The organism is Streptomyces sp. NPDC043427 (assembly GCF_056436655.1).
The window spans coordinates 251,004-362,977 of record NZ_JBWKCC010000003.1 but is presented as its reverse complement, the minus strand read 5'-3'; the positions used below and the strand labels follow the sequence as shown (position 1 = coordinate 362,977).

Sequence of the window (111,974 nt, the reverse complement as noted above, 5' to 3'; positions counted from 1 at the left end):
CGAGCACGCCCCGGCCATGCTGGGAGGCCATGAGGGCATGGCCCGCTCGCTTGCCTGGTCGCCGGACGGAGGCCGACTCGCCACCACCGACGACAGCGACGGCGTACGCCTGTGGGACATCGCGACGCGCACCGTCGAGCAGGTGCTCCCCGGTCACCGGGACTTCGTCCGGAACCAGGCCAGGTCTCCCGTGAGCCGAACGCTCTGGTCCCCAGACGGCAGCCGGCTCCTGTCCTCGGACCGCCGGGGCGTCACACGAGTGTGGGACGTCGTGGACGGCGTCCTCACCCAGCTGTTCATCGGCGACGACCTCGTCGCCCCCACGGTGCGCTGGTCCGCCGACGGCACCAGCATCACGGCAGCGACCCTGTCGGGCGATGTGCGGGTGTGGGACGCCGAGACGGCTGAGGTCACGCACGCCTTCACGGACCAGGGACACTCGGCCGCCCCGCGGTGGGCCCCCGACGACAGCATGCTCCTCGTCGTGGGCGAGAGCGGGATGCGTGTGTGGGACCACGCCGACTCCCCGTGCCCTCTCCGAGCAGTCAAGGCAGCGACGTGGTCGCCCGACAGCTCGCGTCTGGCGACCGGTGACCACGCCGGACGTGTGCAGATCTGGCGGCCGGGCACATCGGCGACCACCACGGCCGGCGACCGCGCGGTCCCCGTGCACACGCTCGCGTGGTCGCCCGACGGCCGTTTCCTGGCCACGGTCGACGCCCGCTCGGGGACCGGCGCCGCGGTACGGCTGTGGGACGCGCTGACCGGCGGCGTGGCGCGCGAGCTGTGCAGCCCGTCGGGTGGGGTGCGCCGCGCGCTGTGGTCGCCCGACGGCTCGCTGCTCGGCGCCTACGACGCAGACGGGACCGTTCATCTCTGGCGCACGGACACCGGGGAGCATGTCCGTGCGCTCGGCGGGCACACCGGAGCCCTCCGGGGCATGGCGTGGTCGCCCGACGGAGCACGCCTGGCCACCGTCGACGACGCGCTGACCCTGCGCTCCTGGGACCACGCGGCCGCCACCGTGGTGAGCACGGGCCATGCGACGGGCACCCCCGTGTGGTCGCCGGACAGCGCCTGCCTGGCCACCCGTGACAGCGAAGGACGCCTGCGACTGCGTGATCCGCACACGGGCGTCACCCTGCACGTCCAGACCGGCGGTGCCGGGGCGGTCAGGGACATGGCGTGGTCACCGCACGGCTCCCGCTTCGCCACGCTGGTCGGCAGCGTCGGCCCGCGGCACGCCGTACGGATCTGGGATGCCGCCGGCCGCACCCTCCTCCGGGAACTCCGCCTCCCTGGCACCACCGGGCTGTCCTTCACCTGGTCGCCGGACGGCACGCTGGTGGCGGTCCTGGGTGCCGACGGATCGGTTCGGGTCCGGGACGCGGAGACGGGAGTCCTGACGCACACACTCGAGGGCACCGCGCGCGTCCTGGCGTGGGCGTCGGACAGCGAGCAGCTGGCGACCGTGGAGCGGGACGCCGGCGGCGTCCTGAGCGTCTGGGACCCACACAGCGGGCGGAAGATCGCGCTGATGCGTACCGAAGGCGAGCTCTCGCTGTGCGGCTGGTCCGCCGCCGGTCCTCTGCTGGCCGCCGCGGGAGCGGGCGGCCTGTACTTCTTCCGCTTCGACCAAGGCGGTCACCGGCCGTGACGCCCGGGTCGGGAAGGAGCGGGCCTTGCCTGTGCCCGGGGGCCGGGCGCACGCTGGTCGTATGGCTGGGCACGAAGGGCCTACGCTGATCACCTCCGTGCAGCGAGCGTTCCGGCTGCTGGAGGCGGTGGGTGCGCACGAGAACGGCGCGCCGGCGAAGCAGCTGGCACGGGAGACCGGGCTGCCCCTGGCCACGGCGTACCACCTGCTGCGGACGCTGGTCCACGACGGATACGTGCGGAAGCTGGCCGACGGCGGCTTCGTCCTCGGGGACAAGCTGCAGGCGCTGCACACCACGGGCCGTGGGCAGGCGCTGCTCAGCCGTGTCCGGCCCACGCTCGCCGCGCTGCGGGACGAGCTCGCCACCGCCGCCTACCTCACCTTCTACGAGGACGGCGAGATCCGGGTGGCCGAGATCGTCGACGGCCCCCGGGCGCCCCGCGTCGACCTCTGGGTGGGCTTCGAGGACGCCGGACACGCCACCGCGCTGGGCAAGTCCGTGCTGCGCGAGCTCGACGACGCAGCCCGCAAGGACTACCTCTCCCGGCACCACCTCGCCGATCTCACCCCTCGGACGATCACCAGTCCGCCGGAACTGCTCCGGCGGCTCGACTCCTCACCCGTCGCCCCCGCCGTCACGGACCTGGAGGAGTACACCCTCGGCACGGTCTGTGTCGCCGTGCCCGTCTACAGCGGGGACACGCTCGGCTCGCTCGGCGTCTCGCTCCCGGCGGACCGGCTGTCCCGGCTGGCGGAGATCCGGGGACGGCTGCTGCCGACCGCGAGCCGCGTGACCCGGGGCCTCTCGCTCACTATCTGAAATCCGGCTCCTTGTGACGGCCGCCCTGAACGTCTTTCCTGGATGAAACAGGCATTTCGGGAGTATGCCCCGTACACAGGTGAGGACTGCGGACGAGACATGAGTCAGACCCGACACCACGGTGACGACCACTGGCCGACACGGCTGTTCGCAAAGCGAGAAGCCGAGCCCGGGGCGTCCGTCCGCAGGCGCGCCGCCGCCCAGCTGGCCGTCGGCACGCCCCTTGTGCCAGTACTGATCGTCACGGCCGTCGTGATCGCCGACCTCGTCGGCGGAGCTGGGATGATCTGGCTGCCCCTGTTGGCGGCCGGACCCGCGCTGGCCGCCACCACCAACGGGCCGCGCGGTGTCCTCAGTGTCGGTCTCCTCGCCGCCGCCCTCGGCGCGACGCTCGGCACTCGAGACGGTGTCCCGGCCCGTGAACTGGCGGCCGTGCTGTCCTCCGTGGCCGCCGTCACGCTGGCCGGCGGCCTGGCCAGTGTGTTGCGCGTGCGGCGTGAACGGGTGCTCGCCGCCGTCCGCTCGGTCGCGGAGACCGCACAGCACGCCCTGCTCAAGCCCGTCCCGGCGACCGTCGGACCGTTCCAGACGGCCGTCCGCTACAGCGCCGCGGCGGCCGAGGCCCGTATAGGCGGGGATCTCTACGCGCTGATACCCACCCCGTACGGCGTGCGGCTGATCGTCGGCGATGTACGCGGCAAGGGACTCCCGGCCGTCGGGACCGCGGCCCTCGTGCTCGGTGTCTTCCGCGAGGCCGCCTACGACGAACCAGACCTCCTCGCCGTCGTCGACCGGATCGAGCGGAGCCTGGCGCGCAACCTCGGGGGCGACGACTTCGTCACCGCCGTGGTCGCCGGGTATCCCCGGGACGGGCGGCTGGAGGTGGTCAACTGCGGCCACGCGCCCCCGCTGCTGGTGCGTGCGAGCGGCGCGGTCGAGGCGGTCGAGCCCACACACCCCGCACCTCCCCTCGGGCTGCGCGCCCTCACGGAGCAGACTCCCAGCCTCCAGCAACTGCTCTTCGCCGACGGCGACCAGCTGCTGCTCTACACCGACGGCGTCATCGAGGCCCGCGACCGCGACCGCGCGTTCTATCCGCTCGTGGAGGGACTGGCCCGCCATGTGTCCGACGAGCCGGCGCGTACCCTCACCGGGCTCCACGACGAGTTGCTGGCGCACGTGGGCGGGCGGCTGCACGACGACGCGGCGCTGCTGCTGATCCGCAAGCCGGCCGCACTGCGGACATCCGCTCAAGTCGCTTATGTTTCTTGAGCTTTCAATGTTGCAGACTGGCCCCATGACACGCATGAGGAAGCTCGCCGCCGCGTTGGTGTCGGCCGCCACGCTGCTTGCGATACCCCCCACCGCCTCTGCCGCCCCCGCCCCGCGGGAAGCCCCGCACGAAGCCACGAGCGGGCCCTCGTACGGAACCTTCGTCCGGGAGAACTTCGACCGACTTCCCCTTGGCCCGGTCAGCGCGGGTCGCGGCTGGACCAGCGACACCTCCAACGGTTCGCTGACCGTCGAACGGAGCACCACCGGACACGGCCGCCAGCTCAGACTCCATACGGAAGGCAACGGCCGCGCCTTCCTCGTCCTCTCCGACCTCGCACCCGCCGGCAACAGCTTCTGGGCCCGGCTGCGGCTGCGCGTGGACCGGTTCCCCACGGCACCCGACTGGGCGCACTGGACCATCGCGGAGGCCTCCGGCTCCAACGCCCCCACGCTGGTACGGCCGTTGGGCGGCCAGTACGCTCCCACCGACCAGGGCAACTTCTGGGGCGTCGGCTCCGACCTGGGCCCCACCGGCGACTGGACCGCCTGGAAGACCTCCGCCCCCGCCACGGCCGGGACCTGGCAGTGCGTCGAGTTCCACCTCGACGCGACCGACAACCGTGTCACCGTCTACATGGACGGTGTGGAGAAGCCCGAGTTGACCGCGTCCACCAAGCAACACGGCGGCACGGCCGACGACTTCGTCTTCCCCCGCTTCGACCAGCTCAAGCTGGGCTGGCAGTTGTACCAGGCCGATCCCACGCCCTCCTCGTACGACCTCCGCATGGACGACGTGGCGCTGAGCAGCAAGCGCGTGGGCGGGTGCGCCCCATGACGAGCGCCCTGCCGCGCAGAGCGGTGCTGGGCGCACTCGTCGGCGGCCTTGCTTTGACGTCCACGGTGGGCGGCTCCGCTGCCGCCGCCGGGCGGGGCCGGGAGCCGTACGTCCCGTTGTCCGTGGGCGCCGGGGGCGGCCCGGCCGGCACGGACCGCGTGCATGTCCTCAAGGTCGGCCCCGACACGGCGCACACGGTCCTGGTGCTGGTTCCCGGCATGTTCGGAGCCGCCGACGACTTCCGGCTGCCGGCCCGGGACCTCGTCGCGGCCGTGCCCGGCGTGCAGGTGTGGGGGTTCGACCGGCGCGAGGAGAACCTGACCGACCGCGCCGGGTTCGCCACCGCCGACCCGGCCGCGTACTACCTGGACGGCCACTACCGCTCGCAGGACCCCACCACCTCCGCCTTCGCCGCGCGCTGGGGCCTCGCTCGCACCGTGGCGGACCTGCACACGGTCGTGGCCGCCGCTGCATGCGGCGGCTGGCGTCGGGTGGTGCTCGGCGGCCACTCCTGGGGCGCCACCACCGCGCTGGCGTACGCCGCCTGGGACTTCGACGGCCGCCCCGGATACCGGGACCTCGCGGCCCTCGCCCTGGTCGACGGCGGGGTGCGCGGCGCCTTCGACGGAACGGGCGAGCCGATCCACAACGCACCGGAGGAGGTGCGGCAGCGGCTGGCGGCCATCGAGGACGGCGCGGTCTTCGACATGACCCTGAGCGCGGTCGGTCTGGGCGACCGCGCGGAGAGCACGCAGATCTGGTATCAACTCGCGGGCTGGTACGCGCACACCGACCCGGACGGCCGCTCGGTCCTGCAACCCCGGATGCCCGAGGCCCTGCGACCGCCTACCCCCGTCACCAATGCCGCCTTGTTGGGCACCCTGGTGGACACCGGCTTCGGCTGGCCCAACGACATCAGCGTGCACTCGGGACACCTCGCCGACAGCGGTGACGTACGCGGGTGGATCGACACCGGCATCACACCGATCAGCCGCGTCGCGACGGCGTACGCGGGACCGGAGCCGACCGTCTGGGAGTGGTACTGGCCGGCCCGGCTGTCGGTGGACCTCGACGTCACCGACCCCTACGAGGACACCGCTCTGGCTCGCTCGCTGGGCCTGCGGCTGCTGCACACCGCAGGCCTCGACGTTCCCCTGTACGCCTTCCAGACGAGCTACGCCAAGGGGACGATCGTGTCGGCCGCACGCGAGGTCGTGGCGAACTCGCGCATCCCGTACGCGACGTACGAGACGGACAACGGGATGAACCACCTCGACCCGCTGTTCGCCGCCCCGTCGCACAACACGCTCACCCGAACCCTCGCACCGTTCCTCACCGGGCTACTCGCCTGAGGGCGCGGGCAGGGTGACTCCGAGGACCACCGGGGTGCCGAAGTTCGGAGTGCCGTCGGCATTCCACGTGAACTTCTGCGCCCTGGTGGACCGGTTCATGTCGCAGCCGCCGCTCGCGGAGTTGTTGGCGTGGTACACCATCCAGTCCTCGGTGCCGTCGGGCGACTTGAAGAAGCCGTTGTGGCCGGGCCCGTACACCCCGCCCGCGTTGGACCGCTGGAAGACCGGGTTCGGCGACTTCACCCAGGACGAGGAACTCAGCGGGCCTCCGCCGTTGTACGTCAGCATGCCCATCTTGTAGTCCGGCGTGGAGCAGTGGCTCGCGGAGTAGATGATGAACGTCTTGCCGTTCCGCTGGAGCACCTCGGCGCCCTCGTTGACCGCGCCGCCCACCGTCTCCCAGCTGTAGGTCGGCGTGGACAGCACCCGGCGGGTGCCGCTCGCGGTCCAGGGGTTCGACAGCGGCCGGATGAACATGGGCTGCGAGCCGTTGTAGAAGGTGCCGAGCAGGTACAGCTTGCCGTTCAGCTGCAGGATGCTCGGGTCCAGCTCCCAGGTGTTGTCCTGGGCCGGGTCGAGCAGGTCGGCCTTGAAGGTGTACGGCCCCATCGGGTCCAGACCGGCGCTCTCCAGCACATGGATCCGCTGGGTGCCCAGGTCGTACGGCTCCCGCCCGGCCGTGTAGTAGAAGTACCAGCGCTTCCCGCCTGGGCCGTCGAGCAGGTGGAACTCCGGGGCCCACATGGTGCCGGCCCCGTTGGGCCGGGTCAGGTTGAAGATCACCTGGTCGGTGGCCGTGGCGAGGCCCGCCAGGGTGCCGGCCTTGCGCATGGTGACCGTCGAGTTCCAGGTCGTGGTGGCGAGGTAGTAGTACCCGTCGTAGTACGTCAGCCAGGGGTCGGGCCCGTGCTGGGAGAGCGGGTTGGTGAAGGTCTTCGTGCCCGTGCCGCCGCCGCTGAAGCCGGGCAGCCGCCACACCCTGCCGTTCGCGGTGGCGCACGGCAACTGCACCAGGTCGGTGTTCGATGCCGACGAACCGCCACTCGGCGTCACGCACTTGCCGGAGCTGACGGAGACCAGGTTGAAGGTCTTGTCCGTACCGCTCACCGACACGGGAGTGAGCCGCCACCGCTGGTTCGTCCCGCCGTGGCAGGGCCACTGGATGACCGCCGCGTTGTCCGCCGTGGACGCGCCGTAGACGTCGACGCACTGACCGGACCGGGTGGTGATCGTGTATGTGTCGCTCGCCCCCGGGACCGGGGTGAAGCCGAAGTTCTGGTTCGCTCCAGAACCGCACGAGAACGCACGCAGCTGCGTCCCGTTGGTCGAGGAACTGCCGGGGAGATCAAGGCAGTTGCCGCCGTTCTGGTTCACCCCCGTGGTGGTGAAGGTGACGGCTGCGGCAGCGGGGGGGGGCGCCTCCAGGAAGGCGACCACCATGGTGAGGACGCCCTGGTTCTTGGCCAGCGGGTAGCCGCTCGCACCGGGCACGTCGACGTAGGCGCTGCCGTTCCAGTACTGGAGCTTCCACGAAGCGGGCATGTCGATGCCCTCGTCGTCGTCGAAGAAGTACACCTCGGCCTTGTCGATCGTCTTCGCCGACAACCAGGTCAGCTCGGCCCACTGCTGCCCGGACTCCGGCCAGGTGCCCCAGCGCGGGTTCACGGTGTCGTTGGACGAGGGCGGGTCGATCCCGTCGTTGACCGCGGCGACGCTCTCCAGTCGGTGTTCTACGGGCCGGTCCTGCTGGTGGCCAGGAGTCCGGAGACCGGGTTCCGCTCGTTCTCCTTCTACCGGGACTTCACTCTCCGGGGCGAATCTCGCCGACTCGATCCGTCCCGGAGGCCGCCCGCTGCACTTCACCACGCACGGCCTGACCCTCGCCCCGTTCCACGTCGCGGACGACGCCCGCTACCACGCCTACTTCAAGCGCTCCGAACCCGTCGTCGTGTTCGGAGCGACCGACTCGGGCGTACCGAACCGTGCCCGCGCCGACGGTCTCACCTTCCTCGACGTGCTCTGGGCGCAGGCCCCGTTCACGACCTCCGGGCGTTTCGTGCGGGCGGTGCGCAGCCTCGCCGACACATGGCTGTCCGAGGGACTGTTCACCCGTACCGAACGGGACCGCCTCGTCACGGCCGCGGTCGGCGCGAACCTGAGGCACTGACGCAGACACTGCCGCACTGAGCTGTCGCCCGGGGTCCGTCGGGGCCCCGGGCGCGCTGGTCGCCACGGGGGCCGACGTTCTCAAGCCCGCCCGTGTGCCTCGTGCGAGCGACGCGACAGCGAGTCGATCATCACCGCGGCGAAGAGCACGCCTCCCGTGATCATGAACTGGACGGCGGCGGGGGTGTCCGTGATCGCCATGCCCGACGCGATCGACTGGATGACCAGCATGCCGAGCACCGCCGACCAGGTCGTGCCGCGCCCCCCGAACAGACTGGTGCCACCGATCACGGCCGCCGCGATGGCGTTGAGCAGCAGCACGCCCGACCCCGAACTCTGGCTCACCGAGGTGATGCGGGACGCCAGGAACAGGCCGCCGACCGCGGCCATGGTGCCCGAGACCGCGAGCACCGCCGTCTGCACCCGCGTCACGCTGAGGCTGGCCCGTCGTGCCGCCTCCACGCCACCGCCGAGGGCGTAGACCTGCCGTCCGTAGTGTGTGCGGCGCAGGAGGACGTCGAGGCCGGCCACCAGCACGAGGAAGATCAGCAGGGCGAGCGGCAGCCCCTGGAAACTGTTGAGCACGTACGCGGCGGCGAACGCGATCACCGCGAGGATCACCGTGCGCACCAGGATGCTCCGCAGCGTGCGGTGCGGCATGCCGACGGCCTGGCGGCGCCGCCGGTCCTGGTACGACACGAGGAACACCAGGCCCGCGCCGACCGTCGCCACGCTGTACGCGGCGGCGTCGTTGGTGAAGTAGTGGCTGGTCAGCTCGGCGACCAGGCCGTTCTCGTCGAGGTTGACGGTGCCGCTGGTGCCGAGGATGGAGAGCATGAGGCCGTTCCAGGTGAGCAGCCCCGCGAGGGTGACGACGAACGCCGGCACCCGGGTTCTGGCGAAGGAGTAGCCCTGGACGGTACCCGCGACGGTTCCCGCGAGCACCGCCACGACGACGGCCAGCCACTCCGGTACGCCGTTGTTCACGTTCAGCACCGCGAAGACGGCCGCCGCGAGTCCGCTGATCGAGCCGACCGACAGGTCGAGCTCGCCGAGCAGCAGCACGAAGACGATGCCCACGGCGATGAGCCCCGTGCCCACGATGTCCACGCTGAGATTGGACAGGTTGCGGGGTGAGAGGAAGTTCGCGTTGAGGGACTGGAAGACGATCCAGATCGCGGCGAGGACGAGGACGACGGGCAGGGAACCCAGCTCACCGGCGTTCAGCTTGCGCCGCAAGACGGCGACCCAGCCCTCCACGGTCCGGGCGAAGCGCTTCCCTTTCACCAACCCGCCTCCCGGGGGACCATCCGGCGGGGCACGTTCTCGGTGGCGCCGGTGATGGAGGAGATGATCTGTTCCTGGGACGCGGTGTTCACGTCGAAGAAGCCGTTGTTGCGGCCGAGCCGCAGTACGGCGGCCCGGTCCGCGAGGGCCTTGACGTCGCCCATGTTGTGGCTGATGAGCAGTACCCCCAGGCCGCGCTCGCGCAGCCGGTCGACGAGGTCGAGGACCTCGCCGGTCTGCTCGATGCCCAGGGACGCGGTCGGTTCGTCCAGAAGGAGGACGCGCGGCTCGCCGAGGAGCGAACGGGCGATGGCGACCGTCTGTCTCTGACCGCCGGAGAGGGAGACGACGGGGGCGCGCAGGTCGGGGACGCCCCTGGTCAGCCTTTTGAGCAGGTCCAGGGAGCGGCGCTCCATCTCCACCTCGTCGAGGAGCCCGTACCGGCGGATCTCCCGACCGAGGAACAGGTTGCCGACGACGTCGAGGTTCCCGCACAGCGCGAGGTCCTGGTAGACGGTGGCGATGCCGAGGACGCGGGCGTCGTGAGGACGCCGGATGTGGACCGGCCGGCCCTCCCACTCGATCATGCCCTTGTCCGCGGGTGTGACTCCGGAGATCACCTTGACCAGGGTGGACTTGCCGGCCCCGTTGTCGCCCAGCAGTGCGACGACCTGGCCGGCGTGGATCTCCAGCTCTATGTCCGTGAGGACGTCGACGACGCCGAAGCGTTTGCACACGCCGCGCAGCGCCAGCAAGGGGGGACTCGGCACGGAACCATCTCCTTCCGGGCCCCGGAGCGCCGGGACCGCCTGTCAGGTCAGTCCGGCCTTGGCGCAGGCGGCCTCGAGCTGGGGGATGCAGACCTGCTGGACCGTGTACACGCCGTCCTTCACCACGGTGTCCTTGATGTTGTCGACGGTCACGGACACCGGGGCGAGCATGACGGCCGGTACCAGTTTCCCGTCGTCGGCCGTCACCTTGTCGTCCGCGACACGGTCGAGGTTTTCATCACGGGCCGCGGCCACGGCCAGGGCGGCGCCGCCGGCCGCCTCGGGGGCGAAGGGCTTGTAGACGGTCATGTACTGGTCGCCGGCGAGCATGCGCTGCAGCGCTCCCAGTTCGGCGTCCTGTCCGGTGACCGGAGGCAGCGGGCTGACCTTGTTCGCCCTGAGGGCAGAGATGCTCCCGGCGGCGAGGCCGTCGTTGGCGGCGTAGACGCCGTGGATGTTGCCGACGCCGAGGGCGGAGATGGCGCCGGACATGTTCGTGTTCGCATTCTCCGTCCTCCACTGAAGCGTGTCGAAGGCCTTCCCGATCTTCACCTTCCCCTGGAGCACGGACAGCGCGCCCTTCTTGAACGACACCGCGTTGGGATCGCTGGGATCACCGTTCATCATGACGATCTGCCGGTCGCCCCCGCTGTCCGCGTCGTCACCCATGGCCTTCAGCAGCGCCCCGCCCTGGAGCCTGCCGACCTCCTCGCCGTCGAACGAGACGAAGCCCGCGATCGGGCCCTGGGCGAGGCGGTCGTAGGCGATGACGGGGATGCCCGCCTGGTCCGCCTTCCTGACGGCGGGGCCGAGCGAGCGGGCGTCCACGGCGACGAGCACGATGGCGTCGACGCCCTTGGTGATCATCGAGTCCATCTGTTCCTGCTGGATGGCCACATCGTTCTTGGCGTTGGCGTGCTCGACCGCGCAGTCGGCGCACCGTTTCTCGATCTCCTTCTCCAGCAGGGGCCTGTCCTGCGTCTCCCAGCGGGCCGTGGTGGCGTCCGGTAGCAGCAGACCGATCGTCGGTGGGTCCCCCCCGACGGAGTCGTTCCCGCTGCCCGCCCCGCAGGCCGCCAGAGCGACCGCCGTCGAGACCGCGGCCAGGGCGAGCGCCGCGTCCCGTATGCAGGCCTTCATGTGCGGGACCTCCCTTGTCCGCCGGCGCGGTGCGGGGGTGGAACGGCGCGCGCGCATCGCGGAACGGGGGCTGCGAAGGCGGGTCGGACGGGCGCGTGTGCGATGCGGTGCGAGGGCGCTCGCGGTGACGGCCCGGGGCCGCGCTCGCGCACGTAGGCGCGGCTGCGGCTCGGGCGGTCGAGACGCGGCGTCACCCGCCCCGGCGGGGTGGGGCCTTCGCCCGACCACCCCGGTACAGTCGGCTCCCGCATCGAGCATGGCGCCTTCCGGCCTCCTCACCGAGCCACGCGTCGACCACGTCGTCAGTCTGACACCGGCCGCGATGATCTGCGAGCGCAGCGGCACGGCCCACCGACCGGCCCCGGCGACACCCCCTCGCACGTGGGCGAGTGGAGCAGTCCGGCCGGCTCGTGCCCCCGCCCGGCGGCAGCCCGTCGCAGGCAAATGCATAGTTCTGTACCGTTGGACCGTTTATGCGATTCTTGTGTGTGGGTGCCCCGATCTCACCCTGTCGGCACCTGGCGGCATGGACGGGAGGTAGGTTGCGGACATGCCTCATGACGGCCCTGCCCGGGCCGGAGTCTCGCAGTCGCGAGTGTCCGAGGCCGAAGTCGTGGACACCGGTTCACCGCTCTCGGCGCCAGAGGCCGCCGTGAGTGACCGGGCCCTGACCTTCGCCGGAGTCGCGCTGGCGGCCCTCTATGTGCCCGATGCCGCGGGCGCCGAGCTCCTGCTGGCGGAGACCACCGGATGCGCCACCGCCGAATACGGGCTGCCGCAGAAGCTGCCGCTGTCCGGTGACTCACCCGCCGCGCACGCCTTCCGCGCCGACCGGCCCGTGTGGCTGAATCCCGCCGCACTCGCCTCCTACTCCGAGGGCGGCCCGGCACCGGCCCGGGGGGACGTTTCGTTCGGCGCGCTGCCCCTCGGTTGGGAGGGCGTACGGCTGGGCTGCCTGGTCGTCGTGGGGTCCTTCGCGGGCGGCTTCGAGGCCGAGCAACGTGGGTTCCTGGAGCGGTACGCCGACGCTCTCGCCCACCTGCTCCGCCCCGTGAACGGCCGCTCCCCGGAGCCGCCGTTGCTGAGTCCGGCCCTGCGCGGCCTGCGCGTCGGGTCCTTCGTCCTGGTGCCCGACACCGGCCTCATCGAGGCGGACGAGACCCTGCTCGACCTGGTCGGCATCACGCCGCAGGACTTCGACGGCAAGGCCGACACCCTGCTCGCGCACGCCCTCCCGGAGGACATGCACGCCCTGATGTCGGTCCTGGAGCCGTCCCCCCAGGCGTTCGGCAGGCGGGAGCTGGAGTTCCGGGTCCGCCGCCCCACCGGCGAGATGCGCTGGCTGAGCCTGAGCTGCCGGGTCGCGGCGGGCACCGACGACCGGCCGGAAAAGGTACTGGGCGTGGTGACGGCGACCTCCGTGCTGCGCCGTAGCGCCGACGACGTGTCCAGGATCCAGTGGCTGACCGCCGCGCTCGACGACGCCGCCACCGTACGTGACGTCAGCCGGGTCGTGGTCACCGCGCTGCGCGAGCCACTGGGCGCCGACCGCGTGGCGCTGGCCGAGTTGCTGGACGACCGGCTCATGGTCACCGTGCTCGACCCGCCGCAGCCGGAGGCCTGGCCGGAGATCTGGCGTTCCGAGTGGCGTTCGGAGTGGCCCGACGCCCCGATCACCGGCCTGCCCACCCTGCGGATGGCGCTGCGGGACGGACGGATGGACCTGTGGCCGGCCGGTACGGTCCTCGAGTCCGGCCTCGCCGGCATCGGCAGCGGAGGCCTGGCCGTCCTGCCGCTTCCTGCCAAGGGCAGGGTCGCCGGTGTGTGCCTGGTCGGCTGGGACCAGCCGCACGAGTTCGTCCCCGAGGAGCGGTCCCTGCTGACCGCCACCGCGGCCCTGGTCGGGGAGGCCCTCCAGCGGGCGCACGCGCACGACGCCGAGCAGGAACTCGCCACGATGCTCCAGCGCAGTCTGCTGCCCCGCCGCCTTCCCGTGCTGCCCGGCGGGAGTGCCGTGGCCCGCTATCTGCCCGCCCGGCGGGGACTGCAGGTGGGCGGCGACTGGTACGACGTCATCGCGCTGTCCGAGGACCGGGTCGCGCTGGTCATCGGCGACGTGCAGGGACACAGCGCCGGAGCCGCGACGATCATGGGGCAGATGCGCACGGCGGTCAGGGCGTACGCGGTGGAGGGCCACCCGCCCGACGTCGTCGTCTCCCATGCCAACCGCCTCCTCGTCGGCATGGAGACGGACCTGTTCGCCACCTGCTGCTACGTCGAACTGGACATGGAGGAGGGCAACACCCTGTTCGTCCGGGCCGGACACCTCGCACCGCTGGTACGCCATCCGGACGGCGCCACCGAGGAGGTGCAGGTCGAGGGCGGGCCGCCGCTGGGCATCCTCGCGGATGCGGAGTTCCCCATGACCGCCGTCGCCCTGACCCCCGGCACGGTGCTCGCCCTGGTCACCGACGGCCTGGTCGAGGCCGCCGACCTGCCGCTGGACGAGGGCATGGACCGCCTGCGGGCCGCGCTCACCGCGGTCGATCCGGCGGATCCGGGGCGGATGGCCGACGAACTGCTCGGCGAGATCGGCCGTCGTGAGGACGACGTGGCCCTGTTGCTGCTGCGCTACGACGGTATGGAGAGCCGGCCGATACGAGCCGGCTGGGCGGTGTGGCGGCTGCCCGACGCCGTCATGCACGCCCGCCGCTTCACCGCGCGCACCCTGCGTCGGTGGAACGTCGAGGAGGCGTCCGACGCGGTGCTGCTGGTCGTGTCCGAACTGGTCACCAACGCCCTGGTGCACACGCAGGGACCGGTCCGCGTCGATCTGGTGCTGCGCGGGGACCGGGTACGGGTCAGCGTGAGCGACTCCTCGCCGCGGGCGCCCGCCAAACCGGTGATCGTGGACTGGGAGTCCACCGGCGGCCGCGGCCTGCTCCTGGTCGAGGCGATGGCGGAGTCCTTCGGCACGGTGCCGGTGGCGGGTGGCAAACAGGTGTGGAGCGAGATCGTCGTACCGCGCAGCGAGCCGGCTCCGGCGGAGGCCGGGCCCCGGAGGAAAGGCTGGTATCCGTCATGAGGTCCCGTGTGTGGCAGGGGCTCGCGACGTTCGTCGCGGGGCTGCTGACGGTGTCCCTGGCGGGCTGCGGCGGAGACGACGCAGGCAAGGGCTCGGGCGGCTTCACCGTCGGCCTGCTGCTCCCGAACCGGTCGACTCCCCGCTGGGAGCGGTCGGACAAGCCGCTGATCGAGAAGCGGGTCAAGGAGGTCTGCCCCGACTGCACCGTGGAGTACGCCAACGCCGACGGCGACGCGACGCGGCAGCGGCAGCAGATGGTCTCCATGATCACCAAGGGGGCCAGAGTCCTGATCCTCGGCCCCGCCGACACCAAGGCGCTGCGCTCCTCGATCCAGGAGGCCCGCAAGGAGGGCGTCCCGGTCGTCGCCTACGACCGGCTCGGCGAGGGCCCGATCTCGGGCTACGTCACCTTCGACGGCGCACAGGTCGGCCGGCTCCAGGGCGAGGCGCTCCTGAAGGCCTTGGCGGAGAGGGGGAGAGGCGAGGACGTCGTCATGATGAACGGCGACCCGATCAGCGCCAACGCGGCCTGGTTCCGCAGGGGCGCGCTCTCCGTCCTCACCGACGAGGTGAATATCAGCAGGTCGTACGAAACCCTGGGCTGGAGCACGGAGAACGCCCACACCAACATGTCCGCTGCCATAGCCGCGCTGGGCCCCAACCGGATCGACGGCGTCCTGGCGGCCAACGACGACATCGCCGCCGGTGTCATCTCCGCCCTCAAGAGCGCCCGCGTCCGGAGCCTTCCCCCCGTCACCGGACAGGACGCCGACCTCGCGGCCGTACGGCGCATCGTCAAGGGCGAGCAGTACATGACGGTGTACAAGCCGTTCGAGGCGGAAGCGGACGCGGCCGCCGCCATGGCCGTGGCGCTGGGCCGCGGCAAGGACCTCCGTGACATCGCCACGACGACGTTCGACACCCCCACCACCCGGCGCGTCCCCGCCGTCCTGCTCACCCCGCGCACGGTGACGGTCGACAACATCGAGCAGACCCTCGTCAAGGACGGCGTGTACACCGTGAACCAGATCTGCGCCCCGGGGCTCCGCGCGGACTGCGAGAAGGCCGGGCTGGTCGCGTAAGGGGCCGGCGCCGACGGGAAGTTACCGCGAAGTATTGACGCGGCATGCAACAACGGTGATCCTCGTCCCACACCTTGTGCCGCTCATGACAACCCCAAGGGACGTGGGTAGTGACCGACGCTCGACGCCCGTACCGCAGCCGCAAAGACGTCACCCTCGTCTCGCTGCTCCTTCTCGTGCTGACCATGACCCTCGGCCCCACTCCGAGCTCCGCGGCGGCCGCCGACTGGTGGGTGCCGACCGCGCGACCCGCGCCGGACTCGCAGATCAACGTCACGGGCGAGCCGTTCAAGGGCACCAACTCCGCCGGCGAGGTACGCGGGTTCGTCGACGCGCACGACCACCTCTTCGCCAACGAGGGCTTCGGCGGGCGGCTCATCTGCGGGAAGACCTTCTCCGAGGCAGGGATCGCCGACGCCCTCAAGGACTGCCCCGAGCACTACCCCGACGGCTCCCTCGCAGTCTTCGACTTCATCACCAACGGCGGTGACGGCAAGCACGACCCGAACGGCTGGCCCACCTTCAAGGACTGGCCCCGGTACAACTCGCTGACCCACCAGCAGAACTACTACGCCTGGGTCGAGCGCGCCTGGCGCGGCGGCCAGCGGGTCCTCGTCAACGACCTCGTCACCAACGGCATGATCTGCTCGGTCTACTTCTTCAAGGACCGCAGCTGCGACGAGATGACGTCGATCCGCCTCCAGGCGAAGCTGACGTACGACCTCCAGGCCTACGTCGACACGATGTACGGCGGTACCGGCAAGGGCTGGTTCCGGATCGTCACCGACAGCGCACAGGCCCGACAGGTCGTCGAGCAGGGCAAGTTGGCCGTGATCCTCGGCGTGGAGACCTCCGAGCCGTTCGGCTGCAAGCAGATCCTCGACATCGCGCAGTGCAACAAGGCCGACATCGACAAAGGCCTGGACGAGCTGTACGCGCTCGGCGTGCGCAGCATGTTCCTGTGCCACAAGTTCGACAACGCCCTGTGCGGGGTCCGCTTCGACGAGGGCGGCCTCGGAACCGCCATCAACGTCGGGCAGTTCCTGTCGACCGGCACCTTCTGGAAGACCGAGAAGTGCACCGGACCCCAGCACGACAACCCCATCGGCGGGGCCGCCGCACCCGAGGCCGAGGCGAAACTCCCGGCGGGGGTCGACGTCCCCTCGTACGCCGCGGACGCCCAGTGCAACACCCGCGGGCTCACCGACCTCGGCGAGTACGCCGTGCGCGGCATGATGAAACGCAAGATGATGCTCGAGATCGACCACATGAGCGTCAAGGCCACGGGCCGGGTCCTCGACATCTTCGAGTCCGCGTCCTACCCCGGCGTCCTGTCCTCGCACAGCTGGATGGACCTGAACTGGACCGAGCGGGTCTACGGCCTCGGCGGCTTCGTCGCCCAGTACATGCACGGCTCCGAGGAGTTCGGCGCGGAGGCGAAGCGCACCGACGCCCTGCGCGACAAGTACGGCGTGGGCTACGGCTACGGCACCGACATGAACGGCGTCGGCGGCTGGCCGGCCCCGCGCGGCGCGGACGCCGCCCACAAGGTCACCTACCCCTTCAAGAGCGTCGACGGCGGATCCGTCATCGACCGGCAGACCACCGGTCAGCGCACCTGGGACCTCAACACCGACGGAGCCGCGCACTACGGCCTCGTCCCGGACTGGATCGAGGACATCCGGCTCGTCGGCGGCCAGGACGTGGTCGACGACCTCTTCCGGGGCGCCGAGTCCTACCTCGACACCTGGGGCGCGTCCGAGAAACACCAGGCCGGCGTCAACCTCGCCAGGGGCGCCTCGGCGACGGCGAGTTCGTCCGAGTCGAACCCGTTCACGAGCTACGCGCCGGACCGGGCCGTGGACGGCGACACCGGCACCCGCTGGGCCGCCGACTGGAGCGACGACCAGTGGTGGCAGGTCGACCTGGGCTCCACGAACCTCGTCGGACGGGTCACCCTCGACTGGGAACGCGCGTACGGGAAGTCGTACCGCGTCGACCTCTCCACCGACGGCACGCACTGGCGCACCGCCTGGTCCACCGACTCCGGCGACGGCGGCCTGGACACCGCCAGGTTCACCGGCACACCGGCCCGTTACGTCCGCGTCCAGGGCCTGGACCGCGGCACGGACTGGGGCTACTCACTGCACGAGGTCGGCGTCCACAGCAGCTGAGGCAAGGTCAGGTGGGGAGTCACGCGCCCAGCCCGGGGTGGTCCGGCTCCCACATGGCGTCCTGCACCCGCTGGATGACGTCGTCCAGGTCGGCGCCCGCCACCCCGTCCGCGGCGGCGCGGCGCGCGACCGCCGTCGCCACCGTCGCGGACGAGGCGCGCAGGTTCTCCACCTGCGGCAGCAGCGGGGCACCGGGCCCGGACGGATCGGCCAGATCCGCCACCGCCTCGGCCGCGGCCTGGAGCATCCCGTCGGTGACCCGGGAGGCCCGCGCCACCACGGCGCCGAGCCCGAGCCCCGGGTAGACCAGCGCGTTGTTGGCTTGGCCGATGACGTACGTCGTGCCGTCCAGTTCCACCGGCGGCAGCGGAACGCCGGCCGCGACGAGGGCCTTGCCGCCGGTCCACCGCAGGACCTGCTCGGGATGCGCCTCCATCTTCTCGGTCGGGTTGGACAGCGGCAGCACGACCGGCCGCTCCACCTGCCGCGCCATGGACCGTACGACGTCCTCCGTGAAGGCGTCCCGCACGGTGGACGTGCCGACCAGCACCGTCGGGTGGACCCGGTCCACGACCTCCTGCAGCCCCACCGGCGGGTCGTCCCACTCGTCGTCGGGACGGGCGTACGCCCGCTGGTAGTCCCGCAGTCCCTCGGTGGAGCGCAGCAGCAGGCCCTGCCGGTCCACGCACCAGACGCGGGCCGTGGCCTCGTCGTGCCCCAGACCGTCGCGGACCATCGCGTCCCGCAGCTGGTCAGCGATGCCCACCCCGGCCGTGCCCGCGCCGAACACCACCACCCGCTGCTCGCGCATCGGCGTACCCGAGACGCGTGCCGCGTTCAGCACACAGGCCAGGGCGATGGCGCCGGTGCCCTGCATGTCGTCGTTGAACGTGCTGGCCTTCTCGCCGTACGTCTCCAGCAGGCGGCGGCCGTTGTCCGGGCCGAAGTCCTCCCAGTGCAGCAGGGCGTGCGGGAACAGCTCCCGCACGGTGTCGACGTACGCGGCGACGAACGCGTCGTAGTCCTTCCCGCGCACCCGGCTGTGCCGGTTGCCCACGTACAGCGGGTCGTTGAGTAACGCCTGGTTGTCGGTGCCGACGTCCAGCACGACCGGGATCACACGGCCCGGGTGGATGCCGGCGGCGGCCGTGTAGACGGCCAGCTTGCCGATGGAGATCCGCATGGCGCCGACGCCCCAGTCCCCGATGCCGAGGATCTGCTCGCCATCGGTGGCCACCACCAGGTCGACGTCGTCCGGACCCAACTCCAGTGCCTCGAACGCGGACCGCACGTCCTGCGGACGGTCCACCGACAGGAACACCCCGCGGGGACCGCGCAACTCGTGGCTGTACCGCTTGATCGCCTCGCCCACCGTCGGGTCGTACACGATGGGCAGCAGCTCGGTGAGGTGGTCGGCGAGGAGCCGGTGGTACAGCACCTCGTTGCGGTCGTGGAGCTGCTCCAGGTACACGTTCTTCGCTAGATCTCCGTCCTGGGAGCACAGCTGCTCCCAGGCCCGCCGCGCCTGTTGTTCGAGGGAGAGCACACCGGGTGGCAACATGCCCACCAGGCCGTACCTCTCCCGTTCCTCCTCGGTGAAGGCGACGCCCTTGTTGCGCAGTGCGTCGCTCAGCAGGGCGCGGCCGTGAGGTTCGTCGCGGCGCGAGGGCATGGGCACTCCCTCCAGCGGGCAGTTCGTCCGCCCCGGGTTTCCCGGCGCCGCCGAACGCAAACCGGCCCTCAGGCTTCCAGCGGGTTGGCGCGGGCCGCTGCCAGCAGGTACCAGGCGGTCGCACCGGTGTGCCGGTAGGGGTAGTAGCCGAACCCGAACCCGGTGTCGAGCGGGCTGCTGGCCGAGACGACACCGGAACGTTCCGGAACGGCGCTGCCCCCGATCGTCTGGCCGCCGCCCAGCAGGTCCTGCGCCCGCTCGACCGAGGCGAGCAGACGTCGGGCGCGGGCCTCGTCCCCGGGCGCGTGCCGGTGTCGCAGCGCGAGTGCCAGGTGGGCCGTGCCCTCGAACCACACGCCGTCGCGGTCGGGCTTGGGCCGGCCGTCGGCGATCGGGGCGTCCTCGTTCGCCAGGACACTCGCGGAGCTGAAGGTCACGCCCTCGTAGGACTGGCCCGCGGGGACCGTGCTGTTGCGGCGTTCGGCCGTGTCCAGGACGGCGAGGCGGGTCGCCGCCCAGTCCAGCGAGCGGGCGAACGCAGGTGATCTCAGGGCGAGTTGGGTCCAGGTCTGGGTGTCCTCGGGGATCGGGGACTTGTTGATGGTCACGCCGTCGTTGGTGCCGGTGTAGAAGAAGCCCCCGGAGGGCTCCCACATGCCCTTGACGAAGGCAGCGGCCCGCGCGCGCCGTTCCCGCCACACCCGGTCCCCGGTGAGCCCGGCGAGCCGCCCGAAGAGGCCGATCAGGTCGGTGTTGTGCTCGGTCGAGGTGAACGGCAGCCGCTCGTTGGCCCCGTTGACACCGAACTTGTAGCCGCCGAGGGGTTCGTCGGTGCGGCCGACGCGTTCGGTCCACTCGCCGATCCGCACGGCCCCGGCGAGGAAGCGCCGCTTTCCGGTCCGCCGGGCGAGCGCGCTGAGCGCGATGCCCGCCCACGCCATGTCGCCCACCGCCGTGCCGGTGAAGCCGAACTGGGTGCCGACGTTGGCCGTGCCGTCCGCCCGGACGAACCCGTCCGGCTGCGGGGAACCGTCGTAGAAGGTGTATGGGCCCACGTTGTAGGCCTGGCGCAGTCTGCCGTCGTCGTACGCCGGGTCGTGGGCCTGGGCGTAGAGGAGCGCGTCACCGAGTGCCGTGGCCCGGGTACGGGCGTCCTCGGTGCGGGAGGCGAGGAGGGCCAGCACGGCGAGGGCGTTGTCGTAGGTGAACGCCGTGCTGAACAGGCCGGCCTGGTCGGTGTAGCTCTGGGCCAGCCGGACGGTGCCGTGGTCCGGATAGGCGTCCGTGGCGGCGGCGAGGAAGGCGTACGCGCGGCGCGGGGCGGTGGCCGTGGCGGTGGCCGGGCGTTCCGCCGCTCCGGCCGGGCCGGCGCCGGCCGCGGTGAGGGCCGCGGCGCCGGCAGCGAGTCCGGTCCCGATGAGCGCGCGGCGGCTGAGCACCGGGTCTTGGCTGCCGGTCATGGATCTCCTCGACGTTGTGGGAGAGGTCACATTGAGAGCGCTCTCACGAGCGCGCGCTCATTGTGCTGTGGCGTCGTGCCGGGGTCAACGTCACAAGTCACCGACCGCCGCGCGCCTTTGCTGTCCCATTCGTACATCCCGGGCCTTCCCGATTTGAAGCGGAATTCCCTGTTCCACTGTTGACCCGCCATTGATCACCGCTATAGTGAAGGACTGTCAAATCTTGCACTTTTAAAGACGAGTTGTGGCGCACCTCCCGGCATGTTTGGAGACCCGGTGGACCAGCGAGGGAAGGTCGAGGAGAGCGCTCTCATTTCCGCTCCGGCCGATTCCGTTTACCTGGCTTTGAGTGATGTCCGTCGCATGGGTGAGTGGAGCCCCGAATGTGTCGGTGTCTGGTCTCGGAATCAACAATTCCAGGCCGGATCCCGGTTCATCGGATTCAATCGTCGACGTTTGTGGTTCTGGTTCACCTCCTGTACGGTCGTCCGCGCCGAACGTGCGCGCGAATTCGCTTTCGAGGTCCGGACGTTCGGCATGCCGGTGGCGCTGTGGGGCTACCGATTCGAGGATCGGGAGGGGGAGAGCCTGGTGACGGAGTACTGGGAGGACCTGCGGACCGGACGCAGCGCCCCGGCCGCCAAGCTTCTCGGCCTTGTCTTCACCGGCACCCCGCCGGCCCACCGCGCCGCGGTCAACCGGGACGGCATGCGCAGGACCCTGGCCCGACTGAAGGCCGCGATGGAACGTGGAAAGGACCCACGGGCGAGCGGCACATGAAATTCCGCGTTTCAACGGGGGAGTTCACAGATGAACGCAGGTTCGTTAGAAGGCACACTTTCCGAGGATGACGACGCGATCACCCTGCACCGTAAGTATGTGAGCAGGGGACGCAGTCAACTGGCGTCGATGTTCGGCGGACTGGTAGAGCAGTCCGCGTCCGGAGCCCGTGTCGTGACCACCGACGGGCAGGAATTCCTCAACTGCGGGGGATACGGAGTCTTCTTCACGGGTGCGGGCCATCCGCATATCGTCGCGGCGGTGCAACGGCAGGCGGAACAACAAGCCCTTTCCACCCGCCTCTTCCTCGATCCCGCGGTCGGTCCGGCCGCCCGGGAGCTCATCTCCGTGGCACCGGCCGGGCTCGAGCGGGTGCACTTCGCCGGGTCCGGCACGGAGGCCACCGAGACGGCGATCAAGCTGGCCAGGGCGCACGGCAAGCGCCGGCTGATCTCGATGCAGAACGGCTACCACGGCAAGACCCTCGGCGCGCTGACCCTGACGGCGAAGGACCTCTACCAGACCCCCTTCCGGCCGCTGCTGCCGGACGTCACCCACGTCCCCTTCGGTGACGTCCCCACGCTCGCCGAGGCGCTGCGGGCCGGCGACGGCGACGCCTGCGTCGTGGTGGAACCGGTCCAGAGCGAGGCCGGTGTCGTCCTGCCGCCTCCGGGCTACCTCAAGGAGGTGGCCGCGCTGTGCCGGGAGCACGGCGCCTTCCTCGTGGTGGACGAGGTGATGACCGGGCTGGGGCGGCTCGGCGCCTGGTGGGGCTGCGACCTCGCCGAGGTCCGGCCCGACGTGCTGCTCGTCGGCAAGGCCCTGTCCGGCGGTGTCGTACCGGTGTCCGCCGCGCTCGCGACCCGGGAGGCGTTCGAGCCCTTCGACGCCGACCCCTACCTGCACACCTCCACCTACTCCGGGGCGCCGATCGCGATGGCCGCGGCCCGCGCCACCGTCGAGGTGATCCGCGACGAGGGGCTGGTCGGCCGGTCCGCCGAGATCGGCGCGCGGCTCCTCACCGCCCTGCGCGCCATCGCCGCAGACCGGGCACCGGGCCTGGTCCGCGAGGTGCGCGGCGCCGGTCTGCTCATCGGCATCGAGCTCGCCGACGCCAGCCAGGCAGGGGAGTTGCTCCTGGAGATGGTCGACCGCCACGTGGTGGTCAACCACTCGCTCAACGCGCACCCCGTGGTCCGCCTCACGCCTCCCGCCGTCATCACGCCGGAGGAGGAGGCCCAGCTGCTGGAAGCGGTGGACGGCTCCCTGACGGCCCTGGCGAAGACCTTCTCCTGACCGCGCAGACCTCTGTGCACCTCTCCGCGACGGCCCGCGAAGGGCTGCGAAAGGCCTCGACATGACCCTGTCGACCAAGACCGTCCTGCTGACCGGGGGCTCCGGAGTCCTCGGTACGGCCCTCATCCCGCAGTTGAAGCACCACCACGTCATCGGCCTGGCCCACCGGCGGCCCCCCGCCGGATGCGACCGGGTGGTGCACGGTGACGTCTCCGAGCCCCTGCTGGGGCTGGACCCCGCCGCCTACCGCGAACTCTGCGCCGACGTGGACGTCGTGATCCACGCGGCCGGCATGGTGAAGTTCAGCGGCACCGCCGAGGAGATGGAGACCCTCAACGTCGAGGGCGCCCGCCAGATCTCGCGGTTCGCCCTCGACGCGGACGCCCCGCTGGTCCACGTCAGCACTGCCTACGTGGCGCGGCTGGAGGAGATCCGTGCGGCCGGCGGCGACGAGGCGGGGCGGGCCGGCAGTAGTCCCGCCCTGTACGTGTCGTCGAAGGCGGCAGGGGAGAAGATCGTCACCGACAGCGGCGCGCAGGTCGTGATCGTGCGCCCGTCGATCATCATCGGCGACTCCGTCACCGGCGAGATCTCCGAGGCGCAGGGACTGCACACCTTCGCACACAACGTCCTGCGCAACCGGCTGCCCTTCGTGCCCAGCGCCCCGGAGGGCCATGTCGACTTCGTCCCGCAGGACGTGGTGGCCCGGGCGATCGTGTCCCTCCTGGACGCCGACGTGCGGTCGGGCCAGTACTGGCTCAGCGGCGGCCCGCACGCGCTCACCACCCACCGACTGGTCGAACTGATCATCGAGGAGGCGGCGGCCGAGGGCATCCAGGTCGCCCCCCTGCGGGTGCTGGCCCCCGACATCGTCGAACGCCTGGTACGCCCGGCCTTCTTCGACGTGGTGCCCGACTGGGCGACCACCCGGCTCGACCGCCTGCTGGACATGACCGCCGTGCTCTTCCACGACTACCCGATCCCCACGTCGCTGGCCGAGATCCCCGGCTGCGAGGCGGCGGCGGACGTCAAGGCCAACGAGGAGGCCTGGCGGGCGTCCCTGCGCCACATGATCAAGAGCCGGTACGACGTCTACGCCTCGGCCTGACCGCCGACGCGTCACGAGCGAGGGAATGACCATGAGCGCCGAGCAGGCCTTCGGGCACCGGCAGAACTACCTGACGACCCGCGCGGAGTACCTGGGTGCCTTCGGGGTGGCGGCGGCCGCCTTCCTGTGGCACATCGACGAGGTGCGCTGGGGTCCGGCGATCCTGCTGTTCCTCTACATCGACCTCATCGGCTACATCCCCGGCCTGATCGCCTACACGCTGTCCAGGGACGGCCGTATCCACCCGGTGTTCCACGTCCTGTACAACGTGATGCACACCTGGCTCACCGCGGGAGGGGTGATCCTGATGTGGGCGTGGCTCGTGCGGCCGGAGTGGGCGCTTCTCGTGGTGCCGCTGCACCTGTTCGGCGACCGGGGCCTGCTCGGCAACTACGCCAAACCGATCGACCTGCCGTTCGAGCACTTCGAGACCGGCAGGCAGAAGGCGCACCGCGCGCGGCGGGCGGAGGCGCACGCGATATGACCGTCCCCAGACCGGCCGCCCTGGACGGCCTCGCCGCGTACGCCGACCACCCCAGCGGTTTCCTCGCGTACAACGACGGGGTCGAGCACTTCACCTCCGACTCCGTGCCGGGCGTCGTCGCCCATCGGCGCCGCGGCAACAGCGTCTTCCTCTTCGGCGGGCCCTTCGCGCCGCCGGAGCACCGCGCCGACCTGCTGGCCGAGTTCCAGGCGCGGGTGGCCGGCGGCCGGCGCCGCCTCGTGGCGGCACAGGTGCGGGCGACGGACGTGGAGCTGTTCACCCGACAGGGCTGGACGGTCAACCAGTTGGGCAGCTCGTACAGCATCGACCTGAGCGCTTTCTCCCTCAGGGGCAAGGCACTCGCGAAGATCCGGCAGAACATGTCCCGGGCCCGGCGCGAAGGGGTGACGGTCCGTGAGATGTCGGCCCTCGACCGGCTCCCGGCGCTGGACGACATCGATCGCAGATGGCTGCGCGACAAGGGCTGGCACGTCAAGCGCATGACGTTCCTGGTGGGCGAGCGGCAGGGCCGCGGCGCCCCCCACCGGCGGCTGTTCGTGGCCGAGCGCGACGGGAAGGTCATCGGCTACATCACCTACTCGCCCGCGTACGGCACCCGCCCCGGCTGGCTGTACGACCTGACCCGGCGCACCCCGGACGCCTCGGTCGGCACCATCGAGCTGATCAACCACACGGCGCTGGAGACGTTCGCCGAGGAGAAGGCCGAGTGGCTCCACCTCGGACTGACCCCTTTCGCGGGACTCGGCGCCGAGCCGACCACCGCGAGCCCCCTGCTGACCCGCATGGTGAAGCTGATCGCCGAGCGGGGCGCGTTCGTCTACCCCGCCCGCACGCAGCAGGCGTTCAAGCTCAAGTGGGCGCCCCATGTGATCGAACCCGAGTACGTCGCCTTCAGGGGCGGGCCCCGGCCGTCCTCCCTGTGGCAGCTGTTCCGCATCACCAACGCAATCTAGATCGCCCTGTGAACCGACCGACCGTGAGGACTGACAGGATGACGGCGAACATCGCACCCGAAGCCGACTGGGACCTGGCGCCCAACGTGCTGGAGGGCGCCCGTGAGCTCAGGCTCAGCCCGGAGCAGTGCGACCTGGACTACTGGATCGCCAACGTCGCCCAGGGCACCCTCAAGGGCCTGGTCAACGGCCACCACCCGGACGCCGTGACACCGGAGTACATGCTCAAGCCCGGCCCGCTGCGCGACGCCCTCCTCTTCGAGTTCTCCTTCCGCTCCATCGCCGAGGACAAGGCCGCTCGGGCCATCACCTCCCTCGTGGCGAACGCGCCCGACGTGAAGTCCATGGAGTTCTACGCCACCCAGCTGCTGGACGAGGCCCGGCACGCGCAGGCCTTCCGCGCCCACATGATCGAGGTGGGCGTCCCGCAGGCGGAACTCGACGACGTCATAGAGCAGTACGCGGGCGAGCACCAGAGGAACGTCCTGGACCCGCTGGAGCAGTTCGGCCTCGACGTGATGAACGGGCCGCACCCGTTCGTCTCCGGGGTCGCCGTCCTCACCATCCTCGTCGAAGGGGTGCTGGCGCCGACCGGCGAACTCAGCGAGCACAAGTGGAAGATCGTCGACCCGGCGGCGGCGAGCGTCGAGCGCGGAGCGGGCATCGACGAGATCCGTCACCTGACCGTCGGCAGCGAGATCGTCAAGCGCAGCCTCGAGAAGGACCCGGGCATCAAACCGCACCTGGCGGACGTGGTCCGGCGCGGCAACGAACTGTGGGGCACCCTGCCCGTGTTCGCGGTGCTCCAGCGCCGGGAGGAGCTGTTCCAGGCGGGCGTCGAGCAGATCGCCGACGTCATCGGCGACCACGAGATCTGGCCGGGCCGCCGCCTGCTGGACACCACCCCGCAGGAGCGGATCACCACCGCGCTGGAGTGGGCCGCGGCGACCCAGACGACCCGGCTCGCGTACATGGGGATGGGCGAGTGAGCGATCGACCCGACGGGACGGCAGAGGCCGAGCGGCTGACGGTGACGCTGCCGGACGGCGCCGAACTCGCGGTGCACCACTGGCCGGGCGCGCCCGGCGAACCCCTGGTCGTGGTGTGGCCCGCGCTCGGCGTACGGGCACGGTTCTACCGGCGTTTCGCCACGGCCCTCGTGGCCCAGGGCCTGAGCGTTGCCGTGGCCGACCTGCGCGGACACGGCGACAGTCGGCCCCGGCCGGACGGCTCGGCCCGCTACGGCTACCACGACCTGGCCACCGTCGACTACCCGGCCGTCTTCGCCGCCCTGCGCGAACGGGCCCCGGGCAGCCCGGTGTTCCTCCTGGGCCACAGCCTCGGCGGCCAGATCGGCCTGATGTACGCGGCCCGCAACCCGGCCGACCTCGACGGTGTGCTGCTCGTCGCCGCCGGCACCCCGTACTTCCGGACGTATCCGGGGCTCACCGGGCTGATCCCGCTGCTGGGCACCAGCGTCGTCGCGGGGGTCGCCCGGGTGCGCGGCTACTGGCCGGGCGACGTCCTGCGCTTCGCCGGACGGCAGTCCCGGGTGCTGGTGGCCGACTGGGCCCGGATGGCCCGCACCGGCCGCTACCGCCCGACCGGGGCCGACGTCGACTACGAGGAACTGATCGCCGCCCTGCGCCTGCCGGTGCTCGCGGTGTCCGTCGAGGGCGACGTGCTGGCCCCGCGCGGCGCCGTCGACGCGCTGACCGGGCTGCTGCGCGGCGCCGAGGTGTCCCGGTGGCACCACGGTGAACGGCTCAGCCACATGGCCTGGGCCAACCGGTCGCAGCCCATCGCCGCCGAGATCGGCCGGTGGATCGGCAAGACCCGCACCGGACAGTCATGGCACGCACCTTCAGGGGGAGACGGGGATGCGGTTTCTTGAACGTGAACGGCAGACGCTGGAGAAGTTCCTCCCGGGTCTGGACGACCGGCTGACCGCCCTCTCCCTCCAGGAGCGGGAACGGCCGCAGGGCCCCGCGCTCGCCCTGTTCAAGGAGGCGGGCGGCTCCGGGGTGGTGGTTCCCTCGGAGCACCGGGGCCTGGGCGCGAGCGCCGTGGAGGCCGTACGGCTCCAGCGCGCCATCGGTTCCCGCAGCCCGTCCCTCGCGGTGGCCACCACCATGCACCACTTCTCGGTCGCCGGACTGATCCAGGCGTACGAGGTCACCAAGGGCCTGGAGTGGATGCTGCTGGAGGCCGTCGCCGACCAGGGGCTGCTGATGGCCTCCGGGTTCGCCGAGGGCAGGTCCGGCCAGTCCATCCTCGCCTCCTCGATCACGGCCCGGCAGGACGGCGACGCCATCGTCCTCAACGGCTCCAAGAAACCGTGCAGCCTGTCCGCGTCCATGGACCTGCTGACCGCCTCCGTCATGCTCGACACGGACAGCGGCCCGCAGCTCGCCGTGGCGGTGGTCCCCGCGGCCACGCCCGGCATCTCGGTGCACCCGTTCTGGGGCACCGCCGCGCTGGCCGGCGCGGAGAGCGACGAAGTACGGCTGCAGGACGTGCGGGTGCCGCCGGACATGGTGGTCCGTACCGAACTGGGCGACGACGGCAGCCTGGACGACATCCAGACCGTGGGCTTCATCTGGTTCGAACTGATGATGGCCGCCTCGTACCTGGGCATGGCGAGCGCGCTCGCCGAGCGTGTCCTCGCCGGCGGGCGGGCTGACCCCGCGGAGCGGGCCCGGATCCTTGTCGAGCTGGAGGCGGCGATGGGCACCGTCGAGGGCGCCGCGGCACCGCTGGACACGGACGGACCCGTCGGCCAGGCCGAACTGCTCCAGTCCCTGGTGTGCCGCTTCTCGGTGCAGGACACCATCGACCGCGTGGTGCCGCGCTGCCTGGAGGCGCTCGGCGGCATGGCCTACGTCTCCACCGACGAGACCTCCTACCTGGCCGCCTGTGCCGCGGCCCTGAAGTTCCATCCGCCGTCCCGCGCCTCGTCCGCGGCGGCGCTGTGCACGGCCTTCGAGGGGGGCCCGCTGGTCATCGGCTGACCACCACGTACCGACCGCTCAGCCAGAGCTCATCAAGATCATTGCCAACGGAGGAACCCGTAATGGCCTGCTTCATCACCGTCGAGGGATTACTGTCCGACCGGGACGCCGACCAGGTTTTCGACCGCATCCGTGACTTCGAGCGCTACTCCGACCACACCGACGCCGTCCGCGAGGTCACGGTGACCGCCGACGAGGCGGGCACCGTCGACTCGGCCTGGGCCGTGAACTTCCGCGGCGGCGTGCTGACCTGGACCGAGCGGGACGTCGTGGACCCCGCGGCCCGGCACATCACGTTCGAACAGCTCACCGGCGACTTCGCCCGGTTCGTCGGCACCTGGGACGTCCGGCAGACCGGCCCCGACGTCGTGGTGCTGTTCTCCTGCGAGTTCGACATGGGCATCCCCAGCCTGGAACCGATCATCAACCCGGTCGCCATGCGCGCGCTCAGCGAGAGCATCGGGCTCATCCTGCGCGGGCTCCTCGGCCAGGAGATCGAGCTGACCAGCAGCCAGCGGGACTCCGCGGTCGTCGGCTCGTGACCGCCCCGGCGGCCCGGGGGCGCGGGTCGCGCCCGCTGCGGCTGGCGTTCATCTGCGCCGGTGTCGTCATGGTGTACCTGGACAGCACGGTGGTGGGGGTGGCGCTGCCCGACATCCAGTCCGAGCTGGACATCGGGGTCTCGGCACTGCAGTGGGTGTTCGACATCTACGTCCTCACTTTCGCCTGCTTCCTCCTCACGGCGGGGACGCTCGGCGACACGCTGGGACGCGGCCGGGTCTTCCTGGTGGGCCTCGTCGGCTTCACCGCCGCGTCGGTGGCGTGCGCGCTGTCCGGGACCATCGAGGCGCTGCTCGTGGCCAGGGCCGTCCAGGGCGTGTTCGGCGCCGTCATGATCACCGTGTCGCTGGCCCTGATCCGTCAGCTCTACACCGAGGAGCGGTCCCGGGCCTCGGCGGTGGCCGTGTGGGCCGGCGTGGGAGGGGTGGCGCTGGCCGCCGGTCCGGTCGTCGGGGGGCTGCTCGTCGACGCGTACTCCTGGCAGAGCATCTTCTGGATCAACCTGCCGATCGGCGTGGTGGCGATCGTGGCGCTGGCCCGGCTGCTGCCGCTCGGCGCGGCGGCCCGCGGCGAGCGGTCGGCGGGCCGGCGGATCGACTGGGTCGGGCAGGTGCTGTTCGTCGCCGGGATCGGGGTGATGGCGTACGCGCTGATCGAGGCGGGTGAGCGGGGCTGGGGTTCGGCGCGCATCCTCGGGCTGCTCGGCGGTTCGCTGCTGGTGCTCGTGCTGTGTGTGGGGTGGGAGAGCCGGGCCCGCAGCCCGATGCTGCCGTTGGCGCTGCTGCGCAACCGCGTGGTGCTGATGACCTGCTCGGTGAACTTCCTCGGTTTCTTCGGCCTGTTCGGGATCATCTTCCTGCTCACCCTGTTCCTCCAGCAGGTCGACGGGCTCACCCCCGTGCAGACCGGGCTGCGGCTGCTGGCGCTGACCGTGTCCATCACCGTGGCGTCGGTGCTGGCACCGGCCGTCGCGGGCCGGCTGGGGACACGGCTCGCCATCGTCCTGGGGTCTTTGGTGGCGGCGGGAGGGTTCGTGGCGCTGCTGGGCATGGAGGCCGGCAGCGGCTTCGGTACGTACTGGTGGCCGCTCGTGCTGATCGGCGCCGGAGTGTCCGTGGTGGGAGCTCCGGCCACGGTGGCACTGCTCTCGGCCGTGCCCCCGGAGCAGGCCGGCGTCGCCTCGGGCATGTCCCAGACCTGCCGACAGGTCGGAGCGGTGTTCGGCGTGGCCCTGTCCGGCACGCTCGTCCAGCGAGAGCTGCACTCGGGCCTGCCGGACGTCCTGTCGGCGCTCCCGCTGCCGGGCGCGGCCCGCGAGAGGCTGGCCGAGGCCGTCGAGCACGGGCGCCTCAACGACATTCCCGGCCAGTCACCGTCCCTCCGCGAGCACGTCCTGCGCTCCGTCGGCGACCTGATGACCCAGGGCTTTCACGCGGCCGTCATCGTGGCGGCGGCGGGCGCGGCGCTGGGGGCGGTGGCAGCGGCGGCACTGCTGAGCCGACGGGAGCCGACAAGTGCGACGGGAGCGGCGGGGGCGACGGCGGACGGGCAGGAGGCGAAGACGGCGTAGGCATCGGCGGGCTTCGCCGCGTGCTTGGAGTGGCCGGTTCCGGGGCACTCGGCCCAGAGCGGGATCCCGGGCTCTAAGGAGGTACCGCCGCCGTGGAAGACGGGCACACGGACGACGTACGACTGTCACCGAGCGAACGCCTCGCCCTGCTGCGGATCGAGGCGGTCCTGGGACGCGACCGGCGCTTCGCGCGAGCGATGCGTGGGGAGCCCACCGGGCGGGCGCGGCGGGGGGTGCCGTGGCTGGTCGCGTCGGTCCTGTTGCTGGCCTCCACCTCGGTCCTGCTCGCGGTCCTGGCCATCCGCACCTCGGACCCCGCCGTCATCTGGTGCTTCGCCGCCCTATGGCCCCTCACCCTCTTCCAGACCTTCCGCCTGTTGCGCCGCCTGGTCCGGCGCGGCAGCCGCGGCTCGCGCTGGACGTGAGCCCACGCCGGGCGTGCAGTCCGGCGCGGCGGGGTGGGCGCCGAGTGCGAGCCCACGCCCCGCGGTGCATTCCGGCGGCCGTGGCTCGCGCCGGGTGAGAGGGCCACGCCACGGGTGCCACCCCGCGCGTCGACGCTCCGGGGCGGCCAGCTCATCACGTCCGCGGTCAAGGCCTCGCCCGCCTGCGCCACGGCGGCACACGACGGCGTCCAGCCCGCCGCCGCAGCACACGCTCGCGGGCCAGCCCGCATCCGCGGCGCACGCACCTGTCCATGGGACTTCCGCAGGGTGGACATCGGAGTCGGCCCGCTTCCGCAGCCTCCCACCGAACTCGGGTCCGCCGCAGCGCACGCTAGTGCTGTGACCGGAAAGGTTTGCCGGAAAGCTCGCGGCGTCCGGTGCGGTGCCTCGCAAGGCGGAGCATGACCCGCGTACTGGATGTACTCGGGTGATGCGACAACGCGGCGAGGTGCCGTGCCGGGCGTCGCGAGCCGGTGAACCTTTCCGGTCACAGCACTAGCGGGGTCGGCTCGCATCCGAGGCGCACGGACCTGTGAGTCAGACCTCCGCAGAGCCACGCCCAGGCCGGCCCGCCTGCGAAGCCCGCACCCTGCTCGGGTCCACCGCGCGGCGCATGCCCGTGCTCAGCTCGCATTCGGGTGCGCGCGTGTGTGCGTTGGGTTTCCGCACGGTGGACGCCGGGGTGAGCGCGCGTCCGTAGCCCTGCGCGGTGCGCGGATCCGCTGCGGCGCATGGACCGTGCTCAGGCCCGCCGTCGGGGCACCCATGCATGCCGTGCTCAGTGGCACCGGTCCACACGCCCCCGCTCAGCTCGTGGACGCAGCCACTCGCAGGGGTGCGCCGGGTGCCGTGATCTCTCCGTCGGTTTCGTGGCTGATGCCGGTCCACCAGTCGGGGCCCTCCTCGATGTAGCGGAGGAGGACGCCCTCTCTGATGGCCCAGGGGCAGAGTTCCACGGTGCGGATGCCGGTCAGTTTGAGGGCGGTGTGGCCGACGATGGCGCCCGCGAGGCTCTGACGGGCGCGTGGTGCGGAGATGCCCGGCAGGAGGGCACGTTCGGCGACGGGCAGGGCGACGAGTGTGTCCACGGCGCGGCGCAGGTCGGCGCGGTGCAGGACGCGGTCGACGAAGGGGCCGTCACGCCCGGGCGCGGCCCCGCAGAGCCGGGCCAGCTGCTGGAACGTACGGGAGGTGGCGACGGCGGTGCGTGGCCCCTCCCAGCGGATGCGGGCCGACACGTCACGCAACTGGTGGCGCACCTTGCGCCGCAGCGCCTTCACCTCCTCCAGCGTGGGAGGGTCCCCGGTGCGGAAGAACTCGTTGGTGAGCCGGTTGGCGCCGAGCGGCAGCGACGCCGCGAACTCCGGCAGCCGCCCCCGCCCGAACGCCACCTCCAGGGAGCCGCCGCCGATGTCGAACAGCGCGAGCGGCCCGCAGCGCCAGCCCAGCCAGCGCCGGGCACCGAGGAAGGTGAGCTCGGCCTCCACCTCGCCCGGCAGGGTGCACATCCGCACCCCGGTCCGGTGGTGCACCGCGCGCAGCACGTCCAGCCGGTTGGGCGCAGCCCGCACGACGGCGGTCGCGAACGCCAACGGGCCCGCCGTGCCCCACCGTTGGGCGGTGCGGGCGGCCGCCCCCACCGCCTGCGCCAGCTGCTCCACCGCCTCGTCGCCGATGTGGCCGTCCGGCCCCACCTGTTCGGACAGCCGCAGCTTCCACTTGGCCGTGTGCACCGGCAGCGGCACCCCGCCCTCCGCGTCCGCGACCACCAGCCGCACCGTGTTCGACCCAGCGTCCACCACTCCTACACGCATGGTGGCTGCGTACCCCGAGACGGGTGCGTAATGCCTGCTTCCACAGGCGATGAGTGACCGATCTTCGGGTACCCGGCGCCCATGCGAAACATCCTGAAGCGCCGTCACACCCACAAGGAGCCGACCCACAACGCGACGGAGGAGGTTCTGGAGGAGCTCAAGCAGGAAGGCGAGTAGGACGACGTCGACACCTCGCAGCCGACCCGCGGCGGAACGGGCGACCCGATCTCGCCCAGCCCGCACGCCAACCGCAGGACCGCCGAGGGCCACCCCGACGACTGATGCCGTCCGAACGGGTGCCTCCGCCGCGCCGGGCGAGTGTTTCGCCGCGCACGGGCGCTCGCCCGGCGCGGCAGCGGCAAGTCATCCCCTGTGACGGGCGTGGCCCGGTCACGGAGGGAGGCGTGGCGTGGAGCGCGAGCGGGACGACGGGGCTGCCGCGAAGGTCGCCGACGCGGTCGACGCGCGGCTACCGGTGTACGACGGGGGTGGCGCGCTGCTGCGCAAGGCCTTCCCCCACCACTGGTCGTTCTTCCTGGGCGAACTGGCGCTCTACAGCCTGCTCGTCCTGCTGCTGACCGGGGTCTGGCTGACCTTCTTCTTCGAGCCCGACATGCGCGAGGTCGTCTACGACGGCTCGTACGTGCCCCTGCAGGGCGTCCGCATGTCCGCGGCCTTCGACTCCACCCTGCACATCAGCTTCGACGTCCGCGGTGGCCTGCTCATCCGTCAGATGCACCACTGGGCTGCCCTCGTCTTCGTCGCCGCGATCGGGGTGCATCTGCTGCGGATCTTCTTCACCGGCGCCTTCCGCAGGCCCCGGGAGACGAACTGGCTCATCGGCGTCACCCTGCTCGTGCTCGCCCTGGCCGAGGGGTTCGCGGGCTACTCACTCCCCGACGACCTGCTCTCCGGCACGGGACTGCGCATCGCGCAGGGCATCATGCTGTCCATCCCGGTGGTGGGCACGTATGTGAGCATGTTCGCCTTCGGGGGCGAGTTCCCCGGGCTGGACATCGTGCCCCGGCTGTACAGCCTGCACATCCTGCTGCTGCCCGGCGCGCTGATCGGCCTGGTCACCGTCCACCTGATCCTGGTGTTCTACCTGAAGCACACCCAGTGGCGCGGTCCGGGCAGGACGAACGCGAACGCCGTCGGCAAGCCGATGCTCCCCCAGTTCGCGACGGGCTCGGCCGGCCTGTCCCTCATGGTGTTCGGCGTGCTGGCCGCGCTCTCCGGGCTCGCGCAGATCAATCCGGTCTGGGTCTACGGGCCCTACCGCGCCGACCTCGTGTCGACCGGTTCCCAACCGGACTTCTACGTCGGCTTCCTGGAGGGCGCGCTACGGCTCGTACCGCCCTGGGAGACCAACGTCGCCGGCCACACCCTCATGTGGAACGTCCTGCTTCCGGCCGTCGTCCTTCCCGGGCTCTTCTTCCTCGTCCTGTACCTGTATCCGTTCGTCGAGCAGCGGCTCACGGGCGAGTGGAAACAGGAGCACCACCTGTGCGACCGCCCGCGCGAACGCCCCGTCCGCACCGGACTGGGCGTAGCCGGCATCGTCTTCTACGGCGTTCTGCTGCTGGCCGGCGGCAACGACATCATCGCCCAGACGTTCCGCGTCTCCGTCAACGCCCTCACCTGGATCCTGCGCGTCGCCCTCGTCGTCGGCCCGGTCCTGGGCTTCATGGTCACCCGGCGCCTGTGCCACGCCCTGCTGGCCTCGGAGCGCGAACGTCTGACCGAGGGCGAGGAGTCCGGAGAGGTGCGTCAGTCCGTCGCCGGGGGCTACGAGAGCGATCACCTGCCGGTGGAGAAGTTCCGGCCCGGCGCCCCCAGGACACCGATCAGCCCTCCCGGCCGGAGTCCCGGTCGGCGTACTGGAACACCATTCCGAACACCCCGGCTCCCAGGACGCCGACCCCGATGAGGAACAGCCACAGCCCGTACACCACCCCGGTCGCGGCGACCGCGAACCCGGCGGCGGTGGCGATCGGCCAGCTGCTCTCCGGCGGGAAGAACTCCAGCGGGCCGGCTCCGTCGGCCACTTCTGCGTCGCCGCGGTCCTGGGGGCGCCGTCCCCTGCGCCGGTAGTTCACGGCGCAGAAGAACGAGATCACCCCGGCCATGAGGCAGGCCACGATCAGCGCCGCCGAACCGGCCGGATCCCAGTGCGACCAGATGCCGTAGAGCACCGCGGTGCCCCCGAAGAAGACGGCGACACCGCCGAACAGCAACGCCTCAGTCCGCATGGGGCAAGTGCTCCTGTTTCCGCAGTTCGATGTCCGGATGGTGCAGGTCGAACGCCGGGGACTCCGAGCGGACCCGGGGCAGCGCCACGAAGTTGTGGCGGGGCGGCGGACAGGACGTCGCCCATTCCAGCCCCCGCCCGTACCCCCAGGGGTCGTCCTCGGTAGCGCGCCGCCCGTGGCGGGCCGTGCGCCACACGTTGTAGAGGAAGGGGAGGGTGGAGACGCCGAGCAGGAACGCGCCCACCGACGACAGGGTGTTCAGCAGCGTGAAGCCGTCCGAGGGCAGGTAGTCGGCGTACCGGCGGGGCATGCCCTCCTCGCCGAGCCAGTGCTGCACCAGGAAGGTCAGCTGGAACGCCGGGAACAGCAGCCAGAAGTGCAGCTTGCCCAGGCGTTCGTCCAGCATCCGGCCGGTGAACTTGGGCCACCAGAAGTAGAACCCGGCGAACATCGCGAAGACCACGGTGCCGAACAGCACGTAGTGCAGGTGCGCGACGATGAAGTACGAGTCGGTGAGGTGGAAGTCCAGCGGCGGCGACGCGATGAGAACCCCGCTCAGCCCGCCCAGCAGGAACGACACCATAAAGCCCATCGCCCACAGCATGGGCGTCTCGAACGACAGCGACCCATAGCGCATCGTGCCGATCCACGCGAAGAACTTGATGCCCGTCGGCACCGCGATCAGGAACGACATCAGCGAGAAGAACGGCAACAGCACCGCGCCCGTCGCGAACATGTGGTGCGCCCACACCACCGCCGACAGCATGGTGATCGTGATCGTCGCGCCGATCAACGGCAGATACCCGAACAACGGCTTGCGCGAGAACACCGGAATGATCTCCGTGATGATCCCGAAGAACGGCAGCGCCACGATGTACACCTCGGGGTGCCCGAAGAACCAGAACAGGTGCTGCCAGAGGATCGCGCCGCCGTTCGTCGCGTCGAAGATGTGCGAGCCGAACTTCCGGTCCGACTCCAGCGCCAGCAGCGCCGCCGCGAGCACCGGGAACGCGGGCAGCACCAGGATCGAGGTGAACAGCACGTTCCAGGTGAAGATCGGCATCCGGAACATCGTCATCCCCGGCGCGCGCAGGCACATGATCGTGGCGATGAAGTTGACCGCGCCCAGCGTGGTCGACACACCGGTCACCACCAGCCCCATCGTCCACAGGTCACCGCCCGCGCCGGGGGTGTAGTACGAGCTGTTCAGCGGCGCGTACGCGAACCAGCCGAACGACGCCGCGCCGCCCGGCACCACGAACCCCGAGACGACCATCAGACCGCCGAACAGGTACATCCAGTACGACAGCGCGTTCAGCCGGGGGAACGCCACGTCCGGCGCGCCGATCTGCAGCGGCATCACGGCGTTGGCGAACCCGGCGAACATCGGCGTCGCGAACAGCAGCATCATCACGGTGCCGTGGACGGTGAAGAACTGGTTGTAGCCCTCCTTGCTGAGGAACTGCAGCCCTGGACGGGCGAGTTCGGCGCGCATCGCGAGCGCCAGCAGACCGGCGAAGAGGAAGAAGCAGAACGCCGTGACCATGTACAGCCGGCCGATCACCTTGTGGTCGGTGGTGGTCGCCCAGCCCAGCAGCGTACGGCCGAAGGAGTGCGATGAGGTGCCGCGGCCGGCTTCGTCGTCGACGCGTTCCGACAGTTCGGTCATCGTCCTCCTCCATGCGCGCCTGGTGAGAGCCCTGGCCGTGACCCGGCACGGCAGCCCGACGCTACTGCCGCGACCCGGCTCGGCCGTTCACGCCACGCTCCCGTTCCGCCGTCGGAGGGGCAGGTGGTACCCGGGCGTATTCCGGAGGGCGGTGGCGGGTACCCGGGGGCAATGGACACCATCCACTACGAAGCAGCCGGGGCCGGTACCACCTTCGGATTCATCGCCATCCTCGTCGGCGGTCTCGTCATCACCGGTGCACTGGTGTGGGCCGTCCGGTTCGGCACCAGGGTGCGCGGGCGTGAGCACGCGCACCTGCGACCGGGTGAACGCCATCCCCGAGTCCCCGAGGGCGGACCGGTGCGCGAGACCCGCGAGCACCGCGAACCCGACGAGATGCCCCGCGCGGCCGACGGGAGCGAACGCCTCACCCCGCACGAAGTCAGGAACTCCGGCAGCAGGCGCAGCGAAGACCAGTCCCCCCGGCGCTGGGACGAGGGGTCCAGCGGCTCGTTCGGAAGCGGCGGCGCCGGAGGCAGGTGAGCCGGCCCGGTTTGCCGGGTATGAGGCTCGCGGGCGTTTGCCCGCGGCGCGGCGGGGGACTCGGTCCGTACACCCGGCCCATGGGGTCGCAGCGACCTTAGAAGGAAGATGAAGCAACCGTGACCGCGCACGCCACAGAGAACCCGGTAGTCCGAAGGCCAGAGACAGGCTGGGCGAGGGCCCGTCGCCTGCGGGGCAAGGGCGTACGTACCTGGATCTCGGCCGTCGACGGCCGGACCGCCGCGCCCGTCGACCGGGCCGGCTCCGACTCGAACATCGTCCGCGGCGAGGACTGACGGCCTGGCCGGATCCCTGCGAGGCGCGTGCCCGCGCCGACGACTCATCGGTCGTCGGCGCGGGCGTCTGCGTTTCCGGCGTCGTCGTCGCCGTCCCGGCGCAGGGTGCCCCAGGCGCCCTCCTGCCGGTCGACCTCGGCCCGCGCCTCCTCGATGACCCCGTCGGCGACCCAGCCGACCGGTCTGACCTCGCGGACCAGTGGTTCGTTGTCAGGACCACGGCCCTCGATCCGCCCCCGCAGCACCCAGGCACGCACCCCGGGCCCCTTGTCGTGGGGCAGGTGGGAATAGTCGTGGAGCCGCCGGGCGACCCAGAGTTCGACCGGACGGTCCTCCCACCAGGCTTCGACGGCGAGCGGATTGGCCGAGAGCCCCGGCATGCGTACGCCCGTCAGGTCGTCCTTGCTCCCCGAGGCGCCGAGGTCGGTCCGGGGGCCCCGTGACCAGCGCACGAACAGGTCGGGATAGCGCCGCACCAGGCTCCCCAGCTCTTCGAGGGAGCGCAGGACGGGAAGATCGTTCGTGCGGCTCATCGATTCAGCCCTCCTCCAAGTCCTCCGGTGTGATCGTCCGCCGTGTACCCGCAAGTGCGAGAAGCGCACCGATCATGTGTGGCGCACATGCAGGAGGGGGACCCGGGAGCAGCGACGAAGACCTGACCACCCGAGTGCCGCCGGAGCACGGCGAGGAGCCCGATGACCACCGAGACCACCACACTGCCCGTCCCGCTGCGGCTGCGGACCCCGCCCGGCGTGTACGAGCCGCAGCACGACACCCGTCTGCTGGCCGACGCGCTGCGCCGTGAGGGCATCCGGGCCGGTGTGGACGTCCTGGACGTGGGCACGGGCAGCGGCGCCCTCGCGCTGGAGGCCGCGCGGCTCGGCGCCAGCGTCACCGCGGTGGACATCTCCTGGCGGGCCGTCATGACCGCCCGCTTCAACGCGTGGTGCAGCCGACAGCGCGTCGACGTCCGCCACGGCGATCTCACGGCCGCCGTCCGCGACCGCTCCTTCGACCTGGTGATCAGCAATCCGCCGTACGTCCCGTCCCCCGACCGATGGCCGCCGCGGGGAGCCGCGCGCGCCTGGGACGCCGGGCAGGACGGGCGCGCCCTGCTGGACCGTGTGTGCGCCGAGGCGCCGGAGGTGCTGCGCCCCACCGGTGCCCTGCTGCTGGTGCACTCCGGTCTGTGCGGGGTGGAGGACACGCTGACCCGGCTCACGGGCGCCGGGCTGAGCGCGGAGGTCACGGACCGGACGTCGATCCCGTTCGGCCCGGTACTGCGCTCCAGGCTGACCTGGCTGCGCGGACGCGGGCTGTCCGCCGCCGACCTGAGGGAAGAGCTGGTGGTGATCCGTGCCTCGAAACAATGAGCGTCCGTGCCGTATCCGGGCCGAGCGTGACGGGCCGCTGCTCGTCGAGGGCCCGGTCGAGATCGTCGGTGAGGACGGCGAGGTCGTCACCTCCAACCGCTTCACCGTGGCCATCTGCACATGCCGCCGCAGCGCCATCTACCCGTGGTGCGACACGAGCCATCGGCGACGCACCAGGGGCGGGGGGCCGGAGCAGGACCGTACGTCTCGGACGAAGGGAGCCGGCTGATGCCCACCGGTCGTGAACCGCGTGAGCGGAGCCCACAGCTGCCCACCGCGCGGGGACCGCTCTCCCACGCGGTGCTCGGCGCCCTGCGCGACCCGTGCCACCAGCCGTCCTTGTCGTCCGTCGAGGACGCCGACCCCTACGGCGACGACCTCCAGCTCGCCCTGTACGTCCTCTACGAGCTGCACTACCAGGGCTTCGAGGGCGTCGACGACGACCGGGAGTGGGACCCCGCCCTGCTGCGCGTCCGCCGCGCCCTGGAGCAGCGGTTCCTCGCGGCCCTGCGTGCCGACGTCGACGGCGGGGCCACGGCACGGCAGGCGCTGGACGACCTGCAGACCGAGCCCGTCGGCCCCGAGGCCACCGGGGTGAGCCACTTCCTGCGCGACGAGGGCGAGCTGCGGCACCTCAGGGAGTACGCGGCCCTCAGGTCGCTGTACCACCTGAAGGAGGCCGACCCGCACGCCTGGGTGATCCCTCGTCTGCACGGGCGGGCCAAGGCCGCGATGGTCGCCGTCGAGTTCGACGAGTTCGGCGCGGGCCGGACCGACGAGATCCACGCCCGGCTGTTCGCCGACCTGATGGAAGACCTGGGGCTCGAGACGGCCTACGGCCACTACGTGGACGTCGCGCCCGCCGAGCTCCTCGCCACCGTCAACCTGGCCTCCCTGCTCGGCCTGCACCGCGCCCTGCGCGGAGCCCTGGTCGGGCACTTCGCCACGGTCGAGGTGACGTCGTCCCCGGGGTCCCGCCGACTGGCGAAGGCCCTGCGCCGGGTCGGGGCGGGCGCCGCGGCCGTGCGGTTCTACGACGAACACGTGGAGGCGGACGCCGTGCATGAGCAGGTCGTCCGGCATGACGTGATCGGCGGGCTGCTGGAGAGCGAGCCCGGCCTGGAGGACGACGTCGTCTTCGGCATCCAGGCGACGAACCTGCTGGAGGACCGGTTGGCCGCCCGCCTCCTCGACGCGTGGCGTCAGGGGAACAGCGCGCTGCTGGATGTCCATGGTCGGGGCGCACGGCGGCGGAAGGAGACACAGACGATCCGGTGAGGCGGTTTCCCTCCCGCTCCTCTGGACTGCCTGTACAAACTCTGGACTGCACGTCTAACATGGCAGGCGCAGGGGCCGTCGGCCCCACCCCGAGAGGGAGGGGAGGCGCATGGCATCCGAGCAGTCCGAGCTGTCCGAGCAGTCCCTGGAACGCGAGCGGGACGCGGTCCTCGCCGCGCTGGGCCCGGTCGCCGACGGGATCGCGGCGACGTTCGGCCCCGTGTGCGAGGTGGTGGTCCACGACTACCGGCGCCCGGAGCAGTCGGTCGTCGCCGTCGCCGGTTCGGTGACCGGACGCGCGGTGGGGGGAGCGATGAGCGAGATCGGCATGCGCGTCCTGGCCCGCGGCGACGAGGCCGGCGACGAGCTGAACTACCTCACCAGGACCGGCGCCGGACAGCTGGTGAAGTCCTCGACGATGGTGTTGCGCGACTCCACGGGCGCGGTCTTCGGCGCCCTGTGCGTCAACCTGGACGTCACCGCTGTCCACCAGGCCCAGGCCCTGCTCGGCGCGCTCGCCGGAATCGCCGGCGCCGGCGCCGAGCCGCCGGTGACCACCTTCGGCAACGACATCGACTCCGTCGTGGACGCCCTCGTCGACGCCCATCTGCTGCGCCAGAACCAGACCTGGGCCGGCCTCGGCCGCGCACGGCGACTGGAGCTGTTCCGCAGCCTCGACGAGCGGGGCGTCTTCGCCGTACGCCGTGCGATCGAGCAGGTGGCGGTGCGCCTGGGCATCTCCCGCGCCTCCGCCTACAGCTACCTCTCCCAGTCCCGAGCCACCCACCAGACCTCCGACGGAGACCCCACGTGACGACCGCACCCCCGCCGATCACCCTCGACGACGTCCGCGACGCCGCCACGAGACTCAAGGGCGTCGCCCACCGCACCCCGGTGCTGCGCTCCCGGACCCTCGACGCGCTCGTCGGGGCGGAAGTCCTCCTCAAGTGCGAGAACTTCCAGCGGGTCGGCGCGTTCAAGTTCCGCGGTGCCTACAACGCCGCCTCCCGGCTCACCCCCGAGCAGCTAGCCCGGGGCATCGCCGCCTACTCCTCCGGCAACCACGCCCAGGCCGTCGCCCTGGCCGCCCGGGAACTCGGCACCACCGCCGTGATCGTCATGCCCGAGGACGCCCCGCGCTCCAAGCGTGAGGCGACCGCGGGCTACGGCGCCGAGATCGTCACCTACGACCGCTACGCCGCGGACCGCGTCGCTCTCGCCGAGGCCCTGGCCTCTGAACGAGGTCTGACGCTCATCCCGCCCTACGAGCACCCGCACGTCATGGCGGGCCAGGGCACCGCGGCCCTCGAACTCCTGGAGGAGGTCGGCGAGCTGGACGCCCTGATGACTCCGGTGGGCGGTGGCGGACTGATCGCGGGCAGCGCCACGGCCGCCAAGGCCCTGCACCCGGGCATCCGCATGATCGGCGTCGAACCGGAGGCGGGCGACGACACCAAGCGATCCCTGGCGGCGGGCCGGCGCGTCGAGATCCCCGTGCCGCGCACCATCGCCGACGGCCAGGCCCTGCACACCCCGGGCGAACTGACCTTCTCCGTGAACCGGCGGCTCGTCGACGACATCGCCCTGGTCTCCGACGACGAGATCCGTCAGGCCATGCGGTTCGCCTTCGAGCGCCTGAAGATCGTCGTCGAGCCGAGCGGCGCCACCCCGCTGGCCGCCCTCCTCACCGGCCGCGCCGGGCCCCTCCCGCGCCGTATCGGCGTGATCGTCTCGGGCGGCAACGTCGACACGGCCCGCTTCGCCTCCCTCTGCGGCGACGCGGACTGACTTCGCCTTCCCCCGAATGGCGGCCACCAGCGGACGGGCGGACGATGGAGTGGTGGGGTTCGGCCCCCACCGGTGACGCACAGGGCCGCCGGGGTGACCGGCCCCGGCCGCGCTGAGGCGCGGCCGGAAGGGAGGAGCGTCATGCTGGAAGTGAAGACGCTCGACAAGCCGGACGAGCGGCGCGATTTCCCCCGCGGCCACCTCGAAGCCGTCCACATGACGGGTCTCGACTTCGCCGTGGCGACCTTCGAGCCCGGCTGGCGCTGGACGGAGTCCGTGGCACCCATCGCGGGCACCGACACCTGCCAGGTCCACCACAACGGCTACGTCGTCCAGGGGCGCATGCACGTCACCATGGATGAGGGCGGCGAGACCGAGTTCGGTCCCGGCGACGTGTTCGTGGTCTCACCCGGACACGACGCCTGGGTGGTGGGCGACGAACAGTGCGTCGTGTACGACTTCGCGGGCCAGATGGCCACGGACTACGCGAAGGCCAAGCAGGGCTGAGCGCGGTCAGGGGCCCGAGACGCGCTCAGATCGGCAACAAGCGCCCCACCAGCGCGCTGAGTTGGCGGGCGTTGCGGCACTCGTGCATCTCGATCAGGTCGGCGTAGGCGAGGGCGGCCGAGTCGCCCGTGCCCCACTGGGCCCGCGGCTCGGGGTTCAACCAGTAGGTGCGGCGGGCGCGTTCGGTGAGGTGGCGGGCGGCGGGCAGGTTCGGGTCGCTCATGTTGGTGCGGGCGTCGCCGAGCACGAAGACCGTCGTACGGGGGCCGATCGCGGCGCCGTACCGTTCCGCGAACTCGCCCAGGGCGACGCCGTAGTCGCTGCTGCCGTGCCAGCCCGTGAGGGTGGCCTCGGCGCGGATGCGGGTGCCGAGGCCCTCCGCGTCGGCCGTGCCATGGGCGAGGAGGCCGGTCACCTCGTCGATGCGGTTGACGAAGGCGAACACCCGCACCTTGCTGAACTGGTCGTGCAGCGCCTGCACCAGCAGCATCGTGAAGTCGGAGAACCCGGACACCGAGCCCGACACGTCGCACAGCAGCACCAGTTCGGGGCGGGCGGGCCGGCGTCGGCGCAGCACGGGCCGTACCGGCACCCCGCCGGTCGACAGCGAACCGCGCAGGGTGCGCCGCAGGTCGATCGTGCCGCGGGCGGCGCGACGGCGGCGGGCGGCCAGGCGCGTGGCCAGCTTGCGGGCCAACGGCTGGACGGTGCGGCGCAGTTCGGCCAGCCGGTCCTTCCCGGCGTACAGGAAGTCGACCCGGTCGGCGGTCGGGGCGACCGCCCGGCGCGCGATCTCGTCCCGGCCGCGCCGCTCGGCGACCCGGCGCCGTGCCTCCGCCGCCACCAGGGCGCGGAAGGCCTCGATGCGCCGCCGGATCTCGTCCTCCAGGAGCCGGTCGGCGAACCCCGGACCGTGCGACTGCGCGCGCACGCCGTCGCGGACGCGGGCGAGCAGCGTCTGGGGTCGGATCCGGTCCAGAGCCTGGTACGACGACCAGCCGTCCGCACCCGGTGAACTCCCGTAGCCGCCGAAGCCGTCGACGGCCTCCACCGCCAACTGGCCCATCAGGGCGGTGTCGTTGGTGGTGAGGGCCGACGCGAGCCGGTCGCGCAGGTTCTCGCGGTCCGCCCGGACGCCGTCCGGTGCGCCGACGCTCCGCGGGAAGTACAGGTCGAAGACGGCGTCGAACACCGGCCGTTGGCCCGGGGCGTGCAGCAGTGTCGCCGCCAGCCCCTCGCGCAGCAGCGCGCGGTCCGCGAGGCCCAGCGCGGTGACCGCCTGCCCTGCGTCCACGGTCTCGCCGGTGCCGATGCGGATGCCGTGCGACCGCAGCGCGGCGACCAGGCCCGTCAGCCGCGCCGTCACATCCGCCGGTGCAGCCGCCGACGCGGTCGCGTCCGCCGTCACAGCGCGTCCAGGTCGAGCTTGGCGGCCGCCTTGAGGATGTCCTCCTGGTGCTTGAGGACCACGCCCAGGGTGTCGCGTACGACCTCCTCGTCGAGGGTGTCCGCGCCGAGGGCGAGCAGGGTGCGCGCCCAGTCGAGGGTCTCGGCGACCGACGGCACCTTGCGCAGGTCCATCGCGCGGAGCGCGCCGACCACCCGCACCACGGACGCGGCCAGCGCCTCGTCGATCCCGGGCACCTTCAGCCGGACGATCCGGCGCTCCAACTCCTCCTCGGGGAAGCCGATGTGCAGGAACAGGCAGCGTCGGCGCAGCGCCTCCGACAGCTCGCGGCTCGCGTTGGAGGTGAGGACCACGAAGGGGCGGCGCGTCGCCGTGATGGTGCCCATTTCGGGCACGGTCACCTGGAAGTCGCTGAGCACCTCCAGGAGCAGGCCCTCCACCTCGACGTCCGCCTTGTCGGTCTCGTCGATCAGCAGCACCTTGGGGTCGTCGCCGCGGATCGCGGTCAGCAGCGGCCGCGCCAGCAGGAACTCCTCGCCGAAGATGTCGGTGCGGGTCTCGTCCCATGACTCGTCGCGGCCCGCGCTGATGCGCAGCAGCTGCTTGGCGTGGTTCCACTCGTACAGGGCCCGGGCCTCGTCGACGCCCTCGTAGCACTGCAGCCGCACCAGCCGGGCCCCGGCCACCTGCGCCACGGCCTTCGCGAGTTCCGTCTTTCCGACCCCGGCCGGGCCCTCCACGAGGAGCGGCTTGCCGAGGCGGTCGGCCAGGAACACGGTCGTGGCGACGGCGGGGGAGGCCAGGTACCCGGTCTCGGCGAGGCGGGCGGAGACTTCGTCGACGGACGTGAACAACAGGGCCTCCGGCGGTCGCGGGCGAAACAGTGTCCGGGCACCTATCTAAGCGCTTGTTCAGCCGTTCTGTCACGGGACTCCGTCACGGGCCCCCGGCTCCGCCGCCGGAGTGCCGGGCCGCGCTACAGCTGACCGACCACCTCCGGCTCCCCGCGGAACACGGCGACATGGCGGCGGGCCCAGTCGGTGAAGTCAAGGGGTGCGCGGCCGAGGATCCGCCGCACGTCGGGGCTGACGCGTCGCTCGGCGGGGGTCGGGTCGCCGAGGATGCCCAAAGTGGTCTCGACGACCGGCTCGGGCATGAACGCCAGCAGCTGCGCACGGGCCTCGTCGCGGCTCTGCTCGACGAAGCGGACCGGCTCGCCGAGCGCGGCGCCGATCGCCTCGGCCCGCTCGCGAGGCGTGGTGGGCGCGGGGCCGGTCAGCTCGTGGACCGCGCCGCTGTGGCCGTCCTCGCGCAGCGCCACGGCGGCGACCGCGGCGATGTCGGCCGGGTCGACCGTGGGCAGGCCGACGTCCCCGAACGGCGCGGCGACCGTCCGCCGGGTGCGCACCGACTCCGCCCACGCGAACGCGTTGGAGTGGAAGCCGCCGGGCCGCAGGATCGTCCAGTCCAGGCCCGACTGTCTGACGGCCTCCTCGATCGCCCGGCCCGTACCCCCGTGCGAGGCCGAGTCCGGCCGGGTCACGACGCCCAGCGAGGACAGCAGCACCACCCGTTCGACGCCGGCGCCCTTGGCCGCGTCGAGGATGTCCCGCGGACTCAACAGGTGGGCGCCGGCCCCACCGTCGTGCAGGAACAACGCCTGAGCGCCGTCGAAGACGGGACGCAGACTCTCCGGGTCCGCCAGGTCGGCCCTGCGGTACCGGGCCCCTTCCGGTACGTCAGCCTCCGAGACCCCCCGCGACACCGCCGTCACCGGCTCCCCGGCCTCGGCGAGAACCCGTACGAGCTCCCCGCCGACGTTCCCGGTCGCACCCGTCACCACGAACATGAGCAACTCCCCGTTGTAGCCGTGTGGTTGAAGACGAGAGCGACGCTAACAGCGTCGATATACTAGGTACCTAGAGGAAAGTGACTTCCCCGGAGGGATGCGATGGGTGGAGACATGAGTCGGCCGGCCACCGCCGCGACCGACCCCGCACGCGCCTGTCCGGTCAGTCCGGTCGTGGACATCGTGTTCAGCCGGTGGACAACACCGATCCTGTGGAGTCTCCACACGCACGGCCGCCAGCGGTTCCGTGAGCTGGAGCGGCGGATCACCGGGATCACGCCGAAAGTGCTCACCCAGCGGCTCCGACAGCTGGAACGCGACGGGCTCGTCGTGCGCACGTACCACCCGGAGGTACCCCCTCGGGTCGAGTACGAGATCAGCGACCTCGGCGTCAGCCTCGCCCCGCTCTTCGCCCACCTCGCCGAGTGGGCCGGCGACAACCTCGCCCGGGTCGAGAAGGCCCGCGAGGCCTACGACGGCCGGCCGGTCCTGCCCTGAGCCGATCCGGGTGCGCCTCGGTCAGCCCTCGCTCACCAGCACCACCTCCAGGGTGCGCGGACCGTGCACCCCCTCCACCCGGTCCAGCTCGATGTCGCTGGTCGCCGACGGACCGGAGATCCACGTCAACGGGCGTGCCGGGTCGAGGCGTTCGAGGGCCTGCGGCACGGAGGACACCACCTGGTCCGGTACGCGCACCACGCAGACGTGGAGGTCGGGGACGAGCGTGATCCGGCGCCGGCCCTGGTCGGGGCCGCCGTCCAGCACGATCGTGCCGGTCTCGGCGATCGCCACCGCGCACGCCGTGACCACGCTGTCGACCTGGTCCAGCTCGTGCGGGGTGCTCTCCGCCCGGTCCGCGACCCGCTCGGCGTCCGCCGCCGCGAGCCATCCCGCCTCCAGGGCCGGCGGGACGAGGACCGTCTTCGCGCCCCGCGCGGCCAGGATCCCCGCGACGGTCGCCGCGAGGTCGGCGTCCGTGCAGCGGTGCACGATCGCGCGGTAGTCCGCCAGGTTCTCCGCGAGCAGGTCCACGGTCTGCTCGACGCTGCGGTCGCCGTGCTCCCGCAGATAGGCACGGTCGACGGCCGCCTCGTACGGCGGGTCGTCCCGCTCCACGTCGGCCAACGCGCGCCGCACCCGGCCCAGGATCCGTTCCCTGCTGTTCACTTCGCGCCGTCCTTCCCGCCTCGGCCGCGCCGCCGGCCCGGAACCCGTTCCCTGCCGCTCACTTGGCCTCCTCCCGCCCACCGCGCGTACGCTGCCACCAGTCCCGGAACGGCTCCGCCGGCACCGGCGGCAGATCGCGCGTGGCGCTCCACGCCTTGCCGGGCCCCGGCAGCGAACGCGGATGGAGCCGACGGGTGCGGGAGGCGAGCCGCTGCCCGGTCCGCAGCGCGCCCGGCCGGCTGAACGCCCAGCGCGCCGCCCGCATCGCCGCCCGCTCGGCGGCGTGCCCCTTCGCCGGCTTCAGCACCACCTTGTTGCCCTCCCGCGTCACCGGGCCGCCCTCGACGACCCGTTCGCGCAGGTGCACCAGCACCTCGGGGATGTCGATGGCGACCGGGCACACCTCGTAGCAGGCCCCGCACAGCGACGAGGCGTACGGCAGCGAGGCGTCGATCTCGCTCTGCGTGCCCCGGAGTTGAGGGCTGAGGATGGCGCCGATCGGGCCCGGGTACACCGAGCCGTACGCGTGGCCCCCCGCCCGCTCGTACACCGGGCAGACGTTCAGGCACGCCGAGCAGCGGATGCAGCGCAGGGCCTGGCGGCCGACCTCGTCGGCGAGGGTGTCGGTGCGGCCGTTGTCCAGCAGGACCAGGTGGAAGGTGCTGGGCCCGTCGTCGTCGGTGGTGCCGGTCCAGGTCGAGGTGTACGGGTTCATCCGCTCGGCGGTCGAGGAGCGGGGGAGCGTCTGGAGGAACACCTCCAGGTCGCGCCAGGTCGGCACGATCTTCTCGATGCCGACCACCGAGATCAGCGTCTCGGGCAGGGTCAGACACATCCGGCCGTTGCCCTCGGACTCCACGACCACCAGCGTGCCGGTCTCGGCGACCATGAAGTTCGCGCCGGAGACGCCGACCTTGGCGCGCAGGAACTTCTCCCGCAGGTGCAGCCGGGCCGCGTCGGCCAGGTCGGCGGGCGTGTCGGTGAGGCCCTCGGGGGCCGGGCGGCCCCACTCGCCCATCTCGCGGGCGAAGATGTCCCGGATCTCACCGCGGTTGCGGTGGATGGCGGGGACCAGGATGTGCGAAGGCCGGTCCTTGCCCAACTGCACGATCAACTCGGCGAGATCGGTCTCGTAGGCGTGGATGCCCTCCGCTTCGAGGGCCTCGTTGAGCCCGATCTCCTGCGTGGCCATCGACTTGACCTTGACGACCTCCGACTCACCGGTCATCTTCACCAGGTGGGTCACGATCCGGTTCGCCTCGTCCGCGTCGGCCGCCCAGTGGACGATGCCGCCCGCCGCGGTGACCGACTCCTCCACCTGCACGAGATAGCGGTCGAGATGACGCAGCGTGTGGTCCTTGATCCGCTTGCCCGCCTCGCGCAGCTCGGCCCAGTCGGACACCTCCGTCACGGCCTTCGCCCGCTTGGCGCGGATGGTGTGCGTGGCGTGGCGCAGATTGCCGCGCAGGGTCGCGTTGCCCACGGCCTCGTGCGCGGCCTTCGGAAACGCCGGCATGCCGACGAACGTCCCGCTCATACGGCCGGTTCCTCCTCCGTGCTGGCCAGGATCTCCGCGATGTGCACCGGCCGCATGCCCGTGCCCAGCCGCGCCATGGTCCCCCCGATGTGCATCAGACACGAGTTGTCGGCCGCGCACAGCACCTGCGCGCCCGTCGACTCGGCGTTGCGCACCTTGTCCGCCCCCATCGCCGCCGAGACGTCCGCGTTCTTCAGCGCGAACGTGCCGCCGAACCCACAGCACTCGTCGGCACCCGGCAGCTCCACCAGCTCCAGCCCCTTCACGGCCTGGAGCAGCCGTCGGGGCCGGTCGCCGAGCCCGAGACCGCGCAGCCCGTGACACGTCGGGTGGTAGGTGACCTTGTGCGGGTAGTACGCCCCCACGTCCGTCACCCCCAGCACGTCCACCAGGAACTCCGTGAGCTCGAACGTCTTCGGCACCACCGGAGCCAGCGTCGCCGCGAGGGCGTCCCCGCGCCCCTCGGCCCGCGCCCGCTCGCCCATCCGCGGATACAGCTCCCGCACCATCGCCCCGCACGACCCGGACGGCGTCACGATCGCCTCGTACTCCCCGAAGACATCGGAGAAATGCCGCGCGAGCGGCTCGGCCTCATGGCGGTAGCCGGTGTTGTAGTGCGCCTGCCCGCAGCATGTCTGGGCCATCGGGAAGTCGACGTCGACGCCCAGCCTGGTCAGCAGATTCACCACGGCACGGCCGGTGTCCGGATAGAGCGTGTCGTTGACACAGGTCAGGAACAGTGCGACACGCATCGCGGCTCCTTGGGGTCGGTCATCGGATGAGTGCAGCCTAGTAGGTGGAGTCAGGCCAGGGGAGGCCCCGGCTCACCGTGCGGTGAGCCGGGCCTCCGCCGCACGCCAGCGGTCCGTGCCGCCGAGCGGTTCGAACCGCGTGAGCGGCTGCGTACGGGCGAGCAGGCGCCGCATGTCGGAGCGGTCGCCGACCAGGCCGTGCGCCCGCGCCTGCACCAGCACGTTGCCGAGAGCGGCGGCCTCGGTCGGGCCGACCACCACCGGCAGCCCACAGGCGTCGGCGGTGAGCTGGCACAGCAGCGCGTTGCGCGTACCGCCGCCGACGATGTGCACGACGTCCACCGGCTGGCCGGCGAGCCGCTGCGCCTCCTGGATCGCCCGCCGGTGGGCGAGCGCGAGGGAGTCGAGGATGCACCGCGTGACCTCGGCCCGGCTCTGCGGCACGGGCTGCCCGGACTCCCGGCACGCCTCGGCGATCCGCTCCGGCATCCGGCCCGGCGCCAGGAACGCCGCGTCCCCCGCGTCCACCACCGACCGCAGCGCCGGCACCGCGGCCGCCTCGCGCAGCAGCACGCCCAGGTCCGGGTCACCCCAGGCCCGTACGCACTCCTGCAGCAGCCACAGCCCCATGATGTTGCGCAGATAGCGGACCGTGCCGTCCAGCCCCAGCTCATTGGTGAAGTTGGCGGCGCGGCTCTCCTCGGTCAGCACGGGAGCGTCCAGCTCCAGACCGGCCAGCGACCAGGTCCCGGTGCAGATGTACGCGAACCGCTCGCCCGTCGCCGGGACCGCCGCGACCGCGGACGCCGTGTCGTGCGAGCCGACCGCCGTCACCGGCACCGGCCCCGTCAGCCCCGTCTCCTCCAGCACCTCCGCGCGCAGCACACCCGCGGGGTCCCCCGGCTGCCGCAGCGGCGCGAACAGGCTCAGGTCGATCCCCAGCCGCGCGGCCAGGTCGTACGACCACTCCCGGGTCCGGGGATCGACGAGCTGGGTCGTCGAGGCGTTGGTCAGCTCGGTGCCCTGCTCACCGGTCAGCCAGTACGACAGCAGGTCGGGGATGAGCAACAGGCGCCGAGCCTGGGCCAGTTGGGCGGAGGAAGCCGCTGCCGTCAACTGGTACAGCGTGTTGAACGGCGCGTACTGGATCCCCGTGGCCGCGTACAGCTCGGCGGCCGGCACGGTCGCCCACACCTTCTCCGCGACGCCCTCCGTACGGGCGTCGCGATAGTGCACCGGGTTGCCGAGCAGAGCCCCGTCGGCGTCGAGCAGGCCGTAGTCCACGGCCCAGCTGTCGATGCCGACCGAATCCACCTGCCCGGCCGCCCGCAGCCCGTCCAGCACCCCCGCGTACAGCGACAGCACGTCCCAGCGCAGCCCCTCCGGCACCCGGACCGGCCGATTGGGGAAGCGGTGCGCCTCCACCAGCTCCAGCGAGTCCGGGCTCACGCGGCCGGCCATCACACGCCCACTGGACGCGCCGAGGTCGACCGCCGCGTACGACCGCACGGCCGTCACCGGAGGAACGCGGCCGCCACACCCGCGTCGACGGGCACATGCAGCCCGGTGGTGTGGGTGAGCTCCCCGCCCGTCAGCGCGAACACGGCGTTCGCGACATGCTCGGGCAGCACCTCACGCTTGAGGATGGTCCGCTGCGCGTAGAACTCGCCCAGCTTCTCCTCCTCGACCCCGTACACGGCGGCCCGCTGAGCCCCCCAGCCACCGGCGAAGATCCCGGAGCCGCGCACCACACCGTCCGGGTTGACCCCGTTGACGCGGATGCCGTGTTCACCCAGTTCGGCGGCCAGCAGTCGCACCTGGTGCGCCTGGTCGGCCTTGGTCGCGGAGTAGGCGATGTTGTCGGGCCCGGCGAAGACGGCGTTCTTCGAGGCGATGTAGACGATGTCGCCGCCCAGCTCCTGCGCGGTCATCACCCGCGCCGCCTCACGCGAGACGAGGAAGGAACCGCGGGCCATGATGTCGTGCTGGAGGTCCCAGTCCTTCGCCGAGGTCTCGAGCAGCGGCTTGGAGATGGAGATCCCCGCGTTGTTGACGACGAGGTCCACCCCACCGAAGGCGAGCACAGCCGCCTTGAAGGCGTCGGCGATCTGCTCCTCGGACGTCACGTCGACGGCCACGGCGACGGCCTTGTCGGCCCCGCCGAGCTCCTCCGCGACGGCGGCGGCGTTCTCGGCGTTGAGATCCGCGACCACGACACACGCACCCTCAGCCACCAGCCGATGCGCGATCGCCTTGCCGATGCCACTGCCGGCCCCGGTGACGAGCGCGACGCGCGTGGCGAGCGCCTTCGGCTTCGGCATCCGCTGAAGCTTGGCCTCCTCAAGCGCCCAGTACTCGATCCGGAACTTCTCCGACTCCTCGATCGGCGCGTACGTCGACACCGCCTCGGCGCCCCGCATCACGTTGATCGCGTTGACGTAGAACTCGCCGGCCACCCGCGCGGTCTGCTTGTCCTTGCCGAAGGAGAACATGCCCACGCCCGGCACCAGCACGATCGCCGGGTCGGCACCACGCATCGCGGGGGAGTCGGGCTCGGCGTGCCGCTGGTAGTAGGCGGCGTACTCCGCGCGGTACTCGGTGTGCAGCTCCTTGAGCCGCGCGACGGCATCCTCCAGCGGAGCCGTCGGCGCCACGTCGAGCACGAGCGGCCGTACCTTGGTCCGCAGGAAGTGGTCGGGACACGAGGTCCCCAGCGCGGCGAGCCGCGGGTGCTCGGCCCGCGCCACGAAGTCCAGGACCGCCTCGGAGTCGGTGAAGTGCCCGACCTGCGGCTTGTCCTGCGAGGCGATCGCACGGACGTACGGCGCCAGCGCGGCCGCCCGCTCCCGCCGCTCACCCTCGGGCAGCGCCTCGTATCCCGGGACGACGCCCCCGAAGGGCTCCGGCTTCCCGCGCTCGGCGAGGAACGCCTCGGCGGTCCGAATGATGTGCAGCGAGTTGCGCTCACACTCCTCGGCGGTGTCCCCCCAGGCGGTGATCCCGTGCCCCCCGAGCACACACCCGATGGCCTGCGGGTTCGCCTCCTTCACGGCCGCGATGTCCAGCCCGAGCTGAAACCCCGGCCGCCGCCACGGCACCCACACCACACTGTCCCCGAAACACTCGGCGGTCAGCTTCTCCCCGTCCGCCGCACACGCGAGCGCGATCCCGGAGTCCGGGTGCAGATGATCGACGTGGGCGGCATCGACAAGCCCGTGCATCGCGGTGTCGATGGACGGTGCCGCGCCCCCCTTCCCGTGCAGGCAGTAGTCGAACGCCGCGACCATCTCGTCCTCGCGCTCCACTCCGGGATACACATCGACGAGCGCCCGCATCCGGTCCAGCCGCAGCACGGCGAGCCCCGCCTCGGTCAGGGTCCCCAGGTCCCCACCGGACCCCTTCACCCACATCAGCTCGACGTCACCACCGGTGACGGGATCGGTGGCGGTGCCCTTCGCCGAGGCATTGCCACCGGCGTAGTTCGTGTTCCGAGGATCAGCGCCGAGCCGGTGGGACCGGGCCAGAAGGGCGGCGGCTTCGGGATGGGTGGACATGAGCATTCCTTACTTCTTGATGAGGGGTAAGTGAACTTCCCTAGGGGCGCGGGGAACTGCGCGACCAGCCACGACCGGTCCGCAGCCCGCGAAGAGGAGAACCCGGCAGACGCTCACGCGCCCCAACCGGCCTGCTCCCCTCCCACCCGCTCGGCAACGATCTTCTCGGCCCACCCGGACGCCTTGTACGCCGCGATCGGCTCCGGGCCCAGCCCCATCTCCCCGCGCACCTCACGCAGCAACGGCCGCACATCCGTGTTGTACGCGTCCATCAGCACCGCATTCGCCTCAAGCACATCACCGGAAACCTGAGCGGCAGCCAACGCCGCCCGATCGACCAGCAGCGCCTTCGCGGTCGCTTCCTGCACATTCATCACGGACCGGATGATCGCCGGAATCTTCGCCTCGATGTTGTGGCACTGATCCAGCATGAACGCCACCTCGGAGGTGAACCCACCCCCACGCACGACCTCGTACATGATCCGGAACAGCTGGAACGGATCCGCCGCCCCCACCATCAGGTCGTCGTCCGCGTAGAACCGCGAGTTGAAGTCGAACCCCCCGAGCTTCCCCTCCCGCAGCAGCGTGGCGACGATGAACTCGATGTTGGTCCCCGGCGCATGGTGCCCCGTGTCGACCACGACCTGGGCCTTCGGCCCCAGCTTGAGGCAGTGCGCGTACGCCGTGCCCCAGTCCGGAACGTCGGTCGTATAGAAGGCGGGCTCGAAGAACTTGTACTCCAGCAGCATCCGCTGCCCGTCCCCGAGCCGCTCGTACACCTCGGCCAGCCCCTCGGCCAGCCGGTCCTGCCGACCGCGTACATCGTCCTGGCCGGGATAGTTCGTCCCGTCCGCGAACCACAGCTTCAGGTCCGTCGACCCCGTCGCGTCCATGATGTCGACGCACTCCAGCAGATGATCGACGGCCTTGCGCCGGACCTTCGCATCCGGATGGCAGATGCTGCCCAGCTTGTAGTCGTCGTCCTGGAACGTGTTGGAGTTGATGGCACCCAGCTTCACGCCGCGCTCCTCGGCGAACTTCGCGAGTGCCGCGTAGTCGCCGACCTTGTCCCACGGAATGTGCAGGGCCACGGTCGGCGCCACCCCGGTGAAGGCGTGCACCTGGGCCGCGTCCTGGAGCTTCTCCTGCGGAGTGCGCGGCACGCCCTGCTGGGCGAACACCTTGAAACGGGTCCCCGAGTTCCCGTACGCCCACGACGGCGTCTCGATGGCCTGGGTCTTCAGCGCGGCTTTCACCGCGGCGAGATCGGTCACTTCGGGCTCCTGTGACATCGGGTTGGCGGGCTTCCGGTATGAAACGATTCAGAAGGGGAAGTTATGAGCCGCCCGAAGAGCTGTCAACCCCTCTCCCCGGCCCTCTTCGTCGTGACCGGCGCGTGAACTTCGGCTATCGAAATTTTTTCGAGACGGACCCATTGACGTGACATGGGTGGCGTGCCTAACGTCCCGGCAACCCAGTTGAAACCTTTCACGACGTCGTGGCGGCCTTCCGCCGGCGTCGTCGAGGAGCCACCCATGACCCACCCGTCCGACACGGGACCCGCCCCGGTGCTGGCGCTGAAGGACATCTCGAAGTCCTTCGGCGCGGTCCGCGCACTGCGAGGCGTCTCCCTGGAACTGTTCCCCGGCGAGGTGCACGCCCTCGCCGGTGAGAACGGTGCGGGCAAGTCGACCCTGATCAAGACGCTCGCCGGGGTGCACCGTCCGGATGCCGGCCAGGTGCTGCTCGACGGTGAGCCCGTCGTCTTCCACGGCCCGGGCGACGCCCGCGACGCAGGCATCGCCGTGATCTATCAGGAGCCCACGCTCTTCCCCGACCTGTCGATCGCCGAGAACATCTTCATGGGCCGCCAGCCGCGCCGCGCCCTCGGCCGCATCGACCACAAGGCCACCCACGCGGCCACGGCCGCCCTGATGACGCGCCTCGGTGTCGAGCTCGATCCCGACCGGCCCGCCCGCGGCCTGTCCATCGCGGACCAGCAGATCGTCGAGATCGCCAAGGCCCTCTCCTTCGACGCCCGCGTCCTGATCATGGACGAGCCGACCGCCGCCCTGACCGGCAGCGAGGTCGCCCGCCTCTTCGGCGTCGTGCGCACCCTGCGCGAACAGGGCGCGGCGGTGCTGTTCATCTCGCACCGCCTGGAGGAGATCTTCGAGATCTGCCAGCGGGTGACCACCTTGCGCGACGGCGCCTGGATCGCCAGCGAGCCGGTCGAGGGCATGACCGAGGACGACCTGGTGCGCCGCATGGTCGGCCGCGACCTGGACGAGCTCTACCCGAAGCAGGACGTCAAGCCCGGCGAGGTCGCCCTCAGCGTCCGCCGCCTCACCCGCGAGGGCGTCTTCACCGACGTCTCCTTCGAGGTCCGGCACGGCGAGATCGTCGGCCTCGCGGGCCTCGTCGGCGCCGGCCGCACCGAGGTCGCCCGGGCCGTCTTCGGCATCGACCGCTGGGACGCGGGCGAAGTGGAGGTGCAGGGACGCCGGTTGACGAACGGCGCCCCCTCCACGGGCATGGCCGCCGGCCTCGCGCTCGTCCCCGAGGACCGGCGCGCCCAGGGCCTGGTGATGGACATGTCCATCGAGCGCAACATCGGCCTGACCGGCCTGCGTACGACCGTGAAGGCCGGGCTCATGGACCGCGGCGCCGAGCGCAGCCGGTCCCTCGACTGGGCCGTCAAGCTCCAGGTCAAGTACGCCCGGATCGCCGACACCGTCAACACGCTCTCCGGCGGCAACCAGCAGAAGGTCGTCCTCGCCAAGTGGCTGGCGACCGGACCCAAGGTGCTCATCGTCGACGAGCCCACCCGCGGCATCGACGTCGGCACCAAGGCCGAGGTCCACCGGCTGCTGTCCCAGCTGGCCGCCGACGGCGTCGCCGTCCTGATGATCTCCTCCGACCTGCCGGAGGTCCTCGGCATGGCCGACCGCGTGCTGGTGATGCACGAGGGCCGGCTCACCGCCGAGATCCCCCGCTCCGAAGCCACCGAGGAAACCGTGATGGCCGCAGCCACGGGGAGGGCCGCGTGAGCCGGGGGTACCGCCCACGCCCTTCAGGCAGTGGGGGAGCGCGCGCGGCCGCCGGGCCGCAGACGACAACGAAAGCCGCACCTTTGCGCCGCGCGGGCAGAGAAGCGAACGATAGGACAGCGGCATGACGGTGATCACCCCGAACGAAGCCCCCGCCGCCGAAGTGCCCAAGTCCAGCGGCACCCGGCTGGTCGACCGCGTCTTCAAGATGCGTGAACTCGCCATCCTGGTCGTCTTCCTGGTGATGATCGCGATCACCCAGGCCGGCAACAGCGAGTTCCTCTCCGAGCAGGGCATCAAGGACCTGCTGCTGAACGCGACCATCCTGGTCCTGGTCGCCACCGGACAGTCGCTGGTGGTCATCACCCGCAACGTCGACCTGTCCGTCGGCTCGACCCTCGGCATCACCGCCTTCGCCGCCGGCACCTATCTGCACGGCGGCGGCAACCCGGTCGTCGCGATCGCGCTGGCGATGCTGCTCGGCATCGGCGTCGGACTGCTCAACGGCCTCCTGGTCAGCCTCGGCCAGGTGCCCGCGCTCGTCGTCACCCTCGGCACGATGTACATCATCCGCGGCGTCGACTCCATCTGGGTCGGCTCCCGGCAGATCACCGCGGCCGACCTGCCCGGCGGATTCGTCGACTTCGGCTCCGGCGGCCTCTCCGCCGTGCCGTATCTGGCCCTGATCGCCCTCGCTGTCGTGATCGCCACCGCGTACTACCTCAAGCACTTCGGCAGCGGCCGCGAACTGTACGCCCTCGGCTCCAACCCGGAGGCCGCCCGCCTCGCCGGCATCCCGGTGCGCAAGCGGATCCTCGTCGCCTACACCTTCTGCGGCGCCCTCGCCGGCCTCGCGGGCGCGCTGTACCTGGCCCGGTTCGGCAACGTCGACTCCGGCACCGGCAACGGCTATGAACTCACCGTCGTCAGCGCGGTCGTGGTCGGCGGCGTCGTCTTCACCGGCGGCTCCGGCAGCGTCTACGGCGCCGCGCTCGGCGCACTCCTGCTGACCTCCATCAACGGTGTGCTGCCCGCCCTCGGCGTCAGCTCCGTCTGGGTGCTCGCCATCAACGGCATCCTGCTGCTCCTCGCCATCGCCGTGGACCGGATGGTCGCGCTGCGGGTGGCGTCGGCCCTGAAGAAGAGGAACGCCCGCCATGCCTGAGTCCGGATCCCTTGCGAGCCACGCGAGCCGCTGGTCCGCCTCACTGAGGTGGGACCAGGCCGTCGGCGCCCTCCTGATCGTCCTGCTGCTGTTCTCCTTCTCCTTCGTCGACGGCTTCGGCAACGCCTTCAACCTGTCGTTCCTGATCGGCAGCACCCTGCCCATCGCGCTGATCGCCCTGCCGATGACACTGCTGGTGGTCTCGGGCGAGATCGACCTGTCGGTCGCCTCCACGGCGGGGCTGTCCGGTGCGGTGATGGGCAAGCTGTGGAACGAGGGCATGACGATCGAGGCGATCATCCCGGTCTGCCTGCTCCTCGGCATCGTCTGCGGACTCGTCAACGGCCTGCTGGTGACCCGGCTCGGGCTGCCGTCCCTCGCCGTCACCATCGGCACCCTCGCCGCCTACCGGGGCATCGCGCAGATCGTGCTCGGCTCCGACGCGGTGACCGACTTCCCCACGCAGTACCTGGACTTCGCGGCCGGACGCATCGGCGACACGTTCATCCCGTACGCCCTCCTGCCCTTCCTGGTGCTGCTCGCGATCGCCGTGGTCGTCCTGCACGCCACCCCGTTCGGGCGGTCGCTGTTCGCGATCGGCGCGAGCGAGGAGGCCGCGCGGTTCGCCGGCATCCGCGTCAAACGGCAGAAGCTGCTCCTGTTCACGGTGACGGGACTGATGGCGTCCCTCACCGGCATCTTCTGGGCGCTGCACTACTCGAGTGCCCGGTACGACAACGCGACGGGACTGGAACTGTCCGTCATCGCCGCCGTGTTGCTCGGCGGTATCGACTTCGACGGCGGCAAGGGCACGCTCGGCGGCGCGATCGCGGGAGTCTTCCTGCTGGGTGCGTTGCAGAACGTGATGAGCCTTCAGGATGTCTCCGCGCAGTCGCAGATCGTCGTCACCGGCGTCCTGCTCGTCGTCTCCGTGCTCGGCCCCCGGGTCGCACGCCAGATCTCCGTCGCCAGGGCCGGGCGCAGAGCCGCCTCAGCGCCGGTGTCCAAGGTCCCCACGCCTGCCTCGTAACTCATCGCCACCCCTCGCCCTTCCCGTAAAGGAACCACCATGCGCAAGTCGTCGATCCGTCGTGCCTCCGCGGCCCTCGCCGCCGCGACCTCCCTCGCCCTCGCCCTCACCGCCTGTGGCGGCACCACCAAGGAGGACGTGAAGAACGAGAGCACCGGGGCCGCGGCCTCGGGGGGCAAGGCCGACCCGAACGCGGCCCTGAAGAAGGGGCTGACCGTCGGGTTCCTGCCCAAGCAGGTCAACAACCCGTACTTCACCTCCGCCGACAAGGGCGGCGAGACGGCCCTGAAGGAGCTCGGCTCCAGCTACAAGGAGGTCGGCCCCTCCAGCGCCACCGACACCTCCGGCCAGGTGAACTACGTCAACACGCTCACCCAGCAGCGCGTCGACGCGATGGCCGTCTCCGCGCAGGACCCGGGCGCGCTGTGCCCCGCGCTCAAGCAGGCCATGAAGAACGACATCAAGGTCGTCACCTACGACTCCGACACCACCGCCGACTGCCGCAGCGCCTTCGTCTCGCAGGCCAGCGCCGAGGACCTCGGCCGCACCGAGGTGCAGCTGCTCGCCGAGCAGATCGGCTACAAGGGCGAGATCGCGATCCTGTCGGCCGCGCAGACCGCGACCAACCAGAACACCTGGATCGACTTCATGAAGGAGGAGCTGAAGGACCCGAAGTACAAGGACGTCAAGCTGGTCAAGGTCGCCTACGGCGACGACGACGCCCAGAAGTCCTTCCAGCAGACCCAGGGCCTGCTCCAGGAGTACCCGAACCTGAAGGGGATCATCTCCCCGACCACCGTCGGCATCAAGGCCGCCGCCCAGTACCTCTCGGGCTCCAAGTACAAGGGCAAGGTCAAGCTGACCGGCCTCGGCACCCCCAACGACATGCGCAAGTACGTCAAGAACGGCACCGTCGACGGCTTCGAGCTGTGGGACCCGGCGAAGCTCGGCGAGCTGGCCGCCCGCACGGCCGTGGCGCTGGTGTCGGGGCAGATCACCGGCAAGGAGGGCGAGACCTTCAAGGCCGGCGACATGGGCTCGTACACCATCGGCAAGGACGGCGTGATCAGCCTCGGCAAGCCGACCGTGTTCGACAAGAAGAACATCGACCAGTTCAACTTCTGACATCCGGAGGGTTGTTGATGCAGCGCGTGTGCTTCCTGCTGAAGGTCAGGGCGGACCGCCTCGACGAGTACCGCGAGCGGCACGCCGCCGTGTGGCCCGAGATGCTCGAAGCCCTCTCGGCCACCGGCTGGCGCAACTACTCGCTCTTCCTGCGCGAAGACGGCCTGCTGGTCGGCTACTTGGAGACCGAGGACTTCGCAGCCGCCCAGGCCGGCATGGAGGCCACCGACGTCAACGCCCGCTGGCAGGCGGAGATGGCGCCGTTCTTCGAGTCGCTGGACGGCGCCCGGCCCGACGAGGCCATGAAACCGCTCACCGAGGTGTTCCACCTCGCCTGACCCCCGCACCCGCAGTTCCCGCTCGCCGACAAGGGAGTCCCCCGAGATGAACAGACGTACGCTGCTGGGCGCGGCCCTCGCCGGTGCCGTGGCGGGCCCCGCCCTCGCCTCCGGCACCGCCCGGGCCGCCGACCCCGGTCCCTCGGTCAGCCGCACCGGCACCACCACCCTGGACAGCCAGGCCATCTTCTTCGTGTCGTACGACGGCCTGGTCAACAACAACTCGTTCCAGAAGAACGGACTGCTGACCTACAAGGGCTACCAGTACGCCGTCTGGTACACGGCCGACCGTAACGCCGTCGTCGGCCGCCGCGTCCTCGGCGGCAGCACCTGGTCCACGGTCAAGGTCGGCCACACCCTCAAGACCAACGACTCCCACAACGTCATCTCCATGGGCGTCTCCAGGATCGACGGCCGCCTCCACCTCAACATGGACTCCCACAGCGACGGCTTCACCTACGTCAAGTCGGTGGCAGGGCTCATGGACAACCCGGCCGGCCTGAGCTGGACCACCAGCCGCTTCGGCGCGCCGCAGTCCACGCTGGACGGCCTCGCGCTCACCTCGCAGTTCACGTACCCGCAGTTCATCTCCACGCCCGACGGCAAGCTCCAGCTGAGCTACCGCGTCGCCATCTCCGGCAACGGCCGCAACGCCCTCGCCGAGTACGACGGCTCGACCTGGACCAACCTCGGCGAGTGGTCCAGCTCCACCGGCACCTACACCAGCGAGCACGGCTCCTCGACGGCCCGCAACATGTATCTGCACGGCATCGACTACGACAAGAACGGCCGACTGCACGCCTTCTTCACCTGGCGCGAGCAGAACGGCGCCGTGATGTGCAACAGCGGCGGCATCACCAACCACGACACCGGCTACGTCTTCTCCGACGACCGGGGCCGCACCTGGCGCAACAACGCGGGCACCGTCGTCGGCACCACCGGCGGCTCCGACAAGGTGGCCGTCACCGACAGCGGCCTGGTCGTCGACCCGCTCAACCCGGACCACTCCCTGATGAACCAGGAGAGCCAGTTCACCGACTCCGCCGGCCTGCCGCACGCCGTCATCAGCTACGTTCCCGGCCGTTTCGGCCAGTGCACCACCAACTACGTGGCCGACCGCACCGCCAACGGCCGCGCCTTCCACGTCCGCAAGAACTCCTCCGGCGCCTGGCAGAAGACCGAGATCCCGGTCCCGCTGGGCTCCAGCCAGCGCACCAAGCTGCTCCTCGACAAGTACGACAACGCCTACGCGGTCTTCCCCTTCGGCCGGATAGCGGGCGCCTCCAAGGCGTCCGGCTACACCGACTGGAGCATCCTGTTCGACGGCAGCGGCCTCAACGCCTTCGGCGAGGTCGTCATCGACGAGATGCGTGTCCGGACGGACAACGTGCTGTCGTTCATGTACCAGGAGAAGTCCAGCGGTACGACCCCGTCGGCGCTGCACGTCGTCGACTTCGCCCTGCCCGCATGAGAGGGACCGGCGGGTGCTGCCGTGACGGTAGTGTGAAGGCGTACCCGCCGCCCCTCGTCCTTCTGGAGGTCCCCGCCTGATGGCACAGTCGGTGGGTATCAAGGATGTCGCCCGTGCCGCCGGAGTCTCCGTCGGCACGGTGTCGAACGTCATCAACCGGCCGGACAGCGTCGCCACCGAGACCCGGGCGCGTGTCCAGTCCGCCATAGACCGCCTCGGCTACGTCCGCAGCGAGTCCGCGCGACAGCTGCGCGCGGGCCGCAGCCGGATCATGGGGCTGCTCGTCCTGGACATGGGCAACCCCTTCTTCGTCGACGTCGCGCGCGGCGCCGAGCGGGCCGCCCGGGACGCCGGGCTCGGCGTGATGGTCTGCAACAGCGCCGAGAGCGTCAGCGAGGAGGCCGAGTACCTGTCGCTCTTCGCCGAGCAGCGGGTGCGGGGCGTGCTGCTCACCCCGGCGGACGCGACCGGCCGCAACATCGAGTCGTTCCGCCGGCACGGCATCCCCTTCGTCCTGGTGGACCGGGTCGCCGAGGGCACCACCGAGTGCTCCGTCTCGGTGGACGACGTGGCGGGCGGCGCCCTCGCGGTACGGCATCTCGTCGACGCCGGACACCGCTCCATCGCGTACGTCAGCGGCCCGCCCGGCTTCAACCAGGTCCGCGACCGCCGCACCGGTGCGCTGAACGCTCTTCAGGAGGCCGGGCTCGGTCCGGAGTGCCTGCGCGAGCTGCCCACCGAGCGGCTCGACGTCGCCGCGGGACGTGACGCCGGGGCCCGCCTGCTCGGCCTCTCCGACCGCCCCACCGCCGTGTTCTGCGCCAACGACCTGCTGGCGCTGGGCGTGCTGCAGGCCATGTTCGCGGCCGGAGTCGACGTCCCAGACGACCTCGCGATCGTCGGCTACGACGACATCGAGTTCGCGGCGGCCGCGGCCGTCCCGCTCACCTCGGTGCGCCAGCCCGCCGTCACCATGGGCGCGCTGGCCGCCGAACTGCTCCTGGAGGAGACGGAGGAAACCGCGCCGGGCATCCCGGCCAAGCCGCACGAACACCGGCGCGTGGTGCTCCAGCCCGAGCTGGTGGTGCGCCGCTCCAGCCTGTCGGCCCGCTGACCAGCGGTTCAGTAGCCTCGGTCCGCCCGCTGAGCGGGCATTCAACAGCCGACCTTGATCCCCGGGGCTCCCGCAGCCGCCCGGACTGTGCTGAACTGGGACGCGGCCCGCACCCCGACCGCCCCTGGAGTCCCGTTGACCGCCGGCTACCGCCAGCCCGGCCTCGTCCTCACCGACCGCCACTTCACCGTGCCGCTCGACCACGAGGACCCGGACGGGGAGACGATCGAGCTCTACGCCCGTGAGGTCGTCGCGAGCGACAAGGCGCACCGCGACCTGCCGTGGCTGGTCTACCTCCAGGGCGGCCCCGGCTTCGGCGCCCAGCGCTTCGTCGGCAAGCAGGCGTGGCTCGCCCGCGCCCTGGAGGAGTACCGCGTCCTCCTCCTCGACCAGCGCGGCACCGGCCACTCCACCCCGGCCAACCGCCAGACACTCCCGCTGCGCGGCGGCCCCGCCGAACAGGCCGACTACCTCGCGCACTTCCGCGCCGACGCCATCGTCCGCGACTGCGAGACGATCCGCCCCACCGTCACCGGCGGCGCCCCCTGGACCGTCCTCGGGCAGAGCTTCGGCGGCTTCTGCACGGTGAACTACCTCTCCACGGCCCCCGAGGGCCTGAGCGCCGCGATCGTCACCGGCGGCCTGCCCTCGCTGGACGCCCACGCCGACGACGTCTACCGCGCCGCCTACCCGCGCATCGAACGCAAGGTGACCGCGCACTACGCCCGCTACCCCCAGGACGTCGAACGCGCGCGGCGCATCGCCGAGCACCTCGCCCAGGAGCCGGTGGTCCTCCCGAACGGCTACCGCCTCACCGTCGAGGCCTTCCAGTCCCTCGGCATCCTCCTCGGCGGCAGCGAGGGCAGCCACCGGCTGCACCACCTCCTGGAACACGCCTTCGTCCGCACCCTCCAAGGCCCGGCCCTGTCCGACGCGTTCCAGGAAGAGGTCCAGAACCTCCTGTCGTACGCGGGCCATCCCTTGTACGCCCTCGTCCACGAGGCGATCTACGGCCAGGACGCCCGTCCCACCGCCTGGTCGGCCGAACGCGTCCGCGCCGGGTTCCCGCAGTTCGACGCGGCGAAGACCCTCGCGGGCGACGGACCGCTGCTCTTCACCGGCGAGACGATCCACCCCTGGATGTTCGACTGCGACCCCGCGCTGCGCCCCCTGCGCGAGACCGCCGAGCTGCTCGCCGCCCGTACCGACTGGCGGCCCCTGTACGACCGCGCCCGCCTCGCCGCCAACGAGGTACCGGTCGCGGCGGCCGTCTACCACGACGACATGTACGTCGACACCGCACACTCCCTCGACACCGCCCGCGCGATCCGCGGCCTGCGCACCTGGGTCACCGACGAGTTCGAGCACGACGGCGTCCGCGCGGGCGGCCCGCGTGTCCTGGACCGGCTGTTGGCCCTGGCCCGCGACGAGGTCTGACAGGCTGGCCTCATGACCGAGCCGACGAACACCCAGCTCCAGCCCATGCCGGACGACTGGCGGCGCGCCCTCGCCGTCGTCGCCCATCCGGACGACCTCGAGTACGGCTGCTCGGCGGCGATCGCCGCCTGGACCGACGGCGGCCGGGAGGTCGCCTATGTGCTCGCGACCCGCGGCGAGGCGGGCATCGACACGCTGGAGCCGCAGAAGTGCGGCCCGCTGCGGGAGCGCGAGCAGCGGGCGAGCGCGGCGGTGGTCGGGGTGTCGTCGGTGGAGTTCCTCGACCACCGGGACGGTGTCGTCGAGTACGGCACCGCCCTGCGCCGTGACATCGCCGCCGCGATCCGCCGGCACCGCCCCGAGCTGGTGATCACCCTCAACCACCGGGACACCTGGGGCGGCGTCGCCTGGAACACCCCCGACCATGTCGCGGTGGGCCGTGCCACCCTGGACGCGGCGGCGGACGCGGGCAACCGGTGGATCTTCCCGGAGCTCGTCGGGCAAGGCCTCGAGCCGTGGAACGGCGTGCGGTGGGTCGCCGTCGCCGGATCCGCCTCCCCCACCCACGCCGTGGACGCCACGCCGGGCCTGGAGCGCGCGGTGCGCTCCCTGCTCGAACACCGCACGTACATCGAGGCGTTGACCGATGAGGACCCGGAGACGTACGTCCGTCAGTTCCTGACCCGGAACTGCGAAGCCACGGGGGAGCGGTTCGGCGGGAGGCCGGCGGTGTCCTTCGAGCTGTTCAGCAGGTAGCCGAGGGGCGGAGGCGGTCCGGGGCGCACGTAAGCTGGCCGTCATGTCAGATCGAACAGCCGACCGGGCCGCGCTGCGCGGCGACTGCGCGCAGTGCTTCGGCCTGTGCTGCGTGGCTCTTCCCTTCGCCGCCTCCGCGGACTTCGCCCTCGACAAGGACGCGGGCACCCCCTGCCCCAACCTGCAGGACGACCACCGGTGCGGCATCCACGCGAAGCTGCGTCAGAAGGGGTTCACCGGCTGCACGGTCTACGACTGCTTCGGCGCCGGACAGAAGGTCTCGCAGGTGACCTTCGGCGGCCAGGACTGGCGCACGGGGTCGCGCGAGCACGCCCGCCGCATGATCGACGTGTTCCCGGTCGTCCGGCACCTGCACGAACTGCTCTGGTACCTCACCGAGGCCCTCGCCCTGCCCGCCGCCCGCCCGATCCACCCCGACCTGCGCCGGGCCCTGGACCTGACCGAGCGGCTCACCCGGCAGACCCCCGACGAACTCGCGGCGCTGGACGTGGGTGCCCACCGCGAGCAGGTCAACGTGCTCCTGCTCAGGACCAGCGAACTGGCCCGGGCCGGGACACGCGGCCGCGGCAAGAACCGCCGGGGCGCCGACCTGATGGGCGCCCGCCTCCGGGGCGCCGACCTGCGCGGAGCCAACCTGCGGGGCGCCTATCTGATCGCCGCCGACCTGACGGGGGCCGACCTGCGTGGCGCCGATCTGATAGGCGCCGACCTGCGCGACACCGACCTCACCGACGCCGACCTGACCGGCGCGTTCTTCCTCACCCAGCCGCAGCTCAACGCGGCCCGGGGGAGCGTCGGCACCCGGCTGCCGGAGTCAGTCACCCCTCCCGTGCACTGGACAGCGGGGCTCTGACGACGGCTCCTCCACGGCGGGGGACACCGGGGTGGTGACGGGGTGCCGTCGCTGAAGGCGCAGCCGCAGCCCGTCCGGCATCAGCGTCAGGCGTTCGGTCACCCGGAGCCGGTAGGCCGGGTCCGGGACCAGGTCGTACCGGCGCAGCAGCATGCCGAGGACCAGCATGGCCTCGTGCAGCGCGAACTGGCGCCCGATGCAGGCCCGTGCCCCGGTCCCGAAGGGCTTGTAGGTGTGCGGGGCGCGGGCGCGTACCGCCTGGGCGTCGAAGCGGTCCGGGTCGAACCGGTCGGCGTTCGCGCCCCACACCGCGGGGTCCCGGTGCAGCATCGGGATGAGGACCAGGGCCCAGGCTCCCCGCCGCATCGGATGGTCGCCGGCCAGCTCCGTGTCCTCGAGGGCCTCCCGCGCGTAGGCCGGCGCGGTCGGCCACAGGCGCAGTGCCTCGTCCAGCACCCGGCGGACGTACCGCAGCTTGGCCACCTGGTCGTACGCCGGTACGGCTGCGTCGCCCCACACCCGGTCCACCTCGGCGCGGGCGCGGGCCGCGATGTCGGGGTGCCGGGAGAGGTAGTGCAGGGCGAAGGAGAGCGCGCCCGACGTCGTCTCGTGGCCGGCGATCAGAAAGGTGATGACCTGTTGGCGCACGTTCTTCGCCGACAGCCGCTCCCCGGTCTCCGGGTGGGCGGTCTCCAGCATCCGGTCGAGCAGGTCGCCGTTCCCGCTCCCGCTCGCCGACCGGCGGGCTCGCACGAGGCCGTCGACCGTGCGGTTGAGGTAGGCGATGTCGGCCTCGTTGCGGCGCGCCGCGCGCCGCAGCAACAGCCGTGACGGCACGGTGTCGAGGAGCAGCGCGTAGGTGAGGGTGCCCACCATCGCGGTGACGAAGGGGTGGGGGCGGGTGCGTTCGAAGGAGCCGAAGTCGTGCCCGAACCCGGTGCGCGCGATGGTCTCCAGGGTCAGCTTGGTCATGTCGCCGGGCACGTCGACGGAGCGGCCGGCCGCCGTCGCGCGGTCCCAGTGGGCGGTGAGCTGCTCGGCCACGGACAGCATCATCGGGTGGTAGGCCGCCATGGCCTCACGGCTGAAGCCCGGGGCCAGGACGTCGTGCGCCAGCTGCCAGTTGGGCTCGTGGTTGTACGCCGTGAAGAGCGCGTCCCCGGCGACGGGCCGCAGGTTGGCTATGCCGAGGCCGACGTGCTTGGCGAAGCGGGCCTCGTCCGCCAGGTCGGCGGCGAGCCCGGCACCGCCCACGAACACGAACTCCCTGCCGAATCCCTTGCGTCGGAAGATCGGGCCCAGGCGGCGGGCGAAGCGGATGTTGTCCTGCAGGGGGGTTTTCCTGCTCACGCCCAACAGGTCGCCGGCCCAGGGCAGTCGGTACGGCGGATGCGGAATGCGGTGCAGCTCGGGCCAGCCCGCCGCGGCACCGCGCGGCCCCTTCGTCGGTACGGCCCCCGTCGTCGTCGCCATGACGCGATCTCCCTTGAGTCAGCGGCAGGTTGAGCGTGTGGACGTGCGTGTGACGTGTGTGTGGGACTGCCTGTTGTACGTGAGGTCAATAACGCGATCAGTCTCGACCCGTTGTTGAACCGGCGTCAAGTAAGGTGCGGGGATGGCCGCGAACGACGGAGCGCGCACACGCCGCCGGCTCAGCACCTCGGAACGCAGGGAACAGTTGCTGACGGTGGGGGCGCGGCTGTTCTCGGAGAGCCCGTACGACGACGTGTGGATCGAGCAGGTCGCCGAGATGGCCGGGGTCTCCCGCGGGCTGCTCTACCACTACTTCCCGACCAAGCGGGACTTCTTCGCGGCGGTGGTCGAGCGGGAGAGCGGGCGGATGCTGCGGATGACGGCGCCCGTACCCGGCGTCCCGGTGCGCGAACAGCTCACCGCCGGCCTCGACACCTATCTGGAGTACGTGCGCACGCACGCCCACGGCTACCGCGCCTTCCACCGCGCCGACGCGGCGGGGGACCGGACCGTGCGCCGGGTGTACCGGCGGGCCCTGGCCGCACAGGAGCGCCAGATCCTGGCGGCCCTCGCGACGGACCCCGAGTTCGGCCCGGCCTGCGAGGAGCGCCCCGACGTGCGCCTGGCGGTGCGCGGCTGGCTGGCGTTCACCACCGCGGTCTGTCTGGAGTGGCTGCGCGGCTCGGACCTGTCGCGGGAGCAGGTGCGGGAGTTGTGCGCGCGGGCGTTGCTGGGCGTCCTCTGAGCGTGCACCCCCGTGCACGTCCCTCGAAGGGTGGGGGCCGGTGGTTGGCGTACCCCTCGATCTTCGGTAGGTTAGGCAAGGCTTACCTAAGGAGGTCTGGGATGCGTGACAGCCAGAGCTGGACGGCCGCGCCTGGCGCGGCACAACGGGCGCGTTCGGTGCTCGCCACCGCGTGGTCCTGCGCGGTGACCGCGGACGGCGGGCGCGAGGAGTTCGTCGGTGCCCACACCGTCGCGGGCGACGGCCAGGTGTTGCTGCGCGTGCCCGAGGACAGCGCCCTGCTCACGGCCGCGATCTGCGCGCCGCGCGGCGAGCCGTCCGCCGTGCTGGAGTTCGCCGACGTCGCGCCCGTCCCCGTGCGCAGCCGGATCCGCGCCCGGCTCTGGCTCGCCGGCTGGTTCGCCCCCGCGGACGAGCACCTCGCCTTCACGGCCACCCGCGTCGTCCTGAAACAGCCGTCCGGCGCGGTGGTCGTCGACCTGGGCGAGTTCGCCGCCGCCGAGCCCGACCCGCTGGCCGGCGCCGAGGCGGGGCTGCTGACCCACCTCGCCGACTGCCACTCCGACGCCGTCGAGCGGCTCACCCGGCTTGTCGAACCCGACAGCCTGCACGGCGCCGTCCGCGTCCAGCCGCTCGCCGTGGACCGGCACGGGCTGACGCTGCGCATCGAACGCGCCCGCGCCCACGGCGACGTACGCCTGCCGTTCCACACGCCCGCCGACGACGTCGCGCAGCTCACCGAGCGGGTGCACGCCCTGCTGGCGCAGGCGAGCGCGGCCTCCTGCCCGCGCGCCCTACAGCGGCAGCGCACAGACGGCGACGGGTGACGCGAACGGCTTGCCCGCGAGGCGCAGCGCACCGCTTCCCGTGTCCACGTGGAAGACGCTGACCGTGCTCGACTTCTGGTTCGCCGCGAACAGCAGCCCGCCGTCCGGCGAGAAGGCGATCTGCCGCGGGAAGTCCCCCTCCACCGGCACCGTGCCGAGCAGCCGCAGCCGGGCGCCGTCCCGCTCCACCGCGTAGCGCGCGATGCTGTTGTCGCCCCGGTTGGCGAGGAACGCGTACGCGCCGTTGGACGTGACCAGGATCTGCGCCGGGTAATTGGTGCCCTTCCCGCTCCCGGTGGGCTGCGGCTCGCTGATGGTCAGGCGGCCGCTCGGGGGGTCGTAGGAGCAGACCGCGAGCGTGTCGTCGGTCTCGTTGGCCAGGTAGGCGTACCGGCCGCCGGGATGGAAGGTGAGATGGCGCGGACCGGCCCCCGGCCGGGTGTGCGCCTGCGCGGTCTCGGTGAGCGTGCCCGCCTTGTCGTCCAGGCGGTAGGTGTAGACGGTGTCCGTGCCGAGGTCGACGGCGAGGACGTGAGCGCCGTCCGGGCCGGTGATGAACTGGTGTGCGTGCGGGCCCTCCTGGCCCGGCCCGGGGGAGGGGGCGGAGTGCGTGACCTCGGCCGTGCGCTCGCCGAGGCCGCCCGACGCCTCGATCGGGTGCACGGCCACGCTGCCCGAGCCGTAGTCGGCGCTCAGCAGCCACCGCCCGCTCGGGTGGACCGAGAGATGACAGGGGTGCGCGCCGCCCGTGGGACGGCTGCCCAGGATCTTCCGGTCGGCGAGCCGTACGGCGGTCACCGTTCCCTGCTCGCGCTCGTTCACCGCGTACAGCGTCCGCCCGTTCGGGTGCACCGCGAGATACGACGGGTCCGCGACGCCGGTGAGGGTGTCGCCGCCGGTGATCCGGCCGGTGCCGGGGTCGTAGGCGGCGACGCCGATGCCGGTGCCGCCGCCCTCGAGCGAGGTGTAGGTGCCGATGTAGAGCGGTTGCGGGCCGGAGGGCTTGCCGGTCGGTGACTGCGAGGGCTGGACGGTGTCCTCGGGCCGCGACGATGTGCCGGTCTGCTGAGGCTGCGCGGTGTCCGAGGAGCTCCCGCAGGCGGGCAGTGCCGGAAGTGCCGCCGCCCCGCCGAGGGCGGCCACGAAACGCCGCCTGCTCCAGCCTCCGTGCGACGCTTCCGTACCACTGCCCATGTCCGCACCTCAGGTCTTCGGTTGCCCCGGTCGTCACAGCCACCTTCGCCTGGATCACCCGGTCGATGCAAAAGAGGCGCGGTGTGGGGCGGGGGCGCGACGCGCGCGGCGGCTACCAGTCGCCGTCCTCGACCGGCTCGCCCTTGAGGTGCTGCACCTGGGAGGGCGCGGGGGCCTGCCAGGCGTCGAGGTCGTCGCCGAGCCAGTCGCCGACCGGCTTGACGGCTCCGAGCGTGTCGGTGGGGGCGAGATCCTCGGCGTCCGCGTCGTAGTAGTCGTACCAGGGCAGACCCGCACGCGTGTAGGCCGCGCGGTCCACCGGCGACGGCGGGGGAGCCTCGCCGGTGATGCGGCGCCACTCCGGAGGCGTCACCAGGTGCACGAAGACCCGCCCGGCGGGCCGCTCGGCCCAGTCCGACGGCGGCCGCTCGTCACGGTGGACCTCCTGGCGCATCGACCCGCCGACCCCGAGCCCCATGGCCGCGGCGGCCCGGGGCCGACCCGTCGGAGCGGCCGCCCCCGGTGCCCTCGGGGCTGCCGCGGGGACCGCGCCCGGTGCCATGGGGGCGGCCATGGGCATGGCGGCCCCATAGCCGCCGGTCGCGGTCAGGGAGCGCTGTTGCGCCCGGCGTCGCTCCTCCTCGCGCCACACGGCCAGCGCCTCGTCCCTCAGCGGGAAGGACTGCAGCTGTACGCCGCCCCAGACCTCCTCGCCCGTGACCTGGCCCTCCACCGTCGCGCCCAGGCCCAGCGGCACCGCCACGAACTGGCGGACCGTGCCCTTGCCCGAGTTGATGCCGTCCAGCCAGGGCTGGCGGGGCAGCACCACGTAATTCTGGGGATGCCGGGAGAGCCGGTCGCTCCACGGCTTGCCCGAGACCGCGCACACCTTGCCCACCCCGACCTGGAGCGCGGCGGGCTCGCTCGTGCCCGTGAAGCTCAGCCACATCGCCTCGCGCAGATACACCGGGAGCATCACGCCCCCGCGGGCCCGCCACTGCTCCGGCACGGTGTCCGGATAGTCGCAGACCCGGCGGACCGGGAACTCACCGAGCCCCGGTGGCAGCGGATGCGTGCCCGTCTCCGGCAGGCGCAGGGTGCGCACGAACCGCACCGCCACCCCGCCCGGCAGCCGCAGGGTGTTCCCGTCGATGCGTACCGTCGTGTCGGCCATCGGCCCGCTCCCCCTCGTTCCCGCGCCGGCCCCGTCCCGCGGCGCTCCTGCACAAAGAACGCCCTCAGATCCCCGTACGGTTCCGCCACAGCTGCTCCTGAACGCCCAGGCGCTCGCGCAGCCGGGTCAGGCGCGGCATCCGTTCGCGCTGTTCCCGCGACACACGGTCCAGTTCCTCCAGCAGACGGCGCGAGCGGTGCTCGGTGTCGAGCTCGTCGAGGATCCGGTTCACCTCCGTCAGGACGGCGCCGAGCAGCTGCCAGTGCCGGTCCTCGCGTTCGGACTCCTCGCGCAGCAGCAGGGCCAGCTTGTCGCGCGTGCCCGCGGCCGTGCGCAGCTCCGCGGTCAGCCGCGCCTCCGCCGACTCGGCGCTCTCGCTGAGGTGGGTGGTCACCAGCACCGCGAAGCTGACCACGGCGTCGGCGATCTCGGACAGCAACTGCTCCACCGCGGCGCCCGTCTCCGACGCGAACAGCGGTTCGGGCTCGCGGGCCTTGGCCAGGTCGGTGAGGGTGCGTGCCAGTACGCGCAGGACCACCGTGCAGATCTCCAGCGTGTCCAGACCGGTGCGCAGCACCACCCGGTGCAGCAGGCCCTCCCGTACCCGCGGGTTGAGCCGCAGGCTGTCCTCGGCCTGTTTCAGGGCCGCGTCCACCTCGATGATCTCGTGATCGAGCCGGCGCGCCTCGTGCAGCCGCGCGGCCGCCTCCTCCACGGGCGTACGGCCTGCCGCCTGCTCGCCGACGCGCAGCATCAACTGGCGCACCCGGCGCGCCAGTCCCTCGATCGACTCACCTGCCTCGCCCACCCACACCGGAGGAGCGAGAAACAGGTTGAACGCCAGCCCGACGACCGCGCCGATCAGCGTTTCCACCACCCGGGCCCAGGCCGTGTCCCCGACGGTGGTCACGCCGAGCACCAGCATGGCGCTGATCGCCACCTCGGGCACGTACTCGTCGACCCGCACCAGCCGTCCGACCATCAGCGCGGCCACGATCAGCAGGGCGAGGCTCCACCAGGTCAGACCCACCAGCAGGCTGAAGGCGATGGCGACCAGCACACCCGCCACCACGGCGTTCACCCGGCGGATGCCGTTGGTGAGCGTGGCGTACAGCGTGACCTGGACGACCAGCAGCGCGGTCAGGGGCGCGGTCAGCGGTGCGGCCTCGGGGCTGAGGCGCAGCGCGATGACATAGGCGATCGTGGCGGCGCCGGCCGACCGCAGCGTCTGGACGACCACGGGGTCCCGGTGTCGCTTCACCAACCCCACGAGGAACGAGGGCCACTCACGTACGTCTTGCATCCTTTGGCCTGTTCCCCTTCCTGAGGCGCACCGAACGTGCTCGAGGGGACTGTAACTGTCTGCGGGGTATGGACAACCTCCGTCTCGACCAGTGGTTTTCCCCAGCCGGACGCGGAGGTGGGCCGGATGGGCGACGCCGGTGCGGGACGCGAGCCTGGGACCATGAAACCGCACCGGACAGGACTCGTCCTGACTCTGCTCGCCGGCCTCACCGGCGCGGCGCTGACCGTGCCGCAGACCGCCTCCGCCACCCCGACCACCGAGAGCGGTGTCGTCGCCGCCCTCGACCGCGCGGCCCGCCCCTTACGCACCGTTGAACCCGGCGGCGACAGCGGCGACCTGCGCGCCCTCGACCGGATGATCGGCGACGCGAAGGTCGTCGGCGTCGGCGAGGCCACACACAGCTCGCACGACTTCTTCGCCGTGAAGCACCGCGTCTTCCGCCACCTCGTCGAGGAGAAGGGCTTCCGCACCTTCGGCCTGGAGGGCAGCTGGAGCACCGGCCTGCGCCTCAACGACTACGTCCTGTACGGGAAGGGGGACCCGCGCACCCTCATGCGGGAGGAGTTCCAGGCCGCCTACCTCTGGTGGAACAACACCGACTACCTGGCGCTCGTCGAGTGGATGCGCGCCTACAACCAGCGGCACCCCAACGACCCCGTCCGCTTCATGGGCGACGACCTGGGCTGGGCGGGACCGGAGCTGTACGACAAGGTCACCGCGTACGTGGCCCGCGCCCACCCCGACCTGCTGGCCCGTTTCACCGAGCTGTACCGCGGCCTGCGGCCGACCGTGTCGACCGGCGCGTACATGGAGCAGTACACGAACCGGCCGCTCGCCGAACGCCAGGAGATGGCCACCCGGACCGGTCAGGCCCTGGAGCTGCTGCGGGAGCAGGCCGGGCGGGGGACGGCGTACGACTGGGCGGTGCAGCACGCGACGGTGATCGACCAGGTCGCGCGCTTCTACGCCTTCGACGACGAGACCCAGCATGCGGCCGCCATGGGCTGTCGCGACCAGGCCATGGCGGACAACGCGGCCTGGTGGCAGGAGCACACGGGCACCAAGGTGCTGCTGTCGGCGCACAACGCCCACCTCGGCTACGAGACCCCCGACCCGGCCAACTACCCCAGGATGCAGGGCGCGTTCCTGCGGGAGCGGCTGGGGGACGCTTACGTGAGCGTGGGCTTCACCTTCGACGGGGGCTCGTTCAACGCGACCGGGCCGGACGGCGAGGTGCGGCGCTTCACCGTGGGCGCGGCAGGAGCCGGCCTCAACGAGCACACGCTCGACCGCGTCGGCCTGCGGGACTACGTCGTCGACCTGCGGACCGTGCCGGCACCCGCCCGCGACTGGCTGGAGCGGGCCCGACCGACCCGCAGCATCGGCACGTCCTTCCCGGACCGGGAGTACGACATCGCCCTCGCCCGCACCCACGACATCCTGATCCACCTGCACCGGGTGGAGGCGGCGCGGCTGCGGGACCGGTGAGGGGCCCGGCTCGGCCGTAACCCGGATCAGACGTAGAGCTTGTCGAGGAAGGAGGACAGGTTGCCCGTGGTGCGGGTGATCTGTTCCTCCAGGGTGAGGCTCTCCTCGAAGCGGCTCCCGGACTCCGGGGACTTCTTGCCGCGTACGTAGAGGGAGCAGGCCAGGTCGGTGCACATGTACAGGCCGACGGAGTTGCCCTCGCGGCCGGCCGGGCCCGCCTTGCGGGCGGTCATCAACGAGACGCCGCCGCCCGGGTGGGTGGTCAGACACAGGGAGCACATGCTGCGGTGCAGGAAGCCGCGCTGCGAGGGCGGGAAGCGGAGGGTCACGCCGACGAGTTCGCCCTGCCGTTCGGTGACCAGATAACTGCGGTCGGGTGCGCCCGGATCACGCCAGCCGAGGAAGTCCAGGTCGTCCCAGGGGCGTTGGTCGAGATCACGGGGGACCGCCAGGCGTTTGGCCTCGCCCTTGGAGCAGTTGATGAAAGAATTGCGGATGTCCTGCTCGGTGAGTGACCTCATGGAGTGCCTCCTGGTGCGGCGATCTTTCGAAACCTAGGGGTACTAGGTTTCGACCTAGGGTAAATAGCCTCGTGAGGGGGAGCCAACGAATATCCGGGAGGTCGCCTCCGGCGCTTCGAACGGCCCCGGCGCGCCTGCGCCGGGGCCGTTGCCTCAACAGGCTGGGATGCGGACGCCTTCTCCGCGTCCTTCGGGAAGAGGGCGGTCAGCGCATCCGCATCAGTGGGCAGCTTGTCGAGATCGGGCCAGGTCGGACGCCGGTCGCCCACGCGCCACCTGGCATGGTTCTCCCACTCGTACGCCTTGCCGTTCTTGTCCACCCGCCAGGTGCGTCCCTCGCGGTCGGCCCACCAGGTCTCCTCCCGCGCAACGCCCCCTTCACCGTCAAAGCCCGCCGGAGTTGAGCAGACGGAGGCCGGTGACGCTCTTCAGAGCCGGTGCCAGGCTGCCTGGTTCGGCGGGTCGCCCTGTGCCGGGGCCGTCCGTCCGGTGGATCGCGTGCCGTCGGCCGATTCGGGCGCGACACCACGGCACCGTGCCCCGGGACGGCGGCGCGTCACCCCGCCACGACCGACTCCAGGACCCTGATGGCCTCCGCCAGCCCCGACGGACGCGGCAGACCGGGCACCGTCCGCCCGGCCCAGCCGGGTCCGAGCGTCAGCACCACCGGCTTCCGGCGGGCGCCGCGCACCCCCCACTCCATCGCGGCCACGTGCTGGGCCAGGGGCCGGCTGGCGGTGGTACGGGACTGCGCCCACAGTCCTACCGCGGCCGGCCCTGTCCTGCGCACGGCCGAGACGAGCGACTCCACGGGCAGGGCGCCACCGAACATGCGTACCGGGATCTCACGCTCGGCCAGTGCGGCGGCCAGTACCTCCAACGGCAGTGTGTGGTTCTCCCCCGGCACGCAGGCGAGCACCGTCGTGGCGCCGGGGCGGTCGGCGACCACGGGAGGCGCGCTGCGCCGCAGCGCACCTGAGACGTGCCAGGACAGGAAGTGCTCGACCTCGACGTACTGCTCGCCGGAGTTCTCCCACTTGCGGCCGACCGCCTGGAGCGTCGGCGTGATCACCTCGGTCCAGGCTGCGACCAGGCCGTGCTCGGCGATCGCGGCCGTCAGCAGCTCGTCCAGAGTGGCGGCGTCCAGGCGCAGGGCGGCACGGGCGACCCCCTTGCACTCCTGACGCACGTCACCGAGCCGCAGGCCGCTGCCGGCCCGGCTGCGCCCGCGGGTCCGCGGGCCCGGTGACGGGGCGGCGGCCCGCCGCAGAGGGGCAGCGTCCGGCGGCGCGTCGCCGCGCGCCACGCGCGCGGCCTCGGCGGGTGGCATCCCGGTCGCCGTCAGGGCGCACATCCGCTCCAGCCGTGCCACGTCCGCGGCGGTCCAGCGGCGGTGGCGGCCACCGGTGTGCGCTTCGGGGCCGAGGCCGTAGCGGCGGTCCCACGTACGGACCGTGGTGGGTGCCACCCCGAGACGCCTGGCCACCTCGCCGGTGGTCAGCCCTCCGGCGGGTCGTACGTCCGCGTGCCCCCGGCCGTCACTGTCGCCTCCGCTCATGCCCATGACTCCACCGTACGACGCACAAACGACGCGTGTTGCATGCGTCGTTTGTGCGTCCGACCCTGAGATCTGTAGTCACACGGCCCGGCACGGCGACCGGTGGGGTTCAGCAGACGGCCTTCCGTCCCCGCACACGGCGCACGGCAGGAGGAAACAGGCCATGAGCACCCACACGCGATCCACCACCGCCCTCACCCCGCCCGTGGAAGAAACGTGGTACGAGGAAGAACTGGCCCGTGGCCTGCGGGCCGCCGACGAGGAAGCGTTCGCGGAGATCTACCGGCGTTGGGGCTCGCTCGTCCACACCATGGCCACCCGCTCGCTCGGTGACGACCACGAGGCGGAGGACGTCACGCAGCAGGTGTTCATCGGCGCCTGGCGGGGGAGGGACGGCTTCAGCCCGGAGCGGGGCGCGCTCGGCGCCTGGCTGGTCGGCATCACGCGCCGCAAGATCGTCGACGCGCTGGCGGCCAGGAGCCGGCGTCTGGCGCTGATCGACTCGGCCGTCCACGACACCGACACCTCCCGGCTCGGCGAGGAGGCACCGGACGACATCCTGGACCGGGTACTCCTGGTCGACGAGTTGTCACGACTGCCGCGCCCCCAACGCGAGGTGCTGTGCATGGCCTTCTACGAGGACCTGACCCAGACCCAGATCGCGGAACGCATCGGAATGCCCCTGGGCACCGTGAAGAGTCATGCCCGCCGTGGCCTGCACCGGTTGCGCACGGTGATCGAACAGGGCGGTACTCCAGCGGTCGACGTACCGGCAGGCCGACGAGAAGGCGTCGCCCGCGCATCCACTGCGGTGCCCACGCCTGAAACAGGACCGACACACCGCAACGTGCTCGGACTCCATTCGAAGGGATCACCCCCATGAACTACCGGACCCCCCTCGCGGTCGCCGCCCTGGCCGGCGCCTGTGCCCTCGCCCTCGGTACCACCATGCCCACCGCGGCGGCTGCCGCCGACCAGCGCGACAAGGCCATGGTGTCCGTCTTCCACGGCATTCCCGGGATGACCGTCGACGTCTACGCCAACGGTGACGAACTGCTCGGCGACTTCAAGCCCGGCACGGTGACCGACCCGCAGGCCCTCGCCGCCGGGACCTACAACATCCAGATCTTCGAACCGGGCCGGGGCCCCGACGGCACGCCGACGCTCGAGAAGGAGATCAAGGTGCCCGAGGGTGCGAACGCCACGGTCGCCGCCCATCTCTCCGCTGCCGGTGAACCCCAGCTGACGGCCTTCGTCAACGACGTCTCGCAGGTCGACGCGGGCAAGGCGCGATTGACGGTGTGTCATGTCGCCGCCGCGCCCGCCGTCGACGTCCGAGCGGGCGGACAGCCGGTCTTCACCGGACTGCAGAACCCGAAACAGGACACCACCGAAGTCGACGCGGGCACCGTGAGCGCCGATGTCGTGCTCGCCGGTACGAAGACCGTGGCCATCGGCCCGGCCGACCTGAGCCTCAAGGAAGGGACGAACAACGTCGTCTACGCCTGGGGCAGCGCCGAGGACCAGAACCTGGCACTGCAGACCCAGACGTTCAGCGGCATGGACTCCAAGGACAACGCCGTCCACGCGGGCCGACGTGCCTGACACCGTCCGACCTGACCGGGCCGACGAGGACGGCTGCCGCTCCGGCAGCCGTCCTCGCCCTGCCGAGCCCGCCGTCGGGCCCGGCCTCGCCCCCGTCCGAGCCCGCCGGCCTCCGTCTCCGGCTTACGCGGCGACGGGCGCCCCTACCCTCACGCTGATCACCTGCGCATCCGCGTCCGCCCCCGAGCAGGGAGGCTTCCCGGTCCCGTCGTCACGGCGGAGCCGGTCGGGACCTGACGGCAACCTCGAAGGAACGGGAGGGTACGGTGCCTCACGTCGAGCCCGCGCACCTGATGGAACTGGCGCTGGGAAACGCTGCTCCGAGCGCCGATGACGTCACCGCCCTGCGGCACACGGAGGTATGCACCCGCTGCCGGGACGAACTGAGGATGATGACCCGCGTGGTGGCCGCCGCACGCGCTGCGGATGCGGTGGATCTGCCGACCGCGCCGCCGGAGCGTGTCTGGCAACGGATCAGCCGGGAGCTGTCGCTGGAGGCCAACGCTCCTTCACCGCCCGTGCAGGTCGCCGTTCATCGCTCTACCGCGACAGCCGACGAGACAGTGAGGCTCACCCGAACCGCTGCCGGCGGAACGCGAGCGCGCTGCTTCCTCCTCGGTGTGCTCGCCGCATGTGCGATCGTCCGGTGGTCGAGACGGCGACCGCTCACCGTGGGCTCGGGGTCCTGACACCGCGTCGAGGCGGGGACGCCGCCCGCAACGGACCGAACGGGACCCAGGACCCCAAGCCGGGATGGCACACCCTGGCCCGCTTCGAGGCCCCGGACGGCGCGGGCACCGCCTACTCGGCCGCGGCGGGGGAGGGCGGCCACACCCCCGTCGCCAGAACCCCGAGCGCGTAGGCGCGGGCGACCAGCTCCGTACGGTTGGCGGCGCCCCAGCGCGCCGACAGGCGCCGCAGGTGGTACGTCACGCCGTCCGCGGTGAGGCCGGTCTCGCGGGCGGCGCGGGCCGTCGTCGCGCCCCCGGCGAGCAGCGCGAGGATGGTCGCCTCGACCGGCGTGACCTTCTCCGCCGGCTCCTCGGGACGGGGCTCGCGGTCACCCTGGACGCGCAGCATGACCAGCAGGGTGGGTGTCTCCTCCACGGTGTCGCTCACCGGGTCCGCCGTCAGCTCCCCGTACCGCTCCCGGCCGTCGGACGCCCGCCAGACCACCGACACCTGGTAGCGCGACCGGTGCCGCAGCCGCAGCGCCTGCGCGATCCGCTCCACCTGCGTCGCCTCCTGCGGGCGGAACAGCTCCAGCACCTCCCGGCCGCGCAGCCGCCCCGGACTCGTACCGCACTCCGCGGCCATCGCCGGATTGGCGAGCAGGACCGCGCCGTACACGTCGCACACCGCGACCGGCACCGCGACCCGGTCGAACAGCATCAGCGCACGATTGCGCCAGACCACGGCCTGCGACCGCCCCGCTTCCACCGGCACCTCCCGCCGCCCATCATCACCCATGAACGGGATGGGCGTTCTGGTAGGCCAGCCTGCGGTCGGCCCCCTCCCCGACCTCGGTCAGGAACTCGTCCAGCGCCATGAACTCCTCCCAGACCGGCCGGCCCCCGGCGCGGGAGAGCTCCGCCACCACCAGGTCCTCCAGATCGGTGACGCGCCTGTTCTTCCAGGCCTTGTCGGCGAGGCTCACCAGCAGGTCGTCCACACCGGTGCCCGGCGCGTCCCAGGAGGCGTGGCCCGCGGCGAAGCGGGCCAGCTCCGGCGACACGCCGTGCGCCAGCAGGAGGTCCCGGCCCGCCTCCTCGTGCGCCGAACCGGGGCCGGAGAGCTCCGCCGGGTGCAGGGTCTTGCCCACGTCGTGCGTGGCGGCGCCGAAGAGCACCGCCTCGCGGCCCACGCCCAGCGCGGGACAGCGTCGTTCCACCCAGTCGACGAGCTGCGCGGCGACGTCGTGGACGGCCCGCAGGTGAGCCACGAGGCGTGGGGGAGCGTCCAGCCGGACCAGCAGCTCGGCCGCTCTCCCGGGAAGCGGCCGCAGTGGTGGGTCCCCGGTGTCGTCCAGTGCGATCGACAGCACGTTCGAGGTGGTCATCGCGCCAGGGTAGACCGGTGTCATGCGCAGGGCAGGCCGGTGGCTTGCGCATCGAAGCGGAGTGCGCAAGTCCCCTTGCCCGTTCTTGACTGCACGATCGTGTAGTGCCGGGGCCCCGGGGTGCCCCACCGAGTGGATCACGCTTGATGGCAGTACTTCCGTACCGCGAAAGGCAGTTGTCGCGCCATGCCCCCCACCGCAGTGCACCCCGAGACCACGGGCGCCGTCCCCGGCGTTCCCGTCGTCGACATCTCCGCCACCGGCCCCGGCCACACACCGATCCAGCAGCTCATGGACCTGATGCGCGAGCACGGCCCGGTGCTCGTGCGGCGACTGCACGGGCGGGACGCCCTGTTCGTGGCCGACCTCGACCTGGTGAGCGAACTCGCCGACGAGCGGCGGTTCGCCAAGCACGTCGGGCCCGCCCTGGAGAACGTCCGCGCGTTCACCTCCGACGGCCTGTTCACCGCGTACAACGACGAGCCCAACTGGGCCAAGGCGCACGACATTCTCATGCCCGCCTTCGCGCTCGGCTCGATGCGCACCTACCACCCCGTGATGCTGAGGGTGGCCCGCCGGCTCATCGACTCCTGGGACCGCGCCGCCCGCGCCGGGCAGCCGGTGAACGTCCCCGACGACATGACCCGGATGACCCTCGACACCATCGGGCTCGCCGGTTTCGACTACGACTTCGGCTCCTTCGAACGCGACGAACCCCACCCCTTCGTCGAGTCGATGGTCCGCTGCCTGGAGTGGGCCATGACCCGCCTCGCCCGCGTCCCGGGCCAGGACTGCTCGGCGGCCGACGCGGCCTTCCGCGCGGACTCCGACTACCTCGCCGGGGTCGTCGACGACGTCATCGCCGCCCGGGCCGGCACCGACCAGAGCGGCGCCGAGGACCTCCTCGGCCTGATGCTCAGCGCCGCGCACCCCGTCGACGGCACCACGCTGGACGCCGCCAACATCCGCAACCAGGTCATCACCTTCCTGATCGCCGGCCACGAGACGACCTCCGGCGCGATGTCCTTCGCGCTGTACTACCTCGCCAAGCACCCCACCGCGCTCCGGCTCGTCCAACGCGAGGTCGACGCGATGTGGGGCGACACCGACCCCGAGCCGACCTACGACGAGGTCGGCCGGCTCACCTACACCCGCCAGGTCCTCAACGAGGCGCTGCGGCTGTGGCCGACGGCCGCCGCCTTCAGCCGCCACGCCGTCGAGGACACCCTCCTCGGCGGGCGGGTCCCGCTGAAGGCCGGGCAGGCCGTCACCGTACTCGCGCCGATGCTGCACCGGCAGCCGGCGTGGGGTGACAACCCCGAGCTGTTCGACCCCGCCCGCTTCACACCCGAGGCGGAGGCGGCCCGCTCCGCACACGCCTTCAAGCCGTTCGGCACCGGTGAACGCGCCTGCATCGGGCGGCAGTTCGCACTGCACGAGGCGACCATGCTGCTCGCGATGCTCGTCCACCGCTACCGGCCCAGTGACCACGCCGACTACCGGCTCACGGTCAAGGAGACCCTCACCCTCAAGCCCGAGGGCTTCACCCTGACCCTCATGCCGCGCACCGCGGCCGACCGCGCCCACACACCGCTCCCGGGAGCCGTCCAGGTCCCGGCCGGCGAGTCGGTCGACACGGCCGGCCTGCCCACCCGTGTCCGCACCGGCACCGGCGCCCTCTTCCTGCACGGCAGCAACTACGGCACCTGCCGCGAGTTCGCCGCCCAACTCGCCGACGAGGCCGCTGAGATCGACTGCGAGACCCAGGTCGCCGCCCTCGACGACTTCGCCGGCGGCCTGCCCACCGACCGCCCGGTGTTCATCACCGCAGCCTCCTACAACGGCCGCCCCACCGACGACGCCACCGCCTTCGCGGCCTGGCTCGAGGGCACCCACGACCTGTCCGGGGTGACGTACGCCGTCCTCGGTGTCGGCGACCGCAACTGGGCCGCCACCTACCAGCACGTCCCGACCCGCCTCGACGAACGCCTCGCCGAACTCGGCGCCACCCGCATCACCGACCGCACCGCCGCCGACGCCTCCGGCGACCTGACCGGCGCGGTCCGCGCGTTCACGGCACGGATGCGCACCGCCCTCCTCGAGCGGTACGGCGACCCGGACGCCACCGCCCCCGGCGACGAGCCCACGGCCGCCTACGAGGTCCGCACGCTCACCGGCGGCCCGCTCGACGCCCTCGCCGACCGGCACGGGCTCGTCCCGATGACGGTCACCGAGGCCTACGACCTCACCGCCCCCGGGTACCCGCGCCGCAAGCGCTTCGTCCGCGTCGCCCTGCCCGAGGGCACCACCTACCGCACCGCCGACCACCTCACCGTCCTGCCCGTCAACGCCCCGGCCCTCGTCGAGCGCGCCGCGACCGCGCTCGGCGTCGACCTCGACACCGTCCTGGACGTCCGGCCAACCCGCCCGCGCCGCGACGGCCTCGCCCTGGACCGGTCCTTGACGGTACGTCAGCTGCTGGCCCACCACGTCGAGTTGCAGGAGCCTCCGACCGCGGCCCAGCTCGCCGTGCTCTCCGCCGCCAACCCCTGCCCTCCGGAGCGCATGGCCCTCGCCGCACTCACCGACGACCCGCGCACCCTCGTCGAGGTGATCGAGGACTTCCCAGCCCTGCGTGGCGTCCTGGACTGGCCGCAGCTGCTCGACCTGCTCACCCCGCTGCGCCCCCGCCACTACTCGATCTCCTCCTCGCCCGCGGTCGATCCCGGCCACGCGGACCTGATGGTGTCGCTGCTCCAGGCCCCCGCCCGCTCGGGCAAGGGCGTCTACACGGGCACCGGCTCCGGTCACCTCGTGGACGTCGAGCCCGGCGACACCGTCCACGCCCGCGTCCAGCCGTGCCGCGAGGCCTTCCGGATCGACGCCGGCGCACCGGTGGTCATGGTGGCCGCCGGCACCGGCCTCGCCCCGTTCCGCGGTGCCGTCGCCGACCGTACGGCGGCCCTCGCGACGGGCACCGAACTCGCCCCAGCCCTCTGCTACTTCGGCTGCGACGCGCCCGACGCCGACTTCCTGCACGCCGAGGAGCTGCGCGCCGCCGAGGCCGCCGGGGCGGTCTCCCTGCGCCCGGCCTTCAGTGCCGCCCCGCAGGGGGAGGTGACCTTCGTACAACACCGGATAGCCGCCGAGGCCGACGAGGTCTGGGAGCTGCTGGACGCCGGTGCCCACGTGTACGTCTGCGGCGACGGTTCTCGGATGGCCCCCGGCGTGCGGGAGGCGTTCCGTACGCTGTACCGGGACCGCACGCCGAACGCCGACGCGGCGGACGCCGAGCAGTGGCTCGACGGACTGATCGCGGCCGGGCGTTACGTCGAGGACGTGTACGTGGCGGGCTGAGCGAGAAGCGGGCTGACCTAGGGCCTCTCGTTTGGATCATGCCGGGCTCGCGGGCCCCGGCACCGCGCCTCGCCGCGTTGTCGTCGGTCGGCAGGGCTGCGCCCTGCCGCCCTCCTCCGCCTTGCGACGCACGGCACCGGACCCCGCTCCCTGATCCGGCCTGATACAAACGAAAGACCCTAGAGGAAGGTGGGCGTACGATGGCGGACTCCTGGGAGCGGGCCCGGCAGATCCTCGCGGAAGCGGGCCTCGACCCCGACCGCCTCGCCCACCTGGCGCCGCTCGGCGGCGGAACGTACAACGCCGTCGACGAGCTCCGCCTCACCGACGGCAGCCGCTACGTGCTGAAGACCGCGCCCACCGCGGCGGGCCTGCGGCACGAGAACCGACTGCTCGTCTCCGAGGCGGAGTTCTACCGCGGGGCCGCCCGCGCGGATGTCCCGGCGCCGCGCGTGGTGGCCCTCGACGGACAGCACCTGCTGATGACGCCGATGCCGGGCGCCCCCTGGGACGACTCGCTCACGGAAGCCGAACAGATCGCCCTGCGCGGCGAGTTGGGGCGACAGGTGGCCCGGCTGCACACGGTGACCGGGCCCGCCTTCGGCTATCCCTCCGGCGCCCTCGGGCCGCTCGCCCCCGACTGGCGGACCGCGTTCACCACGATGTTCGACGCCGTCCTCGACGACGCCCGCCACTACGGCGCCCCGCTGCCCCTCCCCGCCGAAGAGGTGGCCCGTACCGCCGCGGCCGCCCATGACGCCCTCGACGAGGTCACCGTCCCCCGCCTCGTCCACTTCGACCTGTGGCAGGGCAACATCCTGGTCGACCGCACGGCCGGCGAGGCCCGCATCGGCGGGCTCATCGACGGGGAGCGCATGTTCTGGGGCGACCCACTGGCCGACTTCGTCTCCCTGGCCCTGCTCGGGGACATCACCGAGGACGAGGCGTTCCTCGCGGGCTACCGGGAGGCCGGCGGCCACGCCGAGTTCGACCGGCCCGCACGGCTGCGGCTCGCCCTCTACCGCGCGTACCTCTACCTCATCATGATCACCGAGACCATCCCGCGTGCGACCGGCGAGGACCACGCCGCCTGGGTCCAGAAGGCGGTCGCGCCCGAACTAGTCGCGGCGCTGACGGAGATCGAGAACGGCTCGACCGTCCCCTAAGGCGCGACCGACCCCGCACATGGGCCCTCCAGGAGCGCGTCCCGCACTGAGGTTTCGCAGGTCGCGGTGAAGGTACTCGCGTGTCTTTCGACGACGGGAACCCGGATGACGGGAAGGAGTACGCCATGACCGAGCATCGCGTCGAAGGAGCGGGTCAGAGCGACGGGCCCGTACCGCGGGACCTGCCGGACCAGCAGGCACGCGACGGCGAGGACCCCTGGGAGGGCGACACCGTCCGCGCGGAGGCCGACGCCGAGGAGCAGGACGGCTCCGCCGAGGACGTGCCGGACACGGACGAGGCGGGCACGGGCCGGCAGGGCACCCCGCAGGGAGCCACCGTCCACCCCGAGCATCCCGTACCGGACGAACCGCCGGCGTGAGGCCGTACGGCCAAGAAGGGGGGCGCGCGGTCTTCCGCCCGCCCCCCTTTTCGGCTCTCAGCCCACCTTGCGGCCCTGCATCGGCGCCGTCTCCGCCCCCTCGCCCCGCTGGAGGCCCAGCAGGAACTCCTCCAGGACCTCCGTCGCGGTGTGCTGCGGGTGCCAGCCGAGTTCGGTACGCGCGCGCGTGGCGTCCATCAGCGGGAGCCTGAGCACCGCGTCGAAGAGGTGCGGGGAGGCCGGCAGCATGTGCAGCCCCCACGCGGCGGCGATCGCCGAGCGGGCCGCCGTACGCGGAACGCGGACCGGACGGGCGCCGAACATCTCGCCCAGCAGCGCCGCGTCGACCGGCGGATCGGCCGCCAGGTTGAAGGCGCCGCGGACCTCGGAGGTCACGGCGAGCCGGTACGCCTCGGCCGCGTCGTCGGTGTGCAGGGCCTGGACCCGCAGCCCCGGGATGTCGGGCAGGAAGCGCAGCATCTCCGGCCTGGCCAGCGGCCCCGGCAGGAAGCGGCCGCCGAAAATACGGCGCTGCTCGCTCGCCGACTCCCGCTTGAAGAGGAACGCCGGCCGCATCCGCACCACCCGGGTCGTGGGGTGGTCGCGCTCGAACGTGTCCAGCGCCCGCTCCAGATAGGCCTTCTCACGGCAGTAGGCGGCGTCCGGCCAGCCGTGCGTCGGCCAGGACTCGTCCACGGCGTGGTCCTTCGGCCCCGGCGAGTACGCGCCCACGGACGACGCGTGCACCAGCGTGGGCACCTGCGCCGACGCCACCGCCTCGAACACCCTGATGCTGCCCAGGACATTGGTGCGCCAGGTTCGTGCGGGATCGTGCGTCGGCTGGAACGCCCACGCCAGATGGATCACCGCGTCGGCTCCCTCGAAGTACTCGGCCTGGTCGGCCTGCTCGGAGGACAGGTCGACCGCGGCCCACTCGGTCTTGGGCGGCGCCCAGTCCGGGATCCGCCGGGCCAGGCCCAGCACGGACCCCACCCCCAGGTCCTCCGAGAGCCGGCGCACCACACTGGTGCCGACGTTGCCGGTGGCGCCCGTGACGACGATCCTCATGCCCGTTTCGCTGCTCACCTTCGGCTCCTCTCGGCAGCTCCGCTGGGGGAACAGACCGAGTACCCAAGGTCACGCGCGAACCACCACGCTTCGGGGCAAGGCGGAGGAGGCCGCGCCCGGCCCCGCGCCTCCGGCGTGATCCAAACGAAAGACCCTAGCCGCCGAACGCGTCGATCCCCGTGCGCTGCGCCGACAGCTCCCACAAGCGTGCCGCCTGGTCCGGGTCGGTCGCCCACGGCTTGACTCCGGTGGTCCCGCCGTCGGACGGGGCGGGATCGGCGATGTCGCAGTCCTCCAGGTAGACGCCACCCAGGTCGGCCAGCTGGGGCGAGGTCGCGGCCCACACCTGGGTGGCGGCACCCTGCTGGGGGCTCTTGAAGCCTTCGGGGTTGAGTACGTTGCCCGCCTCGTCGATCCAGCCGCGCTCGACCATCTCCTCCTTGGGGAGGTGCCGCTGGAGCGGTGTGATGATGCCGCCGGGGTGGAGGGAGAAGGCCCGTACGCCACGGTCCTGGGCGAGCCGGTCGAGGTGGACGGCGAACAGGACGTTCGCCGTCTTGGCCTGTCCGTACGCCTGCCACTTGTCATAGCCCTCGCGCCAGTCGACGTCGTCCCAGCGCATCCCGGAGAAGTGGTGGGCGCGGGAGGAGACGGAGACCACGCGGGCGCCACCGGGCTCGATCGCCGGCCACAGGCGGTTCACCAGGGCGAAGTGGCCGAGGTGGTTCGTCGCGAACTGCGCCTCCCAGCCGGGCCCGACCCGGGTCTCGGGGCACGCCATGATCCCGGCGCTGTTGATCACGATGTCGAGGGTGCGGCCGGAGGCGAGGAACCGGTCGGTGAAGGCGCTTACGCTGTCGAGGTCGCCGAGGTCGAGCTCGTCCACCTCGACACCGGCGAGGCCTTCCAGGGCCTGCGTGGCGGCGGCCGTGCGGCGGGCGGGGACGACGACCCGGGCGCCGGCGCGGACCAGCGCGCGGGTGGTCTCCAGGCCGAGCCCCGAGTAGCCGCCGGTGACAAGGGCGAGCCGTCCGGTGAGGTCGATGCCGTCGAGGACGTCGTCGGCGGTGCTGTCGGCGCCGAAGCCCGAGCCGATCTTGTGCTGTGCCGTGGTGCGGTAGGTCATGCCCGGCACGCTACGAATTCGAGTGCCCTCGAAGTCAAGGGCCCGCCGCCCGAGCAGAGACCCGGGCAGAAAAGGGCCCCGACCGGACGGGGGATTCCGGTCGGGGTCAAGGGTGGGTACGGATGGCGGTCGCCTCTCGGCGAAAGGCTCCACAGGGCTTCAGCCGAACGATCGTCCCTGTGGGCAAAAGGTGAGGCCCGGGGACACTGTCCCATCCGTACCCACGCGGGGTTCAACGGAGAACCACTGGTACGTGTTCCCCGCCCCCCGCCCGTTGTGCCGTGACGCGTGTCACCCCCCGTCCCCCTCCGGTGAGTTCTCCTTCGGCGCCACCTCCGACCAGATGTTCTCCGCCTCCAGCAACAGCGTGCCCAGGACCGCCGTACTGGCCGCGCCGTCCTCCTCCGCGTGGTGGCGCAGACTGCGCTGCAGGCGGCCGTGCAGGTCCCGCAGCTCCTCCAGCGCCGCCCGCGAACCGCCCTCGGCGGACTCGTGGCAGGCGTCTCCGATCAGCTCCAGCAGACGGGCGTACTCCCGCAGCGCCGAGCCGTCCGGCGGGGCGGGGGAGCGGTCGTCGTCGACGGACACCGCGAGGGTGCGGGTCAGCACCGTCACATGCGCGGTGACGCGGCTCCAGCGCCCGTCCTCCGACTCCGGCGGCACGTCCAGCGGCGCCCGGTGCAGCGCGCGCAGCGGGCCGGCCGTCAGGCGCAGGCTCTCCCGGCTCCAGGAGCGCGCCGAGCGCAGCCCGTTGTTCCGGCGTTCGAGCCGGGCGGCCGCCTGTGACCACTCGGCGGCCGTCGCCGCGTCCCACTCGCCCTCCCGCAGCCCGCCGGCGATGGCGTACAGCACATCCCCCACCTCCCGGGCCAGCGCCACCAGGTTCTCCCGCACGTCCCGCAGGTGCACCGGCGGCAGCACGAACGCGTTGACCGCCACACCGATCACCGCGCCGAGCGCCGCCTCCCCCACCCGGTGCGTCACCGCCGGCACCGTGACCGCCGTGCCCGAGGCGAGCGTGAACAGCGCCGTGGTCGCCGCGTAGACACCCTGGTCCCCGAACCGGGGCCAGTTCGCCAGCAGCATCAGAGGCGGCAGGCACAGCGCCAGCGCGCCCGTCGTGTCATCGGCGACCACCTGTGCCGTCGAGGCGAGCAGCGCCCCCACACAGATCGCCGTGAACTGCTGCGCCGCCTGCCGCAGCGAGCTGTACACCGTGGCCTGCACCAGCGCCAGCGCCACCCAGGGCGCCATCAGCGCCAGCGGGTCGCCCAGCAGGACGCCCCCCAGGTACCAGGCGAGCAGCGCGGCCCCCGCCGCCTTCAGCGACTGCACGACCAGGTCGCGCTCCCGGCCGGGTTCGCGCCAGGCCGCCCGGGCCGCCCGGCCCACGGCGCGTGCCTCCCGTCGTACGAAGTCCACCGGTCCAGTACCGCTCAGGGGGCGATCCCGCAGCCGTACCTCATCACTCACACGCGTCATGAACTGCTGGTGTCCCCCGATTCCGGCGTGTCATGCCAGGGGGCTGTCCTGGAGGGACGCCAGCAGGTGGGCGGGGTCGTCGTAGATCACCTCCGCACCGGCCTCCTCCAGGTCGGCGCGCGGGATGCCGCCGCACAGGACGCCGACGCAGCGCACTTTGGCCCGGCGGCCGGCCCGCATGTCCCACACGGTGTCGCCGACGAACACGGCACGCTCGGCGGGGACCCCCGCCAGCTCCAGGGCGTGCTCGACGGGTTCCGGCGCGGGCTTGCCCTGTTCGACGTCGTCGGCGCTTGCCGTCGCCGTGATGGCCTCGTCGGCATCGATCGCGCGCCGCAGCGCCGACAGCTCCGCGCCGCTCGCGGAGGTGGCCAGGACCACCCGCCAGCCGTCCTTGTGCAGGCGCCGCAGCAGCTGCCCGGCGTCCCGCAGGGCGGGCAGCCGGTCGAAGTACTGGCCGTAGAGGGCCTTGTGGGCGGCGCTGAGCTCCGCGTCCCGCTCCGCGTCGCGGTCGTCGCCCAGCAGGTGGGCGATCAGGTCCGTCGAGCCGAGCCCCACGGCCCGGTGGACGGCGTGCATCGGCACCCGGTGGCCCGCTTGCCGGAAGGCCTCCCACCAGGTGGTCACATGGAGGTGATTGGTGTCGACGAGGGTCCCGTCGACATCGAACACGGCCGCCCGCCGCTTGCTCGGCATGGTCGAAAACTCCCCTTCCTGCTCTCGTGTCGAACCGAGTACCACGTCAGCGCCCGCCCACTCCGGCCGGCGTACGCCCCTCCCGCGTCCACGCCAGCAGCTCGTCAGCCGACCACGTGGTGACCACCCGCTCGGCCGGCACCCCGCACTCCTCGGCCCGCGCGCACCCGTGCACCTGCCAGTCCAGCTGGCCCGGCGCGTGCGCGTCGGTGTCGACCGAGAACAGCGCGCCCGCCTCCACGGCCCGGCGCAGCAGCCGCTTCGGCGGGTCGAGGCGCTCCGGGCGGCTGTTGATCTCGACGGCGGTGCCCGACTCCGCGCACGCGGCGAACACCTCGTCCGCGTCGAACTCGGACTCGGGTCGTCCCCGCCCGCTGACCAGCCGCCCCGTGCAGTGCCCGAGGACGTCGGCGTGCGGGTTGCGTACGGCGGCCACCATGCGGCGGGTCATCGCCCGCGCCTCCATACGCAGCTTGGAGTGGACCGACACCACCACGACGTCGAGCCGTTCGAGCAGCTCCGGGTCCTGGTCGAGGGAGCCGTCGTCGAGGATGTCGCACTCGATGCCGGTCAGCAGCCGAAACGGCGCCCAGGTCGCGTTGAGCCGCTCCACCACGTCCAGCTGCTCCCGCAGCCGCTCCGCCGACAGACCGCGGGCCACCGTCAGCCGCGGGGAGTGGTCGGTCAGCACCGCCCACTCGTGTCCGAGCGCGGCCGCCGCCCGGCCCATCTCCTCGATCGGGCTACCGCCGTCCGACCAGTCGGAGTGCACATGGCAGTCCCCGCGCAGCAGCGCCCGCAGCTCCTCGCCGCCCTGCGCCAGCGGGCCCCCGGCCTCGACCTCCAGCTTCTCCAGGTAGGCGGGGACCCGCCCCTCCAGCGCCTCGCGCGCCACCTGCGCGGTCTTCGGGCCGACGCCCTTGAGCGCCTCCAACGTGCCTGCCCGCGCCCGCTCCTCCAGCTCGCCCTCGGGCAGCCGCGACAGCATGCGGGCCGCGGTGCGGAAGGCCTGGACGCGGTACGTCGGTGCCAGGGACCGCTCCAGCAGGAAGGCGATCCGGTCCAGGGCCCGGACGGGATCCATCGCCACCTCCGACTCCGATCTCAGCGGGCGCTTCTCTGGCTCCAGAGTTCCCCAGCCCCACCCGGCACGCACGGCGAGCACGCGGTTTGTCCCCTCCGCACCCGGGTACTGCGAGCGTCGTCCCCTTCCGTGTATCCGTGAGGTGTAGGCCATGTCCTCGGTGTCCGTCCCCGTCGCACGCACCAAGGTGGCCCTGGTCACCGGAGCCGACTCCGGCATCGGCCGCGCCACCGCCGTCCGACTGGCCCGGGCGGGGATGGACGTGGGCATCACCTGGCACAGCGACCTCAAGGGCGCCGAGGAGACCGCCGACGAGGTCCGCGCCCACGGGCAGCGGGCCGTCGTGGCCCAGATGGACCTCACCCGGCTGCCCGTCGCCGCCGGCACGGTCGACGAGCTGTGCGACCGCCTCGGCCGCATCGACGTCCTCGTCAACAACGCCGGCACGGGCACCATGACGCCCTTCGTCGACCTGGAGCTCGACACCGTGCGCGAGGTCCTCGACGTGGACCTCGTCGGCCCCTTCCTGTGCGGGCAGAAGGCGGCGCGGCACATGATCCAGCAGGGCGACGGCGGCCGGATCGTCAACGTCACCTCCGTCCACGAGCACCAGCCGCGCGTCGGCGCCGCCCCGTACTGCGCGGCCAAGGGCGGGCTCGGCCTGCTCACCCAGGTCATGGCCCTGGAGCTCGCCGAGTACGGCATCACCGTCAACGCGGTGGCGCCCGGTGAGATCGCCACGCCCATGACCGGGCAGGAGGACGTCGACGTGGAGTCGAAGCCCCGCCCCGGCGTGCCGCTCGGCCGCCCGGGGGACGCCCGCGAGGTCGCCGCCGTGATCGCCTTCCTGGCCGGCCCCGAGGCCTCGTACGTCACCGGCGCCTCCTGGTCCGTCGACGGCGGAATGCTGCGCATGGGCCCCCAGGCGGGCTCGCACCTGGAGCGGGACGACTGGCGGCGCCCCTGAGCCCGCGATCGCGGGCACGGGCCGCCGGGGCGGCGGTGGTCGCTCCGCCGCCGGGATGCCCCGTACGCGCCACTCGCGCGGTTTGCGCTCTACGCTCTATTCATGACCGAAAGCGCGAGCCCGCACATCACCAACCCGCGGATCCTGGTGCTCGGGGTGCAGCCGGGCACGCCGCCGTTCCGCATCGTCGAGATCGACGGCCAAGTAGTCGGTTTCGCGAGGGCCGTGACCGACGTGCTGGAGGCGGCCGCCGCCTTCGGCATCACCGTCCACGACCTGGACGATCCGGATGTGGTCCGGTGGGTGGGCGGCGACAAGTTCACCTGGACCCGCCACTGAGCGAGGGGTCCGAGCCCGAGCCCTTGTAACCCAGGGTCGCATTCCGCATGACGTAAGGTGCCTGCCGGGGTGGAAGACCAGAGGGGGACGAGTGGCGCCGGAGTCGGTGCGGTTCGCGGTCCTCGGACCGGTTCGGGTCTGGCGGGCGGGGACGGAACTGGAACCCGGACGACCGCAGGAACGGGCGCTGCTGGCACTGCTGTTGGTGCGGGCGGGGCAACCGGTCGCCGTGAGCGAGATCGTCGACGTGCTGTGGGGCCGGTGCCCCCCGGACAGCGCCGTCAACGTGGTCCGTCGGCATGTCGGGTCGCTGCGCCGTCTGCTGGAGCCCGGCCTGCCCACCCGGGCGAGCGGCCACTGGCTCCTGCGGGGCGCGGGCGGATACCGGCTGCTGACCGACGCCGACTCCCTGGACCTGCTGCGGTTCCGCGCGCTGCGGGCCGAGGCACAGCGGGCGGTTCTGGACGGGGCGCCCGCACGGGCCGTGGAACTCCTCACCGAGGCGCTGTCGTTGTGGCGGGGACCGGTCGCCTCCGGGATCCCCGCCGAGGCGCGCGCCCACGCCGCGTTCGGCTCACTGAGCGGTGAGCGTCTCGCGACCGTCAAGGAGACCGCCGATGTCGCGCTGAGCGCGGGCGCCCCGGACGTGGCCCTGCCCCGGCTCCGGGAGGCCGCTGCCGACAGCCCGTTGGACGAACCCCTGCTGGCCAGGCTGATCCTCACCCTGGCAGCCACCGGCCGACGCGCCGAGGCGCTCCACACCTACGACACCGTGTCGGCCCGGCTCGCCGACGAGTTGGGCATCGACCCGGGACCGGAGCTGCGCGACGCCCACCGGACGGCGCTGGGCGACACGGCAGCCACAGGGTCCGGAGGCCCGACGGGCTCCGCGGATCCCGTCGGTGCGCGGGCGGCCTCGCTTCCCATCCCCACGCAACTGCCGCACGACCTGCCGACGTTCACCGGACGGCGGGCCGAACTGGACGAGGTGCTCGCGCTGCTGCCGAGCGACGCACAGCCGACCGGGACGGTGGTGATCAGCGCCATCGGCGGCATGGCCGGGATCGGCAAGACGACGCTCGCCGTGCACTGGGCCCACCGGGTCGCCGGCCGCTTCCCCGACGGGCAGCTCTACGTCAACCTGCGGGGCTTCGACACGTCCGGGGCGGTCATGAGCCCCGACGAAGCGGTCCGGGACTTCCTGGACACGCTCGGGGTGCCGCCGGAACGTGTCCCGCACGGCCCGGACGCGCGGGCCGCCCTGTATCGGAGCCTGCTGGCGGGGCGCCGGTACCTCGTCCTGCTCGACAACGCGCGGGACGCCGACCACGTACGGCCGCTGCTGCACGGCACGCCCGGCAGCCTCACCATCGTCACCAGCCGCAACCAGCTTCCCGGTCTGGTGGCGGCCCACGGGGCCCATTCCCTCACGCTGCGTCAGCTCGACACCGACGAGGCGCGAGAACTCCTCGTCCGCCGCCTGGGCGCCGAGCGGGTCGCCGCCGAGCCGGACGCGGTCGCGGTGATCACCGCGCTGTGCGCCGGACTGCCCCTGGCCCTGGCCTGTGTCGCCGCCCGGGCGGCCACCCACCCGCACTTCTCACTGTCGGCCATCGCGGCCGAGCTGCGGGCGGCGCACGGCAGCCTCGACGCGTTCACCCGGGCCGACACGTCCGCCGATGTCGGCGCGGTCTTCTCCTGGTCCTCCAGCGCCCTCTCGCCCGCCGCCGCCCGCCTCTTCCGGCTGCTCGGACTGCACCCGGGCCCGGACTTCACCGCACCGGCCGCGGCGGCCCTCGCCGGGCTCGCGGTACGCCAGGCACGGCTGCTGCTGACCGAGCTCGCCGGCGTTCACCTCGTCAACGAGCCCACCCCCGGCCGGTACGCCTTCCACGACCTGCTCCGCTCCTACGCCGCCGAACTCGCGCACACCCAGCACAGCGAGGCCGACCGCCGGGAGGCCGTGGACCGGCTGTTCGAGCACTATCTGCACACCGCGCACGCCGCCCGTCTGCTGATCGCACCGCAGGATCACACGCTGCCGCTCGCGCCACCCCCGGCGGGGACCGTCCCCGAGCCGCTCGCCGACGCCGAGCAGGCTCTGGCCTGGCTCACGGCCGAGTACGCGGTTCTGTTCGCCGTCATCGACGCCGCGGCGCGCTCCGGAGCGGGGCGCCTCGCCTGCCTGCTCGTCTCGTCCCTGGAGCGCTTCTTCGACCGTCAGGGGCACTGGCACGACTGGCTGGCCGTCCAGCGGACCGTGCTCGACGCGGCCCTGCGGCTGTCCGACCCCCTCCTGGAAGCACACGGCCTGCGCGGACTTGGCCGCGTGGAGGTCCGGCTGGGGCTGCGCGACGAAGCCGCTCCCCACCTGGACCGCGCCCTGGACCTCTTCACCGGGCTGGGAGACGACGTCGGGAGAGCATATGTCCACCTGGTCCTCGGCTGGCAGGCCGAGCAGCGGGGTGACCTCCGTGACTCGCTCCGGCACTACGAGCTGGCCCTGGAGCTGTTCCGGACCACTGACGCACCGGCCGCGCAGGCGCTCGCCCTCAACGCGGTCGGCTGGAGCCACGCGACACTCGGGGAGTACCGACAGGCACTCAGGTACTGCCACGAGGCGCTGACCATGCTCCAGGAGCTCGGCAACCGCATCGGCGAGGCCGCCACCTGGGACAGCATCGCCTACGCCCACCACCACCTCGGCGACCACGCGCAGGCCCTCGTCGGCTACCGCAACGCACTAGCCCTGTACCGGGAGGTGGGCGTGCCCGCCGAGGAGGCCGGATCCCTCATCCGCATCGGCGACACCCACCGGGCGACGGGCGACCACGAGGCCGCCCGCGCCGCCTGGCACAGCGCCCTCACGATCCTCACCGACCTCGCCCACCCCGACGCCGAGCGGGCCCGCGCCCGGCTCCGGGAGCTCGGCGCGAACCCGCTCGGCGTCGGATGAGCCTCAGACGAGCACGACGGCGAACAGGGCGAACGCCAGGACGATGATGCCGACGCGGACGATGCGAATCATGTCAGTACTTGGTTGTCTAGCACTGCTAGGGTACGGCCATGCTGGTACGGCCATGCTGGTACGGCCATGCTGGTACGGCCATGCCGGTACGGCCTGTGTGACGCGATCATGATGGTGGCATGACACAACCACCGTTCGACGTGGACGACTTTCTGCGGCAACCCCTCACCGCGCGCCTGGCGACCAACGGGCCGACGGTGCGCCCCGTCTGGTACCTCTGGGAGGACGGGGCGTTCTGGACCCTGACCGGCCCCTGGACCCGGATGTACGCACGTGTCCAGGAGGATCCCCGGGTCGCGCTCGTCGTCGACGCATGCGACCTCACGACGGGCCTGGTCCGCCAGGTGATCGCCCGCGGCCGCGCGCGGCTCGTTCCCTTCGACGTGGACAGAGGGCGACGCAAGCTCGTCCGCTACCTGGGGACGGACGAGAGCCGGTGGGACGAGCGGTTCGTCCGGTACCTGTACGACGATCCCGTCGAGCGCGGCACGGCCTGGCTGCACCTGGCTCCCGCGTCGCTCACGGCGACGGACCTCAGCTATGCACCGCCCGGCTGAGCCGACGGCCCAGCAGGAGGTAACCGATCAGCGCTCCCGTCGTGTTGAGGATGACGTCGTCGATGTCGAAGGCGCGCCCCGTGACCAGCGCGCCCTGGGCGCACTCCACCAGGAGCATCACGAGTGCGGTCAGGGCCAGCACCCGCAGGAAGCCGCGCGTCCTGGGTGCCACGACCGGCAACAGGACGCCGAACGGCACGCCCAGTAGCACGTTCCCGCCGATCTGCTTGACCGCGTCCCGCAGCGCGGGCTGGTCCAGGTAGGCCCTCAGGGAACGGCCCGGGTGCAGGTTGGTGTGCGTCAGCGCCTGCGACGCGGGGGAGGGCTGGAGCGTGAGCCGGGCCAGCACCACGGCGAACGCCAGCATGAAGGCGAACGCCAGCAGTGTCGCCAACAGGCGGAGGGGCAAGGGGAGCCGCCGACGGGCCTCGCGGGGCGGTTTCGACGCCTGGCCGGACGTGGCCGACTTGGTGGTGCGCAGGCGCAAGACAGAGCGGACCATAAGGTTCTCCAGACTTCAACTTCCCTGCGTTGTAAAGCTGTTACCCCGGAAAGCGGTGACCAGTCCACAGCCGCTCGCCCCGGCCCTGCCGGGTACCCGGTTTCCGTTCCTGCGCTCGGGGCACTCCGGTGGAGACCCGCGCGCGCCGCCACACCCCGGGACGGGCGCGGTGCTTGGATGCCCGAAAGAGCGAGGCCGAGGAGGTGGCGCATGGACCGGCGTACGACGCTCCTCACAGCGGCCGAACTGCTGGGCTGGTGGGCCTCCCTCGCCGCGCTGTGGCTGGTCCTCATCAGCACCGTGGACACGCTGGAACTCGCGGTGGGCGCGGGCGCCGCGGCCGTCGGCGCTCTCGCGGCCCGAGGCGCACGGCGGGCGGTGACCGACCGGTGAACGGCTGGATCCTCGCCGCGACACTGGTCCTGGCCGGGGGAGTGGGGGCGACCCTGTGGGGCGTCGCCACCGGACCACTGCGCCGCCGCGTGATCGCCCAGAACCTGACCACCGCCCTGGCCTGCCCCGCCCTGCTGCTCCTCGCCCAGGGCTACGACCGCCCCGCCTACCTCGACGTCGCCCTGGTCCTCGCACTGCTTGGCCCGGTCGGCACCCTCGTCTTCGCCCGGCTCCTGGCCGACGAACTCGCCGGGGAGCCACCGCGTGCCTGGCGAGCGACCTGGGCGGTCGCGGGCCTCGGCACGGTCGTGGTGGCCGTCCTGTGCGCGGTCACCGCACCGGGCCGCGGGACGGCGAAGCTCCTGGTCACCGGCGCGCTGCTGATCGGCGGCAACGTCGTCGCCTCCCGGGCCCTCTCGGGCGGGTTCAGCGGGGTCCGCCGTGGCTGAGCTTGTGAGCGGACCGCGACGAGGTGTGTCGTGACCGACGCCGTCATCGTCGTGGCCCTGCTCACCGTGGCCGCTGCCGCGACCGTCGCCGTCGCGACGCGCGACCCGGAGCGACAGGCCCTCGTCCTGTCCGTCCTCGGTGTCGTGCTCGCCGTCCTCTTCACCGTGCTCCAGGCGCCCGACGTGGGCCTGTCGCAACTGGCCGTCGGATCCGCCGTCACGCCGCTGCTGTTGCTGCTGACGGTCCGCAAGGTGCGGCGGCGCGCACGCGAGAAGGAGCCGCGCTCGTGAACCGGCGCCTGCGGCTGTGGCTCGTGTACGCGGGCGGCGCGGGGCTCGCCGCCCTGCTGGTGGCCGCCTGCTTCGACCTGCCGGGCTTCGGCGGCGACCGGCACCCCTACGGTGACCGGGCCGTACGGGCGTCGCTCTCCCGGCACACCGCCAACACCATCGCCTCCGTCAACTTCGACCAGCGCGCCTTCGACACGCTCGGCGAGATGAGCATCCTGTTCGCCGCCGTGCTCGGCTGCGTCGTCCTGCTGCGGCAGACCCGCGACGAACACCGCGCCCCGCCCGAACCCGCCGAGGTCGCCCGGCCCGTACGCGGCTACGCCCTGCTCGTCCTGCCCGCCGCCCTGCTCACCGGCCTCTATGTGATCGCCCACGGGCAGCTCAGCCCCGGCGGCGGCTTCCAGGGCGGCGTGGTCGCCGCGACCGCCCTGCACCTGCTGTATCTGGGCGCCGACTACCGCGCTCTGGAACGCGTCCGGCCCATCGGCCTGTTCGAGGTCGGCGACGCGCTCGCCGCCTCCGCCTACCTGGTCACCGGCCTCGCGGCCGTCCTCGTCGGCACCGCCTTCCTCGCCAACACACTGCTGCCGTACGGCACCTTCAACACGCTGTCCTCCGGCGGCACCGTGCCGCTGCTGAACGCGGCCATCGGCATGGAGGTCGCCTGCGCGGTCGTCGTCCTGCTCGCCCGCTTCCTGGACCAGGCCGTCGAGATCGAGAAGGACAACGGGGAGAGGGGAAGGGGGGAGAGGGCAAGGTGAGAGTGCCGTGATGGACGTACTGCCGTACCTGGTCGCCGTCTGGATCTTCCTCGTCGGCTGCTACGGTCTCGCCACCAGCCGCAACCTGATCCACGCCGTCGGCTGTCTCGCCGTCTGCCAGTCCGGCACGTACGTCCTGCTGCTGGCCGTCGGCTACCGCGACGGAGCCACCGCCCCCGTCTTCTCCGACATCAAGCCCGGCTCGCGGCCTGTGGTCGACCCGGTCGTCCAGGCCCTGGCCCTGACCGACGTCGTCGTCGGCGCCACCGTCACCGCCCTCCTGCTCGCCCTCGTCGTGCAGGTCGCCAAGCGGCACGGGACGGTCGATCCCGACGAGCTCTCGGAGCTGCGCGGTTGATGAACCACCTTCTGCCCCTGCTCGTCGCCGTTCCCCTCCTCGGGGCGGGGCTGCTGGTCGCCGGGGGCCGCCTGCTGCCCCGGGCCGCCGCCGAGACGATCGGCTGCGCGGTCTCCGCCGGCACGGCCGCGCTCGCGCTCGTCCTCCTCCTCGACTGCTCGCCGCCCATGGTCGAGTGGGTCGGCGCCTGGCAGCCGGTGAACAGCCGCAGCGTCGGCATCGTCGTGGTCGGCGACGGGCCAGGCCTCGGGATGGCCGCGCTCGCCTCGCTGCTCACACTGTCCGCGCTGGTGTACTCCTGGCACTACTTCGAGGAACCGCCCCGCCGGCACGCGGGCTCCTTCCCGGCACTGATGCTCGTCTTCCAGGCGGGCATGTGCGGCTTCGCCATCGCCGGGGACCTCTTCGACGCCTTCGTGTTCTTCGAGCTGATGAGCGTCGTCGCCTTCGCGCTCACCGGCTACCGCATCGACGAACCCAAGGCCGTGCAGGGCGCGTTGACCTTCGCGGTCGTCAACTCCCTCGGCGCGTACGCGATGCTGATGGGCATCGGCCTGCTGTACGGGCGCACCGGCGAGCTGGCGATGACACACATCGGGCGGGGCCTGGACGCGCACGGCCGCCCCGACGCGTTGGTGCTCGCGGCCTTCGTCCTCGTCCTGACCGGCCTGCTGGTCAAGTCCGCCGCCGTGCCCTTCCACCTCTGGCTGCCGGACGCGCACGCCGTCGCCCCCACCCCCGTGTGCATGCTGCTGTCCGGCGTCATGGTCGAACTCGGCGTGTACGGCGTCTGGCGCGTCTACAACACCGTCTTCTCCGGGCCTGGCGGCATCCCGGTGGCCGACCTGGAGCGGGTACTGATCGTGCTGGGCGCCCTCACCGCCGTGATCGGCGCCGTCATGTGCTGGTACCAGCGGCACATCAAACGGCTCCTCGCCTACTCGACCGTCGCCCACACGGGTCTGTTCCTCATCGGTATCGGCGCGCTCGAGCCGGAGGCTGACGACGGCATCGCGCTGTACGTCCTCGGCCACGCGGGCGTGAAGGCGGCCCTGTTCGCCTGCGCGGGCATCCTCCTCGACCGCTACGGCAGCGTCGACGAACGCGCGCTGCACGGGCGGGCCCGGGGGCTGCGCGGCGTCGCCGTGATGTTCACCGTCGGAGCCCTCGGCCTCGCGGGGCTGCCGCCGTTCGGCACGGCACTCGGCAAGGCGGTCACCGAGGAGGCCGTGGGCGGGCCGCTCACGCTGCTGTACGTCCTCGCGTCGGCGGTCACCGCGGGAGCCGTCCTGCGGGTCGCCGCACGGGTGTTCCTCGGCCTGGGGCCCCCGCCCCAGGAGGAGGAGTACGAGACGACCGGCACCGGCGAGGAGCCCGAGACCCGGGAGCGGCTGACCCGGATCCCCGACACCATGACCGCGGTCCCGGCGGTGCTGCTGGCCGGGGCGCTGGCCGTCGGCACGGCCCCCGGACTCGCCCATGTCGTGGCGCACGCCGTGAACGAGGCCGGGTCCGGGGGAGCGCCCGCCGCCGTGCATCGGACCTTGACCGGAGCCCTGCTGGGCGTCCTGTCCACCCTGCTGGCCGTGGCCTTGGCCGCCGTGGCCGTCACCCGGCCCGGACTGCTCGCCGCACCGGACCGGGCGCTGCCGCTCAGGCGCCTGCAGTCCGGGCACATCGGCGACTACGTGGCATGGCTGCTGGTGGGCGCCGCACTGGTCGGCGCCCTCGCCCTGCCGGGCGTGCTCGGCACCTGAGGTACCTGAGGCACTGAGGCCCTGAGGCACCTGAGGCGCCTGAGGCGCCTGAGCACCCGGGCCGGATGATCAGGCGTCGAAGGAGACCTTCACCTCCTTGAAGCCGAGGGAGCGCAGCAGGCCTTCGAGCATGTTGGTGGTGTTCGTCTCGGCACGCTTGGTCAGCTCGCTCTCCTTGGCCGCCTCCCCGATGTGCCGTACCGCGAGCTTCTGCACGGCCTGTTCGCTGTTGGGGTTGTCCGAGAAGAAGTCGCCGAGTCGGTCGAGGAGACCACGCTGTTTGGACACCGCGTACGAGCGATCGGTGTCCAGCGCCGGCTTGCCGAGCTGGGCGTGGGGCAGGCGGAGCGAGGCCGACGTACGGTCGTCGTCGACCGTCACGTCGTTCTTGCCGACCTTGCCGAGGTCGACGTAGGCGTCGACGGTGCCCGCCCCGACGTACAGGGTGCGGGAGCCGCGGATCGCGTCGGGCAGGAACTTGGCGTCCTTCTCCAGGTCCACGACGACCTGGAAGTTGCCGGAGGCCGCGTCGTAGCGGCTGATGTCCTGGATGGACTCGAGCAGCGCGGGCCCGGAGCGGTCGTGGGTCTCCGTGCCGAACAGGTCCTTCAGACCGGGGAGCACACTCAGCCGGATCCCGGCGAAGAACACGACGAGCACGATCACGACGGCACTCACGACCTTCGCCCAGCCGGGCATCCGCCTGGACACGCGCCTGATGGGAGTCGTCATGGCGACGGCCCTCCTTCCTACAGAGCGGATGCCCCCGCAACGCCCCCGCCAGACCGCCGCTTTGACCGATCATGCGCGCACGGGCCGCCGGACCGGACGATCCCCCGACGGGCGGGACCACCACACGCCCTCGCCGTGGGTGAGGCCCGGCAGCCTCAGCTCGACCTCGCGCACGTGCCGGGCGGGCAGCTCCCCGGTGATCACCCACGCCGTCGATCCGCCCGTCGTCTCCTTGAACTCCGCTCCGAAGGAGGCGAGCTGAGCGGTCACGGGGGCCAGCGCGTCCGGCGGGACCTCGGTCTCGAAGGCGTGGTACGGCTCGTACACCCGGGTCCCCGCCCGCGCGAGCGCCCGTCGCAGCACGATCGGGGTGAGACCGCGGAAGTCGGCCGCGGTGCTCAGGGGGGCGGAGAAGCCGGAGCGGATCAGGGTGACGCGGTAGTCGGTGACGGCCCAGCCGTGCGGTCCGCTCAGCAGGGTGCTGTGCACGGTGTCCTCGATGGCCTGGTGGAAGGCGCGGGGCAGCGCCCCGAGTTCCGTCTCGTACGTGAACACCCCGCCGGAGCCGTGCGGTCCCGGCTCGACGCGCAGCCCGATCGTCGCCCAGTACCTGGTGTGGTCGAGCCACGGCAGCTCCTCCCACGCCTCGCCGGTCCCGGCCGGCCGCTCCAGAAACCGGACCCGGCCGGGCTCGAACTCGGCCTCGATGCCGAAGTCCTGGGCGAGGGTCGCCGCGACCACCTCCAGCTGGACCTCGCCGTACAACAGCAGTGCGGTGGCCCCGTCGGCCGCGGGACGGGCGTGCAGCAGGGGGTCCTGGTCGGCCAGGGCCAGCAGGGCGGAGCGCAGCCGCGCCGCCTGTTCTGGGTGGCGGGCCCGGGCCACGGTCTCCAGGGTCGGCGGCGCGAAGTGCGGTGCCCGGTCGCTGAGTTCGCCGAGCCGGTCGCCCACGCGCAGACCGGAGGCCCCGGTCAGGGTCGCGATGTTGCCGCCGGTGAGCGGTCCGGGGCGGCCGATCACCTCCAGGCGGTTGGCCCGTCCGGGGACCTCGGTGGTCCGGCCGTCGGCCTCACGGCGCAGGAAGGTCAGCCGCTGACGCTGCGTCACCTCACCGTCGTAGAGCCGCAGATACGCGGTCCGCTCGCCGCCGGGTCCGGGACGTACGGCGAACACCGTGCCGCGCGGGGCGGCGCCGGTCGGTGCCTCGGGCGCGGGGGCGGGTTCGGGTTCGGGGACCAGTCGGACGAGGCCCTCGACGAGCTCGGCGACGCCCTGGCCGCCGAGGGCCGAGCCGAAGTACACGGGGTGCACTGAGCCGTCGGCGGTGCGTGCGGCGAGCGCGGCGCGCAGGGTGTCCGGGGTCGGGGCGGGGCCGTCCACGACCGCCGCGAGGATGTCGGTGTCGACCTCGGCGAGGGTTTCGGCGGCCTGCTGGGTCAGGGGGCGGGGCGCGACGCGGGCGTCGGGGGTGCCGATGCCCGTGACCCGCGTCAGCGGGACGACGTGCGGGGTGAGTCGGCGCCGGATGTCGGCGAGCAGGCCGTCGGCGCGGGCGCCCGGGCGGTCGATCTTGTTGACGAAGACCAGCGTGGGCAGCCGCAGCCGCCGCAGGGTCCGCATCAGCACCCGCGTCTGCGCCTGCACGCCCTCCACCGCGGACAGCACCAGGACCGCGCCGTCCAGTACCTCCAGGGCGCGCTCGACCTCGGCGATGAAGTCGGAGTGCCCGGGGGTGTCGATGAGGTTGATCTGTGTGCCGTGCGCGGTGAACGCGGCGACGGCCGAGCGGATGGTGATGCCGCGCTGTCGCTCGATCGCCCCGTCGTCGGTGCGGGTGTCACCGCCGTCGACGCTGCCGAGGCGGTCGACGGCGCCGTGGTCGAACAGCAGCCGCTCGGTGAGGCTGGTCTTACCGGCGTCGACGTGGGCCAGAATTCCGATGTTCAGGGTCTGCATGCGTGGTCGCGTCCTCGAGAACCGTCGTCCAGTGGGGGAGCCGGGTGTTTTCGAGGAGTCGGCGCATGCGGGTGATCCTGACGTGAGGGAATGCGGACGGCACCATCATGGCGCAAGGTCCGGGGTGGGCCGCAACGAGTTTTCCGGGTCCGTAGCATGAGGTCGCCCGGACGTGATCATGCGAGGAGCGGATCGTGCGAGACATCGCCGTGTTCAGCGGTAGTGCCCACCCCGAACTTGCCGCCGAGGTCTGCGCCCATCTGGGCGTGCCCCTCAGCCCGACCCGGGTCAGCAGGTTCGCCAACGACTGCCTGGAGATCCAGCTCCAGGCCAACTGCCGGGAGCGGGACGTCTTCCTGATCCAGCCGCTGGTGCGGCCCGTGCAGGAGCACCTGGTGGAGCTGCTGATGATGTGCGACGCTGCGCGCGGGGCGTCCGCGGGACGCATCACCGTCGTCATGCCGCACTACTCCTACGCCCGCTCCGACAAGAAGGACGCGCCCCGCATCTCCCTGGGCGGCCGGCTGGTCGCCGACCTGATGGTGGCGGCGGGCGCGCGTCGCGTCCTCGCGATGACGCTGCACTCGCCGCAGGTGCACGCCTTCTTCTCGGTCCCGGTGGACCATCTGCACGCCCATCGCGAGCTGGCCGCGCACTTCCGGCAGTACGACCTCACGCGCACCACCGTCGTCTCGCCGGACCTCGGCAACGCCAAGGAGGCGGCCGCGTTCGCCCGGTTGATCGGCGCGCAGGTGGCGGCGGGTGCCAAGCAGCGGTTCGCGGACGACCGGGTCAGCATCAGCGCGGTGATAGGCGAGGTCGCGGGGCGGGACGTGATCGTCCTCGACGACGAGATCGCCAAGGGGAGTACCGTCCTGGAACTCCTGGACCGGCTGCGGGAGTTGGGTCCGCGCTCGATCCGGGTGGCGTGCACGCACGGCCTGTTCGCGGCGGGGGCGCTCAAGCGGCTGAGCGAGCAGCCGGACGTCCTGGAGATCGTGTGCACCAACACGGTGCCGGTGCCCGAGGAGGAGCACACCGACAAGCTGCGGATCCTGTCCATCGCCCCGGCGCTCGCCGAGGCCGTGCGCCGGATCCACAACGGTGAGTCCGTCAGCGCCCTGTTCGACCCGCCGACGGCCGGATAGCCGAGGGCGGCGCGGGCGGCGAGGTCGAGGGCACCGAGGTCGAGGGCGCGGTCATAACGTGCCGGACGTGGCCTCGGGGCGGCTGAGGGCCGCGTCCAGCGTCGGGTGCGGGGGCAGCAGGCGGCTCAGGCCGGTGACCCGCAGGACGCGCAGGGTCAGCGGGTGGGTGCAGACGAGGAGCAGCCGCCCGTCGTGCTCTAGCACCCGGCTGCGGGCCCGGTACAGCAGGCGCAGCCCGGAGCAGTCGAAGAAGTCGACCCGGGTCAGGTCGATGACCACCCGGGGGTCGGGACCCGCCGTCACGTCGTCCAGGTGCGGGACGATCTCCACGGCGGCGACGATGTCGATCTCACCGCGGAACTCCAGCACCGTGTGTCCGCGGTCCCGGTGCACACGGAGATGCCGGGTGGGCGCCGCCGGTTCCTGCCGCACGACGACATCGCCTCCAACCTGCTCCGACAGCGGGGTGCGCCGAGCAGCCCCCCGCCCAGCAAGTTACCCCCGATGCAGTGAATTTGAGCATGTTCGGTTGACATATGTCTTCGATTTGCGACCGACTCCTTCAAGGTTTTGTTCACAGCGTTAAGAAAGTGCGTGCCAGGCCTTGGTGAGGGCCTGTCGGAGCTGCTCGGCCTGGTGCGCCGTGAGGTCCCGCACCATCCGCTCCTCCAGCTCCCGCACCGGCCCCGCGTGACGCGCGAGCAGCTCGCGTCCGTCGTCGGTGAGCAGGATCAGCAGCTCCCGTCGGTTGCGCGGATTGCGCTCCCGGCGCACCAGCTCGCGGCCCTCGAGCGAGCGGACGAGATCTGCGATGGACTGGGCGGTGACGAACGAGTCGCGCGCGAGCTGCGCGGCGGACAGTCCGTCGTGCCGTTCCAGCACGGTGAGCGCGGTGTACTGCAGGGCGGTGATGCCGGAGGGTCTGACCAGCTCGTCCAGGTGGGAGCGCACGACGAGCTCCACCTGCTTCACCATGTAGAGCAGCGACGGAGGTGCCTTGGTTTCCTGAGTGCCGAGCATGAACAGAGCGTAGACCATTGACAGGAAACCTGACTGTAATGAGACTGCGCACCAGACGGCGAAACAACAGGAAACCTGTTGGTTGAAATCTTAGCGACGACGCTGAGGAGTGGTGATGACCACCTTCGAGATGGAACCCGGCCGACTGTTCATCGGTGGACAGTGGCGCGAGGCCGCCGACGGAGCGCGCAGCGAGGTGGTCGACCCGTCCCGGGGCGCGGTCGTCACCACCGTCGCGGAGGCGGGCGCCGCCGACGTGGACGCGGCGGTGCGCGCGGCCCGGGAGGCCTTCGATGCCGGGCAGTGGTCCGGCCTGAGCGGCCGCGAACGGGGCCGCGTCCTGCACCGCGTGGCCCAGCTGATCCGCGAGAACGCCGACGACATCGCGCGCCTGGAGAGCCTCGACGTCGGCAAGCCGATCTCACTGGCCCACGCCGTCGACGTCACGAACGCGGCGAACGACTACGAGTACTACGCCTCCCTCGCCTACACCCTCGACGGCGCGCAGCGCGACACCCCCATGAACGCCCACGCCTACACCAAGCGCGGCCCGCTCGGCGTCGTCGCCGCGATCACCCCGTTCAACTTCCCGCTGATCCTCGCCGGCTCCAAGCTCGCCCCGGCCCTCGCCGCCGGCAACACGGTCGTCCACAAGCCCGCCGACGAGACCCCGCTCAGCGCCCTGTACATGGCCGGGCTCCTCCAGAAGGCCGGCGTACCCGACGGCGTGGTCAACGTCGTCACCGGCGCGGGCCCGGTGGCCGGCGAGGCACTGCTGCGCCACCCCGGCGTCGACAAGATCGCCTTCACCGGCTCCACCGCGATCGGCCGGCACGCCGCGAGCATCGCCGGTGAGAACCTCAAGCCCGTCACCATGGAGCTCGGCGGCAACGCGGCCCACATCGTCTTCGAGGACGCCGACCTGGAGAAGGCCGTCGGCGCGATCATCAAGGGCTTCGTCTTCAACACCGGCCAGTTCTGCATGGGCGGCCCCCGCCTGCTGGTGGCGCGCTCCGTCTACAGCACCCTGCTCGGCATCCTCGCCGAGGCCGTCCCCGGTGTACCCGTCGGCGACCCGCGACAGCCCGAGACCGTCGTCGGCCCGATGGCGGCGGAGAAGCACCTGCGCAAGGTCGAGGAGTACGTCGACATCGCCCGCAAGGAGGGCGCCCGCATCGTCTGCGGCGGCGAGCGGCTCGACCTCGACGGCGGCTACTACTACAAGCCCACCGTCATCGCCGACCTCGCCAACGACTCCCGCGTCGTCCAGGAGGAGATCTTCGGCCCGGTCCTCACCGTCCAGCCCTTCGACTCCGAGGACGAGGCCGTCGCCCTCGCCAACTCCACGCCGTACGGTCTGGCCTCCGGCGTCCAGACCAGGAACCTCGCCCGCGCCCACCGCGTCGCCGACCGGCTCCAGGCGGGCATCGTCTGGGTCAACGACTGGGCGATGCTCGACCCCGCCGTCCCCTTCGGCGGTGTCAAGGACTCCGGCTTCGGCCGCGAGTACGGGCCGGAGGCGCTCGCCTCCTACACCAAGGTCAAGTCCGTCGTCGTCTCGCTCGACTGAGCGCCCCAGCCCAGGAGTTCCCGCGATGCCCCTCACCACCCGCGCCGCAGTCGTCGAGTCCGGCGGCGCCCCCTTCACCCTCTCCGACGTCGTCCTCGACGACCCGGCCCCGAACGAGGCGGTCGTCCGCCTGGTGGCCGCCGGCCTGTGTCACACCGACCTCAGTGTGGCGAGTGGCGGACTGCCCTTCCCGCTGCCCGGCGTCCTCGGCCACGAGGGCGCGGGGGTCGTGGAGGCGGTCGGTTCGGCCGTCACCGCAGTGGCCCCCGGCGACCACGTCGTGCTGTCCTTCACCTCCTGCGGCGACTGCCGCAACTGCGACGGCGGCCACCCCGCCTACTGCGCCGGCTGGCTGCCGCTGAACCTGCTCGGCGGACGGCGCGCCGACGGCACGGCCACGGTCAGCCGCGAGGGCGAGCCGCTCGGCGGCCACTTCTTCGGCCAGTCCTCGTTCGCCGAGCGGGCACTGGTCGACGAGCGCAGCCTCGTCAAGGTCGACCCCGACGTCCCGCTGGAGTCCATCGCCCCGCTGGGATGCGGAGTACAGACCGGAGTAGGCGCCGTCTGGAACGTACTGAAGCCGGCGACCGGCAGCACGGTCGTCGTCCTCGGTGCCGGTGCGGTCGGTCTGTCGGCGGTCATGGCGGCCGCGCTCACCCCGGCCACAACGATCATCGCCGTCGACAGGGTCGCCGAACGCCTCGACCTGGCCAGGGAGTTGGGCGCCACCCACACCGTCGACGCCGGTCAGGCCGTCCTCGGTGAGGCGATCGCCGAGATCACCGCCGGCCAGGGCGCCGACGGCATCGTGGAGACCACGGGCAACGTGGCCGTCCTGCGCCAGGGCGTCGACGCGCTGGCCGCCCGCGGCACCCTGGTCATCGTCGGCGCACCGGCCTTCGGCACCGAAGTCGCCCTGGACGTCAACGGGATGCTCGGCGGCAAGCAGGTCGTCGGTCTCACCCTCGGCGACAGCGAGACCCAGAGCTTCATCCCTGCCCTCGTCAAGCTCGTCAAGGAAGGACGGCTCCCGCTGGACCGCCTGATCGGCACGTACGCCTTCGCGGACATCGGCCAGGCGGTCCAGGACATGACCTCGGGCAAGACGATCAAGCCGGTCCTGACCTTCTGACCGTCAGTCGACCGTCAGGACCAGCTTCCCCGTGGTCCGGCCGGTGTCGCCGAGCCTGTGTGCCTCGGCGGCATCGGCCAGCGGGAACGTCCCCGCGATCGTGGGGCGCAGCTTCCCCGCCTCGACAAGTTCCGCGATCGCCAGCATGCCGGCGCGGTCGGCGTCGACCAGGATGAAGGCCGCCCGGACGCCGAGCCGCTCGGCCTCCTCGGAGAACTCCTCCGACCCGACCGGCAGGATGGACACCACCACCCCGCCCGGGCGCAGCACCCGCAGCGAGCGCACCGCGTGGTCACCGCCGATGGCGTCCAGCACCACGTCGACGTCCTTGACGGCCTCTTCGAAGTCGGTCTCCCGGTAGTCGATCGCCTCGTCCACGCCCAGTTCCCGCAGGTAGTCGTGCTTGCCCGCGCTCGCCGTGCCGATGACGTACGCCCCGCGCGCCTTGGCGATCTGCACGGCCACGTGCCCGACCCCGCCGGCCGCCGCGTGGATCAGCACGCGCTGCCCCGGCCGCACGTCGGCCGTCTCCACCAGCGCCTGCCACGCCGTCAGCGCGACCAGCGGCAGCGCGCCGGCCTGCACATGGTCGATCGCGGCGGGCTTGTGCACCAGCGCCCGGGCCGGGACGGTGACGTACTCGGCGTGCGCACCGTGGCCGTACGGGTAGGGCACCATGCCGAAGACCTCGTCGCCGGGTGCGAAGGCGGCCACGCCGAACCCCGTCGCCTCGACCACACCGGAGACGTCCCAGCCCAGGACGAAGGGCGGCGAGCCGAGGAAGACGCCGAGGGCTCGGTGCTTCCAGTCGGTGGGGTTGACCCCCGAGGCCCGTACCCGGACCAGTACCTCGTTCGCTCGCGGCGCGGGCCGCTCCAGCTCCACTTGCCTCAGCACCTCGGGACCGCCGAGGACGTCCTGACTGATCGCGCGCATCGTGTTCACATCGCTCATGGTGACCAAGCCTGCCCGGGAACGACCATGGGGAAAATGGCACGATGGCCAACCTTCGCTAGGATCGTGCCATGCGAACGCGCAAGCGCCCGGAGCGAGTTGTCGTCCTGGCCCTCGACGGGGTCTATGCCTTCGAGCTCGGCATCCCCAGCAGGATCTTCGGCACGACCGACGGCCGGTACGAGGTGGTGACGTGCACCGTCGACGGCCAACCGGTGCGCACCAACGCCGACTTCAGCGTCACCGTCGAGCACGGCCCCGAGGTGCTGGAGACCGCGGACACCGTCGTCGTCGCGCCGATCTCGCCCGCCCGCGTCACCGCCGAACTCCCCGCGGAGGTCGCCGCCGCCCTCGCCCGCATCCCCGCGCAGGCACGCATCGTCTCCATCTGCACCGGCGCCTTCGTGCTGGCCGCCGCCGGGCTCCTCGACGGCCGCCGGGCGACCACCCACTGGCTGCTCGCCGAGCAGTTCCGGAGCATGTTCCCGCACGTCGAACTCGACCCGGGCGTGCTCTTCGTGGACGACGGCCGCATTCTGACCTCGGCCGGGGCCTCCTCCGGTGTGGACGTCTGTCTGCACATCGTGCGGGAGGACCACGGCAGCAAACTCGCCAACGCCGTCGCCCGCTGCTGTGTCGTCCCGCCGTTCCGGGACGGCGGCCAGGCCCAGTACATCGAGCAGCCGGTGCCCGAGTCGGCGGCCACCAGCACGGCCGCCACCCGGGCTTGGGCCCTTCAGCGCCTCGGGGAACCCCTGAGCCTGGCCGACCTCGCCGCGCACGCCCGGATGAGCCTGCGCACCTTCGCCCGCCGCTTCAACGACGAGGTGGGCCTCAGCCCTGGCCGCTGGCTGATCCAGCAGCGCGTCGCCCACGCCCGGCACCTGCTGGAGGCCAGCGACCTCTCCGTGGACCAGATCGCGGGCGAGGTCGGCTTCGCGACCGGCGCGTCCCTGCGCCAGCATCTGCACGCGGCGATCGGGGTGTCGCCGCAGGCGTATCGGCGGACGTTCCAGGAGGTGCGCTGAGGGGGAGCGAGCGCGTCGTCCGTGAACGTTCCTGATCTCTGCGGCGTCGAAGGAACACAGGGACGACCGGAGAACAGGGGCGGGGATGCGCAGAGGGTTCGTGGTGGTGGCGACAGTGCTGGCCGTGACGGCGGTGGGGTGCGGCGGCGAGGAGGACGTGGTGGTCGAGGGCACCCCGCCCGCGACCCCGTACGCAGGACCACTGCACGTGCCCGCGCGGGACCTGGACGAGGACAGCGTGCGTGCCATGCGCGTCGAGTCGGGGGCCGCGGGCCGGGCTCTGGAGTGCGACGGCGAGATCCACTCGGGTGGCGAGGGCGAGCGGTGGAGCGAGGGTGACGGCGGGGAGACTCCCGAGGACGGCCTGAAGCTGTACTTCGACATCGACCAGCCCGACCTCCCACGGTCCGGCTACCGGGTCGAGCGCGAGGACGGCGACCGGGTGCTGTACTCCTTCGACGTCCGCGGCCGCACCAAGGTCGCCGTCGTGGTCACCAAGGACCGTGCGGGCGCTCCCGGTTGGGGCCCCGAGACGACAGCGTCCTGCAACCCGGCCGAATTTCCCGCCGACTTCACCGACTCACTGCCGTACGAGATCTGGACCGACGAGCACGGGCGCCGGGTGCAGACCACGCGGATCAGCAGCTCGGCCGGCTCCGCCCACTGCGACTGGCAGGAGGCGCACTTCCTGGAGCTCGGCGCGGGCGAGGACGCCCGCTTGTACGCCCGCGACCCCGACGGCGTCCTCGAACCCGGCATGCTGACCGCCCCGTACGACGGGGACGTCCGGATGCCCGTGGGCGCCCACGACACCGGATACCGGTTCCGCGACTGGCGGTTGTGGCTGACGGACGATCCGGCGAAGGCGTACGTCCGCACGCCCGACGGCGTCGAGGCCTGGCCGCTGGTGAAGGAAGGCACGGGCTGCCGCTGAGCCGCGCTCGCGCCTCACCGACTGGCGTGCAGGGCGACCAGGAGTTGCCAGACCTGGTCGGCGACGGCCTCGGGGCTCGCGTCCAGGAGACCGTGCAGCCAGTCGGCCAGCACCCCGGCGAAGGTGGCGGCGACGGCCGAGGCGACCAGCGGGGCGTCCGCCGCGCCGGCGCGCTCGCGTTCACGCAGGCTGTAGGCGCGCAGGTCCCGGTGCAGGACCCGGCCGAGCGGGCCGCCGCCACCCGGGCTCAGCAGGGCCCGGTACAGCCCGGCGTGCGGGGTGAGGGAGGCGAAGAACTCCGCGAGCGCGGGCGGCGCGTGCACCGGGTCGGGCCGGCCCCGCCAGGCGTGCAGCGCCTCCACCGCCTCGCGTACGACGTCCGCGCAGGCGTCGACGGCCAGGGCCTCCAGGTCGGCGTAGTGGACGTAGAACGTGGCCCGGCCGACCCCGGCGCGCCGCACCAGCGCGGCCACGCCGACCTCCGCGAGGGGCCGCTCGGCGCACTCGGCGAGCAGGGCCTCGCGCAGCCTCGCCCGGGTGCGCGAGGCCCGCGGATCCTCCTGGGCGCCGCGCGTCACTGCGCGATCAGGACGGCGGTCAGGGCGAGCGCGCCCGGCAGCGCCTGCGCGACCAGGATGCGCCGGTTGGCGGTGGCCGCGCCGTACACGCCCGCGACGATCACGCACGACAGGAAGAACACCTGCGCGCGGAAGCCGGTCGGGTCGGCGGCGACCAGCCCCCAGACCAGACCCGCCGCGAGGAACCCGTTGTAGAGCCCCTGGTTGGCCGCCATCGCCGCGGTCGCCCGCGCCATCTCCGGGTCGAAGCCGTGGAACGACATCCCCGGCTTCTTCTGCCACAGGAACATCTCCATCACCAGGATGTACCCATGCAACACGGCCACCAGCCCGACCAGCACACCCGCCAGGATCTCCATGCTCGTCCCCGCCCTTCGCCCACGCTTCCTGGACAGGTGTCCAGGACAGCATGCAGAGCATAGCTGGACACGTGTTCAGGAACCAACGCTCAGGATGAGTCCCCGTAGCGGGTGGCCAGCGTGGTGGCGCGGTTACGCAGGGAGGTGCGCAACGACGCGGGGGCCAAGGCTTCCGCGTCCGTGCTGAGCTGCCACAGCGCCCACTCGGCATGTCGTAGATCTTGGAACGTCACCTCCAGCCGCAGCCAGCCGTCCGCGTCGGGTTCTGCGGCGCGGACGGCTACCGCGGTGCTCAGCAGGTCCTCCCGCCGCTCCGGGTTCACCCGTAACAGCACGACGAGATGGTCGCTGGACAGGAACTGAGCGCAGCGTTCCCGCCAGACCCGGTCCAGATCGACCCGGCTCGGTCGCTGTGCCGGTTCGGGGAGTTCCTCGGCGGCCGACACCCGCGACAGCCGGTAGGTGCGGTCCGCGCCGGATCTCGTGGCCAGCAAGTAGCCCCGGTCGCGCACGGTGACCAGGCCGACCGGGTCCACCGTGCGCCACTGCGGTGTCTGGTCCGCGGCCGCGTAGTGGATGCGCAGTTTGTGTCCGGCGAGTACCGCGCGCCGGATCTCGATCATTGTCGTGTCGGGCACCTCCTCGGTGACCGGCCGACGTGAGAGCAGGTCGGTCTCCGGCTCGACGAGAAATCGCTGGACCGCGTCGCTCGCGGTGGCCCGATGGGTTTCGGGCAGTGCGTCAACCACCTTGCGCATGGCCGAAGCGAGCGCCGAGCCGAGGCCGAACGCCTGCTCGCCGCGCCCCGATCCGGCGGTCAGCAAGGCAAGGGCCTCGTCGTGATTCAGTCCGGTGAGCTCGGTCCGGAAACCGGGCAACAACGCGAACCCGCCGTGTCGGCCACGCTCCGCGTAGACCGGGACGCCGGCTGCGGACAGCGCCTCGATGGCGCGCAGCACGGTACGGGTGGATACCTCCAGCTCGCGGGCCAGCGTGTCCGCAGTCAGCCGACCGCGCTGACGCAGCAGCAGGACCAGCGAGACCAGCCGATCGGCGCGCATGCGGGAACCGTACCGAATACATGACCAAGGGTGTCGTGATTTGTTGGAAGGGTCGTGATCACCGACGTCGACGAGGGCGGCTACCGCGCCGGTGGACGTACGTACTCCCGATGAACCGAATGGAGCTGATGTGGCAGTGGAACGAACAGCGGTCAACCCGGTGACGTGGTCGGTGGGAATGGGATTCAATCAGGGTGAGATCGTCTCCGGACACACCCGGACCCTGTACTGCTCCGGACAGACCGCGATGAGCGGCGACGGCAAGCCCCAGCATGACGGTGACATGGCCGCACAGTTGGCGCTGAGCCTAGACAACCTGGAGGCCGTGCTCGGCGAGGCCGGCATGTCCCTCGCGAACCTCGTCCGGCTCAACGTCTACACCACCGACGTCGATCTGCTGTTCCCGCACTACGGCGTGCTGGCGTCGCGGTTGGGTGCCGCCGGGGTGGCACCGACCACCACGATGCTCGGGGTGACACGGCTGGCCGTCCCCGGCCAGATGGTCGAGCTCGAGGGGACCGCCGTCGCGTGATGCGACCTCCCCACCTGTGCTGGGGGGGGGGGGGGGGGGGGGGGGAGGAGGAAAAGGGGGGGGGGGGGGGGGGGGGGGGAACGCCAGGTTTTTTTTTTTTTTTTTGC

At 71.9% G+C, this 111,974-nt stretch carries 105 protein-coding genes (1 of these 105 only partly in view); 64 read left to right on the top strand and 41 right to left on the bottom strand.

The genetic code is table 11. The annotated features are described in order from the left end of the window. The 5 genes from AC067M_RS08955 to AC067M_RS08935 form a co-directional block, all read left to right on the top strand. On the top strand, window positions 1–1,657 hold the 3' portion of the coding sequence (locus AC067M_RS08955; protein WP_478696313.1) for a WD40 repeat domain-containing protein. Its footprint begins 23 nt before the window's first position; 1,657 of the gene's 1,680 nt are visible here — the last part of the coding sequence; its start codon lies off the left edge, out of view; its stop codon occupies window positions 1,655–1,657. A 61-nt stretch (window positions 1,658–1,718) separates the two neighbouring features. Next, entirely contained in the window at window positions 1,719–2,477 is a 759-nt protein-coding gene (locus AC067M_RS08950) for an IclR family transcriptional regulator (RefSeq protein WP_478696312.1), read from the top strand. Window positions 2,478–2,576: 99 nt separating this feature from the next. Beyond that, the gene (locus tag AC067M_RS08945; protein ID WP_478696311.1) at window positions 2,577–3,749 is read left to right on the top strand and encodes a PP2C family protein-serine/threonine phosphatase; all 1,173 of its coding nucleotides are present in this window, start codon (window positions 2,577–2,579) and stop codon (window positions 3,747–3,749) included. 25 nt (window positions 3,750–3,774) lie between these two features. After that, the gene (locus AC067M_RS08940; protein WP_478696310.1) at window positions 3,775–4,587 is read left to right on the top strand and encodes a hypothetical protein; all 813 of its coding nucleotides are present in this window, start codon (window positions 3,775–3,777) and stop codon (window positions 4,585–4,587) included. Next, complete coding sequence (locus AC067M_RS08935) at window positions 4,584–5,939, top strand: alpha/beta hydrolase (RefSeq protein WP_478696309.1); 1,356 nt, start codon at window positions 4,584–4,586, stop codon at window positions 5,937–5,939. The genes AC067M_RS08940 and AC067M_RS08935 overlap by 4 nt, the downstream gene beginning before the upstream one ends. Here the strand turns inward: AC067M_RS08935 and AC067M_RS08930 are convergent. Then, a complete protein-coding gene (locus AC067M_RS08930; protein WP_478696433.1) occupies window positions 5,928–7,379 on the bottom strand; it encodes a family 43 glycosylhydrolase in 1,452 nt (483 codons plus the stop codon). The genes AC067M_RS08935 and AC067M_RS08930 overlap by 12 nt on opposite strands. Before the next feature lie 142 nt (window positions 7,380–7,521). On the opposite strand from AC067M_RS08930, the gene AC067M_RS08925 reads away from it, so the two are divergent. After that, window positions 7,522–8,106 carry a hypothetical protein gene (locus AC067M_RS08925; protein ID WP_478696308.1) on the top strand — a complete coding sequence of 195 codons (585 nt, stop codon included), beginning with the start codon at window positions 7,522–7,524 and terminating at the stop codon, window positions 8,104–8,106. 80 nt (window positions 8,107–8,186) lie between these two features. On the opposite strand, the gene AC067M_RS08920 is transcribed toward AC067M_RS08925, so the two are convergent. From AC067M_RS08920 to AC067M_RS08910, 3 genes are read right to left on the bottom strand one after another with little or no spacing between them, the layout of a single operon-like run. Continuing rightward, the gene (locus AC067M_RS08920) at window positions 8,187–9,395 is read right to left on the bottom strand and encodes a sugar ABC transporter permease (RefSeq protein WP_478696307.1); all 1,209 of its coding nucleotides are present in this window, start codon (window positions 9,393–9,395) and stop codon (window positions 8,187–8,189) included. Further along, entirely contained in the window at window positions 9,389–10,162 is a 774-nt protein-coding gene (locus tag AC067M_RS08915) for an ATP-binding cassette domain-containing protein (RefSeq protein ID WP_478696306.1), read from the bottom strand. Before AC067M_RS08915 ends, AC067M_RS08920 begins: the two co-directional genes overlap by 7 nt. A gap of 42 nt (window positions 10,163–10,204) precedes the next feature. Next, on the bottom strand, window positions 10,205–11,302 hold the full coding sequence (locus tag AC067M_RS08910) for a sugar ABC transporter substrate-binding protein (protein ID WP_478696305.1): 1,098 nt from the start codon (window positions 11,300–11,302) through the stop codon (window positions 10,205–10,207). 550 nt (window positions 11,303–11,852) lie between these two features. On the opposite strand from AC067M_RS08910, the gene AC067M_RS08905 reads away from it, so the two are divergent. From AC067M_RS08905 to AC067M_RS08895, 3 genes are all read left to right on the top strand, one after another. Continuing rightward, the gene (locus AC067M_RS08905; RefSeq protein ID WP_478696304.1) at window positions 11,853–14,387 is read left to right on the top strand and encodes a SpoIIE family protein phosphatase; all 2,535 of its coding nucleotides are present in this window, start codon (window positions 11,853–11,855) and stop codon (window positions 14,385–14,387) included. After that, a complete protein-coding gene (locus AC067M_RS08900; protein WP_478696303.1) occupies window positions 14,384–15,469 on the top strand; it encodes a sugar ABC transporter substrate-binding protein in 1,086 nt (361 codons plus the stop codon). The genes AC067M_RS08905 and AC067M_RS08900 overlap by 4 nt, the downstream gene beginning before the upstream one ends. A gap of 110 nt (window positions 15,470–15,579) precedes the next feature. Continuing rightward, entirely contained in the window at window positions 15,580–17,643 is a 2,064-nt protein-coding gene (locus tag AC067M_RS08895) for a galactose-binding domain-containing protein (RefSeq protein ID WP_478696302.1), read from the top strand. Window positions 17,644–17,662: 19 nt separating this feature from the next. Here AC067M_RS08895 and AC067M_RS08890 read toward each other — a convergent pair whose 3' ends face one another. Next, window positions 17,663–19,315 carry an NAD-dependent malic enzyme gene (locus AC067M_RS08890; RefSeq protein WP_478696301.1) on the bottom strand — a complete coding sequence of 551 codons (1,653 nt, stop codon included), beginning with the start codon at window positions 19,313–19,315 and terminating at the stop codon, window positions 17,663–17,665. Window positions 19,316–19,383: 68 nt separating this feature from the next. Continuing rightward, window positions 19,384–20,775: a Tat pathway signal sequence domain protein gene (locus AC067M_RS08885; protein ID WP_478696300.1), complete on the bottom strand. Its 1,392-nt coding sequence runs from the start codon at window positions 20,773–20,775 to the stop codon at window positions 19,384–19,386. A 276-nt stretch (window positions 20,776–21,051) separates the two neighbouring features. Between AC067M_RS08885 and AC067M_RS08880 the strand changes: the two genes are divergently transcribed. The 11 genes from AC067M_RS08880 (at window position 21,052) to AC067M_RS08830 (ending at window position 30,984) form a co-directional block, all read left to right on the top strand. Beyond that, window positions 21,052–21,555, top strand: a complete 504-nt coding sequence (locus tag AC067M_RS08880; RefSeq protein WP_478696299.1) for an SRPBCC family protein — start codon at window positions 21,052–21,054, stop codon at window positions 21,553–21,555. 99 nt (window positions 21,556–21,654) lie between these two features. After that, window positions 21,655–22,851 (top strand): aspartate aminotransferase family protein, encoded by a 1,197-nt coding sequence (locus AC067M_RS08875; protein ID WP_478696298.1) that lies wholly within the window; start codon window positions 21,655–21,657, stop codon window positions 22,849–22,851. A 61-nt stretch (window positions 22,852–22,912) separates the two neighbouring features. Beyond that, entirely contained in the window at window positions 22,913–23,959 is a 1,047-nt protein-coding gene (locus AC067M_RS08870; protein ID WP_478696297.1) for an SDR family oxidoreductase, read from the top strand. A gap of 31 nt (window positions 23,960–23,990) precedes the next feature. Then, on the top strand, window positions 23,991–24,443 hold the full coding sequence (locus AC067M_RS08865; protein WP_478696296.1) for a hypothetical protein: 453 nt from the start codon (window positions 23,991–23,993) through the stop codon (window positions 24,441–24,443). Next, window positions 24,440–25,417, top strand: a complete 978-nt coding sequence (locus AC067M_RS08860) for a bifunctional lysylphosphatidylglycerol flippase/synthetase MprF (protein ID WP_478696295.1) — start codon at window positions 24,440–24,442, stop codon at window positions 25,415–25,417. The genes AC067M_RS08865 and AC067M_RS08860 overlap by 4 nt, the downstream gene beginning before the upstream one ends. Window positions 25,418–25,455: 38 nt before the next feature. Beyond that, window positions 25,456–26,406 (top strand): ferritin family protein, encoded by a 951-nt coding sequence (locus AC067M_RS08855; RefSeq protein WP_478696294.1) that lies wholly within the window; start codon window positions 25,456–25,458, stop codon window positions 26,404–26,406. Further along, window positions 26,403–27,311, top strand: coding sequence for an alpha/beta hydrolase family protein (locus AC067M_RS08850; protein ID WP_478696293.1), 909 nt, complete (start codon window positions 26,403–26,405; stop codon window positions 27,309–27,311). The genes AC067M_RS08855 and AC067M_RS08850 overlap by 4 nt, the downstream gene beginning before the upstream one ends. Next, window positions 27,298–28,428: an acyl-CoA dehydrogenase family protein gene (locus AC067M_RS08845; protein WP_478696292.1), complete on the top strand. Its 1,131-nt coding sequence runs from the start codon at window positions 27,298–27,300 to the stop codon at window positions 28,426–28,428. The genes AC067M_RS08850 and AC067M_RS08845 overlap by 14 nt, the downstream gene beginning before the upstream one ends. 62 nt (window positions 28,429–28,490) lie before the next feature. Next, window positions 28,491–28,970 (top strand): type II toxin-antitoxin system RatA family toxin, encoded by a 480-nt coding sequence (locus AC067M_RS08840; RefSeq protein ID WP_478696291.1) that lies wholly within the window; start codon window positions 28,491–28,493, stop codon window positions 28,968–28,970. Then, the gene (locus tag AC067M_RS08835; protein WP_478696290.1) at window positions 28,967–30,559 is read left to right on the top strand and encodes an MFS transporter; all 1,593 of its coding nucleotides are present in this window, start codon (window positions 28,967–28,969) and stop codon (window positions 30,557–30,559) included. The genes AC067M_RS08840 and AC067M_RS08835 overlap by 4 nt, the downstream gene beginning before the upstream one ends. 92 nt (window positions 30,560–30,651) lie before the next feature. Then, window positions 30,652–30,984, top strand: coding sequence for a DUF3040 domain-containing protein (locus AC067M_RS08830; protein WP_478696289.1), 333 nt, complete (start codon window positions 30,652–30,654; stop codon window positions 30,982–30,984). 827 nt (window positions 30,985–31,811) lie between these two features. Here AC067M_RS08830 and AC067M_RS08825 read toward each other — a convergent pair. Beyond that, window positions 31,812–32,819: a Ppx/GppA family phosphatase gene (locus AC067M_RS08825; RefSeq protein WP_478696288.1), complete on the bottom strand. Its 1,008-nt coding sequence runs from the start codon at window positions 32,817–32,819 to the stop codon at window positions 31,812–31,814. Between the two features lie 409 nt (window positions 32,820–33,228). Here AC067M_RS08825 and qcrB point away from each other — a divergent pair, with 409 nt between their 5' ends. Next, a complete protein-coding gene (gene qcrB, locus AC067M_RS08820) occupies window positions 33,229–34,749 on the top strand; it encodes a cytochrome bc1 complex cytochrome b subunit (protein WP_478696287.1) in 1,521 nt (506 codons plus the stop codon). Here the strand turns inward: qcrB and ctaF are convergent. Further along, window positions 34,667–35,071: an aa3-type cytochrome oxidase subunit IV gene (ctaF, locus tag AC067M_RS08815; RefSeq protein WP_478696286.1), complete on the bottom strand. Its 405-nt coding sequence runs from the start codon at window positions 35,069–35,071 to the stop codon at window positions 34,667–34,669. The two genes, qcrB and ctaF, sit on opposite strands and share 83 nt — an antisense overlap. Further along, window positions 35,061–36,740, bottom strand: a complete 1,680-nt coding sequence (gene ctaD, locus AC067M_RS08810; RefSeq protein WP_478696285.1) for an aa3-type cytochrome oxidase subunit I — start codon at window positions 36,738–36,740, stop codon at window positions 35,061–35,063. The genes ctaF and ctaD overlap by 11 nt, the downstream gene beginning before the upstream one ends. 171 nt (window positions 36,741–36,911) lie before the next feature. Between ctaD and AC067M_RS08805 the strand changes: the two genes are divergently transcribed. After that, a complete protein-coding gene (locus AC067M_RS08805) occupies window positions 36,912–37,283 on the top strand; it encodes a DUF6479 family protein (RefSeq protein ID WP_478696284.1) in 372 nt (123 codons plus the stop codon). Between the two features lie 119 nt (window positions 37,284–37,402). Further along, window positions 37,403–37,579, top strand: a complete 177-nt coding sequence (locus AC067M_RS08800) for a hypothetical protein (RefSeq protein ID WP_478696283.1) — start codon at window positions 37,403–37,405, stop codon at window positions 37,577–37,579. Between the two features lie 44 nt (window positions 37,580–37,623). Here the strand turns inward: AC067M_RS08800 and AC067M_RS08795 are convergent, their stop codons facing one another. Continuing rightward, a complete protein-coding gene (locus tag AC067M_RS08795; RefSeq protein ID WP_478696282.1) occupies window positions 37,624–38,112 on the bottom strand; it encodes a DUF6098 family protein in 489 nt (162 codons plus the stop codon). Between the two features lie 162 nt (window positions 38,113–38,274). On the opposite strand from AC067M_RS08795, the gene AC067M_RS08790 reads away from it, so the two are divergent. The 6 genes from AC067M_RS08790 to AC067M_RS08765 all read left to right on the top strand — a co-directional run bounded on the left by AC067M_RS08790 (window position 38,275) and on the right by AC067M_RS08765 (window position 42,525). Continuing rightward, window positions 38,275–38,952, top strand: coding sequence for a HemK2/MTQ2 family protein methyltransferase (locus tag AC067M_RS08790; protein WP_478696281.1), 678 nt, complete (start codon window positions 38,275–38,277; stop codon window positions 38,950–38,952). Beyond that, the gene (locus AC067M_RS08785; protein WP_478696280.1) at window positions 38,936–39,181 is read left to right on the top strand and encodes a CDGSH iron-sulfur domain-containing protein; all 246 of its coding nucleotides are present in this window, start codon (window positions 38,936–38,938) and stop codon (window positions 39,179–39,181) included. The genes AC067M_RS08790 and AC067M_RS08785 overlap by 17 nt, the downstream gene beginning before the upstream one ends. Next, window positions 39,181–40,230 carry an iron-containing redox enzyme family protein gene (locus tag AC067M_RS08780; RefSeq protein ID WP_478696279.1) on the top strand — a complete coding sequence of 350 codons (1,050 nt, stop codon included), beginning with the start codon at window positions 39,181–39,183 and terminating at the stop codon, window positions 40,228–40,230. The genes AC067M_RS08785 and AC067M_RS08780 overlap by 1 nt, the downstream gene beginning before the upstream one ends. Window positions 40,231–40,339: 109 nt before the next feature. Further along, entirely contained in the window at window positions 40,340–41,044 is a 705-nt protein-coding gene (locus AC067M_RS08775; RefSeq protein WP_478696278.1) for a helix-turn-helix transcriptional regulator, read from the top strand. Next, a complete protein-coding gene (locus AC067M_RS08770) occupies window positions 41,041–42,018 on the top strand; it encodes a threo-3-hydroxy-L-aspartate ammonia-lyase (protein ID WP_478696277.1) in 978 nt (325 codons plus the stop codon). Before AC067M_RS08775 ends, AC067M_RS08770 begins: the two co-directional genes overlap by 4 nt. Before the next feature lie 141 nt (window positions 42,019–42,159). After that, window positions 42,160–42,525 (top strand): cupin domain-containing protein, encoded by a 366-nt coding sequence (locus tag AC067M_RS08765; RefSeq protein ID WP_478696276.1) that lies wholly within the window; start codon window positions 42,160–42,162, stop codon window positions 42,523–42,525. A 25-nt stretch (window positions 42,526–42,550) separates the two neighbouring features. Here AC067M_RS08765 and AC067M_RS08760 read toward each other — a convergent pair whose 3' ends face one another. The 3 genes from AC067M_RS08760 to AC067M_RS08750 all read right to left on the bottom strand — a co-directional run bounded on the left by AC067M_RS08760 (window position 42,551) and on the right by AC067M_RS08750 (window position 45,782). After that, window positions 42,551–43,933: a VWA domain-containing protein gene (locus AC067M_RS08760; protein ID WP_478696275.1), complete on the bottom strand. Its 1,383-nt coding sequence runs from the start codon at window positions 43,931–43,933 to the stop codon at window positions 42,551–42,553. Then, window positions 43,930–44,787, bottom strand: a complete 858-nt coding sequence (locus tag AC067M_RS08755) for an AAA family ATPase (protein ID WP_478696274.1) — start codon at window positions 44,785–44,787, stop codon at window positions 43,930–43,932. The genes AC067M_RS08760 and AC067M_RS08755 overlap by 4 nt, the downstream gene beginning before the upstream one ends. A 122-nt stretch (window positions 44,788–44,909) precedes the next feature. Further along, on the bottom strand, window positions 44,910–45,782 hold the full coding sequence (locus tag AC067M_RS08750; RefSeq protein WP_478696273.1) for an SDR family oxidoreductase: 873 nt from the start codon (window positions 45,780–45,782) through the stop codon (window positions 44,910–44,912). Between the two features lie 114 nt (window positions 45,783–45,896). Between AC067M_RS08750 and AC067M_RS08745 the strand changes: the two genes are divergently transcribed. Beyond that, window positions 45,897–46,280 (top strand): winged helix-turn-helix transcriptional regulator, encoded by a 384-nt coding sequence (locus AC067M_RS08745; RefSeq protein ID WP_478696272.1) that lies wholly within the window; start codon window positions 45,897–45,899, stop codon window positions 46,278–46,280. A gap of 21 nt (window positions 46,281–46,301) precedes the next feature. Here the strand turns inward: AC067M_RS08745 and AC067M_RS08740 are convergent, their stop codons facing one another. The 6 genes from AC067M_RS08740 to rhaI form a co-directional block, all read right to left on the bottom strand. Next, on the bottom strand, window positions 46,302–46,949 hold the full coding sequence (locus tag AC067M_RS08740; protein ID WP_478696271.1) for a LutC/YkgG family protein: 648 nt from the start codon (window positions 46,947–46,949) through the stop codon (window positions 46,302–46,304). Between the two features lie 58 nt (window positions 46,950–47,007). Beyond that, complete coding sequence (locus tag AC067M_RS08735) at window positions 47,008–48,486, bottom strand: LutB/LldF family L-lactate oxidation iron-sulfur protein (RefSeq protein WP_478696270.1); 1,479 nt, start codon at window positions 48,484–48,486, stop codon at window positions 47,008–47,010. Beyond that, window positions 48,483–49,238, bottom strand: coding sequence for a (Fe-S)-binding protein (locus AC067M_RS08730; RefSeq protein WP_478696269.1), 756 nt, complete (start codon window positions 49,236–49,238; stop codon window positions 48,483–48,485). Before AC067M_RS08730 ends, AC067M_RS08735 begins: the two co-directional genes overlap by 4 nt. 72 nt (window positions 49,239–49,310) lie before the next feature. Beyond that, a complete protein-coding gene (locus tag AC067M_RS08725) occupies window positions 49,311–50,747 on the bottom strand; it encodes a rhamnulokinase (protein ID WP_478696432.1) in 1,437 nt (478 codons plus the stop codon). A 5-nt stretch (window positions 50,748–50,752) separates the two neighbouring features. Next, window positions 50,753–52,792 (bottom strand): bifunctional aldolase/short-chain dehydrogenase, encoded by a 2,040-nt coding sequence (locus AC067M_RS08720; protein WP_478696268.1) that lies wholly within the window; start codon window positions 52,790–52,792, stop codon window positions 50,753–50,755. Between the two features lie 113 nt (window positions 52,793–52,905). Beyond that, window positions 52,906–54,066: an L-rhamnose isomerase gene (gene rhaI / locus AC067M_RS08715; protein ID WP_478696267.1), complete on the bottom strand. Its 1,161-nt coding sequence runs from the start codon at window positions 54,064–54,066 to the stop codon at window positions 52,906–52,908. A 261-nt stretch (window positions 54,067–54,327) separates the two neighbouring features. On the opposite strand from rhaI, the gene AC067M_RS08710 reads away from it, so the two are divergent. The 10 genes from AC067M_RS08710 (at window position 54,328) to AC067M_RS08665 (ending at window position 65,152) form a co-directional block, all read left to right on the top strand. Then, on the top strand, window positions 54,328–55,842 hold the full coding sequence (locus AC067M_RS08710) for a sugar ABC transporter ATP-binding protein (protein WP_478696266.1): 1,515 nt from the start codon (window positions 54,328–54,330) through the stop codon (window positions 55,840–55,842). A 124-nt stretch (window positions 55,843–55,966) separates the two neighbouring features. Next, the gene (locus tag AC067M_RS08705) at window positions 55,967–57,007 is read left to right on the top strand and encodes an ABC transporter permease (RefSeq protein WP_478696265.1); all 1,041 of its coding nucleotides are present in this window, start codon (window positions 55,967–55,969) and stop codon (window positions 57,005–57,007) included. Then, window positions 57,000–58,037, top strand: coding sequence for an ABC transporter permease (locus tag AC067M_RS08700; RefSeq protein WP_478696264.1), 1,038 nt, complete (start codon window positions 57,000–57,002; stop codon window positions 58,035–58,037). The genes AC067M_RS08705 and AC067M_RS08700 overlap by 8 nt, the downstream gene beginning before the upstream one ends. 39 nt (window positions 58,038–58,076) lie before the next feature. After that, window positions 58,077–59,162: a rhamnose ABC transporter substrate-binding protein gene (gene rhaS, locus AC067M_RS08695; protein ID WP_478696263.1), complete on the top strand. Its 1,086-nt coding sequence runs from the start codon at window positions 58,077–58,079 to the stop codon at window positions 59,160–59,162. 17 nt (window positions 59,163–59,179) lie between these two features. Then, complete coding sequence (locus AC067M_RS08690) at window positions 59,180–59,500, top strand: L-rhamnose mutarotase (protein ID WP_389518105.1); 321 nt, start codon at window positions 59,180–59,182, stop codon at window positions 59,498–59,500. Between the two features lie 46 nt (window positions 59,501–59,546). Beyond that, entirely contained in the window at window positions 59,547–60,971 is a 1,425-nt protein-coding gene (locus AC067M_RS08685) for a BNR repeat-containing protein (protein WP_478696262.1), read from the top strand. A 79-nt stretch (window positions 60,972–61,050) separates the two neighbouring features. Further along, window positions 61,051–62,085 carry a LacI family DNA-binding transcriptional regulator gene (locus AC067M_RS08680; RefSeq protein ID WP_478696261.1) on the top strand — a complete coding sequence of 345 codons (1,035 nt, stop codon included), beginning with the start codon at window positions 61,051–61,053 and terminating at the stop codon, window positions 62,083–62,085. A 135-nt stretch (window positions 62,086–62,220) separates the two neighbouring features. Further along, complete coding sequence (locus tag AC067M_RS08675) at window positions 62,221–63,522, top strand: alpha/beta fold hydrolase (protein WP_478696260.1); 1,302 nt, start codon at window positions 62,221–62,223, stop codon at window positions 63,520–63,522. Window positions 63,523–63,534: 12 nt separating this feature from the next. Further along, window positions 63,535–64,278: a PIG-L deacetylase family protein gene (locus tag AC067M_RS08670; RefSeq protein WP_478696259.1), complete on the top strand. Its 744-nt coding sequence runs from the start codon at window positions 63,535–63,537 to the stop codon at window positions 64,276–64,278. A 43-nt stretch (window positions 64,279–64,321) separates the two neighbouring features. Next, the gene (locus tag AC067M_RS08665) at window positions 64,322–65,152 is read left to right on the top strand and encodes a pentapeptide repeat-containing protein (RefSeq protein ID WP_478696258.1); all 831 of its coding nucleotides are present in this window, start codon (window positions 64,322–64,324) and stop codon (window positions 65,150–65,152) included. On the opposite strand, the gene AC067M_RS08660 is transcribed toward AC067M_RS08665, so the two are convergent. Continuing rightward, window positions 65,114–66,625, bottom strand: coding sequence for a cytochrome P450 (locus AC067M_RS08660; protein WP_478696257.1), 1,512 nt, complete (start codon window positions 66,623–66,625; stop codon window positions 65,114–65,116). The genes AC067M_RS08665 and AC067M_RS08660 overlap by 39 nt on opposite strands. A 142-nt stretch (window positions 66,626–66,767) precedes the next feature. Between AC067M_RS08660 and AC067M_RS08655 the strand changes: the two genes are divergently transcribed. Together AC067M_RS08655 and AC067M_RS08650 are read left to right on the top strand one after the other, a co-directional pair. Next, entirely contained in the window at window positions 66,768–67,370 is a 603-nt protein-coding gene (locus AC067M_RS08655; protein ID WP_478696256.1) for a TetR/AcrR family transcriptional regulator, read from the top strand. A 101-nt stretch (window positions 67,371–67,471) separates the two neighbouring features. Next, complete coding sequence (locus tag AC067M_RS08650) at window positions 67,472–68,197, top strand: DUF2470 domain-containing protein (RefSeq protein ID WP_478696255.1); 726 nt, start codon at window positions 67,472–67,474, stop codon at window positions 68,195–68,197. On the opposite strand, the gene AC067M_RS08645 is transcribed toward AC067M_RS08650, so the two are convergent. From AC067M_RS08645 to AC067M_RS08635, 3 genes are all read right to left on the bottom strand, one after another. Beyond that, window positions 68,165–69,391, bottom strand: a complete 1,227-nt coding sequence (locus AC067M_RS08645) for a lactonase family protein (RefSeq protein WP_478696254.1) — start codon at window positions 69,389–69,391, stop codon at window positions 68,165–68,167. The two genes, AC067M_RS08650 and AC067M_RS08645, sit on opposite strands and share 33 nt — an antisense overlap. A gap of 112 nt (window positions 69,392–69,503) precedes the next feature. Next, window positions 69,504–70,565 carry a hypothetical protein gene (locus AC067M_RS08640; protein WP_478696253.1) on the bottom strand — a complete coding sequence of 354 codons (1,062 nt, stop codon included), beginning with the start codon at window positions 70,563–70,565 and terminating at the stop codon, window positions 69,504–69,506. 64 nt (window positions 70,566–70,629) lie between these two features. After that, on the bottom strand, window positions 70,630–71,868 hold the full coding sequence (locus tag AC067M_RS08635; protein WP_478696252.1) for an FUSC family protein: 1,239 nt from the start codon (window positions 71,866–71,868) through the stop codon (window positions 70,630–70,632). Between the two features lie 162 nt (window positions 71,869–72,030). Between AC067M_RS08635 and AC067M_RS08630 the strand changes: the two genes are divergently transcribed. Continuing rightward, window positions 72,031–73,359 carry an erythromycin esterase family protein gene (locus tag AC067M_RS08630; RefSeq protein WP_478696251.1) on the top strand — a complete coding sequence of 443 codons (1,329 nt, stop codon included), beginning with the start codon at window positions 72,031–72,033 and terminating at the stop codon, window positions 73,357–73,359. Between the two features lie 26 nt (window positions 73,360–73,385). Here the strand turns inward: AC067M_RS08630 and AC067M_RS08625 are convergent, their stop codons facing one another. Both AC067M_RS08625 and AC067M_RS08620 read right to left on the bottom strand, forming a co-directional pair. Further along, window positions 73,386–73,880, bottom strand: coding sequence for an FBP domain-containing protein (locus AC067M_RS08625; RefSeq protein WP_478696250.1), 495 nt, complete (start codon window positions 73,878–73,880; stop codon window positions 73,386–73,388). 556 nt (window positions 73,881–74,436) lie between these two features. After that, window positions 74,437–75,438 (bottom strand): MerR family transcriptional regulator, encoded by a 1,002-nt coding sequence (locus AC067M_RS08620; RefSeq protein ID WP_478696431.1) that lies wholly within the window; start codon window positions 75,436–75,438, stop codon window positions 74,437–74,439. A 163-nt stretch (window positions 75,439–75,601) separates the two neighbouring features. On the opposite strand from AC067M_RS08620, the gene AC067M_RS08615 reads away from it, so the two are divergent. Both AC067M_RS08615 and AC067M_RS08610 read left to right on the top strand, forming a co-directional pair. Further along, on the top strand, window positions 75,602–76,321 hold the full coding sequence (locus AC067M_RS08615) for an RNA polymerase sigma factor (protein WP_478696249.1): 720 nt from the start codon (window positions 75,602–75,604) through the stop codon (window positions 76,319–76,321). Then, window positions 76,318–77,043 (top strand): DUF4397 domain-containing protein, encoded by a 726-nt coding sequence (locus AC067M_RS08610; protein WP_478696248.1) that lies wholly within the window; start codon window positions 76,318–76,320, stop codon window positions 77,041–77,043. The genes AC067M_RS08615 and AC067M_RS08610 overlap by 4 nt, the downstream gene beginning before the upstream one ends. A gap of 801 nt (window positions 77,044–77,844) precedes the next feature. Here AC067M_RS08610 and AC067M_RS08605 read toward each other — a convergent pair. Next, the gene (locus AC067M_RS08605; protein WP_478696247.1) at window positions 77,845–78,513 is read right to left on the bottom strand and encodes a PAS domain S-box protein; all 669 of its coding nucleotides are present in this window, start codon (window positions 78,511–78,513) and stop codon (window positions 77,845–77,847) included. After that, window positions 78,506–79,102: a phosphohydrolase gene (locus AC067M_RS08600; protein ID WP_478696246.1), complete on the bottom strand. Its 597-nt coding sequence runs from the start codon at window positions 79,100–79,102 to the stop codon at window positions 78,506–78,508. The genes AC067M_RS08605 and AC067M_RS08600 overlap by 8 nt, the downstream gene beginning before the upstream one ends. Before the next feature lie 186 nt (window positions 79,103–79,288). Here AC067M_RS08600 and AC067M_RS08595 point away from each other — a divergent pair, with 186 nt between their 5' ends. The 3 genes from AC067M_RS08595 to AC067M_RS08585 all read left to right on the top strand — a co-directional run bounded on the left by AC067M_RS08595 (window position 79,289) and on the right by AC067M_RS08585 (window position 84,005). Continuing rightward, on the top strand, window positions 79,289–82,459 hold the full coding sequence (locus AC067M_RS08595) for a bifunctional cytochrome P450/NADPH--P450 reductase (protein ID WP_478696245.1): 3,171 nt from the start codon (window positions 79,289–79,291) through the stop codon (window positions 82,457–82,459). Window positions 82,460–82,659: 200 nt separating this feature from the next. Next, entirely contained in the window at window positions 82,660–83,625 is a 966-nt protein-coding gene (locus AC067M_RS08590) for a phosphotransferase family protein (RefSeq protein WP_478696244.1), read from the top strand. Window positions 83,626–83,750: 125 nt separating this feature from the next. Beyond that, window positions 83,751–84,005 carry a hypothetical protein gene (locus AC067M_RS08585; RefSeq protein ID WP_478696243.1) on the top strand — a complete coding sequence of 85 codons (255 nt, stop codon included), beginning with the start codon at window positions 83,751–83,753 and terminating at the stop codon, window positions 84,003–84,005. A gap of 57 nt (window positions 84,006–84,062) precedes the next feature. Here the strand turns inward: AC067M_RS08585 and AC067M_RS08580 are convergent, their stop codons facing one another. The 5 genes from AC067M_RS08580 to AC067M_RS08560 all read right to left on the bottom strand — a co-directional run bounded on the left by AC067M_RS08580 (window position 84,063) and on the right by AC067M_RS08560 (window position 89,461). Next, complete coding sequence (locus tag AC067M_RS08580) at window positions 84,063–85,091, bottom strand: SDR family oxidoreductase (RefSeq protein WP_478696242.1); 1,029 nt, start codon at window positions 85,089–85,091, stop codon at window positions 84,063–84,065. A gap of 136 nt (window positions 85,092–85,227) precedes the next feature. Beyond that, window positions 85,228–86,199 carry an SDR family NAD(P)-dependent oxidoreductase gene (locus AC067M_RS08575; protein WP_478696241.1) on the bottom strand — a complete coding sequence of 324 codons (972 nt, stop codon included), beginning with the start codon at window positions 86,197–86,199 and terminating at the stop codon, window positions 85,228–85,230. A 291-nt stretch (window positions 86,200–86,490) separates the two neighbouring features. Then, window positions 86,491–87,681 carry an FUSC family protein gene (locus AC067M_RS08570; protein ID WP_478696240.1) on the bottom strand — a complete coding sequence of 397 codons (1,191 nt, stop codon included), beginning with the start codon at window positions 87,679–87,681 and terminating at the stop codon, window positions 86,491–86,493. Between the two features lie 30 nt (window positions 87,682–87,711). Next, entirely contained in the window at window positions 87,712–88,377 is a 666-nt protein-coding gene (locus AC067M_RS08565) for an HAD family hydrolase (protein WP_478696239.1), read from the bottom strand. Window positions 88,378–88,423: 46 nt separating this feature from the next. Beyond that, complete coding sequence (locus AC067M_RS08560; RefSeq protein WP_478696238.1) at window positions 88,424–89,461, bottom strand: PHP domain-containing protein; 1,038 nt, start codon at window positions 89,459–89,461, stop codon at window positions 88,424–88,426. Window positions 89,462–89,612: 151 nt separating this feature from the next. On the opposite strand from AC067M_RS08560, the gene AC067M_RS08555 reads away from it, so the two are divergent. From AC067M_RS08555 to AC067M_RS08540, 4 genes are all read left to right on the top strand, one after another. Continuing rightward, window positions 89,613–90,428, top strand: coding sequence for an SDR family oxidoreductase (locus AC067M_RS08555; RefSeq protein ID WP_478696237.1), 816 nt, complete (start codon window positions 89,613–89,615; stop codon window positions 90,426–90,428). 102 nt (window positions 90,429–90,530) lie between these two features. Then, a complete protein-coding gene (locus AC067M_RS08550) occupies window positions 90,531–90,767 on the top strand; it encodes a hypothetical protein (protein WP_478696236.1) in 237 nt (78 codons plus the stop codon). A gap of 91 nt (window positions 90,768–90,858) precedes the next feature. Then, window positions 90,859–93,723 carry an AfsR/SARP family transcriptional regulator gene (locus AC067M_RS08545; protein ID WP_478696235.1) on the top strand — a complete coding sequence of 955 codons (2,865 nt, stop codon included), beginning with the start codon at window positions 90,859–90,861 and terminating at the stop codon, window positions 93,721–93,723. A gap of 191 nt (window positions 93,724–93,914) precedes the next feature. Continuing rightward, window positions 93,915–94,352, top strand: a complete 438-nt coding sequence (locus tag AC067M_RS08540; RefSeq protein WP_478696234.1) for a pyridoxamine 5'-phosphate oxidase family protein — start codon at window positions 93,915–93,917, stop codon at window positions 94,350–94,352. Here AC067M_RS08540 and AC067M_RS08535 read toward each other — a convergent pair. Then, the gene (locus tag AC067M_RS08535; RefSeq protein WP_478696233.1) at window positions 94,330–94,854 is read right to left on the bottom strand and encodes a VanZ family protein; all 525 of its coding nucleotides are present in this window, start codon (window positions 94,852–94,854) and stop codon (window positions 94,330–94,332) included. The two genes, AC067M_RS08540 and AC067M_RS08535, sit on opposite strands and share 23 nt — an antisense overlap. 210 nt (window positions 94,855–95,064) lie before the next feature. Between AC067M_RS08535 and AC067M_RS08530 the strand changes: the two genes are divergently transcribed. Genes AC067M_RS08530 through AC067M_RS08505 form a run of 6 tightly spaced genes read left to right on the top strand, consistent with a single transcriptional unit; the run spans window position 95,065 to window position 98,863 of the window. After that, a complete protein-coding gene (locus AC067M_RS08530) occupies window positions 95,065–95,247 on the top strand; it encodes a hypothetical protein (protein ID WP_478696232.1) in 183 nt (60 codons plus the stop codon). Next, the gene (locus AC067M_RS08525; RefSeq protein ID WP_478696231.1) at window positions 95,244–95,696 is read left to right on the top strand and encodes a monovalent cation/H+ antiporter complex subunit F; all 453 of its coding nucleotides are present in this window, start codon (window positions 95,244–95,246) and stop codon (window positions 95,694–95,696) included. The genes AC067M_RS08530 and AC067M_RS08525 overlap by 4 nt, the downstream gene beginning before the upstream one ends. 30 nt (window positions 95,697–95,726) lie before the next feature. Beyond that, window positions 95,727–95,987: a Na(+)/H(+) antiporter subunit B gene (locus tag AC067M_RS08520; protein WP_478696230.1), complete on the top strand. Its 261-nt coding sequence runs from the start codon at window positions 95,727–95,729 to the stop codon at window positions 95,985–95,987. Next, window positions 95,984–96,748, top strand: a complete 765-nt coding sequence (locus tag AC067M_RS08515; protein ID WP_478696229.1) for an MnhB domain-containing protein — start codon at window positions 95,984–95,986, stop codon at window positions 96,746–96,748. The genes AC067M_RS08520 and AC067M_RS08515 overlap by 4 nt, the downstream gene beginning before the upstream one ends. A gap of 10 nt (window positions 96,749–96,758) precedes the next feature. Continuing rightward, entirely contained in the window at window positions 96,759–97,106 is a 348-nt protein-coding gene (locus AC067M_RS08510) for a sodium:proton antiporter (RefSeq protein WP_478696228.1), read from the top strand. After that, window positions 97,106–98,863 (top strand): complex I subunit 5 family protein, encoded by a 1,758-nt coding sequence (locus AC067M_RS08505; protein WP_478696227.1) that lies wholly within the window; start codon window positions 97,106–97,108, stop codon window positions 98,861–98,863. Before AC067M_RS08510 ends, AC067M_RS08505 begins: the two co-directional genes overlap by 1 nt. Window positions 98,864–98,932: 69 nt before the next feature. On the opposite strand, the gene AC067M_RS08500 is transcribed toward AC067M_RS08505, so the two are convergent. Both AC067M_RS08500 and otr(A) read right to left on the bottom strand, forming a co-directional pair. Next, window positions 98,933–99,595 (bottom strand): DUF4230 domain-containing protein, encoded by a 663-nt coding sequence (locus tag AC067M_RS08500; RefSeq protein ID WP_478696226.1) that lies wholly within the window; start codon window positions 99,593–99,595, stop codon window positions 98,933–98,935. A 69-nt stretch (window positions 99,596–99,664) separates the two neighbouring features. After that, entirely contained in the window at window positions 99,665–101,551 is a 1,887-nt protein-coding gene (gene otr(A), locus AC067M_RS08495; RefSeq protein WP_478696225.1) for a tetracycline resistance ribosomal protection protein Otr(A), read from the bottom strand. A 194-nt stretch (window positions 101,552–101,745) separates the two neighbouring features. Between otr(A) and AC067M_RS08490 the strand changes: the two genes are divergently transcribed. Then, a complete protein-coding gene (locus AC067M_RS08490; RefSeq protein ID WP_478696224.1) occupies window positions 101,746–102,699 on the top strand; it encodes a ribose-phosphate diphosphokinase in 954 nt (317 codons plus the stop codon). Window positions 102,700–102,750: 51 nt separating this feature from the next. Here AC067M_RS08490 and AC067M_RS08485 read toward each other — a convergent pair whose 3' ends face one another. Together AC067M_RS08485 and AC067M_RS08480 are read right to left on the bottom strand one after the other, a co-directional pair. Beyond that, window positions 102,751–103,131, bottom strand: coding sequence for an anti-sigma factor antagonist (locus AC067M_RS08485; protein WP_478696223.1), 381 nt, complete (start codon window positions 103,129–103,131; stop codon window positions 102,751–102,753). A 150-nt stretch (window positions 103,132–103,281) separates the two neighbouring features. Then, complete coding sequence (locus tag AC067M_RS08480; protein WP_478696222.1) at window positions 103,282–103,719, bottom strand: MarR family winged helix-turn-helix transcriptional regulator; 438 nt, start codon at window positions 103,717–103,719, stop codon at window positions 103,282–103,284. A 115-nt stretch (window positions 103,720–103,834) separates the two neighbouring features. On the opposite strand from AC067M_RS08480, the gene AC067M_RS08475 reads away from it, so the two are divergent. Further along, on the top strand, window positions 103,835–105,289 hold the full coding sequence (locus AC067M_RS08475) for an aldehyde dehydrogenase family protein (RefSeq protein WP_478696221.1): 1,455 nt from the start codon (window positions 103,835–103,837) through the stop codon (window positions 105,287–105,289). Window positions 105,290–105,314: 25 nt separating this feature from the next. Further along, entirely contained in the window at window positions 105,315–106,421 is a 1,107-nt protein-coding gene (locus tag AC067M_RS08470; protein ID WP_478696220.1) for an NAD(P)-dependent alcohol dehydrogenase, read from the top strand. Between the two features lie 3 nt (window positions 106,422–106,424). Here the strand turns inward: AC067M_RS08470 and AC067M_RS08465 are convergent, their stop codons facing one another. Next, window positions 106,425–107,375, bottom strand: coding sequence for an NADP-dependent oxidoreductase (locus tag AC067M_RS08465; RefSeq protein ID WP_478696219.1), 951 nt, complete (start codon window positions 107,373–107,375; stop codon window positions 106,425–106,427). A gap of 71 nt (window positions 107,376–107,446) precedes the next feature. Here AC067M_RS08465 and AC067M_RS08460 point away from each other — a divergent pair, with 71 nt between their 5' ends. Both AC067M_RS08460 and AC067M_RS08455 read left to right on the top strand, forming a co-directional pair. Further along, window positions 107,447–108,403, top strand: a complete 957-nt coding sequence (locus tag AC067M_RS08460; RefSeq protein ID WP_478696218.1) for a GlxA family transcriptional regulator — start codon at window positions 107,447–107,449, stop codon at window positions 108,401–108,403. Between the two features lie 85 nt (window positions 108,404–108,488). Then, window positions 108,489–109,337 carry a hypothetical protein gene (locus AC067M_RS08455; RefSeq protein WP_478696217.1) on the top strand — a complete coding sequence of 283 codons (849 nt, stop codon included), beginning with the start codon at window positions 108,489–108,491 and terminating at the stop codon, window positions 109,335–109,337. A 14-nt stretch (window positions 109,338–109,351) separates the two neighbouring features. On the opposite strand, the gene AC067M_RS08450 is transcribed toward AC067M_RS08455, so the two are convergent. The 3 genes from AC067M_RS08450 to AC067M_RS08440 form a co-directional block, all read right to left on the bottom strand. After that, window positions 109,352–109,915, bottom strand: a complete 564-nt coding sequence (locus AC067M_RS08450) for a TetR/AcrR family transcriptional regulator (RefSeq protein WP_478696216.1) — start codon at window positions 109,913–109,915, stop codon at window positions 109,352–109,354. Continuing rightward, the gene (locus AC067M_RS08445) at window positions 109,912–110,274 is read right to left on the bottom strand and encodes a DUF1304 domain-containing protein (protein ID WP_478696215.1); all 363 of its coding nucleotides are present in this window, start codon (window positions 110,272–110,274) and stop codon (window positions 109,912–109,914) included. Before AC067M_RS08445 ends, AC067M_RS08450 begins: the two co-directional genes overlap by 4 nt. Before the next feature lie 89 nt (window positions 110,275–110,363). Beyond that, window positions 110,364–111,335 carry a helix-turn-helix transcriptional regulator gene (locus tag AC067M_RS08440; protein WP_478696214.1) on the bottom strand — a complete coding sequence of 324 codons (972 nt, stop codon included), beginning with the start codon at window positions 111,333–111,335 and terminating at the stop codon, window positions 110,364–110,366. 136 nt (window positions 111,336–111,471) lie between these two features. Between AC067M_RS08440 and AC067M_RS08435 the strand changes: the two genes are divergently transcribed. Continuing rightward, window positions 111,472–111,867 (top strand): RidA family protein, encoded by a 396-nt coding sequence (locus tag AC067M_RS08435; protein WP_478696430.1) that lies wholly within the window; start codon window positions 111,472–111,474, stop codon window positions 111,865–111,867. Window positions 111,868–111,974: the final 107 nt, after the last annotated feature.

Bases quoted from the DNA above. Each gene is read 5' to 3' on its own strand.
- AC067M_RS08950 (WP_478696312.1), top strand. From the start codon at position 1,719: ATGGCTGGGCACGAAGGGCCTACGCTGATCACCTCCGTGCAGCGAGCG.
- AC067M_RS08900 (WP_478696303.1), top strand. From the start codon at position 14,384: ATGAGGTCCCGTGTGTGGCAGGGGCTCGCGACGTTCGTCGCGGGGCTG.
- AC067M_RS08845 (WP_478696292.1), top strand. From the start codon at position 27,298: ATGCGGTTTCTTGAACGTGAACGGCAGACGCTGGAGAAGTTCCTCCCG.
- ctaF (WP_478696286.1), bottom strand. From the start codon at position 35,071: ATGCGGACTGAGGCGTTGCTGTTCGGCGGTGTCGCCGTCTTCTTCGGG.
- AC067M_RS08605 (WP_478696247.1), bottom strand. From the start codon at position 78,513: ATGGGTGATGATGGGCGGCGGGAGGTGCCGGTGGAAGCGGGGCGGTCG.
- AC067M_RS08650 (WP_478696255.1), top strand. From the start codon at position 67,472: ATGCGTGACAGCCAGAGCTGGACGGCCGCGCCTGGCGCGGCACAACGG.
- AC067M_RS08445 (WP_478696215.1), bottom strand. From the start codon at position 110,274: ATGGAGATCCTGGCGGGTGTGCTGGTCGGGCTGGTGGCCGTGTTGCAT.
- AC067M_RS08550 (WP_478696236.1), top strand. From the start codon at position 90,531: ATGACCGAAAGCGCGAGCCCGCACATCACCAACCCGCGGATCCTGGTG.
- AC067M_RS08840 (WP_478696291.1), top strand. From the start codon at position 28,491: ATGGCCTGCTTCATCACCGTCGAGGGATTACTGTCCGACCGGGACGCC.
- AC067M_RS08935 (WP_478696309.1), top strand. From the start codon at position 4,584: ATGACGAGCGCCCTGCCGCGCAGAGCGGTGCTGGGCGCACTCGTCGGC.
- AC067M_RS08455 (WP_478696217.1), top strand. From the start codon at position 108,489: ATGCGCAGAGGGTTCGTGGTGGTGGCGACAGTGCTGGCCGTGACGGCG.
- AC067M_RS08745 (WP_478696272.1), top strand. From the start codon at position 45,897: ATGAGTCGGCCGGCCACCGCCGCGACCGACCCCGCACGCGCCTGTCCG.
- AC067M_RS08735 (WP_478696270.1), bottom strand. From the start codon at position 48,486: ATGAGCGGGACGTTCGTCGGCATGCCGGCGTTTCCGAAGGCCGCGCAC.
- AC067M_RS08475 (WP_478696221.1), top strand. From the start codon at position 103,835: ATGACCACCTTCGAGATGGAACCCGGCCGACTGTTCATCGGTGGACAG.
- AC067M_RS08635 (WP_478696252.1), bottom strand. From the start codon at position 71,868: ATGCAAGACGTACGTGAGTGGCCCTCGTTCCTCGTGGGGTTGGTGAAG.
- AC067M_RS08480 (WP_478696222.1), bottom strand. From the start codon at position 103,719: ATGCTCGGCACTCAGGAAACCAAGGCACCTCCGTCGCTGCTCTACATG.
- AC067M_RS08805 (WP_478696284.1), top strand. From the start codon at position 36,912: ATGGACACCATCCACTACGAAGCAGCCGGGGCCGGTACCACCTTCGGA.
- AC067M_RS08600 (WP_478696246.1), bottom strand. From the start codon at position 79,102: ATGACCACCTCGAACGTGCTGTCGATCGCACTGGACGACACCGGGGAC.
- rhaS (WP_478696263.1), top strand. From the start codon at position 58,077: ATGCGCAAGTCGTCGATCCGTCGTGCCTCCGCGGCCCTCGCCGCCGCG.
- AC067M_RS08610 (WP_478696248.1), top strand. From the start codon at position 76,318: ATGAACTACCGGACCCCCCTCGCGGTCGCCGCCCTGGCCGGCGCCTGT.
- AC067M_RS08655 (WP_478696256.1), top strand. From the start codon at position 66,768: ATGGCCGCGAACGACGGAGCGCGCACACGCCGCCGGCTCAGCACCTCG.
- AC067M_RS08690 (WP_389518105.1), top strand. From the start codon at position 59,180: ATGCAGCGCGTGTGCTTCCTGCTGAAGGTCAGGGCGGACCGCCTCGAC.
- AC067M_RS08720 (WP_478696268.1), bottom strand. From the start codon at position 52,792: ATGTCCACCCATCCCGAAGCCGCCGCCCTTCTGGCCCGGTCCCACCGG.
- AC067M_RS08870 (WP_478696297.1), top strand. From the start codon at position 22,913: ATGACCCTGTCGACCAAGACCGTCCTGCTGACCGGGGGCTCCGGAGTC.
- AC067M_RS08575 (WP_478696241.1), bottom strand. From the start codon at position 86,199: ATGACCTACCGCACCACGGCACAGCACAAGATCGGCTCGGGCTTCGGC.
- AC067M_RS08470 (WP_478696220.1), top strand. From the start codon at position 105,315: ATGCCCCTCACCACCCGCGCCGCAGTCGTCGAGTCCGGCGGCGCCCCC.
- AC067M_RS08795 (WP_478696282.1), bottom strand. From the start codon at position 38,112: ATGAGCCGCACGAACGATCTTCCCGTCCTGCGCTCCCTCGAAGAGCTG.
- AC067M_RS08670 (WP_478696259.1), top strand. From the start codon at position 63,535: ATGACCGAGCCGACGAACACCCAGCTCCAGCCCATGCCGGACGACTGG.
- AC067M_RS08860 (WP_478696295.1), top strand. From the start codon at position 24,440: ATGACCGTCCCCAGACCGGCCGCCCTGGACGGCCTCGCCGCGTACGCC.
- AC067M_RS08660 (WP_478696257.1), bottom strand. From the start codon at position 66,625: ATGGCGACGACGACGGGGGCCGTACCGACGAAGGGGCCGCGCGGTGCC.
- AC067M_RS08645 (WP_478696254.1), bottom strand. From the start codon at position 69,391: ATGGGCAGTGGTACGGAAGCGTCGCACGGAGGCTGGAGCAGGCGGCGT.
- ctaD (WP_478696285.1), bottom strand. From the start codon at position 36,740: ATGACCGAACTGTCGGAACGCGTCGACGACGAAGCCGGCCGCGGCACC.
- AC067M_RS08855 (WP_478696294.1), top strand. From the start codon at position 25,456: ATGACGGCGAACATCGCACCCGAAGCCGACTGGGACCTGGCGCCCAAC.
- AC067M_RS08905 (WP_478696304.1), top strand. From the start codon at position 11,853: ATGCCTCATGACGGCCCTGCCCGGGCCGGAGTCTCGCAGTCGCGAGTG.
- AC067M_RS08500 (WP_478696226.1), bottom strand. From the start codon at position 99,595: ATGACGACTCCCATCAGGCGCGTGTCCAGGCGGATGCCCGGCTGGGCG.
- AC067M_RS08630 (WP_478696251.1), top strand. From the start codon at position 72,031: ATGAAACCGCACCGGACAGGACTCGTCCTGACTCTGCTCGCCGGCCTC.
- AC067M_RS08930 (WP_478696433.1), bottom strand. From the start codon at position 7,379: ATGGTGGTCGCCTTCCTGGAGGCGCCCCCCCCCGCTGCCGCAGCCGTC.
- AC067M_RS08510 (WP_478696228.1), top strand. From the start codon at position 96,759: ATGGACGTACTGCCGTACCTGGTCGCCGTCTGGATCTTCCTCGTCGGC.
- AC067M_RS08885 (WP_478696300.1), bottom strand. From the start codon at position 20,775: ATGACCGGCAGCCAAGACCCGGTGCTCAGCCGCCGCGCGCTCATCGGG.
- AC067M_RS08590 (WP_478696244.1), top strand. From the start codon at position 82,660: ATGGCGGACTCCTGGGAGCGGGCCCGGCAGATCCTCGCGGAAGCGGGC.
- AC067M_RS08465 (WP_478696219.1), bottom strand. From the start codon at position 107,375: ATGAGCGATGTGAACACGATGCGCGCGATCAGTCAGGACGTCCTCGGC.
- AC067M_RS08530 (WP_478696232.1), top strand. From the start codon at position 95,065: ATGGACCGGCGTACGACGCTCCTCACAGCGGCCGAACTGCTGGGCTGG.
- AC067M_RS08570 (WP_478696240.1), bottom strand. From the start codon at position 87,681: ATGACGCGTGTGAGTGATGAGGTACGGCTGCGGGATCGCCCCCTGAGC.
- AC067M_RS08625 (WP_478696250.1), bottom strand. From the start codon at position 73,880: ATGAGGTCACTCACCGAGCAGGACATCCGCAATTCTTTCATCAACTGC.
- AC067M_RS08750 (WP_478696273.1), bottom strand. From the start codon at position 45,782: ATGTTCGTGGTGACGGGTGCGACCGGGAACGTCGGCGGGGAGCTCGTA.
- AC067M_RS08665 (WP_478696258.1), top strand. From the start codon at position 64,322: ATGTCAGATCGAACAGCCGACCGGGCCGCGCTGCGCGGCGACTGCGCG.
- AC067M_RS08615 (WP_478696249.1), top strand. From the start codon at position 75,602: ATGAGCACCCACACGCGATCCACCACCGCCCTCACCCCGCCCGTGGAA.
- AC067M_RS08910 (WP_478696305.1), bottom strand. From the start codon at position 11,302: ATGAAGGCCTGCATACGGGACGCGGCGCTCGCCCTGGCCGCGGTCTCG.
- AC067M_RS08585 (WP_478696243.1), top strand. From the start codon at position 83,751: ATGACCGAGCATCGCGTCGAAGGAGCGGGTCAGAGCGACGGGCCCGTA.
- AC067M_RS08780 (WP_478696279.1), top strand. From the start codon at position 39,181: ATGCCCACCGGTCGTGAACCGCGTGAGCGGAGCCCACAGCTGCCCACC.
- AC067M_RS08535 (WP_478696233.1), bottom strand. From the start codon at position 94,854: ATGGTCCGCTCTGTCTTGCGCCTGCGCACCACCAAGTCGGCCACGTCC.
- AC067M_RS08680 (WP_478696261.1), top strand. From the start codon at position 61,051: ATGGCACAGTCGGTGGGTATCAAGGATGTCGCCCGTGCCGCCGGAGTC.
- AC067M_RS08560 (WP_478696238.1), bottom strand. From the start codon at position 89,461: ATGGATCCCGTCCGGGCCCTGGACCGGATCGCCTTCCTGCTGGAGCGG.
- AC067M_RS08460 (WP_478696218.1), top strand. From the start codon at position 107,447: ATGCGAACGCGCAAGCGCCCGGAGCGAGTTGTCGTCCTGGCCCTCGAC.
- AC067M_RS08555 (WP_478696237.1), top strand. From the start codon at position 89,613: ATGTCCTCGGTGTCCGTCCCCGTCGCACGCACCAAGGTGGCCCTGGTC.
- AC067M_RS08865 (WP_478696296.1), top strand. From the start codon at position 23,991: ATGAGCGCCGAGCAGGCCTTCGGGCACCGGCAGAACTACCTGACGACC.
- AC067M_RS08825 (WP_478696288.1), bottom strand. From the start codon at position 32,819: ATGCGTGTAGGAGTGGTGGACGCTGGGTCGAACACGGTGCGGCTGGTG.
- AC067M_RS08790 (WP_478696281.1), top strand. From the start codon at position 38,275: ATGACCACCGAGACCACCACACTGCCCGTCCCGCTGCGGCTGCGGACC.
- AC067M_RS08940 (WP_478696310.1), top strand. From the start codon at position 3,775: ATGACACGCATGAGGAAGCTCGCCGCCGCGTTGGTGTCGGCCGCCACG.
- AC067M_RS08705 (WP_478696265.1), top strand. From the start codon at position 55,967: ATGACGGTGATCACCCCGAACGAAGCCCCCGCCGCCGAAGTGCCCAAG.
- AC067M_RS08685 (WP_478696262.1), top strand. From the start codon at position 59,547: ATGAACAGACGTACGCTGCTGGGCGCGGCCCTCGCCGGTGCCGTGGCG.
- AC067M_RS08620 (WP_478696431.1), bottom strand. From the start codon at position 75,438: ATGAGCGGAGGCGACAGTGACGGCCGGGGGCACGCGGACGTACGACCC.
- AC067M_RS08565 (WP_478696239.1), bottom strand. From the start codon at position 88,377: ATGCCGAGCAAGCGGCGGGCGGCCGTGTTCGATGTCGACGGGACCCTC.
- AC067M_RS08765 (WP_478696276.1), top strand. From the start codon at position 42,160: ATGCTGGAAGTGAAGACGCTCGACAAGCCGGACGAGCGGCGCGATTTC.
- AC067M_RS08440 (WP_478696214.1), bottom strand. From the start codon at position 111,335: ATGCGCGCCGATCGGCTGGTCTCGCTGGTCCTGCTGCTGCGTCAGCGC.
- AC067M_RS08540 (WP_478696234.1), top strand. From the start codon at position 93,915: ATGACACAACCACCGTTCGACGTGGACGACTTTCTGCGGCAACCCCTC.
- AC067M_RS08595 (WP_478696245.1), top strand. From the start codon at position 79,289: ATGCCCCCCACCGCAGTGCACCCCGAGACCACGGGCGCCGTCCCCGGC.
- AC067M_RS08945 (WP_478696311.1), top strand. From the start codon at position 2,577: ATGAGTCAGACCCGACACCACGGTGACGACCACTGGCCGACACGGCTG.
- AC067M_RS08505 (WP_478696227.1), top strand. From the start codon at position 97,106: ATGAACCACCTTCTGCCCCTGCTCGTCGCCGTTCCCCTCCTCGGGGCG.
- AC067M_RS08890 (WP_478696301.1), bottom strand. From the start codon at position 19,315: ATGCCCTCGCGCCGCGACGAACCTCACGGCCGCGCCCTGCTGAGCGAC.
- AC067M_RS08710 (WP_478696266.1), top strand. From the start codon at position 54,328: ATGACCCACCCGTCCGACACGGGACCCGCCCCGGTGCTGGCGCTGAAG.
- AC067M_RS08775 (WP_478696278.1), top strand. From the start codon at position 40,340: ATGGCATCCGAGCAGTCCGAGCTGTCCGAGCAGTCCCTGGAACGCGAG.
- AC067M_RS08730 (WP_478696269.1), bottom strand. From the start codon at position 49,238: ATGCGTGTCGCACTGTTCCTGACCTGTGTCAACGACACGCTCTATCCG.
- AC067M_RS08640 (WP_478696253.1), bottom strand. From the start codon at position 70,565: ATGGCCGACACGACGGTACGCATCGACGGGAACACCCTGCGGCTGCCG.
- AC067M_RS08700 (WP_478696264.1), top strand. From the start codon at position 57,000: ATGCCTGAGTCCGGATCCCTTGCGAGCCACGCGAGCCGCTGGTCCGCC.